The 115,343-nt window shown below is 56.2% G+C and carries 99 protein-coding genes, 2 tRNA genes and 1 pseudogene (2 of these 102 only partly in view); 21 read left to right on the top strand and 81 right to left on the bottom strand.

All coding sequences use genetic code 11. The features are described 5' to 3' along the window. The 15 genes from Mal65_RS01105 to Mal65_RS01030 form a co-directional block, all read right to left on the bottom strand. A protein-coding gene (locus tag Mal65_RS01105) for a hypothetical protein (protein WP_145304521.1) crosses the window boundary here: on the bottom strand, positions 1-413 show its 5' portion. It extends 13 nt beyond the left edge of the window; the window shows 413 of its 426 coding nt (coding positions 1-413); its start codon is at positions 411-413; its stop codon lies off the left edge, out of view. A 685-nt stretch (positions 414-1,098) separates the two neighbouring features. Then, on the bottom strand, positions 1,099-1,524 hold the full coding sequence (locus Mal65_RS01100; protein WP_145292873.1) for a hypothetical protein: 426 nt from the start codon (positions 1,522-1,524) through the stop codon (positions 1,099-1,101). 665 nt (positions 1,525-2,189) lie between these two features. Then, complete coding sequence (locus Mal65_RS27400) at positions 2,190-2,501, bottom strand: MotA/TolQ/ExbB proton channel family protein (protein ID WP_390621991.1); 312 nt, start codon at positions 2,499-2,501, stop codon at positions 2,190-2,192. Positions 2,502-4,704: 2,203 nt separating this feature from the next. Further along, on the bottom strand, positions 4,705-5,139 hold the full coding sequence (locus Mal65_RS01085) for an ankyrin repeat domain-containing protein (protein WP_145292801.1): 435 nt from the start codon (positions 5,137-5,139) through the stop codon (positions 4,705-4,707). A gap of 670 nt (positions 5,140-5,809) precedes the next feature. Continuing rightward, positions 5,810-6,559 carry a hypothetical protein gene (locus tag Mal65_RS01080; protein WP_145292870.1) on the bottom strand — a complete coding sequence of 250 codons (750 nt, stop codon included), beginning with the start codon at positions 6,557-6,559 and terminating at the stop codon, positions 5,810-5,812. A 671-nt stretch (positions 6,560-7,230) separates the two neighbouring features. Further along, positions 7,231-7,557: a hypothetical protein gene (locus Mal65_RS01075; protein ID WP_145292868.1), complete on the bottom strand. Its 327-nt coding sequence runs from the start codon at positions 7,555-7,557 to the stop codon at positions 7,231-7,233. Positions 7,558-7,729: 172 nt separating this feature from the next. Next, a complete protein-coding gene (locus Mal65_RS01070) occupies positions 7,730-7,978 on the bottom strand; it encodes a hypothetical protein (protein ID WP_145292866.1) in 249 nt (82 codons plus the stop codon). A gap of 1,271 nt (positions 7,979-9,249) precedes the next feature. Next, complete coding sequence (locus tag Mal65_RS01065) at positions 9,250-9,672, bottom strand: hypothetical protein (protein ID WP_145292864.1); 423 nt, start codon at positions 9,670-9,672, stop codon at positions 9,250-9,252. Positions 9,673-10,389: 717 nt separating this feature from the next. Further along, positions 10,390-10,860: a hypothetical protein gene (locus tag Mal65_RS01060; RefSeq protein WP_145292862.1), complete on the bottom strand. Its 471-nt coding sequence runs from the start codon at positions 10,858-10,860 to the stop codon at positions 10,390-10,392. A gap of 2,128 nt (positions 10,861-12,988) precedes the next feature. Further along, positions 12,989-13,363 (bottom strand): hypothetical protein, encoded by a 375-nt coding sequence (locus Mal65_RS01055; protein WP_145292818.1) that lies wholly within the window; start codon positions 13,361-13,363, stop codon positions 12,989-12,991. Positions 13,364-13,516: 153 nt separating this feature from the next. Next, positions 13,517-13,864 (bottom strand): hypothetical protein, encoded by a 348-nt coding sequence (locus Mal65_RS01050; RefSeq protein ID WP_145292812.1) that lies wholly within the window; start codon positions 13,862-13,864, stop codon positions 13,517-13,519. A 94-nt stretch (positions 13,865-13,958) separates the two neighbouring features. After that, positions 13,959-14,402, bottom strand: coding sequence for a hypothetical protein (locus tag Mal65_RS01045; RefSeq protein ID WP_145292824.1), 444 nt, complete (start codon positions 14,400-14,402; stop codon positions 13,959-13,961). A gap of 135 nt (positions 14,403-14,537) precedes the next feature. Next, positions 14,538-15,101, bottom strand: a complete 564-nt coding sequence (locus Mal65_RS01040; protein ID WP_145292860.1) for a hypothetical protein — start codon at positions 15,099-15,101, stop codon at positions 14,538-14,540. Positions 15,102-15,257: 156 nt separating this feature from the next. Further along, a complete protein-coding gene (locus Mal65_RS01035) occupies positions 15,258-15,764 on the bottom strand; it encodes a hypothetical protein (RefSeq protein WP_145292843.1) in 507 nt (168 codons plus the stop codon). Positions 15,765-15,874: 110 nt separating this feature from the next. Further along, positions 15,875-16,762 carry a hypothetical protein gene (locus tag Mal65_RS01030; RefSeq protein WP_145292858.1) on the bottom strand — a complete coding sequence of 296 codons (888 nt, stop codon included), beginning with the start codon at positions 16,760-16,762 and terminating at the stop codon, positions 15,875-15,877. A gap of 150 nt (positions 16,763-16,912) precedes the next feature. On the opposite strand from Mal65_RS01030, the gene Mal65_RS01025 reads away from it, so the two are divergent. Next, positions 16,913-17,170, top strand: coding sequence for a hypothetical protein (locus Mal65_RS01025; protein ID WP_145292856.1), 258 nt, complete (start codon positions 16,913-16,915; stop codon positions 17,168-17,170). A 619-nt stretch (positions 17,171-17,789) separates the two neighbouring features. Here the strand turns inward: Mal65_RS01025 and Mal65_RS01020 are convergent. The 3 genes from Mal65_RS01020 to Mal65_RS01010 all read right to left on the bottom strand — a co-directional run bounded on the left by Mal65_RS01020 (position 17,790) and on the right by Mal65_RS01010 (position 20,100). Further along, a complete protein-coding gene (locus Mal65_RS01020; RefSeq protein ID WP_196784473.1) occupies positions 17,790-18,335 on the bottom strand; it encodes a YcxB family protein in 546 nt (181 codons plus the stop codon). A gap of 256 nt (positions 18,336-18,591) precedes the next feature. After that, positions 18,592-18,909: a hypothetical protein gene (locus Mal65_RS27075; RefSeq protein ID WP_145292852.1), complete on the bottom strand. Its 318-nt coding sequence runs from the start codon at positions 18,907-18,909 to the stop codon at positions 18,592-18,594. A 129-nt stretch (positions 18,910-19,038) separates the two neighbouring features. Further along, a complete protein-coding gene (locus Mal65_RS01010) occupies positions 19,039-20,100 on the bottom strand; it encodes a DKNYY domain-containing protein (protein WP_145292850.1) in 1,062 nt (353 codons plus the stop codon). 68 nt (positions 20,101-20,168) lie between these two features. Here Mal65_RS01010 and Mal65_RS01005 point away from each other — a divergent pair, with 68 nt between their 5' ends. After that, on the top strand, positions 20,169-21,398 hold the full coding sequence (locus Mal65_RS01005) for an ISL3 family transposase (RefSeq protein WP_145292848.1): 1,230 nt from the start codon (positions 20,169-20,171) through the stop codon (positions 21,396-21,398). 576 nt (positions 21,399-21,974) lie between these two features. Here the strand turns inward: Mal65_RS01005 and Mal65_RS01000 are convergent. The 25 genes from Mal65_RS01000 to Mal65_RS00880 form a co-directional block, all read right to left on the bottom strand. After that, positions 21,975-23,039: an ankyrin repeat domain-containing protein gene (locus tag Mal65_RS01000; RefSeq protein WP_145292845.1), complete on the bottom strand. Its 1,065-nt coding sequence runs from the start codon at positions 23,037-23,039 to the stop codon at positions 21,975-21,977. Between the two features lie 648 nt (positions 23,040-23,687). Beyond that, complete coding sequence (locus Mal65_RS26290) at positions 23,688-23,972, bottom strand: hypothetical protein (RefSeq protein WP_145292910.1); 285 nt, start codon at positions 23,970-23,972, stop codon at positions 23,688-23,690. A gap of 270 nt (positions 23,973-24,242) precedes the next feature. Continuing rightward, on the bottom strand, positions 24,243-24,749 hold the full coding sequence (locus Mal65_RS00990; protein WP_145292843.1) for a hypothetical protein: 507 nt from the start codon (positions 24,747-24,749) through the stop codon (positions 24,243-24,245). Positions 24,750-24,867: 118 nt separating this feature from the next. Continuing rightward, a complete protein-coding gene (locus tag Mal65_RS00985) occupies positions 24,868-25,296 on the bottom strand; it encodes a hypothetical protein (protein ID WP_145292841.1) in 429 nt (142 codons plus the stop codon). A gap of 166 nt (positions 25,297-25,462) precedes the next feature. After that, the gene (locus Mal65_RS00980; RefSeq protein WP_145292838.1) at positions 25,463-25,963 is read right to left on the bottom strand and encodes a hypothetical protein; all 501 of its coding nucleotides are present in this window, start codon (positions 25,961-25,963) and stop codon (positions 25,463-25,465) included. 606 nt (positions 25,964-26,569) lie between these two features. Further along, positions 26,570-27,205: a HEAT repeat domain-containing protein gene (locus tag Mal65_RS00975; protein ID WP_145292836.1), complete on the bottom strand. Its 636-nt coding sequence runs from the start codon at positions 27,203-27,205 to the stop codon at positions 26,570-26,572. Between the two features lie 110 nt (positions 27,206-27,315). Beyond that, on the bottom strand, positions 27,316-28,386 hold the full coding sequence (locus tag Mal65_RS00970; RefSeq protein WP_145292834.1) for a TIR domain-containing protein: 1,071 nt from the start codon (positions 28,384-28,386) through the stop codon (positions 27,316-27,318). A gap of 124 nt (positions 28,387-28,510) precedes the next feature. After that, entirely contained in the window at positions 28,511-28,954 is a 444-nt protein-coding gene (locus Mal65_RS00965) for a DUF6714 family protein (RefSeq protein WP_145292832.1), read from the bottom strand. 101 nt (positions 28,955-29,055) lie between these two features. Then, a complete protein-coding gene (locus Mal65_RS00960) occupies positions 29,056-29,544 on the bottom strand; it encodes a hypothetical protein (protein ID WP_145292830.1) in 489 nt (162 codons plus the stop codon). 144 nt (positions 29,545-29,688) lie between these two features. Further along, entirely contained in the window at positions 29,689-30,171 is a 483-nt protein-coding gene (locus Mal65_RS00955) for a hypothetical protein (RefSeq protein WP_145292828.1), read from the bottom strand. Positions 30,172-30,221: 50 nt separating this feature from the next. Then, complete coding sequence (locus Mal65_RS00950; RefSeq protein WP_231131256.1) at positions 30,222-30,674, bottom strand: hypothetical protein; 453 nt, start codon at positions 30,672-30,674, stop codon at positions 30,222-30,224. A gap of 741 nt (positions 30,675-31,415) precedes the next feature. After that, on the bottom strand, positions 31,416-31,859 hold the full coding sequence (locus Mal65_RS00945; protein WP_145292824.1) for a hypothetical protein: 444 nt from the start codon (positions 31,857-31,859) through the stop codon (positions 31,416-31,418). Between the two features lie 160 nt (positions 31,860-32,019). Next, positions 32,020-32,652 carry a DUF7691 family protein gene (locus Mal65_RS00940; RefSeq protein WP_145292810.1) on the bottom strand — a complete coding sequence of 211 codons (633 nt, stop codon included), beginning with the start codon at positions 32,650-32,652 and terminating at the stop codon, positions 32,020-32,022. A gap of 271 nt (positions 32,653-32,923) precedes the next feature. Then, positions 32,924-33,295, bottom strand: a complete 372-nt coding sequence (locus Mal65_RS00935) for a hypothetical protein (protein WP_145292822.1) — start codon at positions 33,293-33,295, stop codon at positions 32,924-32,926. Between the two features lie 723 nt (positions 33,296-34,018). Beyond that, positions 34,019-34,585: a hypothetical protein gene (locus tag Mal65_RS00930; RefSeq protein WP_165700992.1), complete on the bottom strand. Its 567-nt coding sequence runs from the start codon at positions 34,583-34,585 to the stop codon at positions 34,019-34,021. A gap of 1,329 nt (positions 34,586-35,914) precedes the next feature. Continuing rightward, on the bottom strand, positions 35,915-36,289 hold the full coding sequence (locus Mal65_RS00925) for a hypothetical protein (RefSeq protein ID WP_145292818.1): 375 nt from the start codon (positions 36,287-36,289) through the stop codon (positions 35,915-35,917). Between the two features lie 685 nt (positions 36,290-36,974). Beyond that, a complete protein-coding gene (locus Mal65_RS00920) occupies positions 36,975-37,652 on the bottom strand; it encodes a hypothetical protein (protein ID WP_145292816.1) in 678 nt (225 codons plus the stop codon). 689 nt (positions 37,653-38,341) lie between these two features. Beyond that, entirely contained in the window at positions 38,342-38,791 is a 450-nt protein-coding gene (locus tag Mal65_RS00915; protein WP_165700991.1) for a hypothetical protein, read from the bottom strand. Positions 38,792-40,688: 1,897 nt separating this feature from the next. After that, the gene (locus Mal65_RS00910; protein WP_145292812.1) at positions 40,689-41,036 is read right to left on the bottom strand and encodes a hypothetical protein; all 348 of its coding nucleotides are present in this window, start codon (positions 41,034-41,036) and stop codon (positions 40,689-40,691) included. Positions 41,037-42,865: 1,829 nt separating this feature from the next. Beyond that, positions 42,866-43,498, bottom strand: coding sequence for a DUF7691 family protein (locus tag Mal65_RS00905; protein ID WP_145292810.1), 633 nt, complete (start codon positions 43,496-43,498; stop codon positions 42,866-42,868). A gap of 157 nt (positions 43,499-43,655) precedes the next feature. Further along, the gene (locus Mal65_RS00900) at positions 43,656-44,171 is read right to left on the bottom strand and encodes a hypothetical protein (RefSeq protein WP_145292808.1); all 516 of its coding nucleotides are present in this window, start codon (positions 44,169-44,171) and stop codon (positions 43,656-43,658) included. Positions 44,172-44,234: 63 nt separating this feature from the next. Continuing rightward, positions 44,235-44,741: a GNAT family N-acetyltransferase gene (locus tag Mal65_RS00895; protein WP_145292806.1), complete on the bottom strand. Its 507-nt coding sequence runs from the start codon at positions 44,739-44,741 to the stop codon at positions 44,235-44,237. A gap of 99 nt (positions 44,742-44,840) precedes the next feature. Then, entirely contained in the window at positions 44,841-45,320 is a 480-nt protein-coding gene (locus Mal65_RS00890) for a hypothetical protein (RefSeq protein WP_145292804.1), read from the bottom strand. Positions 45,321-45,418: 98 nt separating this feature from the next. Continuing rightward, entirely contained in the window at positions 45,419-45,853 is a 435-nt protein-coding gene (locus Mal65_RS00885; protein ID WP_145292801.1) for an ankyrin repeat domain-containing protein, read from the bottom strand. A gap of 1,721 nt (positions 45,854-47,574) precedes the next feature. After that, positions 47,575-47,793: a hypothetical protein gene (locus tag Mal65_RS00880; protein WP_196784471.1), complete on the bottom strand. Its 219-nt coding sequence runs from the start codon at positions 47,791-47,793 to the stop codon at positions 47,575-47,577. A gap of 375 nt (positions 47,794-48,168) precedes the next feature. On the opposite strand from Mal65_RS00880, the gene Mal65_RS00875 reads away from it, so the two are divergent. Together Mal65_RS00875 and Mal65_RS00870 are read left to right on the top strand one after the other, a co-directional pair. Beyond that, positions 48,169-48,411, top strand: a complete 243-nt coding sequence (locus tag Mal65_RS00875) for a ribbon-helix-helix domain-containing protein (RefSeq protein WP_145292799.1) — start codon at positions 48,169-48,171, stop codon at positions 48,409-48,411. Further along, entirely contained in the window at positions 48,412-48,738 is a 327-nt protein-coding gene (locus Mal65_RS00870) for a type II toxin-antitoxin system RelE/ParE family toxin (RefSeq protein ID WP_145292797.1), read from the top strand. A 783-nt stretch (positions 48,739-49,521) separates the two neighbouring features. On the opposite strand, the gene Mal65_RS00865 is transcribed toward Mal65_RS00870, so the two are convergent. The 12 genes from Mal65_RS00865 to Mal65_RS00810 form a co-directional block, all read right to left on the bottom strand. Next, positions 49,522-49,806: a hypothetical protein gene (locus Mal65_RS00865; RefSeq protein WP_145292795.1), complete on the bottom strand. Its 285-nt coding sequence runs from the start codon at positions 49,804-49,806 to the stop codon at positions 49,522-49,524. Between the two features lie 157 nt (positions 49,807-49,963). Continuing rightward, positions 49,964-50,254: a type II toxin-antitoxin system RelE/ParE family toxin gene (locus Mal65_RS00860; RefSeq protein ID WP_145292793.1), complete on the bottom strand. Its 291-nt coding sequence runs from the start codon at positions 50,252-50,254 to the stop codon at positions 49,964-49,966. Beyond that, complete coding sequence (locus tag Mal65_RS00855) at positions 50,251-50,478, bottom strand: addiction module protein (protein ID WP_145292791.1); 228 nt, start codon at positions 50,476-50,478, stop codon at positions 50,251-50,253. The genes Mal65_RS00860 and Mal65_RS00855 overlap by 4 nt, the downstream gene beginning before the upstream one ends. Positions 50,479-50,670: 192 nt before the next feature. After that, positions 50,671-51,198 carry a hypothetical protein gene (locus Mal65_RS00850; RefSeq protein WP_145292789.1) on the bottom strand — a complete coding sequence of 176 codons (528 nt, stop codon included), beginning with the start codon at positions 51,196-51,198 and terminating at the stop codon, positions 50,671-50,673. A gap of 593 nt (positions 51,199-51,791) precedes the next feature. Further along, positions 51,792-52,289 carry a GNAT family N-acetyltransferase gene (locus Mal65_RS00845; protein ID WP_145292787.1) on the bottom strand — a complete coding sequence of 166 codons (498 nt, stop codon included), beginning with the start codon at positions 52,287-52,289 and terminating at the stop codon, positions 51,792-51,794. Positions 52,290-52,849: 560 nt separating this feature from the next. Then, the gene (locus Mal65_RS00840) at positions 52,850-53,218 is read right to left on the bottom strand and encodes a hypothetical protein (RefSeq protein WP_008673461.1); all 369 of its coding nucleotides are present in this window, start codon (positions 53,216-53,218) and stop codon (positions 52,850-52,852) included. A 2,516-nt stretch (positions 53,219-55,734) separates the two neighbouring features. After that, a complete protein-coding gene (gene bamE / locus Mal65_RS00835; protein ID WP_145292785.1) occupies positions 55,735-56,094 on the bottom strand; it encodes an outer membrane protein assembly factor BamE domain-containing protein in 360 nt (119 codons plus the stop codon). Positions 56,095-56,220: 126 nt separating this feature from the next. Continuing rightward, positions 56,221-56,640, bottom strand: a complete 420-nt coding sequence (locus tag Mal65_RS00830) for a hypothetical protein (RefSeq protein WP_165700990.1) — start codon at positions 56,638-56,640, stop codon at positions 56,221-56,223. Positions 56,641-56,785: 145 nt separating this feature from the next. Next, positions 56,786-57,427, bottom strand: a complete 642-nt coding sequence (gene msrA, locus Mal65_RS00825; protein WP_231131255.1) for a peptide-methionine (S)-S-oxide reductase MsrA — start codon at positions 57,425-57,427, stop codon at positions 56,786-56,788. Between the two features lie 66 nt (positions 57,428-57,493). Continuing rightward, on the bottom strand, positions 57,494-57,946 hold the full coding sequence (locus Mal65_RS00820; protein ID WP_231131254.1) for a hypothetical protein: 453 nt from the start codon (positions 57,944-57,946) through the stop codon (positions 57,494-57,496). A gap of 178 nt (positions 57,947-58,124) precedes the next feature. Then, positions 58,125-58,559 (bottom strand): PH domain-containing protein, encoded by a 435-nt coding sequence (locus Mal65_RS00815; protein WP_165700989.1) that lies wholly within the window; start codon positions 58,557-58,559, stop codon positions 58,125-58,127. 118 nt (positions 58,560-58,677) lie between these two features. Beyond that, on the bottom strand, positions 58,678-59,025 hold the full coding sequence (locus tag Mal65_RS00810) for a hypothetical protein (protein ID WP_145292775.1): 348 nt from the start codon (positions 59,023-59,025) through the stop codon (positions 58,678-58,680). A 1,532-nt stretch (positions 59,026-60,557) separates the two neighbouring features. Between Mal65_RS00810 and Mal65_RS27070 the strand changes: the two are divergent. Next, positions 60,558-62,273, top strand: a pseudogene (locus Mal65_RS27070) (integron integrase). A 121-nt stretch (positions 62,274-62,394) separates the two neighbouring features. On the opposite strand, the gene Mal65_RS00800 reads toward Mal65_RS27070, so the two are convergent. Further along, positions 62,395-63,567: a hypothetical protein gene (locus tag Mal65_RS00800; RefSeq protein WP_145292773.1), complete on the bottom strand. Its 1,173-nt coding sequence runs from the start codon at positions 63,565-63,567 to the stop codon at positions 62,395-62,397. Positions 63,568-64,649: 1,082 nt separating this feature from the next. After that, a tRNA-Asp gene (locus tag Mal65_RS00795) sits at positions 64,650-64,723 on the bottom strand. 421 nt (positions 64,724-65,144) lie between these two features. On the opposite strand from Mal65_RS00795, the gene Mal65_RS26285 reads away from it, so the two are divergent. The 4 genes from Mal65_RS26285 (at position 65,145) to Mal65_RS00780 (ending at position 69,465) form a co-directional block, all read left to right on the top strand. Further along, positions 65,145-65,318, top strand: coding sequence for a hypothetical protein (locus Mal65_RS26285; protein WP_165700988.1), 174 nt, complete (start codon positions 65,145-65,147; stop codon positions 65,316-65,318). A 239-nt stretch (positions 65,319-65,557) separates the two neighbouring features. Continuing rightward, a complete protein-coding gene (locus Mal65_RS00790) occupies positions 65,558-65,884 on the top strand; it encodes a DUF6793 family protein (RefSeq protein ID WP_145292771.1) in 327 nt (108 codons plus the stop codon). 87 nt (positions 65,885-65,971) lie between these two features. Next, entirely contained in the window at positions 65,972-68,542 is a 2,571-nt protein-coding gene (locus Mal65_RS00785) for a hypothetical protein (RefSeq protein ID WP_145292769.1), read from the top strand. Beyond that, positions 68,539-69,465, top strand: a complete 927-nt coding sequence (locus Mal65_RS00780; RefSeq protein WP_145292767.1) for an ABC transporter ATP-binding protein — start codon at positions 68,539-68,541, stop codon at positions 69,463-69,465. The genes Mal65_RS00785 and Mal65_RS00780 overlap by 4 nt, the downstream gene beginning before the upstream one ends. 50 nt (positions 69,466-69,515) lie before the next feature. Here the strand turns inward: Mal65_RS00780 and Mal65_RS00775 are convergent, their stop codons facing one another. Together Mal65_RS00775 and Mal65_RS00770 are read right to left on the bottom strand one after the other, a co-directional pair. Next, positions 69,516-70,781, bottom strand: coding sequence for a 3-keto-disaccharide hydrolase (locus Mal65_RS00775; protein ID WP_145292765.1), 1,266 nt, complete (start codon positions 70,779-70,781; stop codon positions 69,516-69,518). Between the two features lie 215 nt (positions 70,782-70,996). After that, positions 70,997-72,040, bottom strand: a complete 1,044-nt coding sequence (locus Mal65_RS00770) for an aldose epimerase family protein (RefSeq protein WP_145292763.1) — start codon at positions 72,038-72,040, stop codon at positions 70,997-70,999. Between the two features lie 180 nt (positions 72,041-72,220). Here Mal65_RS00770 and Mal65_RS00765 point away from each other — a divergent pair, with 180 nt between their 5' ends. Beyond that, on the top strand, positions 72,221-73,288 hold the full coding sequence (locus tag Mal65_RS00765; RefSeq protein ID WP_145292760.1) for a tRNA dihydrouridine synthase: 1,068 nt from the start codon (positions 72,221-72,223) through the stop codon (positions 73,286-73,288). 15 nt (positions 73,289-73,303) lie between these two features. Here Mal65_RS00765 and Mal65_RS00760 read toward each other — a convergent pair whose 3' ends face one another. The 8 genes from Mal65_RS00760 to carB form a co-directional block, all read right to left on the bottom strand. Continuing rightward, positions 73,304-74,338 carry a GGDEF domain-containing protein gene (locus tag Mal65_RS00760; protein ID WP_145292758.1) on the bottom strand — a complete coding sequence of 345 codons (1,035 nt, stop codon included), beginning with the start codon at positions 74,336-74,338 and terminating at the stop codon, positions 73,304-73,306. Positions 74,339-74,729: 391 nt separating this feature from the next. Further along, positions 74,730-76,088 (bottom strand): PhoH family protein, encoded by a 1,359-nt coding sequence (locus Mal65_RS00755; RefSeq protein WP_145292756.1) that lies wholly within the window; start codon positions 76,086-76,088, stop codon positions 74,730-74,732. Positions 76,089-76,321: 233 nt separating this feature from the next. Further along, entirely contained in the window at positions 76,322-76,939 is a 618-nt protein-coding gene (locus Mal65_RS00750) for an esterase/lipase family protein (RefSeq protein ID WP_145292754.1), read from the bottom strand. Further along, complete coding sequence (locus Mal65_RS00745; RefSeq protein WP_145292752.1) at positions 76,936-78,339, bottom strand: glycoside hydrolase family 140 protein; 1,404 nt, start codon at positions 78,337-78,339, stop codon at positions 76,936-76,938. Before Mal65_RS00745 ends, Mal65_RS00750 begins: the two co-directional genes overlap by 4 nt. 160 nt (positions 78,340-78,499) lie before the next feature. Then, positions 78,500-78,573: transfer RNA gene (locus Mal65_RS00740), tRNA-Arg, on the bottom strand. Between the two features lie 84 nt (positions 78,574-78,657). Further along, entirely contained in the window at positions 78,658-79,617 is a 960-nt protein-coding gene (locus Mal65_RS00735) for a rhomboid family intramembrane serine protease (protein ID WP_145292750.1), read from the bottom strand. A gap of 62 nt (positions 79,618-79,679) precedes the next feature. Further along, on the bottom strand, positions 79,680-81,119 hold the full coding sequence (locus Mal65_RS00730) for a sigma-54-dependent transcriptional regulator (protein WP_145292748.1): 1,440 nt from the start codon (positions 81,117-81,119) through the stop codon (positions 79,680-79,682). A gap of 1,260 nt (positions 81,120-82,379) precedes the next feature. Continuing rightward, positions 82,380-85,631 carry a carbamoyl-phosphate synthase large subunit gene (gene carB / locus Mal65_RS00720; RefSeq protein ID WP_145292746.1) on the bottom strand — a complete coding sequence of 1,084 codons (3,252 nt, stop codon included), beginning with the start codon at positions 85,629-85,631 and terminating at the stop codon, positions 82,380-82,382. A 387-nt stretch (positions 85,632-86,018) separates the two neighbouring features. Between carB and Mal65_RS00715 the strand changes: the two genes are divergently transcribed. Further along, positions 86,019-87,515 (top strand): sulfatase, encoded by a 1,497-nt coding sequence (locus Mal65_RS00715; RefSeq protein ID WP_196784467.1) that lies wholly within the window; start codon positions 86,019-86,021, stop codon positions 87,513-87,515. Here Mal65_RS00715 and Mal65_RS00710 read toward each other — a convergent pair. The 3 genes from Mal65_RS00710 to Mal65_RS00700 all read right to left on the bottom strand — a co-directional run bounded on the left by Mal65_RS00710 (position 87,512) and on the right by Mal65_RS00700 (position 90,529). Beyond that, positions 87,512-88,543 (bottom strand): calcium/sodium antiporter, encoded by a 1,032-nt coding sequence (locus Mal65_RS00710; RefSeq protein ID WP_145292744.1) that lies wholly within the window; start codon positions 88,541-88,543, stop codon positions 87,512-87,514. The two genes, Mal65_RS00715 and Mal65_RS00710, sit on opposite strands and share 4 nt — an antisense overlap. A gap of 147 nt (positions 88,544-88,690) precedes the next feature. Continuing rightward, positions 88,691-89,071: a DUF971 domain-containing protein gene (locus tag Mal65_RS00705; RefSeq protein ID WP_145292743.1), complete on the bottom strand. Its 381-nt coding sequence runs from the start codon at positions 89,069-89,071 to the stop codon at positions 88,691-88,693. 162 nt (positions 89,072-89,233) lie between these two features. Next, positions 89,234-90,529: an AMP-binding protein gene (locus tag Mal65_RS00700; protein ID WP_145292740.1), complete on the bottom strand. Its 1,296-nt coding sequence runs from the start codon at positions 90,527-90,529 to the stop codon at positions 89,234-89,236. 389 nt (positions 90,530-90,918) lie between these two features. Here Mal65_RS00700 and Mal65_RS00695 point away from each other — a divergent pair, with 389 nt between their 5' ends. The 8 genes from Mal65_RS00695 to Mal65_RS00660 all read left to right on the top strand — a co-directional run bounded on the left by Mal65_RS00695 (position 90,919) and on the right by Mal65_RS00660 (position 103,042). Next, entirely contained in the window at positions 90,919-92,094 is a 1,176-nt protein-coding gene (locus tag Mal65_RS00695; protein ID WP_261342916.1) for a DUF1559 family PulG-like putative transporter, read from the top strand. 371 nt (positions 92,095-92,465) lie between these two features. Then, complete coding sequence (locus tag Mal65_RS00690) at positions 92,466-93,740, top strand: DUF1559 family PulG-like putative transporter (protein WP_145292736.1); 1,275 nt, start codon at positions 92,466-92,468, stop codon at positions 93,738-93,740. Between the two features lie 95 nt (positions 93,741-93,835). After that, on the top strand, positions 93,836-95,026 hold the full coding sequence (locus Mal65_RS00685) for a DUF1573 domain-containing protein (protein WP_145292734.1): 1,191 nt from the start codon (positions 93,836-93,838) through the stop codon (positions 95,024-95,026). Then, on the top strand, positions 95,023-97,167 hold the full coding sequence (gene pilM / locus Mal65_RS00680; RefSeq protein ID WP_165700987.1) for a pilus assembly protein PilM: 2,145 nt from the start codon (positions 95,023-95,025) through the stop codon (positions 97,165-97,167). Before Mal65_RS00685 ends, pilM begins: the two co-directional genes overlap by 4 nt. A gap of 20 nt (positions 97,168-97,187) precedes the next feature. Then, a complete protein-coding gene (locus tag Mal65_RS00675) occupies positions 97,188-99,380 on the top strand; it encodes a DUF1559 family PulG-like putative transporter (protein WP_165700986.1) in 2,193 nt (730 codons plus the stop codon). Positions 99,381-99,500: 120 nt separating this feature from the next. Beyond that, positions 99,501-100,301 (top strand): PEP-CTERM sorting domain-containing protein, encoded by an 801-nt coding sequence (locus Mal65_RS00670; RefSeq protein ID WP_165700985.1) that lies wholly within the window; start codon positions 99,501-99,503, stop codon positions 100,299-100,301. Positions 100,302-100,496: 195 nt separating this feature from the next. After that, positions 100,497-101,564, top strand: coding sequence for a nucleoside hydrolase (locus Mal65_RS00665; RefSeq protein WP_145292726.1), 1,068 nt, complete (start codon positions 100,497-100,499; stop codon positions 101,562-101,564). Between the two features lie 56 nt (positions 101,565-101,620). Further along, positions 101,621-103,042, top strand: a complete 1,422-nt coding sequence (locus Mal65_RS00660; RefSeq protein ID WP_196784466.1) for a sulfatase — start codon at positions 101,621-101,623, stop codon at positions 103,040-103,042. On the opposite strand, the gene Mal65_RS00655 is transcribed toward Mal65_RS00660, so the two are convergent. Then, on the bottom strand, positions 103,039-103,413 hold the full coding sequence (locus Mal65_RS00655; protein ID WP_145292722.1) for a carbon storage regulator: 375 nt from the start codon (positions 103,411-103,413) through the stop codon (positions 103,039-103,041). The genes Mal65_RS00660 and Mal65_RS00655 overlap by 4 nt on opposite strands. Positions 103,414-103,551: 138 nt before the next feature. Then, positions 103,552-105,021 carry an SDR family oxidoreductase gene (locus Mal65_RS00650; RefSeq protein WP_145292720.1) on the bottom strand — a complete coding sequence of 490 codons (1,470 nt, stop codon included), beginning with the start codon at positions 105,019-105,021 and terminating at the stop codon, positions 103,552-103,554. A gap of 63 nt (positions 105,022-105,084) precedes the next feature. On the opposite strand from Mal65_RS00650, the gene Mal65_RS00645 reads away from it, so the two are divergent. Together Mal65_RS00645 and Mal65_RS00640 are read left to right on the top strand one after the other, a co-directional pair. After that, positions 105,085-105,297: a hypothetical protein gene (locus Mal65_RS00645; protein WP_145292717.1), complete on the top strand. Its 213-nt coding sequence runs from the start codon at positions 105,085-105,087 to the stop codon at positions 105,295-105,297. Next, complete coding sequence (locus Mal65_RS00640; protein WP_145292715.1) at positions 105,294-105,647, top strand: hypothetical protein; 354 nt, start codon at positions 105,294-105,296, stop codon at positions 105,645-105,647. Before Mal65_RS00645 ends, Mal65_RS00640 begins: the two co-directional genes overlap by 4 nt. A 74-nt stretch (positions 105,648-105,721) precedes the next feature. Here Mal65_RS00640 and Mal65_RS00635 read toward each other — a convergent pair whose 3' ends face one another. The 9 genes from Mal65_RS00635 to Mal65_RS00595 form a co-directional block, all read right to left on the bottom strand. Beyond that, on the bottom strand, positions 105,722-107,266 hold the full coding sequence (locus Mal65_RS00635) for a sulfatase family protein (protein WP_145292713.1): 1,545 nt from the start codon (positions 107,264-107,266) through the stop codon (positions 105,722-105,724). 157 nt (positions 107,267-107,423) lie between these two features. Next, a complete protein-coding gene (locus Mal65_RS00630; protein WP_145304516.1) occupies positions 107,424-107,840 on the bottom strand; it encodes a VOC family protein in 417 nt (138 codons plus the stop codon). Positions 107,841-107,909: 69 nt separating this feature from the next. Beyond that, entirely contained in the window at positions 107,910-109,313 is a 1,404-nt protein-coding gene (locus tag Mal65_RS00625; RefSeq protein WP_145292711.1) for a four-carbon acid sugar kinase family protein, read from the bottom strand. Between the two features lie 57 nt (positions 109,314-109,370). Next, entirely contained in the window at positions 109,371-110,009 is a 639-nt protein-coding gene (locus Mal65_RS00620; RefSeq protein WP_145292709.1) for a cyclase family protein, read from the bottom strand. Next, complete coding sequence (locus Mal65_RS00615) at positions 110,006-111,037, bottom strand: Gfo/Idh/MocA family protein (RefSeq protein WP_145292707.1); 1,032 nt, start codon at positions 111,035-111,037, stop codon at positions 110,006-110,008. The genes Mal65_RS00620 and Mal65_RS00615 overlap by 4 nt, the downstream gene beginning before the upstream one ends. After that, complete coding sequence (locus Mal65_RS00610; RefSeq protein ID WP_145292705.1) at positions 111,034-112,326, bottom strand: MFS transporter; 1,293 nt, start codon at positions 112,324-112,326, stop codon at positions 111,034-111,036. Before Mal65_RS00610 ends, Mal65_RS00615 begins: the two co-directional genes overlap by 4 nt. 195 nt (positions 112,327-112,521) lie before the next feature. Then, positions 112,522-113,463, bottom strand: a complete 942-nt coding sequence (locus Mal65_RS00605; protein ID WP_145292703.1) for a 3-hydroxyacyl-CoA dehydrogenase family protein — start codon at positions 113,461-113,463, stop codon at positions 112,522-112,524. Next, complete coding sequence (locus tag Mal65_RS00600) at positions 113,460-114,554, bottom strand: isocitrate/isopropylmalate dehydrogenase family protein (RefSeq protein WP_145292701.1); 1,095 nt, start codon at positions 114,552-114,554, stop codon at positions 113,460-113,462. Before Mal65_RS00600 ends, Mal65_RS00605 begins: the two co-directional genes overlap by 4 nt. Before the next feature lie 237 nt (positions 114,555-114,791). Further along, positions 114,792-115,343, bottom strand: the final stretch of a protein-coding gene (locus tag Mal65_RS00595) for a molybdopterin-binding protein (protein ID WP_165700984.1). Its footprint extends 1,290 nt past the window's final position; only the last 552 of its 1,842 coding nucleotides appear in the window; its start codon lies off the right edge, out of view; it ends in the stop codon at positions 114,792-114,794.

Genomic DNA, 115,343 nt, shown 5'->3' with positions numbered 1-115,343 from the left:
TGGATCGCTGGGGTTGAATCGAGCGTTTGACGTACCCAATCCGCGTACCGGCGAATATAGTTCCGGTCTGACGCTGACGCCACGGTTGCCGCCTCGGCCATTCGGGCAGGTGAAAACCGAATCGCCATCGACAGCTGATCTTTGAATTGTTCAGAGAACCGCCCGTCAATCAGACGGTCAATAATGGCGTCGACCATCCGCTTGGATTGGTCGTCAGTTGGTGGATGGTTCTTGAAATAGCGACAGAGTTTTGCGCGAGCGCGATTGTGCCACATGCCAAAACTCTCCGCAGCAACAAATTCAACGGCGCGAGATGTTGCCTCGAGATCGCCAAGTTTGACTGCAGCAACAAGTGAATGAAGTTCCGTTTTGGTCAGCGATCGAATCCAGAGTGCGGCGAATGATGGTCGCATTGTCGACTCAGTGCGCGGCATACATTTCAGTCGGGTAACGGTCGCGTTAACCGAGCGGGGGCTTGGAAACGTGGTCAGCGAAGCGTCTAAGACGGCTCAACCCCGCTTCGGTTGAACGCATTGTTACACATCGAATCAAGCCGGCAACGTCGCACGGCTCGAAGCATCGTGTTTCTTCCGTTCGAAGCCGACCAAAGCGTTGCGGGATCGGGGTTTCCGAAGCCGGCGGCCAGACACGAAAAGAAGACATCCAGCGGCCGACGGCGAAGGGTGCCCCGAGACCGCGGCGGAATTCCAGACGAGTCAAGCAACGTAGCACATTCACCAAATCGACCGCGCCAACAACGCTTGAACCGGCTTGAAGATCGCGACGTTCCGACGCAAACAGACTCACGGCTTGAACTGCCAATCGATTCAAAGCGTCGGTACGTGGTGATCGTCTCTGCGTTCAGTCAACATTGCGAATCGGCGAAAGACCGAGCACGGCCAATGTGTTCAGCGACACAGGCAAACATGACACCGCATTCGATCTCGATTCACCATCAACGCCGGCCGACCGCGCACCCGAAAGTCAAAGCCTGATGCCGATCAGAGCGGACCCCGTGTAACGTCCGCCGTCACCGGGCGGCGAGAGCAAAACTTTCCATCAGAAAACACGCTGACGCCGCTCCGGTGCACGGAATTGTTATCCGCCAACATTATTCACCCGCTTGTTTACGACAAGCGATTGGAATTTAGTCCAGACGTCGTCGCCGGGACCGTCGAATATACGTTTCATGCACCATGCGAGCGGGTAGATCTTACCGCCATCCCAATGAAGTGGGAATGCATCTTCGCCGAAGCTTTCGCAGTCTCGTTCCCATTTTGCAGGTCCGAAATCGCGTTGAATCACAGTGACGATGTAGGCAGCGAATTCGAGGGCGACGCCCGTCATCCCCTCGTCGGATTCAGATTCGACGTACGCGAGATGCATCTCGGACAATATCGTTTCAACGTGCCACACTGAATCGGGGGTGAAGTCCAGCGTCAACGAAAAATGATCGCGTGCGATTGTTTGGGCAAGTTCACACAAGTGAGCTTGGATGTCAGCGGCTGCCGGGCGTTTGGTCATGAATCTTAGTCGGATAACGGCGGCGTTAACCGAGCGGGGGCGTGGAAACGTGGTCAGCGAAGCGTCCAAGACGGCTCAACCCCGCTTCGGTTGAACGCATTGTTACACATCGAATCAAGCCGGCAACGTCGCACGGTTTGAAGCATCGAGTTTCTTCCTGTCGAAGTCGGCCAAAGCGTGGCGGGATCGGGGTTGCCGGAGCCGGCGGCCAGACACGTAAAGAAGACACCCAGCGGCCGGCGGCGTAGGGAGCCCCGAGACCGCGGTTGAATCCATGACGAATCAGGCAACGTAGCACATTCACCAAATCGACCGCGGCAACAACGCTTGAACCGGCTTGAAGATCGCGACGTTCCGACGCAAATACTTTGGCGGATGGAAGCATCAATCGATTCAATGCGTCGGTACGTGGTGATCGTCTCAGCATTCAGTCAACGTTGCGAAGCGGCGAAAGACTGAGCACGACCAATGTGTTTCGCGACACAGCCAATCATGACACCGCAATCGATCTTGATTAACTATCAAAGTCGGCCGACCGCGCACCCGAAAGCCAAAGCCTGATGCCGATCAGAGCCAACCCCGTGTAACGGCACGCATCAGCGGGCCGGGAAGGTTGGTGTTCCATTCGTGAAAACTCGCAAGCCCGGCTCCGTTGCATGCGATGGTTACCCGCCGTCGTGGTCTTGCGCGGTGCGAATCGGATTTGCAGTGAGGCCGATTGTAAGCGGTTGACGCATACGCCGCCAGCAAATTAACCACACTACAGCAGCCACAAGCGCAATCGGAATCAGCAACATGCCAGTAGTTAGCGAGCGATTCATGGAGTCAGAAAGTTCAGCTGGTGAAACAGGCTGGGTGCCGGATGCAATTGCGTCGAATGATCGCATCATGCTCAGAACCGTACCGAGTGCCGACCCGACCATGCAAGCGAAAAACGCCAATGCAGCAACCGTTTTCAGTCGGCGAGTTGGGCGCATCAAATCTCGCCCACGAACGTCAATAGACGCGTCACGGGCAGCACGGCAAGGACTTGCGTTTTCAGAATTCACAACTTCAGTCGGGTAACGTCACGCGTCACCCGGCACGCGCGAGAGATTCTCAATTCCAACACCGCCGGACTCGCGTGCTCGGGTGCACGCGATGGTTCGCCGAATCTTCGACGTGCCTGCCGAGCCCAGCAGCCCATGGCTGTTTTGACGAACATTTGTGCGTCAGTCCCAATAAGCAGTCTCGTTGTCATTCACGGTCAGCGGAAAGTTGTTTGTTTCGCACCATGATTTCAATTGCGGGTGCAATTCAGCCCAGTGGTCCACCAACAATGGTGGAGCAATGCTGCGCCATCGGGGTTCCGTCGGAAGACAAACGTTTGGGCGTCCCATCGGAAAGTCGAGTACAAACGAGCCTCCGTCGTGATGGACGACGAGCTCTTCTTTCCATCGTGGTTCGAAGCGAAATTCCACTGTTGCGGTATCCATCTGCTTCATCGGCGAACGGCACGGTTCAGCGGGGCCGCGCGAACGACTTACCACTTGAAAACAGTAACTCGCGGCCTCCGTTGCAACCGATGGTTATCCGCCGTAGTGACTTCACACGTATCGGCTGCACCTAGAACATGCGTTCTGTACGCGGGTTGTAAATGGACGGCTAGCGATTCGGAATGAGTCGACCGGTCGAATGCGAAAGGATCACGATCGAGATCCCAAATACGATGGTGGACCATCCTCGGTACAGAATTGATGAATCGCCCGCAGTGTCTAAGGCTTGAATCAGACCAAGCACAACGAGCACCATGCCGATCAACGCGACCATCAGCATTGCCCACCGCCCTTGCCCAGCGTCTCGAATCCGAGCGGTCGGTGAATCCGGGCGGCGGGACATGTCGGAGTTAGGTCGCATTGGATTTTCAATTGGGAGAGTAATGTTGGACGCGTCAGTCGGATAACGTCCGCCGTCACCGGGCGGCGAGAGAAAACCAACCATCAGGAAACGCGTTGACGCCGCTCCGGTGCACGGCATGGTTCGCCGCTCTCTGATTGCGGTGTAAGAAAGTGAACGCAGTCAGACCGGAACCAAACGTAACCAAGGCCGATCGTCACCGAACAATATACCACGATTGATGCGGGATGCGCCCCTGCGGCAAGCAGCCGAGGCGTGTCGAGAAAGCGGTCGCCCGACAGCCAAGCCAATGCGAGGTAGCCGCCATTCGCGATTAAGCAAAAGTCAGCGATAAACCACGCCCAGCGTTTGCGCACAATTGTTGCAGCAACTAGGGGTACAGCGATACCGAGCAATGGACCAGCCCACAGGGTCACAAGTGGGTGCGGATCAGGCGAATGCAAGCTATACGGCATGCGCCACGGTGCGAGATCGAAGTCGGTCAACGTCGCACCGCAAGTCATGCCGCCGACAATGTGTCCGCATTCGTGTGTGAAGGTCATCACAACCCAAGCTGCCACAAGTAGTGAAGCGAAGATGATGTAGCGACGTATCAATCAGCGTGACCAGTAGAGTATCGGTACATGTCGGCGAACGGTCGCGTTAACCGAGCGGGGGCGTGGAAACGTGGTCAGCGAAGCGTCCAAGACGGCTCAACCCCGCTTCGGTTGAACGCATTGTTACACATCGAATCAAGCCGGCAACGTCGCACGGTTTGAAGCATCGAGTTTCTTCCTGTCGAAGTCGGCCAAAGCGTGGCGGGATCGGGGTTGCCGGAGCCGGCGGCCAGACACGTAAAGAAGACACCCAGCGGCCGGCGGCGTAGGGAGCCCCGAGACCGCGGTTGAATCCATGACGAATCAGGCAACGTAGCACATTCACCGAATCGACCGCGCAAACACCGCTCGAACCGGCTTGAAGATCGCGACGTTCCGACGCAAACAAAGTCAAAGCTTGAAGCATCAATCGATTCAAAGCGTCGGTACGTGGTGATCGTCTCTGCGTTCAGTCAACATTGCAAAGCGGCTATTGTCCGAGCACGACCAATGTGTTTAGCGACACGGTCAAACATGACACCGCATTCTAACTTCAATCACCATCGAAGCCGGCCGACCGCGCACACGAAAATCAAAGCCTGATGCCGATCAGAGCCGACCCCGTGTAACGGTAGCGATATGCGGGCGGCGGCGAGTGATTTAGTCATCGCGAAAACGGTGACCACCGCCGCTCCGTATCATCGCATGGTTACCCGCCCCCATGGTAGTGGAATCGAGTGCGGGCCACATCAAGCAATAGATCGTAGACTTGGCGACCATCGGGACGTTTCCGACGTTCTGCTCGGTGAAGTGGTGTAAGTTGCATCCCCCCTGGAATCAGCGGGTTCGCCCCGGAATCGAGCAGAGTCTTTGCCATCGAGAGAGAGCATTCCTGGGCAACATGTCCGAGTGGTGTGTCACCAGCGGTCGCCTCGTCAATCGCATTTACATCGGCTCCGTTTGCAATCAGGAACCGCACGATGTCAACGTGTTCGCCGGCAGCGGCGTAGTGCAATGGAGTTAGCGCGAGATCAGAGTCTTTTGCGTTCACGTCTCGACCGTCAGCCAAAAGCGATTGAACTGCGGCAAGGTCGCCGTCACCGGCGGCAAAGTGCAAGCGTTCGAGTTCGAGCCAGTCGTCCATACTTCAGTCGGGTAACGGTCGCGTTAACCGAGCGGGGGCTTGGAAACGTGGTCAGCGAAGCGTCTAAGACGGCTCAACCCCGCTTCGGTTGAACGCATTGTTACACATCGAATCAAGCCGGCAACGTCGCACGGCTCGAAGCATCGTGTTTCTTCCGTTCGAAGCCGACCAAAGCGTTGCGGGATCGGGGTTTCCGAAGCCGGCGGCCAGACACGAAAAGAAGACATCCAGCGGCCGACGGCGAAGGGTGCCCCGAGACCGCGGCGGAATTCCAGACGAGTCAAGCAACGTAGCACATTCACCAAATCGACCGCGCCAACAACGCTTGAACCGGCTTGAAGATCGCGACGTTCCGACGCAAACAGACTCACGGCTTGAACTGCCAATCGATTCAAAGCGTCGGTACGTGGTGATCGTCTCTGCGTTCAGTCAACATTGCGAATCGGCGAAAGACCGAGCACGGCCAATGTGTTCAGCGACACAGGCAAACATGACACCGCATTCGATCTCGATTCACCATCAACGCCGGCCGACCGCGCACCCGAAAGTCAAAGCCTGATGCCGATCAGAGCGGACCCCGTGTAACGTCCGCGATAACCGAGTCGCGGCGGTTGATTTTCCATTGTCAAAAACGGCGACTCCGCGACTTCGGTTCATCGCATGGTTCGCCCTATCCTTGGTTGAAGTGTTCAGCCAGCCATTTTACCGCCTGTGTACCCATCGTGGGATGCCGCGATAGTTGCGTGTAGTGATCCAGCAATTGTTCCTTCGGTTCGCCGAGACGCACAAGCGCATCAATGCACCAAATCGCGTCATGAGTCACCCAATTGCAACCTGAATTCGAGACCATCAGGTCGGGTGACCGCCAAATCTGATTAATCGCGTCGTTGAGTGTTGGAACCGTGTCGTTTGATTTCGTGATCCAGCAACCCTGGAAGTAGTTCGCCCTGGTGCCGATCTCTGAGTTCTCTATACGGTCGCAAAGAAATGCCACGGCTTCGTTTGTTGGCAAAGACATTGCGACGGGCATCGCGATGGTTGACCACACTAGGTCGTTTCCGTTGTCAACGATGAATCGCAACATCTTCGCGAAGTTGCGGCCACGGTAATGACAGAAGGATTGACAAAAGTCGAGCTTCTCCGCGTCGGACCACGACGCCCAATCCGTCGAAAGCTGACGGTGCGAAATCGTCGCCGATCCATCTCGGAATCGTGAGTCAAGTAATGCGTTTGTGCCATCGGGACGCCGATACTCTCGGGACCACTGCGTTTCCCGGGCAAGCCGCGTCCCTTCAAGCAAAGCGGCGAAGTCATCTTTCCGCTTACTGGTGAAAGGCCACATGTCGCGAGATTTCTTTTGTGGGCGAACGGCGGCGTTAACCGAGCGGGGGCGTGGAAACGTGGTCAGCGAAGCGTCCAAGACGGCTCAACCCCGCTTCGGTTGAACGCATTGTTACACATCGAATCAAGCCGACAACGTCGCACAGCCTGAAGCATCCAGTTTCTTCATCGTGACGTCGGCCAAAGCATTGCGGGATCGGGGTTGCCGGAGCCGGCGGCCAGACACGTAAAGAAGACATCCAGCGGCCGGCGGCGTAGGGAGCCCCGAGACCGCGGTGGAATTCAGGTCGAGTCAGGCAACGTAGCACATTCACCAAATTGACCGCGCAAACAACGCTCGAACCGGCTTGAAGATCGCGACGTTCCGACGCAAAGACTTTGCCGGCTTGAAGTGTCAGTTGATTCAAAGCGTCGGTACGTGGTGATCGTCTCTGCATTGAGTCAACATTGTGATGCGGACATCGACCGATCACGGCCAAAGCGTTTCACGACAAAGCCACGCATCTCACCGCATTCGATCTTGATTCACCACCAAAGCCGGCCGACCGCGCAAACGAACATCAAAGCTTGATGCCGATCAGAGCCAACACCGTGTAACGTCCGCCGTCACCGGGCGGCGAGAGTAGAATTAACCATCAAGAAAACGCACTGACGCCGCTCCGGTGCACGGCATGGTTCGCCGCCTTTGTGCGTCTTGTGTGCCGTAACCAACTTGAGGCTGAATGCGGCATCACGGACCGGGACGCGGCCCTATTCGCCGACGAATGATCCGTCGGGTGCCATGATGAACGAATCGGTGGCATCGGGCAAGTGAATGGGCAGAATCCGAAACAATCGTCGCTGTGGTTCGGTCGAGATGTCGCCGCAGACGCGAATGTCACCACCACGTTTGTCATCCCAGAAGACGTTGAATTCCAACTGGTATTCGGTGCCATCGCCGAATACGCCTTCGGTGTGGTGCAGACAGTCATGTGCTTTGCGGGTCCGGTCGATCTCCGCAGCGAGAGTGTCGTACGACCAATCGCGAAACTCGGCGAGGCGGTCGGCAAGGACTTTGCGTTTGTCGTCAGCGTCCATCTTGCGTCGGCGAACGGTTACGATCAGCCGGCGGCGACGGAAGACTCACCACTTCAAAAACGCCCGACTTCGCCGCTCGGTTGCATCGTTTGGTTCGTCGCTTCCGAACTCATGGAGCAAAAAGCAAAACGGATCGTCCACGAGTACGCTTTCGGCGGCTGACGCAGATTGTTCACGTTTCATCCTCCGCCAGTTCAACGAAATTTTCGGTATGGTATCCGGAAAACAATTGGCCCGTCTGATGGTCGGCAACGACGCAATGCCCTGTCATGTTCGGGATCTCGCCGAAGAAGATGTAAGTACGGGAATCCGTGAATGGATATTTCGCGTGGTAGTCGCTTGGGACAGAGCCGAAGTCGAAACGCACCAGGCTTAGGTAACGTGGGCAATTTGCAGACGATGAGTCACCAGCTTCAGTCATAGAGCGTTGTGGAGTTCCTGTGCATTGTCGACGAACGGCGGCGTTAACCGAGCGGGGGCGCGGAAACGTGGTCAGCGAAGCGTCCAAAACGGCTCAACCCCGCTTCGGTTGAACGCATTGTTACACATCGAATCAAGCCGGCAACGTCGCACGGCTTGAAGCATCGAGTTTCTTCATTGTGATGTCGAACAAAGCGTTGCGGGATCGGGGTTGCCGGAGCCGACGGCCAGACACGTAAAGAAGACATCCAGCGGCCGGCGGCGTAGGGAGCCCCGAGACCGCGGTGGAATTCAGGTCGAGTCAGGCAACGTAGCACATTCACCAAATTGACCGCGCAAACAACGCCGGAACCGGCTTGAAGATCGCGACGTTCCGACGCAAAGACTTTGCCGGCTTGAAGTGTCAGTTGATTCAAAGCGTCGGTACGTGGTGATCGTCTCTGCATTCAGTCAACATTGTGATGCGGCGAAAGACCGAGCACGACCAATGCGTTCGGCGACAAATCCAATCATGACACCGCGTTCGATCTTCATTCACCATCAAAGCCGGCCGACCGCGCACCCGAAAGTCAAAGCCTGATGCCGATCAGAGCGGACCCCGTGTAACGGCGGCGTTAACCGAGCGGGGGCGTGGGAACGTGGTCAGCGAAGCGTCCAAGACGGCACAACCCCGCTTCGGTTGAACGCATTGTTACACATCGAATCAAGCCGGCAACGTCGCACGGCTTGAAGCATCGAGTTTTTTCTTTGTGATGTCGACCAAAGCGTGGCGGGATCGGGGTTTCCGAAGCCGGCGGCCAGACACGAAAAGAAGACATCCAGCGGCCGGCGGCGTAGGGTGCCCCGAGACCGCGGTGGAATTCCAGACGAGTCAAGCAACGTAGCACATTCACCAAATCGACCGCGGCAACAACGCTTGAACCGGCTTGAAGATCGCGACGTTCCGACGCAAATACTTTGGCGGATGGAAGCATCAATCGATTCAATGCGTCGGTACGTGGTGATCGTCTCAGCATTCAGTCAACGTTGCGAAGCGGCGAAAGACTGAGCACGACCAATGTGTTTCGCGACACAGCCAATCATGACACCGCAATCGATCTTGATTAACTATCAAAGTCGGCCGACCGCGCACCCGAAAGCCAAAGCCTGATGCCGATCAGAGCCAACCCCGTGTAACGCTACGGATCACGCGGTCGCCGCGCGAGATCTTCCACCTCAAAAACGACGACTCGGCGACTCGTCGTGCATCCGATTGTTCCCCGCAATCCTCCGTTACCGCAAAGTCAGCTTAGCATCTTTGTGAATTGAGATGGTTTCGTCGCGAAATGTGTCGATGTCCGACGGAGGTTCACCATCGTAGGTCACGATGGCGTCGAAGTGTTTTGCGAGTGTGTAGGACAGGACCATCGCGCAGGTGCATTCGGCCATGTCGCCACCCCAGCGAAAGACCAAGCAGCAGTCGCGATCACCGATCATCTCACGGAATTGTTCAAGCAGATCGGTGGAGTCGTCAAAGTCAATTTCAACACCCGATTCGACACCACAGATCGTGCAGGGAACGAACCCGACAGCGGTTGCTATGTCAGTCGCTGGGTCCAGCGTTAATGCGAATGGAGTCTCTCCAATTGCAGCCTGGAGCGACTTGGCGGTCGGCAATGTGTTGCGGCGGAGAAATGCAAATTGCTCGTTTGACATTGGCGTGCGTTCAGATGCTGCGGATTTTACGCCGGGGAACGGTCGCGTTAACCGAGCGGGGGCGTGGAAACGTGGTCAGCGAAGCGTCCAAATCGGTTCACCCCCGCTTCGGTTGAACGCATTGTTACACATCGAATCAGGCCGGCAACGTCGCACGGCCTGAAGCATCGAGTTTCTTTTCGCCGAAGCCGACCAAAGCGTTGCGGGATCGGGGTTTCCGAAGCCGGCGGCCAGACACGAAAAGAAGACATCCAGCGGCCGCCGGCGTAGGGTGCCCCGAGACCGAGGTGGCATTCAGGACGAATCAGGCAACGGAGCACATTCACCAAATCGACCGCGCAAACACCGCTCGAACCGGCTTGAAGATCGCGACGTTCCGACGCAAACACCCTGGCGGCTTGAAGTATCGGTTGGTTCAAAGCGTCGGTACGTGGTGATCGTCTCTGCGTTCAATCAACATTGCGAAACGGCGAAAGACCGAGCACGGCCAATGTGTTCAGCGACACAGGCAAACATGACACCGCATTCGATCTCGATTCACCATCAACGCCGGCCGACCGCGCACCCGAAAGTCAAAGCCTGATGCCGATCAGAGCCAACCCCGTGTAACGGTAGCCGTCACCGGGGACGGCGAGTTGATTTTCCATTTGTAAACGCGAGATGCCGTCCTCCGTGTGCACGGCATTGTTATCCGCCGCGTGCCATCGACAAGCGGGGTTACAAGCTACCAACATCCCACTCCAACGCGTACGGGTCTTGTTGTGTTGATATTGCGATGTGATGGCTGTCGTCCCAAAATGGAACCAGCTTGTCAATTGGAAGGTTAGTTATGTCGTTGCATTCAAAAGCAGTTCCAACGTCTTCGATGAAGACGGACGCACGTCCGGTGAAAAGACTGCCGCGTTTCTCAAATCTGCCATCTAGCAAAATAGTTGGTGAGTAATTGTTTGACACGTAGGCGTGGAACGGGGTATCCGATGTAATGCCAATGGTTAGGAGGCATGTGTTTACCACGCTTTCCTCACTCGCGTGTTCTGGGTGCCGAGAGTCGTGAGGCGGATGGTAGCGATTTGAGTAGACATGCAAATAGTAAACGTTAGGTTCACGTAGTCGCTCGGCCAGCCACCCCAACGAAACGCCGATCAGCGTAACGGTCAGCAGCAGTGTCTGGATCGAAAATCGTTTCATGTCGAGAGAGCGGATGCTTCAGTCGGATAACGTCCGCGTTGACCGAGCAACGCCATTGTGGTTTCCATTTCAAAACGCCGGATGCGTTGCTTCGGTCCAACGCATGGTTCCCCGCCCTGATGTTGAGCAAAATCATTCGTAGCAGTCTGTCTCCAAAATTGTCGTTTAACGCACCGGTCGGTGGCAACTACGAAAACTCAATTTGGTTTACCAATTGATTGAACTAGCGATGCGACCCCGAGTCGTTGGATCCTTGGAGTGACTCTGCACCAACATCCGAGGAGAACGCCCGTCCGCATCGATGACAGAACTCTCCAGGCGGTTGGGATGACAACAGGGCAAGTGTTCGAGTGCAGAACGGGCACCGCGGTCGGCAACACCAGCCAATTGCTGGGATTATTGCAAAGGCTGTCAGACCAAGAAGAGGAATTGAAGCGTACATCGCGCAAATCAGTAGACCCAGAGGCAGAAAAATCGCAACGGATGCGATGCGGTTGTTTCGCTGCCGCTGCTCGGCTATTTGCTGCCATCCAGTCAATGCCAAAGACTCCGTCGGGGAACGTCACGCATCAGCGGGCGGCGGGAGTTGAGCGTCCATTCGTAAAATCGTCTCCACCGCCGCTCCGTTGCATGCGATGGTTATCGCTCCAATTTACATCGGAGTTGGGAAACAAACGACAAACCGTGTTGAACGTGCATTCGGTCGATCGAAGGATGATCGAAGACTGATTGCGCGCATCGTCAGTCTGGCCTTCGGCCGCGCGGGTGACACACGCCACCACGAGCGCCTCATTGCTCGACTGAGAAGATTATATCAGGTGCTAGCGTTGCAAAGGGCAAGAGATCAATTCCAAGCGATTGCTGAACCGCGACCTACGACCGCGCATTCGAACGTGTCATCGCGATAACGGCGGCGTTAACCGAGCGGGGGCGTGGGAACGTGGTCAGCGAAGCGTCCAAGACGGCACAACCCCGCTTCGGTTGAACGCATTGTTACACATCGAATCAAGCCGGCAACGTCGCACGGCTTGAAGCATCGAGTTTCTTCCTGTCGAAGTCGGCCAAAGCGTGGCGGGATCGGGGTTGCCGGAGCCGGCGGCCAGACACGTAAAGAAGACACCCAGCGGCCGGCGGCGTAGGGAGCCCCGAGACCGCGGTTGAATCCATGACGAATCAGGCAACGTAGCACATTCACCGAATCGACCGCGCAAACACCGCTCGAACCGGCTTGAAGATCGCGACGTTCCGACGCAAACAAAGTCAAAGCTTGAAGCATCAATCGATTCAAAGCGTCGGTACGTGGTGATCGTCTCTGCGTTCAGTCAACATTGCAAAGCGGCTATTGTCCGAGCACGACCAATGTGTTCAGCGACACGGTCAAACATGACACCGCATTCTAACTTCAATCACCATCGAAGCCGGCCGACCGCGCACACGAAAATCAAAGCCTGATGCCGATCAGAGCCGACCCCGTGTAACGGTCGCGTTAACCGAGCGGGGGCGTGGGAACGTGGTCAGCGAAGCGTCCAAGACGGCTCAACCCCGCTTCGGTTGAACGCATTGTTACACATCGAATCAAGCCGGCAACGTCGCAAGGCTTGAAGCATCGAGTTTCTTCATTGTGATGTCGAACAAAGCGTTGCGGGATCGGGGTTGCCGGAGCCGACGGCCAGACACGGAAAGAAGACATCCAGCGGCCGGCGGCGTAGGGTGCCCCGAGACCGCGGTGGAATTCAGGACAGGCCAGGCAACGTAGGACGTTCACGACATCGACCGCGCAACCAACGGTTGAAGCGGCTTGAAGATCGCGACGTTCCGACGCAAACACTTTTCCGGCTTGAAGTATCAGTTGATTCAACGCGTCGGTGCGTGGTGATCGTCTCTGCGTTCAGTCAACATTTCGAATCGGCGAAAGACCGAGCACGACCAATGTGTTTCGCGACACAGCCAATCATGACACCGCATTCGATCTTGATTCACCATCAAAGCCGGCCGACCGCGCATCCGAAAATCAAAGCTTGATGCCGATCAGAGCCAACCCCGTGTAACGGTCGCGTCCACCGGGACGCGGGAGAGAACATTGCATTCACGAAAAAACTATCCACCGCGTCTCCGGTGCGACGCATTGTTATCCGTCACCAGCAGTCGGATCAGAGTTCCTTGATACGAAATCATCAGTCACCGATGGACGCATGAGAACGACAAGTGTCAAGACGCCAAGCACTGTTCCAAGCGGCATGATGAGACACTCGACAGCAGCAACAGTGAAGCAAAACCAGTACATCCTACGCGTATACAGCAGTATCCCCACGACGAAGATCAGCAATGACGTCAGCAGCATTAAAACGAACAAAAACGAAATAAAAGTGGGCAGCTGCCCCATTATCGCAACACGTTTGGCTAGAAGAAACTGCCCAAGTGAGGTAGCAAACAAGAACAAGCCAGCAACAATGTGCAAGACTGAAAGCACTCTGATGTGAGTTTTGTCGGTCTCGTTAGTCATGGAGTATCCATGCTCTCAGTCGGATAACGGCGGACATCACTGGGGACGGAGAGTTGATTGTCGATCCGAGCAAACGTCGCAAGCCGTCCTCCAGTGCATGTCATGGTTCGCCGCAATTTGGCAATCGGAGGCTGAGAACCTGACGAGAACATCTCAATCCATGCCGATCCAGAAAGGAATGTAGCAGCTACATAGCCAGGAAAGTACACCAACAGCAGACGCTGCAAGTCCACGAACGCCGCTGAAGCGACGAATGATGCCAATTACGACGATAGCCACAATTGGCCATGCGAGACAAAACAGAAAGAATAATACCATTGCACCCTGGTTCGGCGCGGTTGTATAGCCGGGGCCAGCAATTGATCTTGCGATGATCGTGTATGCGGCGGCCACCGGGAAAAGTAAAGTGTAGATCAGACCGTGCAGAATCGGTGACGGTGTTACGCTTGGCGCTTGCGATCGTTCGGCGTCATACGGAGGAGGTTGATAGGGATCAGCCATAGGTCAATTTCTGTCGGCGAACGACCGACATCACGGGGGACGGAGAGTGAACTATCCATTGCGAAAAAAGCCGCAAGCCGTCCTCCCGTGCATGTCATGGTTCGCCCACTTCTTCGGGAATTGTGCTGGCAGCGTCAATCGCGTTGTCGAGTGCAGCGACGAATTCGTCAAAACCCGATTGCTGAGCGCCGCGAAAAACATAGACAGTCTTGTCTTTCAGCATTGTATCGAATGTAGCCCATTCTATGGGACCGATTAGCCATGGAGAAAAGCGGTAAGCGAGAACCAGGAACGAAACGACGGGGATAGAGATCGTGTAGGTCAGTCCAAACTCGAGCCAGCTGACGACGCCAAACGCAAGAAGAGGAAGGAGAACAGTCATCGCCAAGTACTTCCATCGCGTCCCACGGTCGATGGAGAACATCGGATGCGGGACCATCTTTGCGAGTGGCATGGATTGCTTCCATTCATCGCCGTTGGCAACGTATCGCCAATTGAGCACGCCGTGATCGACGGAAGCCTCGACGCGCATGTTCATGCGACGTGCACGGTACGATAACGGGTTAGAACTCAAAGCGACGAGCTATCTTGTTGGGCGAACGTCGGACATCACGGGGCACGGAGATTTGACTCCCCATTGCGAAAAATGCCGCAAGCCGTGCTCCCGTGCATGTCATGGTTCCCCGTCCGCTCCCGCTCGAAGTGAGTGAACGGCGACGATTCGCATAGGCCCAGGTTCGGCATTGTCAAAGACCCCAGTTTCCAGACACCGGACAGCATAGTCAAGCGAATCAATCAGGCAATGCGAGTTCACGCGAACGTCGGTCGCCACATGGTTGCAGGACAATGGTGAGTGTTCTGGTGAATTTTGCATCGAGTAGCAAACGATGTCGTATCCGAGAAGAGTCGATGCGGTGACCGGCGAAACATCGGTCTTGATGTCCGGGTCAGGCCCGAAGTCCCACCACGTGTGATTGTCGTTGTCGAATTGCTGCGGATGGGCTTCGTAATAGACGAAGGTAAGGCCATCCAACGAGATGCCGTGATGCGTACAGAGCCGGGTAATCTGGGAAGGGCTGTCGAAGAACCAGAAGCCGTTATGCGTCCAAAAGGTGATGTAGTCTGCGAAGTCCGGCGAGATGCAGTCGGACACGGCGTAAACGTCGCGGACAGATGGCACGTCCAGCCAATCGGGACGCTCGACAACTCGTTTCGCCATGTAGCCGAGTGCGATCATTGGCAGTCAATCGGGGAACGGTAGCGATCAGCGGGCCGGGAGAGCTGATCTTCCATTTGTGAAACCTTGCAAGCCCGGCTCCGTTGCATCGCATGGTTCTGCATCCCGTGTTTAGATGCAACCACAGCTGCCACAACCCGTGACCAGTCGACAGGCCTATCGCGGAACGACCTTCCATTCTACGTCTTTCCAATCAAACATCTTACCCTTCGTCAAACGTTGACCTCCATGGTCGGGGCGCAGGGCAAGAGCGGCCGAATGTTCCTTCCCGTCGCCGCCAACGAACTTCATTTCAACGAAGTAGGAAACAAAGCCGGAACTGGTGAATGGTCCATTCCCGGTGAGACCAACAAGGTAATCCTCGAGGTTCTCACTGCGCCCCGGGCCCTTCACACCCGAGTTTAACCGTTCAGCAAATGTGACCTGAGGAGGCATGCTTTCCCTCCATTCCGCCGACAAGCCAGCATTGCAGAAACTTTGCAGCTCCGGGTCGGGGTCGGTGAGCTCGAGCTTGGTGTGTGATCCATCCTTCGCGAGGACGGCCTTCACGTAGGCTTCAGCAACCCGATCGGGGTCGCTGTATTCAGGGGCCGCAGGGGCCGTGCACCCGGAAAGGATGACGCCGCAGGTGAGCATGGCAATGAATTGGGGGAGGATTTTCATATGAGTATTCTTCGCAGAACGACCCGGATCAGCGGGGACCGGGAGTTGACATTCCATTTGTGAAAACGAACCACCGGTCCTCCGTTGCATCCGATGGTTATGCCAAAATGCTACCAGTTCTGTTCGAGGGCATGCACGTTGCTTCCGAGTCTGTCGAGTTCATCGCAGTAGCGTGATACGTTGTCCGGTTCGTCGAAAACGATCTCGAACTTAATGTGATTGTCACCGTGAGGATCGCATTCGCACATTCGTTGTAAGAATTGAAATAGTTGACGTACGCCGTCGCGAATTGAATCGGACCAGCCAAATTGCAGCTGATGTAGTTCTTTGAAATCATCTGACGGCATGACAGCGCGTGAGGCGCGTTCAAACGCGACGGTTTCGCCGTAGAATCGCCCAAGCCTCTCAACCGCGTCCAAAATCCTTTTCGGGTCTGCCGATTCGGTGTCCGTTGATTGAAGGGACGCCGGAAAATCGTTCAGAATCAGCTCCTTCGCGACGTCAAGCATCGAGAATAGATTTTCGTTTCGAGCTCCCGCCCATCGTATGTACGCCTGCAAACTCTCCGGTTTCTCTGCGATTACAAAGTAGCGTCCGGACTCCATGTCTCGCAGCTCGCGCTCATAAGGAGCAAGCCTTTGAGCCAACAGAGACTTGGCGAGGCGAAATTCCCAGAGTGGACGTTGGAGATGAGCTATTCGCTGGGCTGCCGGGAAAACGTTTTCAAATCCATCAGGAACATGGTGAACGTATTCGTAGATCGTCCAGGCAAGTGAGGCGACAATTGATGCGCCAACAAGTAACAGGTAGGAACTAACGCCGCGCGGGTTTGCGTCGGTAAATTGAATCGTCGCTTCGCCGATCGTCCAAAGAACGCCAAAGACAGCAACCGCACACGCGATGATCGGAAACGGACGGCTTAGGTATTCGCGCAGATGCGAGCGCAACGATCGATACGTAAACGCGATTTCACCACGAAATGTCGGCGGTTCATCCATAAGCTTGCTTCTGTGGCATAACGGCCGCCGTCACCGGGCCGGCGGTGTGAAGTCAACCGTGGCGAGAATGGAAACTCGCCGGCTCCGGTGGACGGCATGGTTATGTGATCTCTACAGCTCCCCGGGACCGATGGCAAGTTCTGAGTTCGATTGATCACTTGGATCAGCCATGACCCAGACACCGTCTGCGTTCTTGGTTGCGTTAAGGCCAAGCGAAGTGGCCAACTTGGGAAACAATTCGTTCTCGTCGCCCGCAGAAATCTCAATATTGAGGCCACGCTGAGCCAAATCATCCGGCGTGAGAATCACTCGGCACTTGCAGGTGTCGCAAACAACGCGAAGGAAGTGACCAAAGTGGTCATTGGTGCAATTGAAAACGAACCCGGCGTCATCAAGGGCAACGTGTGATGACGACACGTCGCTATCGTCAACATCTCGCCAGGGAGAATCGACTGTCGGTGTCGATTCCGAAGTCGTATCGCATCCCGACACACCAAGGCAGAGAATCGCGACCAACAGTATGGAAAAACTACAGATTCGATTCACGTTTAATGTTCTCCTTTCACATAACGATACGGATCACGTGGTCGCCGCGAATGACTGACCACTTCAAAAAAACTAACTCGGCGACTCACGTGCATCCGCTGGTTCGCCGATCTCCCCATGCGAAGGATTTAGGTCGGACGAAAGCCAAGACCTCCTAGAAGGATCAGGAACGCTCCGCCGATATTTCACTTCAGCGACTGTACCTGCCGCTAGAATCCAAATCACTGGAATCCACAACGTGTCCGCTATCGTTGACAACAGTGAATCGTAATACGGGCGTAGTACGGGAACCAAACATACGAGCAGGACGGTGGAAAATACGACTGCGTCGCGTGTGCCTTGCGCGAATCCGTTCAATCGGAGCCGGTGAACGCCCGATGTTGCGTCGGATTCGGTTGGGGCATACGGGTTGGGTGTCATGCAACAATTCAAACTATCGATTACGGCGAACGGTACGGTTCAGCGGGCGGCGGCGAAAGACTCAGCCTTTGTCAAAACGGCCACCACCGCCGCTCCGTTGCAACCGATGGTTACCCGTCGTTTGCAGTGCCCGGCCAACGTACTGGGACAGCAGTGACTGGAGGCGTGAATCATCACCTTGCGCTAACGCCCGCTTGGGCACAATCAGCATCTCTCGCTGATCGTAGAATAGCGTAAAGAACTCGTTGTCCTGAATCCACCCGGAATACATCGACCATTTTACGTCGGCGTCGATCTCGTCGGTATGAAATGAGATCCCGGTGTCGGAAAAAGTAAGCGAATAGCGATCCTTCAATTTAGGGTGAGCATTGTAAACGAGTATTGGCTGGACGACGACGGCGAAAACAACCATCGTAGTCAGGACGATTCCGGCGAGTAAAAGAACAGCGGCTACGAAGGCGTACCCTGCAAAGTAAAAGTAGACACCGCCAACGATCGCAGCTATTCCGAGTAGCAGATCGCGTTTCGATCCAAGTGATGCGATACGGTACCGGCGAAACCCACGGAGGTACTCGGCCCGGTCATACGTGAACGACGCAGAAACCATTGATATCGGGGACGTGTTGAGGAGTTGCAGTGGTTTCGATCAGTCGGGTAACGGTAGGGTTCACCGGGCCGGGACGGATAAGTCAACCATCAGAAAACGCTCGCAAGCCCGGCTCCGGTGCAACCCATGGTTATCCGCACCGCCGTATGGTCAGCACGGGGACCGCCAGCGTGCATAAACCGCGAGAGCGGAAAACAACGACGGAACGTCGCTAGTATGGCCTGCGTTACAAGTGATTGCAATCGCAAGTAAGCAACTAGAACCAACGGTTGTAACTACGAGTTCGGGGGAATCCAAGGTCGTATCGAAGTGAAGGGAAGACGAGATCGAGAAGGGCAAGCAGTACAACGCCAACAGCAACAACGGCCCACGTCTTCATCAGCGGCATCGCCAGCGGTCGAGACTCAACGTGGAGGCGAGTTCCAGTTTGCGGGGCAGTTAGCCCAATGGCCAGAATCGGAATGCCCAAGCCAAACGTGAGAATGAAGAACGCAAGTTGCGGTTCGCGGATGATGACGCATAGTAGAGATGAACCCGTCACAAGGGAAACGAGAGTTTGCAGGCCGAATTTCATTTCGATGCGATGAATGCCAGTCGGATAACGGTTGGGATAACCGCGTCGGGACGATTACCCATTTGATGTGCCAAAACGACCGCAAGCCCGACTGCGGTTCATCCCGTTGTTATCCCGCGATTGTGGTTATCACCATGCGGTAGTGAGTTTACTGTTTCGGAATATGCACTTTAAAACGTGTTTTCCCCGAGAGAAATAGACGGCTTGCTCATCGGATTCGAGGTCATCGTATCTTACTTCCATGTATTCATGACGAGAAAGTTCCTGTGGCTGCCCAAATTTCGAGGTCATTGATTCAATAGTATCTCCAATATTGTATTCTCCAGGGCCATATTCAGCCGACCGAAACATGTCTTCATCTGGAGGATACAGCTCTCGATTACCGAGTTGTTTCACTTCTTCAAATTTGCCGGTTCGAACTATCTCAGCCATTTCAGATAAACTCTTGACCTCTAGATTTAATGTCTCAATGTACGCGTCCCTAGATGAAAGGCGTTCATGCTCAAAATAGTTGTATCCGTCATACGCAAATGATGATCGATATGGCGCTAACCTTTTGAAGTTGTCAGGCTTCGCCTTTGGCAATTTTTTATTTTCATAATAAACGTGTTTGTGGTCACGGCTGAAATTGCTTCCGACGTAACGCCATTGTGAGGGATCAGCACCGGGCAAGGTATGCTGTTCAAAAAATACGTTAGACGAATCTTTCCCAAATCCCTTACCTAGTGAGACAAACGTATCGCGATCTGCCTTCTTTACTTTTATGTGGCAAAAGTAGACGTTTTCTTTATCTTTGCCGTAACCACCGGTGTAGCTCGCTTCACCCATGAATATGAGGCGATGTTCTTGCCCGGAATCGAGTGCAATGAATGACTCTGCATCTGCTGGGACCTTTTTGTGCCAGGTGTAAACTCCAAACTTGTCTTTCGCAAAAGCGGCATTGATTGGCTCGAACGATTCTGCATCTATGGACCTACGGTGCGAAAACAATGCGTAAACATTGACACCGTCGCATGCCCAAACACCGAAGGATATCATCGTGGTTTTCGGTGAAAGGTTAATCGGCGTTTGATTGTGGAATACCTTGTCAGCCGATTTCCAGAACTCGCCGCCTAAATGAGTGTACTTCGCCATATTTAATTCAAGCGGGATAACGTCCGGGTTTTCCGGGCGGGAAGATTTGACGTGCAAGCAGAAAAAAAAGGGTCCATCCGGGAATTCTGTGGGTCGGTTAGAATTCTCCGCAAAGGAGGGCACCGATGCAAGAAACCGAATTCTACCAGCAGATCCTCGGACTCAAGCAGCCTTGGTTCGTGGCTGATGTCAAACTCGATCCCGAAGCCCAGCAAGTTGACGTGTACGTCGAACATCCTGAGGGAACCTCATTTTGTTGCCCTGAATGCGGCAAGGCCTGCTCGGTCTACGATCACACGAAGTCGCGTCGCTGGCGACACCTGGACACCATGCATTTCCGCACCGTCCTTCACGCTCAACCGCCTCGGGTGAATTGCCCTGAGCACGGCGTCAGGCAGGCGACGTTGCCTTGGGCGGAGAAGAGCAGTCGCTTCACTATTTTCTTTGAACGCTTTGCGATCGATGTGTTGCTCGCCACGCAAACCGTCCAAGGAGCCCAAGGCATCTTGAAGACAAGCTGGGACGAGACCTGGCACATTCTCAAAAGAGCAGTCGCTCGCGGGCAAGCTCGCAAGTCGGCAAAACCGATGCCGCGAATTGGCATCGACGAAAAGGCCTTCCGCAAAGGGCAAAACTACATCACGTTGATTTATGACCTTGATCGCAGCACCGTCGAAGCGATCTCCGATGGCAACGATACCGAGAGCGGAAACGCCTGTTTTTCGCAGCTTTCGCAGGAGCAACGCGATTCTGTCGAGGCCATCGCGATGGACATGAGTGCCGCGTTCGTCCGAAGCGCGAAGCAGAACATTCCAATGGCGGAGCACAAGATCGTGCACGATCGTTTTCACATCATGAAGCTGGCGAGCGAGGCGGTCGACAAGGTTCGCCGCGGCGAACACCGCCAACTGAAGAGTCAGGGCGATGATCGCTTGACGGGAACTCGCTATCTCTGGCTCTCGGGGCAAGAGAACCTGACTGACGCCCAGCGAGAACGATTCGACCGGGTCTACAAGCAAGAGTTGGAGACGGGAAAGGCTTGGGCCTATAAGGAAATGCTTCGCGATCTGTGGCACCATGAGGACGCGGGGTCAGCAACGCTCTTCTTCCAGGACTGGTACCGGCGAGTGATTCACACCAAGCTGACTCCGCTGAAGAAGGTCGCCCGCACCATCAAGGAACGTCTCGCCAACGTCGTCAGTTACTGCGTTCATGGAATCACCAACGCGGTAGCCGAAGGAATCAACAGCAAGATCATGTCAATCAAACGACGCGTCGGTGGCTACCGAAACCGAGAGAACTTCAAAACCGCGATCTATTTCTACTGCGGCGGACTGGATCTCTGCCCACAATAAACCCGGATGGACCAAAAAAAGCGTGCAAGTCCCGCTCCGGAACAACCCATGGTTATCCGTCGGTATTGGTTACGAAGTGAGCGAAAGTTGACGGCAGCCAACGGGCATCCGCCGCGCGAGCGGAAAACAACGACGGGACGTCGCTAGCATCAACCCCGCGAGGGGAAAACAACGGCGGGACGCCGCCATCCAGGATTTAGCCATCGGAGTGATCATTGTATCGGAGTCCAGCATTGTGAGACCATGTAAATGTAACCGTTTGGTTCACAGTTCAGTGAGGAGGAAAGTTGCGTTGGAGCGTATTCGATCGCAGGAGTCTGGATGCCTGAGGTGTCGCAAAGCTTGCGTGTGCTTGAATTAGTGGGACGCAACATCGATGGATCGCGAGTTCAACAAGTCCTTGTTTTGGTTGTGCCCCGCAGGGCGGCGTTGGATCAAGTCAGACAAAATGGCGAGAATCGGAGCCAAGCACGAACGACAGCGCACCCGCTCGGATAACGTCTGGCATAACCGGGCCGCCGCGGTTGATGCTCCATTGGAAAACGCGCTGTCGGCGGCTCCGCGTTCATGCCTTTGTTATGCCTTCGACGATTTTGGCGAACGAGACTGAAGCAGGCCGACAATCGTCTGTCGCTCGCGCGATCGCTTGTCCACGACCTGCCACGCTGTTTTTCCTGATTTGTCTTTGATGGATGGGTTGGCGCCATGTTCGAGAAGAACTTCAACGGATTTTCGTATGCCAAGGTTCGCGGCGCGAATCAGTGCAGTTGTCGCAAAATAGCTGTCGCAAACGCGATTGACATCAGCGCCGTTCTTTAATAGCAATTCGAGGCATTTCGGATTCCCCGCCGCCTGAATAAGCAGAGATCTTCCCTTCGCATCGGTTGTTTCCACTGGCAACCCCGCTTTCAACAACAGCCGGAGCAGTTTTGGATCAGAAAGATTCCCATTCGGGTACTCACCGTCGCCAACGCTGCTCAGATCATCTCCGCATACTTCCAGCTCTGCTTTGATCTGATCGAATAGCTGATTGCGCTCTGGTTTGGCCAGAAGGCGAAAGAGCTTCTTCAGATTCGGTTTCTTCTGCTTGCCCGGAGGTGCGGCGGCGGTCGTTCCATGAGCGGTCGCGCGCTCTGAGGCCGCTAATCTGGTCGGAGTGGAGTCCAGATTCTCAATTAGTTTCGCAGCAGCAGCAATTCGACGCTCATTCCCTTTTTTGGTGGTTGCTTTCGGGCGCCATGCCATCCCTTCCGTCTGTGTGCATTTTGGTCTCAGGGGAAAACGCAGTTGGACACAAAGGCCGGTTGAAACGGTCAGTACATCAAAGCATCCAGAGCCGATCCCGTCCGTGAGCTGCCCCTCAAAGTCGGCCCGCAAATCGCCAAGTTCTTTGCGGGTGAGCTTTCGTCGGCTGTCGACCTCAACAGCCATGGTGAGGCGACCTTTGTCATCCAAGACCAGGCGCGGATAGCCACCACGTAATGCGCACTCCTCCGCAATCGGCAACTCGGCGTAATTCAACACAGAGTCTGAATGACAGGCCAAGCCATTAAGCTTTCGTGCCAGCTGCTCGGAGGAGACGATTGCGCCATCGTGATCCACCAGCTCAGCCTGCAATGAGTACGACGTCTTGTACAGCATTTTAGCGATCACACATTACGGCATAACGTCCGCCGTCACCGGGCGGCGAGAGTAAAACTAACCATCAGGAAACTCGCTGCCGCCGCTCCGGTGCACGGCATGGTTCGTCGCCTCCCCGCTACGCTGCAAGTCGAACACGGGTTGCACTTCGCATTCTATCGCAATCGTCCAGTCAGCGCCATCCACGCCAACGCAACCGCGAACCAGTGAATCCCGCCCGTGTCGGCCACAGCACAAACGACACCCAGCCACCAAATCCACGGTGATGTATCGAGGAATGGTAGCGTCACCACGATCAGGAACGAACCGACAAGCGGCGCCGCGGAGATCCAACGGTAGTCGTCTTCGGTCCCTCCTCGGATTCGGTGTACCGGATACCGTAGGAATGCCCAATAGAAGTTAGTCGCGGACACGAAGCATCCGAACGCGAAAACGATGTGCAACAAGATGTTCAGAAGCGTTGGACCTCATCATCGTTGTGACCAACCGACATTTCATTACATCGACGAACGTCCGCGATAACCGAGTCGCGGCGATTAATCTTCCATTGTTAAAAACGACGACTCCGCGACTTCGGTTCATCGCATGGTTCGGCCAACCTTTATCGCTACGGGCGGTGGCACCCGTTGTGATAGCGAACGAGGGATTCTATTCGCGCAGTCGATGCAATGCCGCGACACCAAACGGGATTCCCAGAAAGTAGAACGGAGAAGCGAAGGGCACGCAAGAAAGACGTGCCGACCAAATCACAGTCGGCGACGGCTCGCGACGCCACATCATGAATGCGCCCTTCGCAATCGGATACTGTGCGGCGAGTAGCGGCAACGTCAATGGACATGCAAGTATCAGCGAATCAAACGCGTAGGGGATCCCGCGAAACACCGCAACGACGGTCATTACATTCAAAGCAACGAGTGTTGCGGCGTAGAGCATCGATATGGTCAACAGGCAAATACCAATGCGTTGGATGGGCTCTAGTCGAGAGCGAGGTTGAGTCTGCGCGTAGCGGGTCATTGGAATACCTCGACGAATTCAATCGCTTTGCGTCTCGGTTGGATGGCCGAACGGTAGCGATCAGCGGGCCGGGAGAGCTGATCTTCCATTTGTGAAACCTTGCAAGCCCGGCTCCGTTGCATCGCATGGTTCTGCATCCCGTGTTTAGATGCAACCACAGCTGCCACAACCCGTGACCAGTCGACAGGCCTATCGCGGAACGACCTTCCATTCTACGTCTTTCCAATCAAACATCTTACCCTTCGTCAAACGTTGACCTCCATGGTCGGGGCGCAGGGCAAGAGCGGCCGAATGTTCCTTCCCGTCGCCGCCAACGAACTTCATTTCAACGAAGTAGGAAACAAAGCCGGAACTGGTGAATGGTCCATTCCCGGTGAGACCAACAAGGTAATCCTCGAGGTTCTCACTGCGCCCCGGGCCCTTCACACCCGAGTTTAACCGTTCAGCAAATGTGACCTGAGGAGGCATGCTTTCCCTCCATTCCGCCGACAAGCCAGCATTGCAGAAACTTTGCAGCTCCGGGTCGGGGTCGGTGAGCTCGAGCTTGGTGTGTGATCCATCCTTCGCGAGGACGGCCTTCACGTAGGCTTCAGCAACCCGATCGGGGTCGCTGTATTCAGGGGCCGCAGGGGCCGTGCACCCGGAAAGGATGACGCCGCAGGTGAGCATGGCAATGAATTGGGGGAGGATTTTCATATGAGTATTCTTCGCAGAACGGTGGCCATCACCGGGCACGGAGAGTGATGTATCCATTTGTGAAAACGTGCAAGCCGTGCTCCGTGTGAATGGCTTGGTTATCCGTCGTTCTGCTGTGTCACCGTGCAACACCAGCAACCCAGATCGCGAACATGGTCAGCGCAGCAAAGAGGATGGAATAGATACCTGACACCAGGAACCCCTTAGATATTCCAATCGGTTTTGTCTTGCGTTTTTCGTTGAATTGGGTGTAGTCCTCGACAGCGTAAGAATACACGAGGCCGCCGGCAAAGAAAAACGACGTAACGGCGAATGCGAGAGTCATCCGTGGAGATCCGATGCTCCAATGAGCAATTGACGCTACAAAAGTCGTTGCGCAAATCACGATTACCATTGATTGCATCGCAGAATCCAGTGAAAGTTCGCGATCAACGACCATGCTCGAGACAAGCGTCAATACCGCGCCCGTGAGGTATGTCGCGGCGTAAAGTAAAAGGAGCGGCCCAACGAAGTAAATCGCAAGCTTGAGGGAGAACACGTCAGTCAACGCTATGCTCTCAGATTGCTATTTCGGGTAACGAGCGGCGACAGTGTGCGCAATTAGATTTCAGTCGGATAACGTTAGCCGTCACCGAGGACGGGCGAAAGATTAACCACTTCAAAAACCGCGACTCCCGTCCTTCGGTGCACGGCATTGTTATCGGATGCCCCTGTCAATCAGTCTTGTCGACGCCCGGAATTTTGATTTTGTCAGGTTTGGCAAAGGCGGTCAAAAATCCGTACTCGTCGTCGAGTAAAAACAAGGATCCTACAGTGTAGCGAATCATGCCGACTAGGAATGCGATCAAGACAATGTGCGTCGTTGAGGCTGACGACTGTGGGAGAAACACGAACGCCAGAGCAGACAGTACGAGAACGACCTGAGCCAAAATCAAGAAGCCATAAAAATACGCCGCACGGATCCATCCAGCGGGCGACAGTAAGTACGGAGCAGACTCATGAAACCATGCCCTCCCTTTTTCGCCCTGAGTCGGATGCGCAATTTGACGCCATAGACGCATTGAACCAAGTATCGCTCCCCGAAGCATCAGTAAACATGCAATTGCTTCGATCATCAGTCGTGTAGCGTGCAATTTGAGTTTGTCATATTCGGTTCCGATAACGGCGGCGTTAACCGAGCGGGGGCGTGGGAACGTGGTCAGCGAAGCGTCCAAGACGGCACAACCCCGCTTCGGTTGAACGCATTGTTACACATCGAATCAAGCCGGCAACGTCGCACGGCTCGAAGCATCGTGTTTCTTCCGTTCGAAGCCGACCAAAGCGTTGCGGGATCGGGGTTTCCGAAGCCGGCGGCCAGACACGAAAAGAAGACATCCAGCGGCCGAAGGCGAAGGGTGCCCCGAGACCGCGGCGGAATTCCAGACGAGTCAAGCAACGTAGCACATTCACCAAATCGACCGCGCCAACAACGCTTGAACCGGCTTGAAGATCGCGACGTTCCGACGCAAACAGACTCACGGCTTGAACTGCCAATCGATTCAAAGCGTCGGTACGTGGTGATCGTCTCTGCGTTCAGTCAACATTGCGAATCGGCGAAAGACCGAGCACGGCCAATGTGTTCAGCGACACAGGCAAACATGACACCGCATTCGATCTCGATTCACCATCAACGCCGGCCGACCGCGCACACGAAAACCAAAGCCTGATGCCGATCAGAGCCGACCCCGTGTAACGATCGCGATCACCGGGCCGCCGGAGAAACACTTTCCATTGGCAAACCGCGTGATCGGCGGCTCCGCGTGCATCGCTTTGTTCTGCCATTATAGGATCATGCCGGAGGTTGCAGTTCGAGCGTACTGAAGCACGACGGGATTGTCAGTGGTCGGCTTCTGCAGCCAGTGTTCCAATGTGGTTACGGCTTCGGGAGTGCCGAATGCCCAATGTCCAAGGCCGTGAATCGCAGAAGCAAGGCTGTTGTCGTTTGATGATTCGAGAGCCGATCGCATCACGCCGATTGCAGCCGAGATCATCGCCGGGGTTGCGTTTCCGGGGTACAGCACGAATACGTCCCAAAGCATGTAGCAGATGTATCCCAACGGGCCATCATTCTCGTCGTTGCCAATATCCGTGACATTCCCAGTACAGTGCCTGTCGAAGTAGTTTCGGTAAAGATTTACAAGGTTGTTGATCCCCGCGACCCGGCGATCCTCGCCACACTCGGTGGTGTAGAGAAACGGAAGGTCGCTGCAGCAGTTTGAGTAGATCGTGCTGATGCCCTTGCCGAGTTGATCCTTGGTAAACACGGAATGGACATCCGGGTCGACAAGCACTTGGTCAACGTAATCGAAAGCGACCTGCGAAGGCACCGCGTAAAATTCTTCCGAGTGCTCATGCATGACCGGATCGCTTTCGGGTGCAAGACCAAACAGTTCGTTCCGCCATTGCTCGTAGATCATCGGAGAAACTCCATTGGCAGAACGTCACGCGTCACCGGGTACGCGCGAAAGATTCTCAACTTCAAAACCGCCGACTCGCGTACTCCGGTGCACGCGATTGTTACGCCATTCTATTGTTCCACGACCTTCGAGATGTCGAAAACTGCTTCTTCCGGATTCCTGATCGCCGAGACGATGTTCTCGGCAACCTTGTTGAGCAGCTTCTGGCCCCAGAAAGGATCATTCTTGTCGTAGTAGATCACCCGTATGTGCTTCAAGTCAAATGGAACATCGTCCTCGTTCGAAGATACGAGCACAACAGGTTTCTGAAGTGCATGGGCAATTCCAAGCTCGTAGAAAACATTCGGGTTCTTGGTAGTAAGTTCAGCAACCAATACCTTTGCTGCGTTGATGCCAGACCAAACTTGATCCATGATTTTGCCAGCACCGAAAATTTCGTTGTCAGCGCGCACGGGAACAAGTTTTGCCTTCTCGATTGCAGGTTTGTAGACGGTCGAGTAATAGTCACCAATTGGCGATGCAAACGGCATCATCACGAAACAAGAGTCGCCAGATGCAACCTTAACGCCGGAGCTAAGTTTGTCGATGTATTCGTCGGACTCCTCGTTCGCCTCTTGTCCGGAGCCCGCCGCATCCAAGACGCGAACGCGTCCATCATGTTCCTCAAGCAGCGAGGCCGTTCGAAGCGAAGACGTGAATATATCCTTGAACTCACTGACTTTGTCTCTCGGGATCTTAAAGGTATCTTCCAACGCATTGTCGAAGAATTGGCGATCGGGAAGATTTTCACCCCGATAGTGCTTGTAAACGTCAGAGATGACCGGTGCATTCTGGATCGCTTGTTGATACCCAGACGACACGTCTTCGGAAGATGTTGGACGAAGCACTTGCCGTCCGAGATCCGTTACTTCAAGTTTCCTGGGTTCAGGTCGATTTAGGAATCCGTATTTGATTGCAGAGCTGATTTCAACGCCCGTGGGCCCTTTCGCCGACTTCAGGCCCAGAAACCCCGCAGCTTGATCATCCGAGCAGACTTTCCCAGCGTTTTGATCAAGGATCGCTGTAGGTATCCGAAGAGCGTCCGTGATGCTGTGACGAGGGTATTTTGCTTGCGCGGTTGAGGTGCCAGAAGAACGCGTCGACGCGCGTTTCTTGGATGGTGCAGATTTTTTCTTTGCCATCAGTAGGATTCACGTTGTCGTTCAAGTTGAAAGATCATTGGCGTAACGTCACGCGTCACCGGGTACGCGCGAAAGATTTTCCATTTCAAAACCGCCGACTCGCGTACTCCGGTGCACGCGATGGTTACCCCCATGTCTTGACGGTCTCGCGTGATCGTTCGATGTGAGCATCAGGCGTCACGCGTGCTTCGTACCAGTCAAGCCAAGCAAGGATTGCGTCGCCTTTGGCAGGGTCCATCAGTCTACCAAGTTCAGTCATTCGTGTTCGGCAAAAATCAGATGTCCCACCAAGTGTGTAGGTCACATATTCACCAAGGATGTCAGCCGTTTCTGGGTCGTCGATCTTGGCAATTAAGTAGCCAGGCAAATAGTAGCCCAGTCCAGCGACCGTAAGCAGAGAGAACCCGTCGTCGCACATCCGATAGTCTTGCACAGTTGGTTCGTCCCACGGACGACCAGCAAGAATCTCGTGTAGGTGCTCAACACAGTAGGTGTCTTCGATCGCGGCTTCAGACGTTGGAATCGGGTGGACCGGAAATGCGTTGCGAATTTGGTCTACGACTTCCATCAATTCAGTGGGGTAACGTCCGCCGTCACCGGGCGGCGAGTGAAAAGTTAGCCATTGGTAAACGGAGTGCCGCCGCTCCGGTGCACGGCATGGTTCGCCGTTCACTTCTGGCCTGGAGCGTTAACCCGCGTTAACACAGTTCCGTCCATCCGAATCACGACGTCGACGTCCCGGTCCCGACCGTCTCTCGTGACTTCTAGCGTTGCCTGCCAGTACCATTTGCCGTTGTCGGATTCGAGGGGGAGCAAGGCAAGTTTGGTCAGCAACCATGTGATATCGTCGTGTCCAGAATACCAATCCGCGGCTGTTGCCTGAGCTACAAGCACCGCGTCGCGAGGTGACAGAGGAGGCGTACCTTCTTCAGGTAGCCATGGTGGTGTTTCGCGAAGATCCTGGCTGCCAAACGATGTCCATGCGTTTGTGCCAGACGACGGAAACGACCCAGATCCGCGCATGAACCCCCGGGTTTCTTCAATCCGCGAGTGATCAAATCCAGTCGCGAGCTGGCTATCAACTTGGGCGAAGGCTGCAATTGCGGAGAAAAGCACAGTAATCGCGGCAAAGGCCAAGTGTCGGTTCTGATTTTGCATCGGACCGTCCGTGGAAGCTCCAAAATTGGTTTAGTTGCAGATGAAAGAGAGTGATCCGCCGGCGAACGTTACCCGTCACCGGGCCGGGAAAGTTGATCTTCCATTTGTGAAACCGCGCAAGCCCGGCTCCGGTGCACGGGATGGTTACCCGAGGTTCTGGGCAGAGGAGCCGGGGAGTGCGGAGAGGACAAGTCTACCGAGAGCGATCTCGAACGGCAACGCAGCGAGAGTGATGGCGATGGCCACAGGTACAAGGAGAAGGTCATTCAATCCACCTTGGAGTGTCCAAAACACGAAGAGGAAGACGAGCAGCCGCAAGTAGCCTCGCAGCGTGAAGTCTTTGGATTGGCAGTAGTTCAGCCACAGCACGAATGGGAAACACCCTATCGCTAGTCCAGTCGGATAGGACATTGAGCGCAAGAACGGAAGCAATTCGGAAATGAGCCCGGCGACCGCGAAACCGGTCAGAATCACGACGAAGCCCACCATTGAGTCGACCAGCCATTGTGATGTGCGTTCAGGAGTTAAACGCACTGGCGGTGGTTCAAGAATCCACCGAATGAGTTGCGTCCAGACTGGAGTAGGTTCTGGTTCGAGATGCGACGGTTCGTACGGATTGACCATCATTCAGCCGGGTAACGTCCGCCGTCACCGGGCGGCGAGAGTAATACTGACCATCAAGAAACGCGCTGACGCCGCTCCGGTGCACGGCATGGTTCGCCGCTCTCTGGTTGCGGTGCGAGAAAGTAAATGCAATCGGACCGGAACCAAACGTAACCAACGCCGATCGTCACCACACAATATACCACGATCGAACCGGGGTGAGCCCCGGCGGCGAGCAGGCGGGGAGTGTCGAGAAAACGATCACCCGATATCCAAACCAATGCGAGATAGCCGCCATTCGCAATCAAACAAAAGTCAGCGATGAACCACGCCCAGCGCCTACGGACGATTGCCGCCCCAATGAACGGGACGGCAACGCCAAGCAGCGGCCCGGCCCAGAGTGTTACGAGCGGATGCGGATCGGGTGAATGCAAGCTGTAGGGCATCCGCCAGGGAGCTAGGTCGAAGTCGGTCAGCGTCGCACCGCATGCCATGCCGCCGACGATGTGCCCGAATTCGTGCGTCATGGTCATTACGATCCAAGCGGACGCAAGCAAGATAGCGAAGATGAGGTAGCGACGTATCAATCAGCGTTACCGGTTGAGCATCGGTATTGGTCGGCGAACGGTCGCGTTAACCGAGCGGGGGCTTGGAAACGTGGTCAGCGAAGCGTCTAAGACGGCTCAACCCCGCTTCGGTTGAACGCATTGTTACACATCGAATCAAGCCGGCAACGTCGCACGGCTCGAAGCATCGTGTTTCTTCCGTTCGAAGCCGACCAAAGCGTTGCGGGATCGGGGTTTCCGAAGCCGGCGGCCAGACACGAAAAGAAGACATCCAGCGGCCGGCGGCGAAGAGTGCCCCGAGACCGCGGTGGAATCCAGGACGAGTCAAGCAACGTAGCACATTCGCCAAATCGACCGCGCAACCAACGCCCGAATCGGCTTGAAGATCGCGACGTTCCGACGCAAACACTTTGGCGGATGGAAGTATCAATTGATTCAAAGCGTCGGTACGTGGTGATCGTCTCTGCGTTCAGTCAACATTGCGAAGCGGCGAAAGACCGAGCACGACCAATGCGCTTAGCGACACCGCCAAACACGACACCGCATCGGATCTTGATTCACCATCAAAGCCGGCCGACCGCGCACCCGAAAGTCAAAGCCTGATGCCGATCAGAGCGGACCCCGTGTAACGACCGACATCACGGGGGACGGAGAGTGAACTATCCATTGCGAAAAAAGCCGCAAGCCGTCCTCCCGTGCATGTCATGGTTCGCCCACTTCTTCGGGAATTGTGCTGGCAGCGTCAATCGCGTTGTCGAGTGCAGCGACGAATTCGTCAAAACCCGATTGCTGAGCGCCGCGAAAAACATAGACAGTCTTGTCTTTCAGCATTGTATCGAATGTAGCCCATTCTATGGGACCGATTAGCCATGGAGAAAAGCGGTAAGCGAGAACCAGGAACGAAACGACGGGGATAGAGATCGTGTAGGTCAGTCCAAACTCGAGCCAGCTGACGACGCCAAACGCAAGAAGAGGAAGGAGAACAGTCATCGCCAAGTACTTCCATCGCGTCCCACGGTCGATGGAGAACATCGGATGCGGGACCATCTTTGCGAGTGGCATGGATTGCTTCCATTCATCGCCGTTGGCAACGTATCGCCAATTGAGCACGCCGTGATCGACGGAAGCCTCGACGCGCATGTTCATGCGACGTGCACGGTACGATAACGGGTTAGAACTCAAAGCGACGAGCTATCTTGTTGGGCGAACGGCGGCGATGACCGGGCCGCCGTCATCGATCATCCATTTCAAAACGCGCTGTCGGCGGCTCCGCGTCCATCGCTTGGTTATCCGACATTTGCGTTGGTCAGTGGCGAAATGAAATGACACCTTTACCGAGTTTCTTGGCAGCCTCAAGTGTCTCGACGTAGGCATCAATGTCTTCTTGAATCTCCTCTGCGTTGATTCCACCAGGTTTCAGTCCAAATCCGACGGCGTTCATCAATCCGCGAATCGCGGACATTGCTTCCGCAGAGTCGCTACCGACCTTTTCATGATCTGCTCTGGCCATAGCGATTTCGTCATCAAGTTGGTTGAAATCCAAGTACCCAATCATTGGGAAATCACTCGGCTCTGGAATCGGGATCGGGATACCAGATTTCACAAGCAGCGAATCGTAAGGGTGATCAGTCACGTCAGCAACGCCGTACTCGCCTCCCTCAACCTCTTGTCCCATGTGTCTACAGATCATTTGGAGTGCGTAACCGTACATCGCCCCTTCCGCGCTTGGTCGAGCGTTGCCCTCAAAGATCTCGCGAAGTGCTGTGGCTGTGTCTGGTAAGTCGCCGTCCTCGATCTCGTCTTCAAAAAACGCGTCGTTATCCTCGATGTCTTCTGCCTGCGATTTGAGGATACCTTCTAGCAGGGCGTTGTTCTTCGAACCGTAGAGCGCCTTCACTTCGGCAACCTCGAGGGCAAAGAAGCTGTGCGAATATCCCATGAATGTCTCCTTGGATAGGATGCTACGTTTGTCGGATAACGGCCGGGTTCACCGAGCCGGGAGAGTTGATTTTCCATTCCAATTAAACGCGCAAGCCCGGCTTCGGTGCAACCCTTGGTTCTGCTATTGCTTTGTGCAGAGACACGTGTTTGCGGAATCGGCCAATTTCCGCTGGAGGAAAGTATAGCCAACCGCCATTCCACTCGATACGGAAATGCCCTTTTGTTGTTGATGCGCTAGTGATTTCCCGTGGTGGGAATCGAGGGACCGTCTAACCATGTATCAATACCTCTCGCCGCGTTGCTTCGGCGATGCGAACCACTCGATTCCACGGTAAAAACCGTGGATGACCGAGCAGCCGTCGGAACCGTAGGCCAGCGGACGAAATTTCAATGCCGCGAATCGTAAAAAGCAAAATCGAACCGATCATGAATGCGATTGTTGCGCCGCCAAGAACAAGCGAATTCGTAAACCATGCAACAAGACCCGCTGGAATCCAAAGGTATATCAAGCCCGGTAATTGACCGGCAACAAGATCGAAGCCGTCGAGGTAAAACGGAGCAACGTTTATCGTGACCGAATCAGATTCGTCGCCTTCCGACTCTACAGGTTCGTTGGCGGCAGGAGGTTCGTACGGATTCAACGCGGAACATTCCTAGTGAGCAGAACGGCGGCGTTAACCGAGCGGGGGCGTGGGAACGTGGTCAGCGAAGCGTCCAAGACGGCTCAACCCCGCTTCGGTTGAACGCATTGTTACACATCGAATCAAGCCGGCAACGTCGCACGGTTTGAAGCATCGAGTTTCTTCCTGTCGAAGTCGGCCAAAGCGTGGCGGGATCGGGGTTGCCGGAGCCGGCGGCCAGACACGTAAAGAAGACACCCAGCGGCCGGCGGCGTAGGGAGCCCCGAGACCGCGGTTGAATCCATGACGAATCAGGCAACGTAGCACATTCACCGAATCGACCGCGCAAACACCGCTCGAACCGGCTTGAAGATCGCGACGTTCCGACGCAAACAAAGTCAAAGCTTGAAGCATCAATCGATTCAAAGCGTCGGTACGTGGTGATCGTCTCTGCGTTCAGTCAACATTGCAAAGCGGCTATTGTCCGAGCACGACCAATGTGTTCAGCGACACGGTCAAACATGACACCGCATTCTAACTTCAATCACCATCGAAGCCGGCCGACCGCGCACACGAAAATCAAAGCCTGATGCCGATCAGAGCCGACCCCGTGTAACGTTAGAAATCACGGGGAACGGGCGAACGACTCGCAAGCAGTCGAGAAAACGGACCACCCGTTCTCCCGTGCATTTCATGGTTCGCCGTCTATCATGTGATTCGAGCTCGGCGACGGTGTTCGAGCATCTATTGTCTGCGTTCCTGGCTCTCGGTGATCGCACGTGGCAACCACGCTACAAAACGGTGGAGGCAAGTGTAAAGGAACACGAGTAGAAACGATAGGAAGAACGCCGCAACCGCGTTGAGTATCGGTGCATAGCCATCACCCGTTCGTGCAGCCACGACCAGAGTGTGATCATCCACCGCAAAGAAAGTCGGACTGCCGGGCGGCGGTCCTGTATAGATCGTTGAGCCGGGAAAGATTGGTTTACCGCGTGGCATTTCGGAGCCAGTGAAAATGAATGAATCACCCGGCTTTGGCAGCGGTGGAACCCCCGAAAAATCGTCACCAACACAAACCATTCGAACGCGGTCTCCATCACGCAACGTGGCAACGTACGTAAGGATGGCGCCACCTATTAGTTCACCCGTTACTGCATCTTCCCCATGCCAAGATCCGCCCCAATCCTCGGTCTCAATTGACTCAAGCGTCCAAACACCGTCACGTTGGATCGCATCGCTCGCGCTACCAATTGCAAGCAGAATTGCGAACAGCGTTGATACAGCCAAGAGGTGACGCAATCCAAATCGCAAGAATAGTCTCCGTCGGCGAACGGTACGGTTTACCGGGCACGGACGGTTGATTTACCATTTGAGAAACGCCCGCAAGCCGTGCTCCGGTACAACCGATGGTTATCCCTTACGGTTGACCGGGCATTGAACTCACGCGGGACCGCGAGAGCGGAAATCAACGGCGGGACGCCGCCACCCGTAACGCCATGATACCGAAGCCAGTGCGGGTGCGTCCGATTTGCCGGCGATGATGGCCCAGAAGGGACAAAATCAATCGTCGTCGGCAAATCGGACGCTGCCGCAGGAGGTTGAACAAGAGTCAATTGTTCCAACAGGTTCGCCCGTGACTTCAGGCGTTGGATACGAAGTTGCGGGTTGAACCAGAGGGAAGGCCAGAACGTTCCGAATCGTTGACGATCAGTCAGAATGCGTGTCCAAGATAGATCGTCGACGATTCGGTACGTCATGGCCGATTGTGCCAGCAGAGTGAAAACGTCGCGTCAGATGTCGAGCACGAACGGCAGTGCGAATGAGTGTTGCGAGCGTTCAATTACTACGCAAGTCGCGTTGCCGTCATCGATTTGACGCGGAGTTTGTTGCCAACTTGCGTGGGTGAATCGAAAGCCGAGAAACGTCACGCCAGGAGGTTATGTGAGAAGATTCTGCACGATCAAACGATGTGCGATCCAGAGTGGGATAACGGTCGCGTTAACCGAGCGGGGGCGTGGAAACGTGGTCAGCGAAGCGTCCAAAACGGCTTAACCCCGCTTCGGTTGAACGCATTGTTACACATCGAATCAAGCCGGCAACGTCGCACGGCTTGAAGCATCGAGTTTCTTCTTTGTGATGTCGACCAAAACATGGCGGGATCGGGGTTTCCGAAGCCGACGGCCAGACACGGAAAGAAGACATCCAGCGGCCGGCGGCGAAGGGAGCCCCGAGACCGCGATTGAATTCCAGACGAGTCAAGCAACGTAGCACATTCACCAAATCGACCGCGCCAACAACGCTTGAACCGGTTTGAAGATCGCGACGTTCCGACGCAAACAGACTCACGGCTTGAAGCATCAATCGATTCAAAGCGTCGGTACGTGGTGATCGTCTCTGCGTTCAGTCAGCATTGTGATGCGGACATCGACTGAGCACGACCAATGTGTTCTGCGACACGGTCAAACATGACACCGCATTCGATCTTGATTCACCATCAAAGCCGGCCGACCGCGCACAAAAAAATCAAAGCTTGATGCCGATCAGAGCCAACCCCGTGTAACGGTCGCGTCCACCGGGACGCGGGAGAGAACATTGCATTCACGAAAAAACTATCCACCGCGTCTCCGGTGCGACGCATTGTTATCCGTCACCAGCAGTCGGATCAGAGTTCCTTGATACGAAATCATCAGTCACCGATGGACGCATGAGAACGACAAGTGTCAAAACGCCAAGCACTGTTCCAAGCGGCATGATGAGACACTCGACAGCAGCAACAGTGAAGCAAAACCAGTACATCCTACGCGTATACAGCAGTATCCCCACGACGAAGATCAGCAATGACGTCAGCAGCATTAAAACGAACAAAAACGAAATAAAAGTGGGCAGCTGCCCCATTATCGCAACACGTTTGGCTAGAAGAAACTGCCCAAGTGAGGTAGCAAACAAGAACAAGCCAGCAACAATGTGCAAGACTGAAAGCACTCTGATGTGAGTTTTGTCGGTCTCGTTAGTCATGGAGTATCCATGCTCTCAGTCGGATAACGGTCGCGTTAACCGAGCGGGGGCGTGGAAACGTGGTCAGCGAAGCGTCCAAGACGGCTTCACCCCGCTTCGGTTGAACGCATTGTTACACATCGAATCAAGCCGGCAACGTCGCACGGCTTGAAGCATCGAGTTTCTTCATTGTGATGTCGAACAAAGCGTTGCGGGATCGGGGTTGCCGGAGCCGACGGCCAGACACGGAAAGAAGACATCCAGCGGCCGGCGGCGTAGGGTGCCCCGAGACCGCGGTGGAATTCAGGACAGGCCAGGCAACGTAGGACGTTCACGACATCGACCGCGCAACCAACGGTTGAAGCGGCTTGAAGATCGCGACGTTCCGACGCAAACACTTTTCCGGCTTGAAGTATCAGTTGATTCAACGCGTCGGTGCGTGGTGATCGTCTCTGCGTTCAGTCAACATTTCGAATCGGCGAAAGACCGAGCACGACCAATGTGTTTCGCGACACAGCCAATCATGACACCGCATTCGATCTTGATTCACCATCAAAGCCGGCCGACCGCGCATCCGAAAATCAAAGCTTGATGCCGATCAGAGCCAACCCCGTGTAACGACCGCGATAACCGAGTCGCGGCGGTTGATTTTCCATTGTCAAAAACGACGACTCCGCGACTTCGGTTCATCGCATGGTTCGACAGTTCATCGGGATTTCGTTGTCAGCCAAACCGACGCCTGACGCTCGCCACTTTTCCAATCGGCGAACGTCAGCATCGTCGCCCATGACTCGTCGTCACTCAGCTTCTGAATTGGGTTCTTTGCATCTCGACGGTCCAACGATTCAGCCAGGGATTTTACACGATGATCAACTGCGTGGCGAATCTTGTCGCGATTGTCCGAAAGGTTGTGTGAGCGATCAGGAATGTCCGGCAGGAACAGGATTCTAGTTTCACCATCTGCTGCGAAGGTCAAATCACGCAACGTCCCGTCGTCGGTGCGAAGTACCGCATGGCGTTCCGCCTCGATGTAGAGTTTTGTGCGATACCAAATCTTATAACCGCACACCATGACACCGCCGCCGTGCTTCTCTAGATAATGCTTCACGTTGAGATCGCAGCAGCTTTGGCGTGACCATTCTTCGGGATCGATTTCCAAGAAGGTTGGAGCAGTGTTTGGGTTGATCGCCTCGCAGAACACTTTGACGTGTTCATCAATCATGCGCGGTGTTGTGAGTTTCTTTGGGTTTAGTACGTATTCAGCGAGACGCTTGCGGTCAGTTGGGAGTTCGATTTCCTGCTTCTTGCGTTGCAGCGTGCGTTTCGCTTTCTGTCTCTGCTTGGCGAGCTTCTTTTGCCGTTTGCTTTCGTTTTTGTTGGCCATCAGATTCGAGCATCACATCCTGTCGAACGGAGGCGTTAACCGAGCGGGGGCGTGGAAACGTGGTCAGCGAAGCGTCCAAGACGGCTTCACCCCGCTTCGGTTGAACGCATTGTTACACATCGAACCAAGCCGGCAACGTCGCACGGCCTGAAGCATCGAGTTTCTTCACTGTGATGTCGGCCAAAGCGTGGCGGGATCGGGGTTGCCGAAGCCGGTGGCCAGACACGAAAGGAAGACATCCAGCGGCCGGCGGCGAAGGGAGACCCGAGACCGCGACTGAATTCCAGACGAGTCAAGCAACGTAGCACATTCACCACATCGACCGCGCAAACAACGCTCGAACCGGCTTGAAGATCGCGACGTTCCGACGCAAACAAAGTCAAAGCTTGAAGCATCAATCGATTCAAAGCGTCGGTACGTGGTGATCGTCTCTGCGTTCAGTCAACATTGCAAAGCGGCTATTGTCCGAGCACGACCAATGTGTTCAGCGACACGGTCAAACATGACACCGCATTCTAACTTCAATCACCATCGAAGCCGGCCGACCGCGCACACGAAAATCAAAGCCTGATGCCGATCAGAGCCGACCCCGTGTAACGGTCGCGATCAGCGGGCCGGGAGAGTTGACGATCCATTCGTGAAACCTTGCAAGCCCGGCTCCGTTGCATCGCATGGTTCGCTGCAATTTATCACATCCCGAGCGGCGGTTGGTACGGGTTGCCCGAATCATCAACATCTTGCGTGGTTATTGATGAAAGGTCAACAGCAGCCGTCGCTTCCGGTGAGTGCAAACGCGAGCGTTTGCGAAACACGAACACGGCCAGGACAAACATCGCGGGAACGAAGGAAAACAGCAGAAGGTTCATTGGATACGCCAATATCACGGTCGGCCCCACAAAATCGAGCCAAGGTTCGCCGGGCCCATCGCGTTGGAAGATCACGGTAGGAACGGGCCAGCCGTGAAAACGAGTATTGGCATTCGCGAGATAGGTGTAGTGGAATGTCGTTAAGTATGCGGCGACGACGCTGGCAGTCAGGGCAGCTAGGAACAGCAAACGCGACCAAGTCGGAATACGGCCCGCGATCGCTGCGTGCGTAGCCCAAACGACTAAGCCGCAAGCAGCGAGAAACAGTAGCAAGATGAGAGCAAACAATGTCGTGTTGACCTGCGTTGCGTTGCCGTCTTGTCAGTCAGCGAACGGTCGCGTTAACCGAGCGGGGGCGTGGAAACGTGGTCAGCGAAGCGTCCAAGACGGCTTAACCCCGCTTCGGTTGAACGCATTGTTACACATCGAATCAAGCCGGCAACGTCGCACGGCTTGACGCATCGAGTTTCTTCATTGTGATGTCGAACAAAGCGTTGCGGGATCGGGGTTGCCGGAGCCGACGGCCAGACACGGAAAGAAGACATCCAGCGGCCGGCGGCGTAGGGTGCCCCGAGACCGCGGTGGAATTCCAGACGAGTCAAGCAACGTAGCACATTCACCAAATCGACCGCGGCAACAACGCTTGAACCGGCTTGAAGATCGCGACGTTCCGACGCAAATACTTTGGCGGATGGAAGCATCAATCGATTCAATGCGTCGGTACGTGGTGATCGTCTCAGCATTCAGTCAACGTTGCGAAGCGGCGAAAGACTGAGCACGACCAATGTGTTTCGCGACACAGCCAATCATGACACCGCAATCGATCTTGATTAACTATCAAAGTCGGCCGACCGCGCACCCGAAAGCCAAAGCCTGATGCCGATCAGAGCCAACCCCGTGTAACGGTCGCGTTAACCGAGCGGGGGCGTGGAAACGTGATCAGCGAAGCGTCCAAAAGCGGCTCAACCCCGCTTCGGTTGAACGCATTGTTACACATCGAATCAAGCCGGCAACGTCGAACGGCTTGAAGCATCGAGTTTCTCCTTTGTGATGTCGACCAAAGCGTGGCGGGATCGGGGTTGCCGAAGCCGACGGCCAGACACGCAAAGAAGACATCCAGCGGCCGGCGGCGAAGGGTGCCCCGAGACCGCGGTGGAATCCAGGACGAGCCAAGCAACGTAACACATTCACCAAATCGACCGCGCAACCAACGCTCGAACCGGCTTGAAGATCGCGACGTTCCGACGAAAACAGATTCACAGCTTGGAGCATCAATCGATTGAAAGCGTCGGTACGTGGTGATCGTCTCTGCGTTCAGTCAACATTGCGATGCGGGCGTCGACCGAGCACGGCCAATGTGTTCGGCGACGTTGCCAAACATGACACCGCGTCCGATCTTGATTCACCATCAAAGCCGGCCGACCGCGCATCCGAAAATCAAAGCTTGATGCCGATCAGAGCCAACCCCGTGTAACGGTCGCGTTAACCGAGCGGGGGCGTGGGAACGTGGTCAGCGAAGCGTCCAAGACGGCACAACCCCGCTTCGGTTGAACGCATTGTTACACATCGAATCAAGCCGGCAACGTCGCACGGCTTGAAGCATCGAGTTTCTTCCTGTCGAAGTCGGCCAAAGCGTTGCGGGATCGGGGTTGCCGGAGCCGACGGCCAGTCACGCAAAGAGGACATCCAGCGGCCGCCGGCGAAGGGTGCCCCGAGACCGCGGTGGAATTCAGGTCGAGTCAAACAACGTAGCACATTCACCAAATCGAACGCGCCAACAACGCTTGAACCGGCTTGAAGATCGCGACGTTCCGACGCAAACAGACTCACGGCTTGAAGCATCAATTGATTCAAAGCGTCGGTACGTGGTGATCGTCTCTGCATTCAGTCAACATTGCGAAGCGGCTATTGTCCGAGCACGACCAATGCGTTCGGAAACGTAGTCATACATGACACCGCAATCGATCTCGATTCATCATCAAAGCCGGCCGACCGCGCAAACGAACATCAAAGCTTGATGCCGATCAGAGCCAACCCCGTGTAACGGCGGACATCACTGGGGACGGAGAGTTGATTGTCGATCCGAGCAAACGTCGCAAGCCGTCCTCCAGTGCATGTCATGGTTCGCCGCAATTTGGCAATCGGAGGCTGAGAACCTGACGAGAACATCTCAATCCATGCCGATCCAGAAAGGAATGTAGCAGCTACATAGCCAGGAAAGTACACCAACAGCAGACGCTGCAAGTCCACGAACGCCGCTGAAGCGACGAATGATGCCAATTACGACGATAGCCACAATTGGCCATGCGAGACAAAACAGAAAGAATAATACCATTGCACCCTGGTTCGGCGCGGTTGTATAGCCGGGGCCAGCAATTGATCTTGCGATGATCGTGTATGCGGCGGCCACCGGGAAAAGTAAAGTGTAGATCAGACCGTGCAGAATCGGTGACGGTGTTACGCTTGGCGCTTGCGATCGTTCGGCGTCATACGGAGGAGGTTGATAGGGATCAGCCATAGGTCAATTTCTGTCGGCGAACGGCGGCGTTAACCGAGCGGGGGCGTGGAAACGTGGTCAGCGAAGCGTCCAAGACGGCTCAACCCCGCTTCGGTTGAACGCATTGTTACACATCGAATCAAGCCGGCAACGTCGCTCGGCTTGAAGCATCGAGTTTCTTCATTGTGATGTCGAACAAAGCATTGCGGGATCGGGGGTGCCGAAGCCGGCGGCCAGACACGAAAAGAAGACATCCAGCGGCCACCGGCGTAGGGAGCCCCGAGACCGCGGTGGAATTCAGGAAGAGTCAGGCAACGTAGCACATTCACCAAATTGACCGCGCAAACAACGCTCGAACCGGCTTGAAGATCGCGACGTTCCGACGCAAAGACTTTGCCGGCTTGAAGTGTCAGTTGATTCAAAGCGTCGGTACGTGGTGATCGTCTCTGCATTGAGTCAACATTGTGATGCGGACATCGACCGATCACGGCCAAAGCGTTTCACGACAAAGCCACGCATCTCACCGCATTCGATCTTGATTCACCACCAAAGCCGGCCGACCGCGCAAACGAACATCAAAGCTTGATGCCGATCAGAGCCAACACCGTGTAACGGTCGCGTTAACCGAGCGGGGGCGTGGGAACGTGGTCAGCGAAGCGTCCAAGACGGCTCAACCCCGCTTCGGTTGAACGCATTGTTACACATCGAATCAAGCCGGCAACGTCGCAAGGCTTGAAGCATCGAGTTTCTTCATTGTGATGTCGAACAAAGCGTGGCGGGATCGGGGGTGCCGAAGCCGACGGCCAGACACGGAAAGAAGACATCCAGCGGTCGGCGGCGCAGGGTGCCCCGAGACCGCGGTTGAATGCAGGACAGGTCAGGAAACGTAACGCGCTCACCAAATCGACCGCGCAACTAACGCTCGAACCGGCTTGAAGATCGCGACGTTCCGACGCAAACACTTTGGCGGATGGAAGTATTGGCTGAGCCAAAGCGTCGGTACGTGGTGATCGTCTCTGCGTTCAGTCAACATTGCGAAGCGGCGAAAGACTGAGCACGACCAATGTGTTTCGCGACAAAGCCAATCATGACACCCCATTCGATCTTCATTCACCATCAAAGTCGGCCGACCGCGCACCCGAAAGTCAAAGCCTGATGCCGATCAGAGCCAACCCCGTGTAACGGCGGCGTTAACCGAGCGGGGGCGTGGGAACGTGGTCAGCGAAGCGTCCAAGACGGCTCAACCCCGCTTCGGTTGAACGCATTGTTACACATCGAATCAAGCCGGCAACGTCGAACGGCTTGAAGCATCGAGTTTTTTCTTTGTGATGTCGACCAAAGCGTGGCGGGATCGGGGTTGCCGGAGCCGGCGGCCAGACACGTAGAGAAGACATCCAGCGGCCGGCGGCGTAGGGAGCCCCGAGACCGCGATGGAATTCCAGACGAGTCAGGCAACGTAGCACGTTCACCAAATCGACCGCGCCAACAACGCTTGAACCGGCTTGAAGATCGCGACGTTCCGACGCAAATACTTTGGCGGATGGAAGCATCAATCGATTCAATGCGTCGGTACGTGGTGATCGTCTCAGCATTCAGTCAACGTTGCGAAGCGGCGAAAGACTGAGCACGACCAATGTGTTTCGCGACACAGCCAATCATGACACCGCAATCGATCTTGATTAACTATCAAAGTCGGCCGACCGCGCACCCGAAAGCCAAAGCCTGATGCCGATCAGAGCCAACCCCGTGTAACGGCGGCGATGACCGGGCCGCCGTCATCGATCATCCATTTCAAAACGCGCTGTCGGCGGCTCCGCGTCCATCGCTTGGTTATCCGACATTTGCGTTGGTCAGTGGCGAAATGAAATGACACCTTTACCGAGTTTCTTGGCAGCCTCAAGTGTCTCGACGTAGGCATCAATGTCTTCTTGAATCTCCTCTGCGTTGATTCCACCAGGTTTCAGTCCAAATCCGACGGCGTTCATCAATCCGCGAATCGCGGACATTGCTTCCGCAGAGTCGCTACCGACCTTTTCATGATCTGCTCTGGCCATAGCGATTTCGTCATCAAGTTGGTTGAAATCCAAGTACCCAATCATTGGGAAATCACTCGGCTCTGGAATCGGGATCGGGATACCAGATTTCACAAGCAGCGAATCGTAAGGGTGATCAGTCACGTCAGCAACGCCGTACTCGCCTCCCTCAACCTCTTGTCCCATGTGTCTACAGATCATTTGGAGTGCGTAACCGTACATCGCCCCTTCCGCGCTTGGTCGAGCGTTGCCCTCAAAGATCTCGCGAAGTGCTGTGGCTGTGTCTGGTAAGTCGCCGTCCTCGATCTCGTCTTCAAAAAACGCGTCGTTATCCTCGATGTCTTCTGCCTGCGATTTGAGGATACCTTCTAGCAGGGCGTTGTTCTTCGAACCGTAGAGCGCCTTCACTTCGGCAACCTCGAGGGCAAAGAAGCTGTGCGAATATCCCATGAATGTCTCCTTGGATAGGATGCTACGTTTGTCGGATAACGTCCGCCGTCACCGGGCGGCGAGAGAAAAACTAACCATCAGAAAACGCTTTGACGCCGCTCCGGTGCACGGCATGGTTCGCCACCCCGCCAGGTCCCGTCTCGTCGTACCGATGGCCCTACGCAGACACATGAGATCGGCGAAGTAGCACGATTGCAGCCAGCGCGGAATTGACCAGTGCGATTGCACAGAACGCAATCACGAAGTGTTCCGTCAACCGAAACAGAAGAACCAACGCAATTGCGAACAATCCAAACAATACTTGACGCAAAAGCGAGACGCTACCGTTGTCGCCCATGACGTACATGTATTGGACGGTATCGCGGAAAGACACTCGCCGCCATCCGGCTATCAAATAGATCACGCCGAGTGTATAGAGCAATACAACGACCAGCCAGCTACCAGTAATCAAATGAACCGCCGATAGACCAACAAGCTTGGCTATCACGAACGCGGAAAGCGGGATGGCAACAACGGCTAGATGAAACCACCACAACACGTTGGTAAGCAAGGTGCGATTCGCATCTGGTGGGACCGATACGGCCCAGCAACCGCCCAACGTTAGCAGAAACGCCCACGGAACAAACAGCGTCTTCTCGTGACGGTCGATGATGTAGTGCTGTGTGTAATTCATCACGGTCTTTTGCCGCAAATTGATGTCGGCGAACGGCAGGGTTGACCGGGGCCGAGCGAAAGATTAACCATCTGAAAAAGACGCTTTCGAGGCCTCCGCGTCCAACCCTTTGTTCTGCGACAATTCTTTGGTGGACACCTCGACACCCGGTTCGTGCTTCATGATCCAGCAAGAGTCATGAGAAGTCAATCCAATGTGTGGATAGTACGTTGCCGCCGCAGGTGCAGCCAAAAGAATAAGGGTGGTCTGCCGGCCCGCCTTTTCGTGAGTGAAATCGATCAATTGCTTGCCAATCCCGCGACGCTGAAACGATACGTCGACCGCCAAATCCGACAGATAAGTACAGTAGTGGAAGTCGGTGATCGACCGAGCCACGCCAACCAACAATCCACTGGAGGCTCGAGCCGTTGCGATCAGGTCGGCCTGCTTGAGCATACCAGCAACGACGTTCGCATCATTGACTGGACGACGTTCAGCGAGCGTCGAACGTTTAAGTACGTCAACGAAATCTGCTGATGATAAGTTCGGTTCTAATCTAACCTTAATTTCGTTGGAGTCGTTGCGTTCCATGTTTGTTGAGACACTAAAACAGACTCAAAGGTTCGCTTCCTGTCGCAGAACGCTACGGATCACCGGGTGGCGGCGAAAGACTCGGCCAATGCCAAAACGCTAGCCACCGCCACTCCGGTGCATCCGATGGTTATCCGCCGTCGTGGAGATCGGCAAGTCGGGTCGGAAATGACGAATAGCCGACAGAACGGACGAGCCATCGGTAAAGAAGTTGTCCGCAATGGTGCATGGTCCAGAATATCGGTTATGCAATAGTATTTTAGAGCGAGATCCGCTTTCAAGCAATTCAACAGAGTCTATCTCGATAAACGAAACAAGATTGGAGGTGGGCCAAAAAAGACCGTCACCACGCCATGCGATCGAGTCCCGTTCGACAACAACTGACGCACTGGGACGACGGCAGAGAATGACTAGTAAGCCAACAAGGTGGAAAATCCCCAGCGGGTATAGCATCCACCGCTCGGAATTGGATGCGGCAAGAATGAAGTACGCGATAACCGTGCATGCGGAAACCACAATCGCTATGTAGAAACGGCGATTGTCGACCGGACGTTCAATGGTGATACAAGATTCGTACATTGCACTTCAGTCGGATAACGGTAGCGATATGCGGGCGGCGGCGAGTGATTTAGTCATCGCGAAAACGGTGACCACCGCCGCTCCGTATCATCGCATGGTTACCCGCCCCCATGGTAGTGGAATCGAGTGCGGGCCACATCAAGCAATAGATCGTAGACTTGGCGACCATCGGGACGTTTCCGACGTTCTGCTCGGTGAAGTGGTGTAAGTTGCATCCCCCCTGGAATCAGCGGGTTCGCCCCGGAATCGAGCAGAGTCTTTGCCATCGAGAGAGAGCATTCCTGGGCAACATGTCCGAGTGGTGTGTCACCAGCGGTCGCCTCGTCAATCGCATTTACATCGGCTCCGTTTGCAATCAGGAACCGCACGATGTCAACGTGTTCGCCGGCAGCGGCGTAGTGCAATGGAGTTAGCGCGAGATCAGAGTCTTTTGCGTTCACGTCTCGACCGTCAGCCAAAAGCGATTGAACTGCGGCAAGGTCGCCGTCACCGGCGGCAAAGTGCAAGCGTTCGAGTTCGAGCCAGTCGTCCATACTTCAGTCGGGTAACGGCACGGTTCAGCGGGGCCGCGCGAACGACTTACCACTTGAAAACAGTAACTCGCGGCCTCCGTTGCAACCGATGGTTATCCGCCGTAGTGACTTCACACGTATCGGCTGCACCTAGAACATGCGTTCTGTACGCGGGTTGTAAATGGACGGCTAGCGATTCGGAATGAGTCGACCGGTCGAATGCGAAAGGATCACGATCGAGATCCCAAATACGATGGTGGACCATCCTCGGTACAGAATTGATGAATCGCCCGCAGTGTCTAAGGCTTGAATCAGACCAAGCACAACGAGCACCATGCCGATCAACGCGACCATCAGCATTGCCCACCGCCCTTGCCCAGCGTCTCGAATCCGAGCGGTCGGTGAATCCGGGCGGCGGGACATGTCGGAGTTAGGTCGCATTGGATTTTCAATTGGGAGAGTAATGTTGGACGCGTCAGTCGGATAACGGTCGCGTTAACCGAGCGGGGGCGTGGGAACGTGGTCAGCGAAGCGTCCAAGACGGCTCAACCCCGCTTCGGTTGAACGCATTGTTACACATCGAATCAAGCCGGCAACGTCGCAAGGCTTGAAGCATCGAGTTTCTTCATTGTGATGTCGAACAAAGCGTGGCGGGATCGGGGGTGCCGAAGCCGACGGCCAGACACGGAAAGAAGACATCCAGCGGTCGGCGGCGCAGGGTGCCCCGAGACCGCGGTTGAATGCAGGACAGGTCAGGAAACGTAACGCGCTCACCAAATCGACCGCGCAACTAACGCTCGAACCGGCTTGAAGATCGCGACGTTCCGACGCAAACACTTTGGCGGATGGAAGTATTGGCTGAGCCAAAGCGTCGGTACGTGGTGATCGTCTCTGCGTTCAGTCAACATTGCGAAGCGGCGAAAGACTGAGCACGACCAATGTGTTTCGCGACAAAGCCAATCATGACACCCCATTCGATCTTCATTCACCATCAAAGTCGGCCGACCGCGCACCCGAAAGTCAAAGCCTGATGCCGATCAGAGCCAACCCCGTGTAACGGAGGCGTTAACCGAGCGGGGGCGTGGAAACGTGGTCAGCGAAGCGTCCAAGACGGCTTCACCCCGCTTCGGTTGAACGCATTGTTACACATCGAACCAAGCCGGCAACGTCGCACGGCCTGAAGCATCGAGTTTCTTCACTGTGATGTCGGCCAAAGCGTGGCGGGATCGGGGTTGCCGAAGCCGGTGGCCAGACACGAAAGGAAGACATCCAGCGGCCGGCGGCGAAGGGAGACCCGAGACCGCGACTGAATTCCAGACGAGTCAAGCAACGTAGCACATTCACCACATCGACCGCGCAAACAACGCTCGAACCGGCTTGAAGATCGCGACGTTCCGACGCAAACAAAGTCAAAGCTTGAAGCATCAATCGATTCAAAGCGTCGGTACGTGGTGATCGTCTCTGCGTTCAGTCAACATTGCAAAGCGGCTATTGTCCGAGCACGACCAATGTGTTCAGCGACACGGTCAAACATGACACCGCATTCTAACTTCAATCACCATCGAAGCCGGCCGACCGCGCACACGAAAATCAAAGCCTGATGCCGATCAGAGCCGACCCCGTGTAACGGCCGCCGTCACCGGGCGGCGAGAGTAGAGTTGACCATCAGAAAACGCGACGACGCCGCTCCGGTGCACGGCATGGTTCGCCGCAATGTTTTCGTTGCGTTGAGGGCACATTGTTCAATCCACGATCGGTTCACGCGAGCTCTCCCGACGCAATTGAGCATTCTTTTCATCAACGATCTTCCTGTGGTGCTCCTCCTGCTCTTCGGGCGTACGTGGACGAACACCAGTGAGTCGTGACGCCCAAGCTACGGAAAACGGAAGGTAAACCACCAAAGCAAAAATAAGCGGCACAGCAATGTGCCAACTGGGTTCCGGTCCGGTGACGATTTCCAACAGTCGAAATGGTAACGTCAAGATGGAGAAAACGATTCAAAACGCAATGAAGTGAAACGTCGTCCGCCAAGCGTCACCGTACGATCGAAGGGCAGTTCTAATGTGCATTGTTCAGGGGAGCCGGAGCAAAGATGAAACGCTGTCTTTTGCCAATCGTAGCCGAAGCAGATTTGTGTTTGGCGCAACTCTCAAGTCGGCGAACGGTAGCGATATGCGGGCGGCGGCGAGAGACTCAGCCATTGCCAAAACGGCGACCACCGCCGCTCCGTATCATCGCATGGTTCGCCGCAAATTTGAATCGAGGAAGAGATCGAGCCTGTCGCAAGGTCCGCCCTGGTGTAGAATGCAGGGGTTCAAGTTTCTTGGGAGCCGGAAATGTCTACGATTAGTGTTAATGTACCCGAGCCGATAATGTCGGCGATCGCGGAACGCGCGAAAATCAGCGGCTACGAAGACGTCAGCGAATTCGTATCAGAATTCATCTTGCGAATATCTGAGCGTCAGACCGAAGTAGAGAAGCTCGCGGTTGAAGGGTTGCAGAGCGGCCCAAGTGAGCCATGGAATGGAAATGAAATCGAAGCCATTCGTACAGAGTTGAAGTCAAAGCACGGAAGTTGAATGCCTGGACGCAAAGTGCCGCACCGCAGGCGGCTTGCCATGGACGACATTGCGGGACACTCGAGCGACATTGCCGAGTCGAATCTCGATTCAGCCCTGCGTTTTCTTGATGCGATCGAAGCGACTGTTGATATGTTGTGTCAGTTTCCGGAAGCCGGTGGTGCGGTGCCAACTACACGCCCAGAAGCCGAAGGGCTTCGTGCCAAGTTAGTGAACGGTTTCGGCAACTATGTAGTTCTCTATTTCGTGACGGCGGAAACAATCGACATCGCGCGAGTCATCCGTGGTGGGCAGGAGATCGACCAGATTGCGTTGCAAAGCAGGTAAAGCGCAGTCTTCAGTCGGCGAACGGCGGCGTTAACCGAGCGGGGGCGTGGAAACGTGGTCAGCGAAGCGTCCAAGACGGCTCAACCCCGCTTCGGTTGAACGCATTGTTACACATCGAATCAAGCCGGCAACGTCGCACGGTTTGAAGCATCGAGTTTCTTCCTGTCGAAGTCGGCCAAAGCGTTGCGGGATCGGGGTTGCCGGAGCCGGCGGCCAGACACGTAAAGAAGACACCCAGCGGCCGGCGGCGTAGGGAGCCCCGAGACCGCGGTTGAATCCATGACGAATCAGGCAACGTAGCACATTCACCAAATCGACCGCGCAAACACCGCTCGAACCGGCTTGAAGATCGCGACGTTCCGACGCAAACAAAGTCAAAGCTTGAAGCATCAATCGATTCAAAGCGTCGGTACGTGGTGATCGTCTCTGCGTTCAGTCAACATTGCAAAGCGGCTATTGTCCGAGCACGACCAATGTGTTCAGCGACACGGTCAAACATGACACCGCATTCTAACTTCAATCACCATCGAAGCCGGCCGACCGCGCATCCGAAAATCAAAGCTTGATGCCGATCAGAGCCAACCCCGTGTAACGGTAGCGATCACCGGGTCGCGTCGAAAGACTCAACCACTGCCAAAACGCCTGACACGCGTCTCCGGTGCATCGCATGGTTATCCGCCGTATTGTTTCATCGCAGGGCAAACTGCGTACGCGGAAAACAACGAAGGAATTCCGCCAGCAGGATTCGAGCATGGCTTCCGGGTCGGCAGGCACTACTATGTATCAACCGTTCAACAGTTCGTCCACAGCGTCCTGAAGGGTCGGGCAATACGCCTGATCGTACGGATCCTCCGTTGAAAGACCATGAACGACGGTCCACGGTTCGTCTTGCCAATTTGGATCGTCGGTGTGGCCGACCGCTTTGTCATTACCAACACGATAGAGAAGCCATCCGTTCGGAGTACGCTCAAGAACCTTCTGCCAGTTTGCAACAGCACTTCTACAACGCGGATCAGTGAATGCAAGGAACTGCGACTCGCGGAGTGCAGACATTTCGGTTTCAGTCATGATGCGAAATCCTGGGTAGGGAAAGAAGAGGTCGATTTGGGTAGACCATAGAACGTTGCGAATGTCTAAGTCGGATAACGGCCCGGTTCAGCGGGTGGCGGGTGTTGAGCAACCATTTCGAGAGCGGCGACCACCGCCACTCCGTTGCAACCGACGGTTATCCGCGATTCTGAAGATCGCTTTCGTCCTGGCCGCTAGTGAAAAGCCCGACAATCACAACGAACGGTTCGTCGATACGGAAATACAATACAGCGGTAAATCGCTTGAGTCGACAAGGCCGGTAGCCCGTATTGTCTGCGGCGAACAACTCCGGATTTGCCTTAATCCGTTCCAGAGCAAGGTAAAATTCTGCCTCGAACTTTTCACCGAGACCAACTGAAATGCTCTCAAACCAATCAATGCCACGCAACAGATCAATTTCGGTATGTGCCGTTAGCCGTGCCTTCATCGACCACGGGCCACACGAATGCGCTGTCGAAAATCATCCTCGCTAAGGGCGGTCGAGGGATCTGCCTTGTACTCTGCCCAGCGACGGTCCAGTTCGGCACGTTGCAAATCGGTCAATTCAGTACCAACACCGCTTGGCAGTTGATCCCAGATTGCTTGCACGATACGAAGTTGGTCGCTCGGTGGCAGGGCAGAAATATCGCTAATTGCTTGCTCAACGGTCATGTTTGAGTCTCCATTCCCCAATTCTAACACTTCCGCTTGACGGTGCAATTGCGATTGCGGTTTGTGGACAACACCTTCGTGTCACGCCAGTCGGATAACGGTTGCGATGACCGGGCCGCCGCGAACGATCATCCATTTCAAAACGCGCTGTCGGCGGCTCCGTGTCCATCGCTTGGTTCTGCCTTTCTTGCGTCACCAACCCAGGCTTGTGAAGTAGCCACGATGGAACATCAAGTACATCGAAGTCACATTTGATACCGCACAAGCGACCGATGCAAACCGCACGGCAAGATTCTCAGTGCCGCGCATTAGTACAAGTGACGATAGCAATGCGACCGGCGCAAGAATGTATTGAAGCAACCCCATGCCGCTGACCCAATCACGGAGTTGAAAACTGAGCTTATTGCGGGCAATTTCGGTGTCAATCAATGCCTGTTCCGCATCCGTGTATGGCGGACCGATGAATTCCTCGATTCCGGGCTCAGGATAATTTGGATGTTGAGAGACATGCGAAGTCAAACGATCAATTGCGATGGTTCGTTCCAGTGATCTGGCGAGCAGTGTCGGTGCGACAACACGCCATTTTGGATTTCCAGCTGCCGGGTGTGCCCGTGGGAGGAAGTGTCCATTGCGGGCGTTGAGCACCTCGATGCGGATACACGTGTGCAACACAATCGCAGTCAGCAGGAGGCAACAAACGATTTTGGCTTTAGAACGCATCGAGTTCAGTCAGGAAAGATTCGCAATGCAATCGGGTGCGCAATAACGTATAGGCAGAACGGTTGCGATGACCGGGCCGCCGCGACCGATCATCCCATTCGAAAAACTTAGCTCGGCGGCTCCGCGTCCATCGCATGGTTCTGCCTGCTGTAGTGCTCGAGGGCGATCTTCCTAATCGCGCAGTTTGCCGACAACACCACCGACGATTAGGCCAAGTCCAGGACCAATTCCGGCCCCGATCCCGCTTCCATTAGACCCCGCGACTAAACCGCGGATAACAACACAGATGACGGTGCATCCGAGCATGAAGGGCCAACTGCGCTTTAGGATTTCCACTCGAGAAGGTTGATCGCTCATGTCTTATTGCTCCAGTTGCTTTAGTGGTTCTCATGAGGCTGGACGACACTATACGAGACGAAAGTTTTAAATTCGATACGCTCTGTGCCATCACTGAAACCGCCGCCGAAGCGGAATCGAGCCCGCTAACAGCTAGTTCGCGATCAATATGGCAGAACGACCGCCGTAACCGGGCGGCGACGAAAGGCTGTCCATTTCAAAACCGATCGACTTCGCCGCTCCGGTTCACGGACTGGTTATGTTTCTAATGTTTTATACATGACGTGTGCATCTACGTAGCCGAGTGCTGGATGCTTGAACGCTCCGGCAAGTGTGCCAGCGATCTGGAATCCCATCTTTTGCCACAAACGGACTGCACCTTTGTTTGTTGCTACGACAAGATTGTATTGCATAGCGCGGAATCCTTGGCGGACTGCTTCTTGCTGTGAATGCTCGCACATTTGAGACGCGACTCCGCGCCCGCGTGCAGCATCGGCGACGATGTAGCCGCAATTGCATACGTGCGATCCCTGCGACACTTGGTTTGGTTTGATGTAATAGGTACCAAGGATCGCAGCGTTTCCTCCGTCTTCCGCAACGAAGGTCATTTTTGGAGCGGTGATCCAAACGTCGAAGGCTTCGTCCTCCGTGATTGTGGGTGGATAGGGATAAGTGTCGGCGGCGCGAAAGACCGGTTCGACAATCTGCCAGACAGCGTTCCAATCAGACTCAACGAATGGGCGAATTGTCAGCATTTGATAGTGAGGCTTGAAACATAACGGCCCGGTTCAGCGGGTGGCGGGAGTTGAGCAACCATTTCAAGACCGGCATCCACCGCCACTCCGTTGCAACCGACGGTTATGCAGTTGTTGAAGTGGTTAACGCCTTCGGCACCGTGGGTGACAACAAGCCTCCCCGGTCCTTGTGACGACCATTCTCCACCATCTTGGCGTGACATTCAAGCGATGACAATTTCTGTCACACCCCACAACGAATATTTGAAAAAGTGAACGGCAGACCGGCCATCAGCCGCGAGCAAGTCAGAACCGCGATCATCAAAAATCATCCGCAAGTACGGGAAACGATCGACTTGCAATTACCGACAGCAAAATCCAACGCTTGAATCGCGAAGAATCCTGACCGGCTCATCAAGCCGCCAAAAAGGAACGCACCCAAGAAGCTGTTCACCGCTTAGCGATCCCAACAAACGCATGAGTGTGAGTGAGATGCATAACGTCCGGCGTCACCGGGCGGGGAGAGTAAAGTTGTCCATTTCAAACCCCGCCGCAAGCCCCGCTCCGTGTGCACGCCATGGTTATCCGTCCGCATGGGACTCGGTACGTTGGAGTTGGTCGTCGGGATCATCCTGTGTTTCGGATGCCGATGGCGACGTGAATACAGCGAAAAGCAACCAGTTGCCGCCGACCATCAGGTAAAGTCCAGCGACCAAGTAGGGAAGTCCGCCGGCGGCCCATCCGGCTGAGTGCGGGTCAATCGCGACGTCGTATCCCGACTCAGCATAGGCCTGTGTTTGGAACGTGTTCTGAATTAAACCGCCGAAGATTGAGCTAAGGCCGTCGACGAAGAACATCACGCCGAGCAAGCGAACACCGAGTTGAGCATAGGGCAGCAGCGAAGCTTTATGCGTGCGGTCCATGTCGACGCTCGGGTCTTCGTTCGGCATCGCAGGTGGATGGTAGGGCTGGCTAGTCAATGCAGGATCGGGTTCGGGCAAGATTCAGTCGGATAACGGTCGCGTTAACCGAGCGGGGGCGTGGAAACGTGGTCAGCGAAGCGTCCAAGACGGCTTCACCCCGCTTCGGTTGAACGCATTGTTACACATCGAATCAAGCCGGCAACGTCGCACGGCTTGAAGCATCGAGTTTCTTCATTGTGATGTCGAACAAAGCGTTGCGGGATCGGGGTTGCCGGAGCCGACGGCCAGACACGGAAAGAAGACATCCAGCGGCCGGCGGCGTAGGGTGCCCCGAGACCGCGGTTGAATGCAGGACAGGTCAGGAAACGTAACGCGCTCACCAAATCGACCGCGCAACTAACGCTCGAACCGGCTTGAAGATCGCGACGTTCCGACGCAAACACTTTGGCGGATGGAAGTATTGGCTGAGCCAAAGCGTCGGTACGTGGTGATCGTCTCTGCGTTCAGTCAACATTGCGAAGCGGCGAAAGACTGAGCACGACCAATGTGTTTCGCGACAAAGCCAATCATGACACCCCATTCGATCTTCATTCACCATCAAAGTCGGCCGACCGCGCACCCGAAAGTCAAAGCCTGATGCCGATCAGAGCCAACCCCGTGTAACGGCGGCGTTAACCGAGCGGGGGCGTGGAAACGTGGTCAGCGAAGCGTCCAAGACGGCTCAACCCCGCTTCGGTTGAACGCATTGTTACACATCGAATCAAGCCGGCAACGTCGCACGGTTTGAAGCATCGAGTTTCTTCCTGTCGAAGTCGGCCAAAGCGTGGCGGGATCGGGGTTGCCGGAGCCGGCGGCCAGACACGTAAAGAAGACACCCAGCGGCCGGCGGCGTAGGGAGCCCCGAGACCGCGGTTGAATCCATGACGAATCAGGCAACGTAGCACATTCACCGAATCGACCGCGCAAACACCGCTCGAACCGGCTTGAAGATCGCGACGTTCCGACGCAAACAAAGTCAAAGCTTGAAGCATCAATCGATTCAAAGCGTCGGTACGTGGTGATCGTCTCTGCGTTCAGTCAACATTGCAAAGCGGCTATTGTCCGAGCACGACCAATGTGTTCAGCGACACGGTCAAACATGACACCGCATTCTAACTTCAATCACCATCGAAGCCGGCCGACCGCGCACACGAAAATCAAAGCCTGATGCCGATCAGAGCCAACCCCGTGTAACGTCCGCCGTCACCGGGCGGCGAGAGTAAAACTAACCATCAGGAAACTCGCTGCCGCCGCTCCGGTGCACGGCATGGTTCGTCGCCTCCCCGCTACGCTGCAAGTCGAACACGGGTTGCACTTCGCATTCTATCGCAATCGTCCAGTCAGCGCCATCCACGCCAACGCAACCGCGAACCAGTGAATCCCGCCCGTGTCGGCCACAGCACAAACGACACCCAGCCACCAAATCCACGGTGATGTATCGAGGAATGGTAGCGTCACCACGATCAGGAACGAACCGACAAGCGGCGCCGCGGAGATCCAACGGTAGTCGTCTTCGGTCCCTCCTCGGATTCGGTGTACCGGATACCGTAGGAATGCCCAATAGAAGTTAGTCGCGGACACGAAGCATCCGAACGCGAAAACGATGTGCAACAAGATGTTCAGAAGCGTTGGACCTCATCATCGTTGTGACCAACCGACATTTCATTACATCGACGAACGGCCCGCGTCACCGGGGCCCGTGAGTTGAGTATCCATTTGTAAAAACTGACCAACGGGCCTCCGTGTGCACGCGATGGTTATGCCTCGTGTTCTGATTCAGCGAGACGCCTCTGATACACGCTAGTCCAACCTGGCATATCGCTACTGGCGCAGCTTGGGCACCGGCCGAGTCCGTCGCACGAATCGCAAGTTCCCTTGCCTTGGCAAAGAAAGCATGCTCCGGACCCATCACAGAGTATGCACGAATGTGTAAAGAAAACCCAGCATCTGCAATACCCTTTGCCATCGCAGTGCGAGCATTTACCGTCCGAGCAATGTTTGCACTTGCCATCGTCGCATGAATAGCATTGACCGTTGTCGCAATGGCAAGCCCAGTAGACATCATCCAAGAACCATTCGTCGTCGTGATGTACAAGACGGTATCTGGATTGGAAAGGCGGTTGCCCGTCGTCACAGCGATCAACCTCCGCGATAACGAAATCTCGGCACTCCTGAACCAAAGTGTAACCTTCCATCAGACCGAGCGGTTGCCTTGAGCGCCGTTCGCAATCGGCTCTCAACTCCTTGACCTTGCGCACGAGCCTATGTGAACCGAACGACATCAACATGCGGTGAGTGTGAGTTTCGGCGCGTGCACCAACCTGCTGGTCTTCGAGACAAGCTTCGAGATATCGTTTTATGATTTCGCGCCAATTCACATCAGCAGGCATAACGGTACGGATCAGCGGGGACCGGGAGTTGAGCATCCATTCGTGAAAACTGACCACCGGTCCTCCGTTGCATCCGATGGTTACCCGCGATTTTGAGTGGCACAATGATCGGTCTCACGGGAAAGCAGATTCGTCGTTCACCCAAAGCACATTGCCGGCGTCATCGAATGCGATTTCAACCCATCCGGCATTGCCCCAACGCCAATACTCCCATTGGCTTGGACCTTCGGTATCGTTTGGAGTGCCAAGAATCGTTGACACCTGAGCGCGCGGCATACCAGTTGTAATGCGTGAAAGCAGGGATCGGTCGACGGCCGGCCGAACCAAAATGTAAGAAGCAACAATTGGGATCAGCAGAATGGCGGCAAACGTTAGCAGCAATCCGGTGCGAGTATGGCGTTCATCCTGAGCGCCACTGCTTTTGTGAGGCGATTCTACAGTTGACGAGTCGTAGGGGTTAGCAGTGTCACGCACAGTGCGAATCCGAAGTATAGAGTCGGAACGGTTTCAGTCGGGTAACGATAGTGATCAGCGGGGACGGGCGAACGACTTGCAAGCAGACGAGAAAATTGACCACCCGTCCTCCGTTGCATCACATGGTTACATCCGTTTTCGCAGTGGAAAAGGAAACGGCGACCGCATCACGAACTCGGATTTGGGGTGGCGCGCAAACCGACGATTCGCGGATACGATAAATGTGATTGTACCAAGGGAGTGCATGACGCACAGCAGTCCGTAGCGAATGTCAGTCACCACGCAGAGCGCGAACGCACCCAGTGAAATACCGATCATCTGCGTCCCGATCAGGCACACCAACCATCGCGGCATTAGCAGTGTGTGGCTTGGCACGCGCCACTGATCTCCCATCGTTCCGGCGCGTGCGTGCGGGAGCCAAGCCGAGAACGGTACGCCGAGCAGCAAAGCTGGCACGAGCAGCCACGAAAGAACATCAGCTGAAGGCAGTTGTCGAGCATAAGCGGGCGTCAGTGCAATTGGGGCACAGAAGATGATGGCAAGCACCACGGCCCAACCAATCGAATAGGGTCGCCTCAAGCGAGCGTCTCCCTCATGGATGTAACGGCAGGGTTCAGCGGGGCCGCGCGGACGACTTACCACTTCAAGAACATCAACTCGCGGCCTCCGTTGCAACCCATGGTTATTTGGATTATTCCGGTTTGAGTTGACCGGCGAAGTCCTTCCGCAGCTTCTCTAGCTTAGGGACCACATTAGCCACACAATAGGGCTTGTTCTGATTACGGTTGAAATAGTCGACGTGATCAGCGTCAGTGGGGTAGAACGTGTCAGCCGGCTCAATGAACGTGACGATCCGCGACCGAAACACCTTCTTTCCCATCAACAACCGCTTGTACTCCGTCGCGGTCTCACGCTGTTCGTCGCTATGGCAAAAGATGACGCTACGGTATTGAGTGCCGATATCCGGCCCCTGGCGGTTTAACGTGGTTGGGTCGTGCGTTCTGAAGAACACCTGAAGTAGCGTTTGGTAAGAAACAACCGCGGGGTCGTATTTGATCCGAACAACCTCCGCGTGCCCCGACCGGCCTGTCAACACCTGCTTATAGGTGGGGTTTTTGATTCTACCTCCCATGAAACCAGGCTCTACCTTCTGCACGCCCTCCAACCGCTGGAATACGGCCTCAACACACCAGTAGCAGCCGCCACCAAAGGTCGCAAATTCGTATGCGTTCTGCTCCGCGCGGGTGGAGTGATTGGAAGCGTAAAGAGGCGCAAAAATCAGTAGCGATAAAATCGTTCTTCTAAGCATCGATTTGTTTTCGGGTCGGTACAACGCAGGACGTTGCTGCAGGTCCAAATAACGGCCGCCGTCACCGGGCGGCGGGAGTAAACCCTACCATCAGGAAACTCGCTGACGCCGCTCCGGTGCACGGCATGGTTCGCCGCCACTTGGTTGCGGTGCGAGAAAGTGAATGCAGTCGGACCGGAACCAAACGTAACCAACGCCGATCGTCACCATACAATATACCACGATCGAACCGGGATGAGCCCCGGCGGCGAGCAGTCGAGGCGTGTCGAGAAAGCGGTCACCTGACAGCCAAGCCAAAGCGAGATAGCCACCATTGGCAATCAAGCAAAAGTCAGCGATGAACCACGCCCAGCGTTTACGGACGAGTGCCGCCCCAATGAACGGGACGGCAACGCCAAGCAGCGGCCCGGCCCAGAGTGTCACAAGCGGATGCGGATCGGGTGAGTGCAAGCTGTAGGGCATCCGCCAGGGAGCGAGGTCGAAGTCGGTCAGCGTCGCACCGCATGCCATGCCGCCAACGATGTGCCCGAATTCGTGCGTCATGGTCATTACGATCCAAGCGGACGCAAGCAAGATCGCGAAGATGAGGTAGCGACGTATCAATCAGCGTTAGCAGTTGAGCATCGGTATCGGTCGGCGAACGGAAGCGTCCACCGGGACGCGGGAGAAGACATTGAGGTCACGAGAAAACAATCCACCGCGTCTCCGGTGCGACGCATTGTTATTCGTCGTTTGCGCCAGATGCCAGCATTCGCAGTTCGGAGGCGACGCTATCGGGATCGGGAAGGTGTGGCCAAACGAATTTCGCATTTTGCAGGTTGGTTCCCGACGTGTCAATTTCAATGGTTCCTGCGTTGCATATAGACTCAACAACACCTTGGTATACAGCGACGGATTGGATAGCGTGAGCTGGGGCCGAAATATCTACATGGTTGGTAAATACTTTGTGCGTGCGGATCTGGCCGTTCCCAAATGCAAAGCGATACATCGTTCTGCATTTCCAAAGGAACCACAGCGGCATGACAGCCAGCAATGCGATACACAGAGCAACTATCCAGTCGAACCACGCAACAGCACAGAGCAGGGCGGCGGTAAGTCCAATCTCCATAACGGAGCGAGCAAAAAGGTATTTGCGACTACAAGCGACGGATTTCATCTGCGTAGATACTGAGCTTTTGGTTGAAGAGGTGACGTCTAGCACCATGAAGCTTTAGCGAGCATTAGGGAGATACTCAGTCGGATAACGGTGGCGATGACCGGGCCGCCGCGAGCGATCAACCATCCGGAAACGCGCTGTCGGCGGCTCCGTGTCCATCGCTTGGTTCGCCGCCCGGTTTTGAATCTGTGACGGGTGACGGTAATCCACGATAGGCGAGGGTCACGCACAACAACACGGTGCCGAGTGCTACGAGCGAAATCGACGCTGAACGTCTACTCGCCGCATTGTATCGTTCGATCACCATCGCCTCCATCTCGTATTGGCGATCCGCGTCCACATATTCACGGAGTGGCAGATAGTAGTAGTCAGCGTGGAACGTGCCAGTGCCCTGCATACGATAGAGCTGAAACAGAAGCATGAATAGCAAGAGAACGATGGCAATTGTCAGCAGTGCTCGCGGCATGGCGTCACACGTCCCCGGTGTCAGAAGCGTGATTGGCGAACAAACACATCAAGAATCGATCATTTCAGTCGGCGAACGGCGGAATTCACGGGGATCGCCCCCAAGACGATCCATTGGAAAACGCGTCTTGGCGATCTCCCGTGCAATTCATGGTTCCCCGTTTTCTGCAGCGCAGTGTTTGTCAACCAACGCGATTGACGTAAACCAATCCTACCGAGCGCATCGACCGCAGGCAAATCCGGTTTTGAACCGCAGATGCACGACCAAACAATGCATCGGCTACCGTCTGCGGAATCGCCAAAGCAATCCGCCGAGCACCAAGCAAGTTAACGCTGCAATTCCGGGGTAAACCGAACGAGATATTCGTTCATCCGTTGTCAACACGGGCGGGAGATTTCCGCTCGCACCGCCCTTGGGATCGCCCCATGTAATAGCGATGTCAAAAGCGCAAACCAGAACCACCAGGCCAAGAATTGTGTAGATGCAGATCGCCGCAGTGGTCAACAGACACGATCCAGTGCGTGCTTGTGATGGTGTATCGTGCTCGTCTTGGTGGGGCGGTGTGTACGGGTTGGCGATAATTGAGTCTTTGTCGGGGAACTTTGAATTCTCCGGACGGGTCGGGGAGTTTCGGCCTGGAGGGGTGTTCTCCGCGAATGCGATGGCCTGTTCTCCCAGAAACGTCCTCTTGGTTTGCGTTGTTCTCCCGGAAAGCAGCCGTTCTGGGAGAACACGTTCTTTGAGAATTGCCGCCACGAGCGACACGTCTCGTCTTGCGCCGCTGGGCCTAAGGCCTTGGGACGCTTGCCGGGTCTAGCCTTCGGGCCTTTGGGTGACACCGCCATCTTTTTGGGTGCCCCTTTTTGCCCGAAAGGTTGGTCCCGCAGTGCGTCGGCTCAAGCGATTGCCCCGATGCCCCGCAAGAATGGAACCGTCGTCTGTGACGAGAGCGGAACGCTCCGGCGTCGACCTGCAACGATGTTGGTTCGATTTTAACGCTGGCGAGGGGCCGCGTGGGAAATTTGGGCATGATTTTTTGGCGACACTGCGTCACAGCGGCGGGTCGGATCTAAGTCGCACCGTGGTTTCGGCCGCGGAGACAGTGCCATCGAGCCGATCCGCAACCGAGCCGAAGCCGTCAAAATTTTGGGTATGAGTTGACTCGATTGCTTGGTGAGCGAGTCGCCAAAGTATCGATTCGATTCGCAGCATCTCATCGCCGGAGAAGTGAGGCCGCGACCATCCCTGCAAAAGCATTGGCGGGGCTGGCCGTGCAATTGACTTGGTGACGATCAAGCAGCGAGGTCAATTGGGCCGTCGCGGCTGAGGCGGATCGAGCCGCGGACAAGCCAAGTGAACATTTTTTCTCTAGTAAACTCTTGACAATCTGTTTTGATTTGCGAGACTCGGCGGGGTCACGCAAGATTGCTTGACCCCCAAGGGTGCATGGACGTCCCGCTGAGAATTTCTTGGGCCACCTCGACGGCCTTTTCCAGCGATTCGAAGGACTGACTGACGTGAACACACCGGCTATGGGTGGCGGGGCCGAATCGGAGGACCCGCGTGAAGCTCGCGAACGATGGGCCAACATCTGGTTCGGCGGCATGGTTCGCTATCACAACGTGAAAGACCCGGACCGCTGGGTTTTTGCGGTCGACGACGTTGTTGCTTTTTTGCGAGCGAAGTTGCAGGCGGGGATGCCGGCTTGGAAGCGACTGTTGATCGTGGACGGATTGATCGAGTACGAGCGATTGCACCCGAGATCATCCCTGGGGGGCTTGGAGCCGATTCGGTCGAAGTTGCAGGAGTTGGCGCATCGCGAGGGGACGGGCGAAGACCCGTTGACGATTGACGAGATTGTCGGGCCGATCAGTCCGCGGGACCCGGATGCCGTTCAAGCGCTTCGTCGTCAGTGTCGCTTGGAGGGCAAGGCGATGAAAACGGAGAAGGCATACGTCGGGAAGTTGCGTGGATTCATGGCGGCGCGGGGCCTGGAACGCTTGGCGGATTTTGCCGAAGTGGGGGAGCGTGATATCGAGCATTACTTGACGGACTTGGTGGTCGAAGGCGATGTGGCCCCGTCGACACAGAATCAAGCCTTCTATGCATTGAGGTTCTTCTTTGAACACGTTTTGAAACGTGACATGGGGCCGATCAACGCGACGCGTTCGACCAAACACCCGAACATCCCGTCGGTGATGAGCGAGGAGGAAGTTCGCGAGGTGCTGAGCCGTTTGGCGGGTATGCACCGCTTGATCGCCCAGCTGTTGTACGGAAGCGGGATGCGGATCAGCGAAGCTTTGCGTTTAAGGATGAAGGATGTCGATTTTGACTTGATGCAAATCCAGGTCCATCACAGTAAGGGCAACAAGAGTCGTTTTGTTCCGTTGCCGCAGAGTGTGGCGGACGAACTGAGAAAGCAGATGCAATGGCGATAACATTTGCATGAACAGGACGTGATCATGGGCCAGGCGTCGGTTTGGTTGCCGTATGCATTGGACAAGAAATACCCTGAGGCACACCGCGAGCTGAAATGGCAATTTGTGTTTGCGTCACAGAGGCTGTCGAAAGATCCGCGTAGCCATCGCTTTCATCGGCATCACATCCATGCGGACACGTTCGCGAAACAACTGAGACGAGCGGTGCGGGGTGCGGAGGTTCATAAGCATGTGACGTCGCATACGTTTCGCCACAGCTTTGCGACTCACTTGCTGAAGGGAGGCACGGACATCCGGACGATCCAAGAACTACTGGGCCATGCGGATCTGAAGACGACGATGATCTATACGCACGTGTTGAACCGCGACGACGTCAAAGTGGTCAGCCCGCTGGACCGGATGTCGGCATCGGGATCGAAGGGGACAGACCAGTCGAAGGGGCAGGGCAGGCAGGAGGAACCGACGGCACCGAGCAACCAGAACGGCTTCGCTGAATCAGAGTTGGCGAGCACTGGGGTCGCCGGTTCGGCCGCGAGCGGGGAGGGTGATCCGGTCGAAGGTGGGCGGGTGGCAGGCGCGTCGGTAACGGGTGGGCAGGTGAGGGTGGAAACGGATGACGGTGGTCGAGAGCATCCGGTTGCCGAGGCTGGTGCGGCGGCGTACGGAATGGCTGGGCGGTCAAGTGTTTCGGTTGCCTTGGGTCGTGCGGGGAATCGTGTCAAGAAGCGGAGGCGGTCGAGTTGGTCGCGCCGGAGGTTGCGGTCTGGATTGATCCGCTTTGGCCGGGTGTTTGCGAAGCTGAAGTCTTGATGGGTTGGCCGGCGGGTGGTTTCGACAGCTGGGCCGGGCCCGTGATTTGCCCTCTCCGGGCCTGAGAGCCCGACTCTCCCGGAGGGTGGCCTGACGAATCGGTGATAACTTTGGTTTTTCATCATTGATGTGCGAAAGCCTCTCGGTAGGCGGCATTTCGTCGGGCGGTGAGGGTATTCGGTAGCGTATCACGGATCCATTGCTGAACGTCGCCGGCTTGGACGTGTTTGAATCTGGAACGGACTCTGTCGGCGGTGACTCGCCTGCAGAGTGTCGGAAGGCACGCCAACAAGCGAGTGAATCCTCCTTTGCTGTGTTGCCGTTCAAGCTGTTTGAACCGCCCGAAAAGCGATTCCAAGATCTCCGTCGAAAGCCACGCGCGAGAGCCCGCGGGAAGTTGTTGCTCGCTCGCGGCGACAAAGTCCACAAGCTTCTCGGCCATCTGCCGACCGGATTGACCTGACGGCAACTCTAACCACGACGCGAGCAGATCACGCAGCTCAGCAGTGCTATCACATCTCAGCCCGCTTTGATTGATCCACGCCAGAGTTTCATTGATCACTTCCTGACACTGATTCCACTGCGCCAAGTCGTCAGCGAAGTCACGCAACCAACCAAGCTTCTCATCGATTCGCTCCTCGGTGACCCCTGCTCTCGAATCGCTTTCGGGATGATTCAGGTGGTGCATGACCATGGTCGACCAACGCAGCAGGGAGCCCAGATTCATAAAACGCGATTTCTGTTTCAGCGGTGGCGGCATAAAGTGACTCAGTTCGGTTTGTTGAACTCGGTTTCGTGTCAGCCCGACCTGCGTCATGAACGCTTTGAACCGCTCGGATCGCCCAACCTGTTTCTCGAGCAAGTTGGCCGCGTGGTGTTTGAGGTCTTGAAGAACGATGGCTTGTTTGCCGTCTTTGACGAGATTTTTCGCCGGATCGCGAAGTTCCACCGCACCATCGCAAAGAAGATAAACCGGCGGGCCGATCTTTTCGGCCAGTCGCTGATACTCGCGATCGACATCCTCCTTCTTCCATTTCTCCCCCGGCACAATCGCGAGCACTTTGAGTTTTTCCAGATCGAGTGTTTCGCCCGGCGGTGGCAAGTCGTCGACCCGCATCCCGATGATCAGCAGGACTTTCTCTTTACCGATTTGGCTGGAGTGATCGGCCATCCAGAGAACCTCCTGAGTGCTGTCAAATGTCTCGGCCAACTCGGCAACTCCCAACCGCATCGTCCACTGAGCGATGGCATCGTGGGAGGGAACCTTCTGATCGACACCCAAAAATTCAAACATCAACTTCACAACAAACGCCGTGGCGCGAAAACCGACCCGCATTGCCAGCTCGATGCACAAGGCGATCAACCGAACTCCAAATTGATGTCCCCGAAGAGGTCGGTCGTTGGGAAGTGCTGCAACCGGATCGGAGGGCGTGGCCAAAGAGCGATAATGCTCCAACTCGGCTCGCAGTGAATGTAGTTCTCTTTGCAGCTGCTGAGTTTTCTTGCGGTCACACGAAGTCGAAGGGTCGGTTGCCGCCCCCGGCTGACCACGCCGCGGGCTGACGACCTGCATGGCCCGATCGCCTCGAACTGATCTTCTCGCCGGAGCATTCCTATCGGATACTTGACTCATGGTTGCGTTCCTTCGCGGTAGTGATTTGGTAACCAATACCTAGCGAGGGGACGCAACCGTTTTCAATCCAGAAAAAGCCCCAGAACTCCCAGATTGCCACCGATTCGTCAGGCCACCCGGAGGGAGAGTGGTGGGGGGTGGTCGTGAACGGATGAGCCAAATGAGAAGCGGCCTGAGTTGTGTCCACAGCGAATGCCCTCTCCGGGCCCGAGAGCCCGACTCTCCCGGAGGAAGAGTGATGGGAGTGGTCGTGAACGGATCAGCCGAATGAGAAGCGGCCTGGGTTGTATCGACAGCGAATGCCATCTCCGGGCCTGAGAGCCCGACTCTCCCGGAGGGAGAGTGATGGGGGTGGTCGTGAACGGATGAGCCAAATGAGAAGCGGCCTGGGTTGTATCGACAGCGAATGCCATCTCCGGGCCCGAGAGCCCGACTCTCCCGGAGGAAGAGTGATGGGAGTGGTCGTGAACAGATCAGCCGAATGAGAAGCGGCCTGGGTTGTATCGACAGCGAATGCCATCTCCGGGCCTGAGAGCCCGACTCTCCCGGAGGAAGAGTGATGGGAGTGGTCGTGAACGGATCAGCCGAATGAGAGGCGGCCTGCGTTGTATCGACAGCCAATGCCCTCTCCGGGCCTGAGAGCCCGACTCTCCCGGAGGGAGAGTGATGGGTGGGCTTGTATGAGGGCCTCTGCCAGAGAAAAAGTGATGGCAGCGAGATTGCCAGAGCGGCGAGAGAGAAAGCGACGCGGACGGGACTCGAACCCGCAACCTCCGGATCGACAGTCCGGGGCTCTAACCAATTGAGCTACCGCGCCGGAAGCGTCCGAGAAGTGCTCTCGTGGCGGCTTCGGCAACGCTGGCAAGTTGGCGAAAACGCCCGACTCACCCGCGTGAAGTGCCAAAGTATATCGGCGAAAGAATCCGTGACAATAGCCGTTAGGCGATAGTTCGGCACAGATCTTTGGGTCCGCGTCGACGGTGATTCCGGGTGTGACGATTGGAAAGGCTTTCAGGGCGTCTGGCCGCCAAATTCCGGGAGCTGGAAGCGGGATTTGGGCGTCGTCGCCTGATCATGCGACCTAGGTTTTCGAAAAGCAGCGTTGGGCGATCTGGTTTGATCTGGTCGCGGTTTTGTCGCGGGCCGAGACGGCACGACGGTGCTGCCGGAGCGAAGGTGGCCTGTCGGAAGCGTTGCTCCAAACATCTTTTTCGCAATCACCGTTTTTGGATGAACCCATGTCGCTGACCTATCTATTGGCCGGATTCTCGGTGACCCGCTGGCTGTGGTCGGCATGGGGCGAACTGTGCAGTTACACACTGCACATGTCGACAACGCAGTGGGGAATCTTGGCGGCGTCGACCATCGCGTTCGGATTCATGTGCCTGCGTGGCTATGACATCAAGACATAGATCGGGCTGACGCGGTTTCTGATGGGCCGATGGGGCTGAATTGACGGGTCGCCTGCGTCGCCGACGCGTACCGACGTGGTGTGCTGTGACCAGTGATTGATGAGAGTGGCTGAGACGTTCGACCGCACCGTGCGGGTCCGACAAACTGGTTGCTTCTGCGCAAGGAAGGCGTGCGGATTCGGTATACTTGGGTCAGGCCGTCCCACCGTTTCGCATACGTCAGTTCAAGGAGTCGCAAAGTGCCACTTTTCGAAATCGAAACCGAAGCACATATCATCATCACTTGGGCAGAGACCGAGGATGATGCTCGTGAAGTTGTCTCGGAGGCTTACCCGACCGATGAGGTCGTTCGTTTGACCCGTCGTCCCCGAGATTCATGGGTCATCAGCAAGGGTGCCCTGGGTCTGACCGACACGAAATTGGATCCCTGTGTGATCGCTCGTGATTGCCTGAGCAAATCAGCGGGCGACAAAGTCAACGCGATCCGTTTGTATCGAATGGAAACGGGCAGCGATCTGGAACATGCCCGTCGGGCGATCGAATCGAATATGGTGATGGGCTGGTAAGGCCGGCGATTGCCCGGTCCGCAATGGAACGATACGTTCCGGCCGACGGCACAATCACCTTTCGAATCCGACACGTTCGAGATCACGATGCGACCAAGATACCGAAACGGGTTGATCGCGATCTGTTTGTTGCTGATTCCGGGGTGCAACGGCTGCCGTGACGAATCGTCGTCGGCCAAACAAGACCAATCACTGCCGCAAACCGAGTACACCGACAGTGAACCGGTGGGTTTTCCGTCGGACCGGACGCGATCGGGCATTGCCATCAAACCTGGTCATTGGTTGGCGGCATCGCAGACGATCAAGTCCAATTTGGGTGATCGCCGTGGCCGACTGCAAAGCGAAATTCGTTTCCCGGTTCTCGATCGCGATGGAACGGTAACCGGGCAAAGGCGGACTTGGCCTATTCAGGCGGACCGACCGGTGGTGTTGCCGAAGGGCCAATCGCGGCAGTTCGAATTTCGATTCCTGGCGCCTGCGATCGCGGGCACGATGGGTTCTCAAGTCGAGATTTTTTCACGACTGCAGGTCCGCGGACAGGTCCAACCGGAAACGTTGCGTGGCGGCAGTTTTTCGGTCATGGCGCCGCAGGAATACTTCTTTGTCGTACTGACCGAACGTCCGGAACGTTTTGTTCGGCTGAAAGTGGCTGACTGGGTGCGTCCTTACGCTCGGTTCAGCCAAGCGGCACCGTCGAATCACTATCGCGTGGTGTTGCCGCTGACCGATGGAATGGTCGAAATCCCTGAGACGATGTTGGATTGGTCGTCGGTGTCCGTCCTGTTCTGGGATGACCTTCCGGCGGAAACGTTGACGCCGTCGCAGTGGCAGGCCATCGACGACTGGATTCACTTCGGCGGCCGCTTGATCGTGAACGGCAGTGATGCGGCGGAATCAATTCAGCGGTCGGTCTTGGGCAAAGACCTTCCGTTGCGGGTCATCGGCAACCTGGAATTGGACGCGGGCGCTGCGGAAACCATGCTGAACCGGTTTTCCGTTGAATCGGATCGATCCGTCGAGAAACAAATCACGCTGGTACGCGATGGGACCGCGCGAGTGATGAGCGAGGCCCAAGTGCGTGAGCAAACCCGTTGGGTGGACGGTTCGGGCGAACTGATCGCGCGGCGACCGATGGGCCGTGGCGTGGTGGTTCAGTCCAGGTTTGATTTACTAAGCGAGTGGGCCACCAATTGGGATTCGTTCGATAGCTTTGTCAATTCGGTGATTTTGGATCGACCACGACGACGCTTGACGCAAGAGTCCGCGGATGCCGAAAGCGAGCTGGACCAGATGTATCCCGATTTGCCCGTCGATCAGGACATGGCCTTGATCAACACGGGCATGCGTCTGGCATCACGCGACGCGGCGATTGCGACCCAAAGCAACGAACCAGACGTTGCACCGGAGTCCACCGAGCGTCAGATTCTGGTGGCGGACCAAGGCGGATCCTTTCAGAGTCGCGGGGTCGAGGGCGTCGCCGGTTGGAATTCCATGAGCGGCTTGGTTGCGCAGATCCGCCGAGTGCTGCAGAACGAATCTGGTGTGGAGATCCCATCGATCAGGTTGGTCGGCCGAACACTGGCGATCTATTTCGTTTGTTTGGTGCCGATCAATTTTCTGATTTTTCGCTTGATGGGGCGTACCGAATATGCCTGGTTTGCCATCCCTGTATTGGCGATCGCGGGCGCGGTCTGGGTGGCCAGAGTGGCTCGTCTGGACATTGGATTTGCAAGGAGCCACACGGAGATCGCCGTCTTGGAAACCCAACCGGGTCACGACCGCGGGCACCTGACCCAAGTCGCCGCGATCTACAATTCGCTTTCCACCGATTACGAGGTCGCTTTCGAGACGAACGACGCGGCGGTGGCGCCGTTTGATCTATCCAGTTATCGATTGCGTCGCGGTGAAGTCGCGCCGTTTTCATTTTCAACCTCACCGTCGGAAGGCACCAAGCTGAGCGGGTTTTCGGTCGCCAGCAATCGCACGGAGTTTCTGCACGCCGAACGCATGATCGAATTGGACGGCCCGATCGAATTGAAAGCCCCGGATGACGCCACCTCGTCCGTCGCGGTGTTGCACAACGGCAGTCGGTTTGATTTGCGTGATTGCTATGTGATTCGCGCGGGCGATGACGCGAATGAATCAAAGGTGTCGGTTGCAAAAGTGGACGATTGCGTCGCGGGATCGTCGCATCCGCTGGCTTTCGTTTCGCCATCGGACATTCGCATGCCGGATTCGATCGACTCCGTTGCCACGAAGATTTGGGCTGCGATGATTTGGTCATGGCCGATCGAACCGGGACAGGTACGTCTGATTGGCCGACTAGGACAACGAGTCGATGGCATGTCGATTCGTCCCGCCGCTACGCAGATCTCTGGCGATACGGTTTTGGTGTCGCAACTGAGCTATCCGATCAAGCAGACGTTCAGAAACGACGAAAATTTGCCGAGTGATTTCCGTCGCGTGCTGACGGATGTGGATCCGGTGGAACAGGACGCATTGACGAAATCGCGACAGCGTCATTTGGCCACCAACAGCCCATCGGTTCCACAGCAATTCGTTGCACCGGAGAACACCGAACGTCGCCGTGCGTTGGCGACGACCCGCCGGATGGACACCCCGACCCAGATTCGCATCAGTGGACCCCAGAGCCGATGATCACTTTGGAAGGTTTTGGAAAAGACTACGGCGACTTTACCGCGGTGGAGTCGATCGATTTGCATATCGGTCAAGGCGAGACGTTCGGCTTCATCGGTCCCAACGGTGCCGGAAAGAGTACGACGATTCGCTTTTTGGCGACTCTGTTGCGGGCCAGTCGGGGCCGGGGTGAAATCGCGGGGGCCGATGTCATGGAGGATCCGATCGCGGTCCGCCAGAACGTTGGATACATGCCGGACAATTTCGGCGTTTATGACGGGATGCGGGTGTGGGAGTTTTTGGATTTCTTTGCCGTCGCTTATCGAATCGGACGAACCGAACGACGCCAAATCATCGACAACGTGTTGGAATTGCTGGACCTGACGCACAAGCGTGATGACTTTGTCAACGGTTTGTCACGCGGGATGAAACAGCGTTTGTGTCTGGCCAAAACGTTGGTTCACGACCCTCCGGTGCTGATCTTGGACGAACCGGCAAGCGGATTGGATCCGCGGGCCCGCGTGGAAGTCAAAGCGTTGCTGAAGGAGTTGCGGCGGATGGGAAAAACCATCTTGATCAGCAGCCACATTCTGACGGAGTTGGCCGATTGTTGTACATCGATCGGCATCATCGAACGTGGCAAGCTTTTGCTGCACGGACCGATCGATCAGGTGTACCAAAAGATCCGCAAGAACCGAGTCGTTGAGATTCGGTTCATTGAAAATCAGGACACCGGGCTGTCAGTGCTGCGGAGCCATCCGGGGCTGCGATCGCTGGATGTCGAACCGATTTCGGTCGTCGCCGAATTGGAAACGGATGATCAGGGACTGGCCGACTTGATCGACCAGATGCATGAAGCTGGCGTGAAAATGAAGTCCTTTCACGACCGTGATCCGACGCTGGAAGACGTGTTCATGACGGTCACCAAGGGCTTGGTCAGCTGATGCCGCGTTGCACTGAAAGTCCATCGTGCGACAAAGACGTCGCGGGAAGCTTAGTTGGCTTGACCTGAATCGTCCGAGTCGTCACCGGCTGGCTGAGTACTTGCAGGTTTGGACTCCGAGGATTTAGCCTGCGAGGCCTGGGATTCCGAGGGCTGGGGATCCGAATCGGACGCCGGCGTCTTGGCCGGTTCGTCTTCGGCGGACGGCTTGGAATCATCCTGTTTGTCTGCCGCCTGTTTCTTTTCCGGTGATGCCTTGGTTTGCTTGGACTCCTTTGGTTGCGCAACGGGCGGGAAATCGTCGCCGACGGCCAGCCCGCGATCGATGATCCAAATGTTGCGATACAGCACTGGATCCGAGTGGTTCTGGAACTTCGTCGGCAACAATGTCGGTCCCTCGGGCTGTCCATGTCCGGTCTTGTCGACAACTTCCACATTGTCTTGGACTTTGACACCGTTCAACCAGGAACTGATCCTTGCGTTGCGACGCTTGGAACCGTCGGCATTCCAACGTGCAGCGGTAAACCGTATGTCGTACGTTTGCCAAACCAGTGGCGGCAGGCACATGTTCAGATCAGGAGCTTTGAACCGATAGATCGCGCCGCAACCGTTGAACAACCGTGGCTGGGCGAAGGAATCCAACACCTGGCATTCGTAACGGCTGTGAATGTAGATACCGCTGTTGCCACGAGCCTGGGAATCGCTTTTGGGCATGTACGGCAGTTTGAATTCCAAGTGCAAATCAAAGTCCTGGAACAGCGGCAGCATGTCCGCGCCGACTTTCAGGAACCCGTCGTCGTCCATCGCCCCAGGCTTGAACTGGTCGGTGCCGGTCCCGTCGAACAGGACCACCGCGTCGGCCGGCGGCTTGGCCGAAAGGGAGGGGCTGGCGCGTTTGATCCGCCGGAGTTGTCCGAGGACTTGGCCGTCGACCGACATGACGCGGCACTGATCGGCGTCGAGCACAAAGACCTTGTCGGTCCCGGTCAAGATCATCAGGTCGCCCGAGCGCAAGCCTTCGACCCGAGTCCCGTCGGGATCGTGACCGTCTTGGCCGGGCAAACCGCCGGAGAACAGCAGCCCATCGAAGTCTCGATTTCCCACCGGCCGGACCTGCAGCCCCAGTGTCTGGTCGTCGCCCGACGGATCCGTGACCGAGCCGACAAATTCGCCCAACAGTCGATAGTCGGGCGAATCAGCCGGTGGAGTCAGAAAGGCTTCCTTCTGCGGGGGCGAATCCTGTTGAGCGGTCGCGGAACCGGATGCGACCAGTGAAGCTGCGAGACAGATCAGCAACAGAGCGGTTGAACGACGCATCGAACACCAATGATTTTGTCGGGAGGAAAGAGGTGGGGCAGGGCCATGGATCCGCAGCGACCGTGTCGAAAGGCCGACCGATCCGATTCGAAATCAATCGAATTGACGTGGCCACACCGAACTGTCGCTTGCGAATGCGGAACATTCTAATTGGCGAAACGGAGCCCGTTAATTGGCGAAACGGAGTCCGTTGCCCAGTTCCCGACAAGTCGCCGCTAGTCACTGAGAACGCCGAAACGGTGCAGCGTCGTTTCCCGAAGGGTGCTGCCGGGAAGCAGCAGCGTCGTGGGGAACATCGGGCGGTTGGGCGCGTTCGGATAGTGCTGGGTTTCCATACAGAACGCTTCGTGGCCGCCGACTTTGGCTGAACTGTCATCGCCGGGCAAATGGTTTGCCGAATACAGTTGCATGCCGACTTGGGTCGTTTCGACGTCCATCGTTCGCCCACTGGCTGGGTCGATCACACGCCCGGCCGGTCGCAGAGTCCCCGCCTTCCCACGCACGACATAGCAGTGGTCATAACCATTGGTGTCGGGCAACTGCGCCAAACGCTTGCCGATCGCGGTGGGCTGGCGAAAATCCAGCGGCGTGCCGGAGACGTCGTTCAGCTTGCCGGTGGGAATCAAATCGTCGTCGACGTCCAGCCATTGGTCGGCTTCGATTTGCACGATGTGATCGGTCGCTTTACCGGCGTGCATGGCGCTGAGATTCCAATAGCTGTGATTGGTCAGATTCACATGCGTGGGCTTGTCTGTTTGGGCTTCGTAGTGGAACGACAACTCGTTTTGATCGTTCCAGCGGTATTCGCAAACCACCGCTAGCTTCCCCGGAAATCCCTGGTCGCCGTCGGGGCTGGTCAAACGAAATCGCACGCCAAGGTCATCACCATCCTGGAACGATTCGGATTCCCACAGCCGGTGTGAAAAATTGTCAGCCCCGCCGTGCAGTTGGTGATCGCCATGGTTTTTGTCTAACGGATACTCGACACCGTCGATCGTGAACTTGGCGTGTTCGATTCGGTTGCAAAAACGTCCGATCGTGCTGCCGAAATATGGATGGCGTCCCAGGTAGGGCGACAGCGAATCGAAGGCACAATTCACGTTGACCGATTCGCCGCTGCGGTCGGGCACAACGACCTGCAACAGGCTGGCCCCCCAGTCCATCAGCCCGACCTGGTTGCCGAGGCTGTTGGTCAAAACGTATTTCGAAACGACTTGCTGGTCAGCGGTTTTTCCGAACTCGGTCTGCTGGATTTTCATGGCGTCTGGCGTCTGAGAATGCCTTGGTTCGATGTGTGAAGCGTTGTATTGTGACGGTCAAGAATGACGGGTCGGCCACCGGCCGATCCAATCAAACATCGGCGACGGCTGAATGATGACGCCCGCCGACCTTTTCGTGTAGCGGTCGGTGACCGCGGTCCCCTTGGAACAAACCTGTTGATGAGTCCTTCGGTTCAGCTACGTCCACTGAAAATCGGGAACGTGTCGATCGGTTTCCCGGTCGTCCAAGCCGCGTTGTCGGGATACAGCGATCTGCCCATGCGGGTGATCGCACGCCGTCACGGGGCCAGTTACACGATTTGCGAAGTGATGCTGGACCAGTTCCTGCTGGCTCTTCAGAAACGACAAAAAACCAAGCACTTCCTGGACATCCACCCGAGCGAACCGCCGGTGGGTGGCCAACTGATGGGCGCCGAACCAGAGCAGTTTTCGGCTGGGGCGGCCAAGATGGTCGAAGCGGGTTTTGACATCATCGATGTGAATTTTGGCTGTCCGGTCAAGAAGGTCTTGGGACGATGCCGGGGCGGCTTTCATCTGTCGCAGCCCAAGGTCGCGATTGAAATTCTGCGTCGGACCCGCGACGTGGTTCCGGATTCCATCCCGGTGACCGTCAAAATGCGGCGGGGAATCGACGATAGCCAACAATCACGCGACCATTTCTTCGAAATCATGGACGGCGCGATCTCCGCCGGCTTGGCGGCGGCAACCGTTCACGGCCGGACGGTGGAGCAGCGATACATCGGCCCAAGTCGTTGGGAGTTTCTGACCGAAGTGAAACAACACGTCGGAGACCGCATCAAGATCCTGGGCAGTGGCGACTTGTTCGCCGCGGAGGATGCGCTGCGGATGATCGATCAAACCGGAATCGATGGTGTCACCGTGGCGCGGGGGGCCATCGGAAACCCTTGGATCTTTAAACAAGCCCTTGCTTTGGCCGCAGGCAAACCGTTGCCCGATCCGCCCCGATTGCATCGTCAAGCATCGGTGATGCGCGACCATTTTTCATTGTGCGAATCAACGTACACGGCCGAACGAGCACCGTTGTTGATGCGAAAGTTCTGTATCAAGTATTCGCAGTGCCATCCGAATCACGACGTGGTCCGTTTGGCCTTTGCACGTCTGCGATCAAGGGAACAATTCGAAGAAGTCCTGGCGGAGCACTATGCCGAAGACCTTGCCGGTCGATATGTGCCCCGCGAAGTCCATGGCAGCCAAGCGGAAAGCTGATTCGCCGGCCGGTGATCAGACCGCCGCAGCGATCTTTTCCACCACGGCGCGGTTCCGTCCCAAATCCTTGGCTTGATACAACAATTTGTCGGCGCGGGTGTACCAGGTCACCTCATCGTCGCTGGACCGCAGTCGTGAAACGCCCAGTGAAAACCGGATCCCCGAAATCACTTGACCGCTGTTGCGAAGCTGCAACTGTTGGCTTCCCAAGTGCTCGCGGATCTGTTCGGTGTAACGCAAGATTTCGTCACGGTTGCTGGTGCGTACGAACACCGCAAACTCATCACCGCCGAGGCGTGCGACCGACGAATCACTGCGGCAACTGACAAGCTCCGATGCAACGAATCGTATGACTTGATCGCCGCCCTCGTGCCCGTGCGTGTCATTGATCTGCTTGAAGCGATCCATGTCCAAGAGGACTAAGTAGATCTCGCCTGCATCCGGGTCAAACGTCTGGACCGTCTTTTTGATCAGGGAATCGAAGAAACGTCGATTACCAACACCGGTCAGATGGTCGGTCATCATGCCGCGCTGCGAGGCTTCCAAGTCGGTTTGCAAATGACAGACTTGTCGTTGCGCTTCGTCCAGCTTTCCGGCCATGTCGTCAAGCTGTCGCTGCATTTTGACCGTGCCATCGGCAAGGTTTGCCACACACGCGATCAGTCGGTCGCGATTCTGGTCTTCGGTCTTCAAAATATCGCTGGCTTGCTGAATGGAATCACCAAATTCGGATCCCGCGTCCTTTTGCTTCAATACGATGGTTTGCAGCTTGGACAATTCGGCAGCCAACGCATCTCCGATACTGGCACCCGTTTCCTGCCCTTCGACACAAAATTGTTGATGCAACGATGCCAGCAGATCAACGCTGACGGACTTTGCGTCGTTGACCGCATGATCTAAATGTTCCAACATCGCGTCGTCGGCACCTTCGATATAGCGGTACCAGACCTCATAGATCTCCGGCGTCGGCGGTGTGCTGAATTCACCCACCAAACGCAAAGCTTCCTTTGCGATCGCAAATGGATCTCTTTGTGGCGATTTTTGCGGCACTGAATTTTTCGTCCGTTGATTTCGTGATTGTCTTGTGGGCAAAGGATGCAATCAGGCCGCCCCATCAAAGCCGTCCTGCCCATCGCTGGTAAGCGTGATCATGATCGATCCACGCCTCCATCGCTGTGTGACAATGTCGTCATTGGGAGTCTAGGTTATGAATTCAAACGGCGATTCCCCCCCACAAGAATGTGGCGTGTCGGGTTTCCCACCCAACTAATAGTTCCGATTCTTCCGGCGACAACGGTGCGGAGCGACATCCCAAATCGACGTCGCCGATCCGAACCGCAACGCCAATCGTTACAACCCGCACATTCCAACGGCGTGGGCTTGTCCAAACCGTCGCCGACAAACAACCCCAGCCTCGGTCGCAAGGCCGTAAGCCCCGGTTCTACAGCAACGCCGTGGCCAGATCGGCAAGCTCGGATCGTTCACCCTTTTCCAGCGTGATGTGGGAATAGATCGATTGTCCCGTCATGCGGCTGATCAGGTAGCTCAGCCCGTTGGACAGGGCATCCAGGTACGGATGGTCGATCTGGTTCACATCACCGGTGAAGATGATCTTGGTCCCTTCGCCGGCGCGGGTGATGATCGTTTTCACTTCGTGTGGCGTCAGGTTTTGGGCTTCATCGACGATGAAGAACGTCCGCTGCAGCGTGCGTCCTCGGATGTACGCCAATGGCGTGATCACCAACTTTTCAAGCTCCAGCATCTGGTTGATGCGTTGTGCTTCCTGCGACTTTTCATCGAACTGATGCCGAATCACGGCCAGGTTGTCATACAGCGGTTGCATGTACGGGTCCAACTTGGCGTGCACATCGCCGGGCAAGAATCCCAGATCACGGTTGCTGAGTGGTACGACCGGTCGAGCCAACAAAATCTGTCGGTATTCGGATCGCCGGTGCAGGGCGGCGGCCAAAGCCAACAGAGTCTTTCCGGTTCCGGCTTTGCCCGCGAGCGTTACCAATCGGATTTCGGTGTTCACCAGCGCGTGCAACGCAAACGATTGCTCAGCGTTGCGGGGCGTGATTCCATAGCACCGCGTCTTGTCGACGCGGTGATATTCCTTTTTCGATTCGTCGTAGGATGCCAAAACGGATTTGGCACCGCTGCGAAGGATCAAGTTCTCGTTGGGAACTGGCGGTGGATCAACGGGAACCGTTTCCGCGGGAACCGCATGACCATTGTCATAAAACTGATCCAATGCGGCTTCTTCGATTTCCACACGGCGTTTGCCGGTGTAGAGCTTGTCGACGCTTTCGACCTTGTCGCGAATGTAGTCTTGCGCGACCAAGCCAAATGCTTTCGCCTTCATTCGGATGTTCGTGTCCTTGGACACCAGCACCACGGGGCGATCTTCGTGATCGGATAATTCCAACGCCGTACCGACGATACGGTGATCGGGTGAATCTTGAAAGAACGCTTGCTTGATGCGTTCGTGTCGCCCTTGTTTCCAAACCACACGAATCCGACCGTATCCCTGTCCCAGGGATGCACCTTGTCCGTTCAGAACATCGCCGGTCAATTCATCCAGCACACGCAGAAAGGCTCGCGCCTGATAATTGATGTCGCCGTGGCCTTTCTTGAATCCGTCCAATTCTTCCAGAACCGTGATGGGAATGACCACATCGTGTTCCTGGAATGAACGTAGGCACTGGGAATCGTGCAAGATGACGTTGGTGTCCAGTACAAACAGCTTTCGCTTGATTTCCTGGCCGGTCACGCTTGCACTCCTACTACGCTGATCCATGTTTGGAATCCCCAACGCCACACCTCCGTTATCAATCGCGGTGGAAAGAAACCGTTCAAGGGCGCAGCATATCGCAGTTTTCCACAGTCATGGTTTGCATGGGATGACGCCGGCAACCGTATCCGCCCTTGTGAAGGATTAAGGCATGACTTTGGAGCCACAAAACGCCGGAGTGAAAGTCCGAAGCCCCGCCGATTCGTAAAACCGCTTGGTCGGCAAGCGATCACGAAAGATTAACCTTGAAGAAACGAACCGATCATTCGATGCACATTCGGTTGTAACACAATCGTCAAATGCGTTGCCCAAACTTGGCGAACGGTGACGTTCGACAAATGGCCTAAATCGCATTGACGCAGGCTTTCATCGGGCTTGGCCCAGATGACCAAGCGACGCAGGTCTGGGTCACAGTCCAAGTTGGCTTGCGCTTGTTCGGCATTCATGATGACGGCAATTTCCGGCATCAAGTTTCGGCTGACGCACCAGGCCAACGTCGGCAAGACACCCGCCTTCATCACCGGAGCCAATGACACGAGCGCCCCGACACGATGATGTGAAGTTTTGGCGATCGCCGCACGAGAAACCCAGTCGCCGAAACTGTGAGTGACCAAGGCGGTGTCTTTCGGCGTTTCGCCGGAATCCGAAGCGATGGTCGATGCCAGTCGGTCGACACTTTCGTCCAATCGACGAAACGCCAAACGGTCGTGCCAGTATTCGACCTGTAACCCATGCCGGTTCAGAAACCGACCGATCAACCCCAAGGCCCAAGCCGGTTCCAACAGTCCGTGAACCAAGATCACACGATGAATTGGATGATTCGCTGAAGAATCCTGTGATGTCGCCGCTGCATTCATTTGACGCTTTCCAGCACCAGAACCCAATCGTTGCCGCGGCCACGGCTGGGCGGAGTGAACGTTTGAAATGCAACGCTATCCATCGTATGCAAAGCTTGGGATTGGCCGGTCCGCGGATCGTACCAAGATGCACGCGTCCTTGGTTGCCGCATCAGCGATACATCGATCATGAACGGTTCGCCTTGTGGTGAATAGACCATCGCCAGTGCACCATCGTCGGATCGCATTCCGCGCACGTGAGCACCTCCATGCTTCGGCGCATCAACAATGAATTCGCGATCGGGACGCAGCGTCTGATAGTCGTATTGTTCAAATAGTTTCCTGACCCATCCCATTTGGGCTGCACCGGGATCGTCCAGGGCTTGATGCCAAGGCACGTCGGCATGGATGGCCGGCGAGACGTCCGTCGACCACATCTGCCAAACACTGTTGTTCCCATAAGTGTGACCACATGCGCCGGACATCATGGCCCACCAAGCCGCTTGACGGACATCGTTGTCGTCGAACCGGTCGTCCGGATTCATCCCCTTCAGGTAGAAACCCACCGGGATGCGCTCATAGCGTGGCTCGCCATCAAGCGTCGGTTTGACCGGACGAAGTTCATAGTCATGCCGGATGAAGCGACCATTGTCATGATCTCTGGCCGCATGAGAGGACTGGACCATGTTGAAATCCAACCAAGACGCGTTGTGAAAATAGTCCGATGATCTTCCTGGCCCACGCGGATGGAACGTGATCAGGTGATGTCCTTGGTCACCTTCACGCAAACCTTGGGCCATCGATTCGACGATCTGGCGGTCTTGATCGTTGTAAATATTACGGTCACCTCCCAAGATCCAAATGATGGGATCGGTGGAATAGCGAGCGGCGATCCAACGACCATATTCCCTGGCATTGTCCACATCAAAAACGCGTGACTTTCCACCGCCTAGACTGGACCAATGACTGCCCCAAGTCGGCAACATGCCGATCACGAGACCTCGTTTCGCGGCGGCCCCGACTACATAGTCGACATGGTCCCAGTAATCATCGTTGTTTCCGGGGCGGACATCGGGACGCGCGGGATCCTTGTCCACCAACGGTGTATGGCCATACGCGTTGGCCGTCCCCAAACCGTCGCGTTCGGCCAAGACGACCGCTTGAATCACCGTGAAGCCCTTCGCCGCCCGGTCGTCCAAATATCGATCCGCTTCCTGGCGATCCAAACGGTGAAACAACTCCCAAGCAGTATCGCCCAGATAGAAGAATGGTCGACCGTCGCTGTACTGCAACCAACGCCCCGAAGGCGAGACTTGCAGTCGGGTGAGATTCGGATCGGCCTGCTCCTGAGCGATGCCGACGCAACCTGTCCCGAAAAAGAGGACAACCAACCCACATGCCGCCGACACCAAATTTTTCATCGGAACTGTCCCCATCACAGGTGCATTCGTTAACGCCTAGAAACTCATCATGGCCGCCATGATAACGCCGGTGAAACACGTTCATCACGTTGCAACGTGCGACAGACAACGACGCGGTTTCGGAGACAACCGCAAGGCCAGAGAAGACCTGAGAATCCAATACGCCCGGCGGGATTCGAACCCACAACCTTCGGCTCCGGAGGCCGACGCGCTATCCAATTGTGCCACGGGCGCGGTTGAATGCTTTTGACAACGTAGTGTGACGGGCAACAACGCGAGACGTCAAGCATCGCCCGGCCCATGACTGGGGACACATCGTCAGCCGATCGCGACGACTTGTTTGGCGACCCAAAGCGCGATCACCCAACAAGCGGAGATCAACGACACGCCGATCCCCAGGGCCGCCCAGGTCACCGGACGTGAATCCAGCCAACGATCGGACGCTCGCAGCAACGGCAAAGCGAGCAAAAATCCGGCGACCATCCCGGCCGCGTGCGCGCCCACATCGGTGCGCTCGTCGCCGATGCCCAGGTATCCGAACAGAATCAGCCCACAGATGACCGGCGCCCACCGCACCAGCGGACGCGTTTCCGATCCTTGTCGGGTCGAAACGACCGCGTGTGCCAAGATTACCCCCAAGGCCGAAAACACCGCCGTCGATGCCCCGATCGAAACGTGTTCGGCCGGTCGCAGCAGGGCATTGATCCCGTTGCCCAAAGCACCGCCCAGCAAGACGACCAACCAACCCGGACCGGCGCCCAGAATCCTGGATGCCATGAATCCGAACACCGATCCGTAAACCAGATTAGATCCAAGGTGTCCCGGATCCACGTGAAGGGTCAGCGCGGTCACGGTTCGATACCACTGACCGGCGATGACATCGGCGGCACTCATTTGCCCGGCCAAGTACCAGTCATGTCCCAGGGCATGCTTGGCAGTCAGATAGGCGACCGCCATCAATACCAAACAGTAGATCACGACACCGAAAAGCGATCCGGTGCGAACGATGCTGGACGGTGCATGCAATGGCGACGACGTGTGACCGGTGGCCGATTCTTCGCGTTGGTATTCGCCCAGTTCGGCCAGCGCGCGTGACGCGTCTTCGCTGTGGACGACCAAGTACCACGTCCGTTGCTGACGAACCAATTCGAACGGAATGCCGGTGGCGCCCAACACCAAGCGATACTCGGAACTGGTGGCGGAACATCGCGTTTGCGCGACGATCTCGTAACCCTCGGCCGGTTGGAACACGTGACAGCCTTTTGCAATTCGGTCCATGAATGAAAGGATCGGACGCCATCCCCTGACATCCCCCGGTCGCCGACATCAACGGCCTGGCGTCAGGCTTCTTCGTCGTTCTTGTATTGGTCCAATCGACGATACAGCGTTCGTGCACCGATGCCCAAAATCTTGGCGGCTTCTTCGCGGTTGTCGCCGGTCAGCTTCAACGTCTCTTCGATCGCCCAACGTTCGATCTGGCTGAGCGGTTGGCCGATCAAGTCACTCGGACCGCCGGAGGCGACGACGATTTCGCCGGCATCCTCCTGGCCTTCGCCCGTCAGTTCCGGTGGCAAGTCGTCAACATCCAATGACTGATCGGTATCCAAAACCACCATGGTTTCGACGAAATTGCGCAATTGTCGTATGTTCCCGGGCCAGTCGTAGGCAAAGAAACGTTTGGTCACCGCGGGAGTGAAATGTGCGGTGGGTTTGTCATGGCGTCGCAAGAAGTATTTACGAAAGTGATCCATCAATGGAATCACGTCATCACGTCGGTCGCGAAGCGGGGGCAGTTCCACGGTCACGACCTTCAATCGAAAATACAAGTCGTTGCGGAACGTTCCGGCTTCGACCATTTCCTCCAGCGGTCGATTGGTCGCACTGACCAGACGCACGTTGACCTTGATCGGTTTATTGTCACCGACGCGGGTGATCTGACTTTCTTCGAGCACACGTAGCAGTTTGATCTGCGTGCTCATCGGCATATCGCCGACTTCATCCAGAAACAGTGTGCCGCCGTTGGCGTACTGGAAAGCGCCTTCGCGATCGGACACCGCATCGGTGAAGGAACCTTTGACGTGGCCGAACAATTCGCTTTCGACCAACTGTTCGCTGACCGCGCGAGTGTTGATGGCGACGATTCGTTTGTTCCGGCGGGGGCTGTTTTGATGAATCGCCTGGGCGATCATCTCTTTGCCAGTCCCGCTTTCGCCGGTGATCAACACGGTGGCATCGGTGGCCGCAATGCGTCGCAAACGATCGATGACCGTCTGCATCTTCTTGCTGGTATAGATGATGCCTTCGAAACCAAATCGTTCATCCAAACGCTGCCGCAGTTCGGTGTTTTGACGTTTCAGCCCGACCTGTTCGGCCGCCTTGGCCACGATCGCACGTAAGCGATTGGGCGTGATCGGTTTTTCCAGGAAGTTGAACGCCCCGATTTGCATGGCTTCGACGGCGACGGGCACGGTGGCATGACCGGTGACCATGATGACTTCGCAGTCGGGCAGTTTTTGCCGCGCGAGCGAAAGGATCTGCATCCCGTCGACATCGTTCATCACCATGTCGGTCACGATGATGTCGTACACGTCGCTTTCGATCCGCTTGGCCGCTTCCGGACCGCTGGTGGCGACGTCGCATTGGTACCCGACCTTTTCCAAACTGTCCGTCATCGCACGAGCGTGTGCGGCTTCGTTGTCGACGACCAACAAACGAAGATTGGACGGGTCGATCGATGGCTGGTCAGATTCGGCGTCGGAGGCGTCCGTCTTCTTTGACATGTCGTCGTCAAGCAAATCGAGCGGGTGAGAAAAATCGGTTGGATCGGACCGATCAGCTTACGACAATCTGTGACGGCTTAGAACCATCGTGACGCCCCACCGCCCGTCGGCCATCGGATCGTGTCCGGGGCCGTCCCGATCGGCGATTTTCCGACCGGTGGGCGCATAAAAAAAACGGACCGCGGTTCAAACCGCCGGCCCGTTTATTTCGCTGTTGGCGCCAGAGCCAATCCAGTGCCGATTAGTAGCAGCAAGGATCGGGGCAGCACGATTTGCGAGCGGCAAACTTTGCCTTCAGCTTCGCGAACAGTCCGCAGCCCTTCTTGGGAGCCGGGCAGCAGGTCGGAGCAGGTTCGCAGCAGACGGGCTCGGGAGCGCAAACCGGGGCGGGTTCGCAGCAAACGGGCTCAGGTGCACAAACCGGTGCGGGCTCGGGGCAGCAAACCGGCTCGGGAGCGCAAACGGGAGCAGGAGCACAAACCGGTGCCGGCTCGGGGCAGCAAACGGGCTCAGGAGCGCAAACCGGCTCGGGAGCACAAACAGGAGCAGGCTCGCAGCAAACCGGCTCAGGGCAGCAAGCGTCTTTCTTGCAGAACCGTCCGAACAAACCAGCGTCGGCTTGCGGGGCTGCGACGATGCTAGCGGCGACCAACAGGGTCAAGGCCAAAATCGTTCGAATCATCTGATTCACTCTCTACACAAATGAAGTAGTGGAATGCCCGCCTAGCTGGCAAGCTGGGCAAAGTTTATGGATCGCACGGACTGCGTCAACCAAGGGCAACGGGGCAGTCCGCGAACTTTTCCGCTCACTCCATTCCTTCGCATCCGAACACTAACGTGGCAGAAGCGATGCAAAATTGTCGCACCCGGCAGCTCGCCGTGCCCGAACGCACATCCGGTGCCGGATCCACCGCGGTCCACCGTGACGGTTCGCGGCGCGCATTTGCACACGCCTTAATGGTATCCAGGAAGCCGAAAACGGGCCGAATCCCAACACGGCCGACCGAGCATCTCGGACGCTCCGGTCATGAGATTGCCCCACCGCTTGCCCCCAACACGATGCCCAAGCACACCGCGCGGAACAGAATTTCGTGACCGTTTGGCGAAGCGATTTTCGAAGGAATGTCTTCACAAATTCCGCACACGACGCCGTGTCGAGTCGCGATACCGCGTGGAGCCTGTTGATAACCTGTCGCTGTGTTGACGCGACAGGGCGTTGCCCCGTCGCCCAGATGAACTGATTCAGCGGTCCGCGATGCCCTAGGAAGCGCCGGCGTAGCGTGTCTGCAGCGATTCAACCTGGATCGGGTTTTCCCGCATGGCTTCCATGGCGTTGATCGCCGCTTCGGCTGCGGACAACGTCGTGATGCAGGGCACGCCGTACTGAACCGCCGCGGCACGAATTCGGCCTTCGTCGGTTCGTGCTCCTTTGCCGCTGGGCGTGTTGACGATCAGTTGGACGTCGTCGTTCTTCAGAAAGTCGATCAGGTTCGGGTGCCCTTCGGCCAGTTTTCGGACTCGCGTGCACTGAACACCGGCTTCGTCCAGCCGCTGGGCGGTGCCTTCGGTGGCCAAGATTTCAAACCCGAGTTCACCAAGCCGCCGGCCCAAGTCGACCACGGCGTGTTTGTGCCGGGCGTTCAGGCTGAGGAAGACTTTGCCCGATTCGGGCAGCACATTGCCGGCAGCGATCTGGCTTTTGGCAAACGCGATGGAAAACTGTTCGCTGATTCCCATGACTTCGCCGGTCGACCGCATTTCAGGTCCCAGGACGATGTCCACACCGGCAAACTTGCGGAACGGGAACACGCTTTCTTTGATCGAAACGTGCTTGGGCACCGGTTGGTCCAGAATGCCTTGTTCCTTCAAGCTGATTCCGTTCATGACTTTGGTCGCGATGCCGGCGACGGGGACCCCCGTGGCTTTGGCAACAAAAGGCACGGTTCGGCTGGCCCGCGGATTGACTTCCAAGATGTACAGGACCGGTTGGCCGTCTTCGGTTTTGACCGCGTATTGAATGTTCATCAGCCCGACGACGTTCATCCGCTTGGCCAGCCGCACGGTGGCGTCCCGAATTTCAGCGATCGTTTGTTCGGTCAAGCTGAACGGTGGAATACAGCACGCCGAATCGCCACTGTGCACACCGGCTTCTTCGATGTGTTCCATGATTCCCATGATCACACAATCGGTGCCATCACCGACCGCGTCGACATCGACTTCGATGGCATCTTCTAAGAACGAATCGATCAGAACCGGTTGCCCGTCGGCGACGATGAACGCTTCGGCCACGTATCGTTCGAATTGCGACTGGTCGTAACAGATTTCCATCGCCCGACCGCCCAGAACAAAGCTGGGACGCACCAGGGCGGGATAGCCGATGCGTTTGGCTTCGCGTTTGGCTTCGGACATGTTCCGTGCAATGCCCGACGGCGGCTGGCGCAAGCCCAATTCTTCGATCAGTTGCTGGAACAGTTCGCGATCCTCCGCCGCCTCGATCGTGTCAACGCTGGTTCCGATGATCGGAACGCCGGCGGTTTGCAAGCCGCGAGCCAAATTCAACGGTGTTTGACCGCCGAACTGCGCGATCACGCCGTCCGGCTCGGTCGCGTCGCAGATGTTCAACACGTCTTCGATGGTCAGCGGTTCAAAGAACAGGATGTCCGACGTGTCGTAGTCGGTGCTGACCGTTTCCGGATTGCTGTTGACCATGATTGCTTCATAGCCGATGTCTTTGACGGCGAAGCTGGCGTGGCAACAACAGTAATCGAACTCGATTCCTTGCCCGATCCGGTTGGGGCCACCGCCCAAGATCACGATGCGTTTCTTGTCCGACTTGCCGGGCAATTCGGTTTCGGTTTCGTAGGTGCTGTAGTAGTACGGGGTGTAGGCTTCGAATTCCGCCGCACAGGTGTCGACACTTTTGAAGACCGGCCGGACGCCAAGTTCCAAGCGTCGTGCGCGAACTTTGACTTCGTTCGTTCCCGTCAGTTTGGCCAGTTGGCGATCGGAAAAACCGTCGCGTTTGGCGTCGCGCATTTGATCGGCGGTCAACGATTCCAATGATCCGACCGTCCCCAGCCATTCTTCGCGTTCGACGATCTGCGCGATGTGGTCCAAGAACCAGCGATCGATATGAGTCAGTTTGTAGATTTCATCGATCGTCATGCCGGATTTCAGCGCATAACGAATGTGGAAGATTCGTTCGGCGCCGGGGACGGTCAACTTGGCTCGAATCTCATCGTTGCTCGGTTGATCCTCGGTTCCCCAAAGGTCGCGTCCATCGCTGCCAAGACCGAAGGCGCCGATCTCCAGACCACGCAGCGCTTTTTGAAGAGATTCTTTGAAGGTCCGACCGATCGCCATCGTTTCGCCGACGCTCTTCATTTGCGTGGTCAACGTGGCATCGGCATCTGGAAATTTTTCGAACGCGAAACGCGGGATCTTCGTCACCACATAGTCGATCGTCGGTTCGAAACAGGCTTTCGTTTTCTGGGTGATGTCGTTGGGGATTTCCCACAAGCGATACCCCACGGCAAGCTTGGCGGCAATCTTTGCGATCGGGAATCCGGTGGCTTTACTGGCCAGCGCACTGGACCGGCTGACCCGCGGGTTCATTTCAATGACGATCATCCGGCCGGTATCCGGATTGATCGCGAACTGGACGTTACTGCCGCCCGTTTCGACGCCGATTTCACGCATCACGGCCAAGCTGGCGTCGCGCATCCGCTGGTATTCTTTGTCGGTCAACGTTTGTGCCGGAGCGACGGTGATCGAATCACCGGTGTGGACCCCCATCGGATCAAAGTTCTCGATGCTGCAGATGATGACCACGTTGTCGTCCATGTCCCGGACGACTTCCATCTCGTATTCCTTCCAACCGATGATCGATTCTTCGATCAAGACCTCGGTGACCGGCGACTGGTCCAAACCGTTGCGGACCAGGGCGTCGAAGTCGTCTTTGTTGTAGGCGATGGCCGATCCGCTGCCGCCCATCGTGAAGCTGGGCCGAACCACCGCGGGAAGGCCGACTTGTTCCATCGCCGCGCGAGCCTCTTCCAAGGTGTGGACGGTGAAACCTTTGCAGACGTCCAAGCCGATCTTTTCCATCGCGGCTTTGAACTTGTCCCGCGCCTCGGCCTTGTCGATCACGTCAGCCCGAGCGCCGATCATTTCCACGCCGTACTTTTCCAGCACACCGTTGGCTTCCAAATCCATCGCCACGTTCAAACCGGTCTGGCCACCCAGGGTGGGCAGCAGAGCGTCGGGACGTTCCTTGGCGATGACCTTTTCCAAAACCTGCCAAGTCAACGGTTCGATATAGGTCGAATCCGCGGTGGCAGGGTCGGTCATGATGGTCGCGGGGTTACTGTTGACCAGAACCACCTCGTAACCCTCTTCGCGTAGGGCTTTACAGGCCTGGGTCCCGGAATAATCGAATTCGCAAGCCTGTCCAATGACGATGGGCCCGCTACCGATCAACAGAATTTTCTTGATGTCGTCGCGACGTGGCACAGAACACCTAAAATCAAAGCGAGAGATTGGTCGTGAAGACCAGCGGTATGCAAAATTCCGGGCAGGATATCACGCTACCCTATCCATTGCGTAGGGTGCGGACCGCGAACTGGCCGTCGACGGGCCGTTTCGCTCCGTTAGCCGTCTCTTGTCCGGGGCATCCCACCGATTGGCGTGCGATTGCGCTGCTTTGCCCGAATTGATCGCCTCGGATCGAACGATCCGGCTCGCTCCGATTGAACGACCAGCCATCAAACCGGCTGATAACCGACCGCAAGCCCGGTGTTTCCACCAGAAAGCAGAGACGCCGCAACAACACCGATCACGGGTCCCGGCGGGTCTGCCGGGCAACCGTGCCCTCCCTTTTACCCCCCCCGGATTCCCGCCATGATCCAGATTCCCGCCACGTTTCTACGAATCCCCGTCGCGGCACTGGCCGCTTTGAGTTGCCTTTGCATGGGCCAAGCCGGGGCGGACCAACGGCCGTCCGATCGACCCAACATCCTGGTGATCTATCTGGACGATTTTGGTTGGCGAGACTGTGGATTCATGGGCAGCGATTTTTTTGAAACCCCAAACTTGGACCGATTGGCCGAGCAGGGCACGATGTTCACCGACGCTTATGCGGGTGCGGCCAACTGTGCACCGTCGCGCGCCTGTTTGATGTCGGGCCAGTACACGCCACGTCACGAAATCTTCAACGTGGGAACCGGCCCGCGCGGTAAAGCCCAGCATCGACGCTTGCTGCACGTCCCGGGCACCGACACTTTGTCCCCGTCCATCACAACATGGCCACAGCGTCTGCATGCGGCCGGGTACAAAACCGCGTTGATGGGAAAGTGGCACCTGAGTGATGACCCGACGCAATATGGATTCGACATCAACGTCGGCGGTTCCCACTCGGGCAGTCCGCCAAAGGGATACTATCCACCGCACCCGAACGCACCTGGACTAAACGATGCACCGGAGGACGAGTATCTGACGGATCGATTGAGCGACGAAGCGGTCAAGTTCATCCGCGGTTCGGCCGACCAGACTTGGATGCTGTACCTGACGCACTTTGCCGTTCACACCCCGCTGATTGCCAAACGTGAACTGGTTGCCAAGTATGAATCGAAGCCAGCGGGTGAATTGCACCAACATGTCGCCATGGCGACGATGATCGAAGCGGTTGATCGGGGGATCGGACGAATCATGCGTACGATCAACGAACTCGATCTGGACCAAAACACGGTCGTCTTGTTTTCGTCGGACAACGGCGGATACGGTCCGGCCACCGACATGCATCCACTGAAGGGATACAAGGGCACGTATTACGAAGGCGGCATCCGTGTGCCCATGTTCGTCCGCTGGCCGGGACATGTGATTGCCGGACGACGCATCGACACGCCGGTTTCCCAACTGGATTGGTACCCCACGATTCTGGACATTGCCGGACTGGAACGATCGGATGACCAAACGTTGGATGGTGTCAGTTTGTGGCCGATGCTGACCGAGCCAAGCCAAACGCTGGCCAGCCGAGCGTTGTTTTGGCATTTCCCGGCCTACCTTCAAGGCTATTCCAACGTCGACGAACAACGTGACCCGCTGTTTCGAACTCGACCGTGCGGGATCATCCGCCAAGGCGATTGGAAACTGCACGAGTACTTCGAATCCGGGGACTTGGAACTTTACAACTTGAAGGACGATATCGGGGAATCCGAGAACTTGGCGGATTCGATGCCCGACAAGGCTTCTGAATTGCACAAAGCCATGATTCGTTGGCGCGAACAAACCGATGCACCGGTGCCTTCGACGGCGAATCCAAAGTTTGACACCGCGGCCGAGGCAAAGGCGATCGCGGACGTGCAGCGCAAAGCCGCCAAAAACAAACGCAACCGCTAGGCGGGAACCGCAACGGCGTTTTGACTGACCTGCTGATAAATCAAGTACGCCATGTAAGCGGCATAGACCAGCAACAGAAACAGGCCTTCCAACCGCGACACGCGTTTGGACGTCGCAAACAAAGGCCAAATCAGGACGCAACTGCCGATCATCATCGGCAGGTCGCTGGCGAACAGCTTTTCGGCAACCGGAATTCCGGCCGGCGCGACCACGGCGGTCACGCCCAGCACGGCCAGGATGTTCAACGTCGTGCTGCCCACCGCGTTGCCAATGGCGATGCTGCGTTGGCCTTTCAGGCTGGCCATGACACTGGTGACCAATTCGGGCAGTGACGTGCCGACCGAAACGATCGTCAGTCCGATCAATGCTTCCGACATTCCAAATCGCTGAGCGACGGAAACGCTGGCATCAACAAACAGGCGGCAACCGACAACCAACAGCGTGATACCGACCGCCAAGATCAACAGGTTTTTGATCACCCGCCAAACCAGGGGCGACGAAGGATCATCCACCGGGGCGGCGGCGTCAGAGTCGTCGGAATCGGTTTGTGAGGTGTCCCGAGCCGCATCCGATTCGAACTGGCGTCGGCCCAATCGAAAAGAAACCGTGAAATAGACGAACAGAAAAACCAGCAACACGCACCCATCAATGCGTGACAGGTTCAAGTTGTCGCTGAGCAAGTACATCAATACGGCCGCGGCGATCATCACGGGCAAATCGAATTTCACGACTTGGCTGCGTACTTCCAGCGGAACGAAGGCGGCCGACAGCCCGACGATCATCAACAGGTTGAACAGGTTGCTGCCGATGACATTGCCGACCGTGATATCGGCCTGACCCTGCAGAGCGGTCAGCACCGAAACGGCCAGTTCCGGCGCACTGGTTCCAAAGGACACGACCGTCAATCCGACAAAAAGCGGTGAAAGACGCGCAGCAAACGCCAACTGCGACGCACCACGAACCACCAGTTCCCCGCCCAGGACCAATAAAACGCCACCGGCAAGCAGTGCAAGGATCGTCAGGAACATGCTTGTCGGCTCGATGTCGCAGGTCAGATCAATGAAAACCGAAGTCGAACGTGGCGTCGGTCGCGACTGTTGTATCGGCACGTCCCTGGCCGGATCAACATCGCCCCAAGCCCCAGGAAACCGCCGGATGATCGCACAGATAATCGCTCAAGGGGTCTCGGCATCATCGAGATTGTCCCGCCGCAGCCGATCAAACGTATAGATCCCGCTGTTGTGACCATCACTAAATGCGATGTTGTAGGCGTAGGTCCCGACCGGTTGCATTGCCACGATGGTCAACGGCCGAGCCTCGGCGGCACTCAATACTGGCAGGGCGATCGGCCCGGGTGCGGCCGGCGAATCCGAATCGTCTGCCCGCTGCTTTTCCCGACATGTCGCGCAAGGACACAGGTCACGCAGTTCCTTGGCCGTCCAATGAGTCGTCTGCTGGTCCGACCAGACGATGCAAATCGCAGCTTCCCCGTCACGGCGAATCTCCGTCGGCGTGGCGTTGCTGCTTTCACTGTTTCGTTGTGGGTCGGACGTCATCACTGGGGTCTCGTCGTGGTCATGGGACTCTCGTTTCGCGAAAGTACGATTTTCTTGTAAAGCGGACGCTTCTTGTCGATCGGCCCGGCACCGTCAAAGCGATCCGCAACATCACGACGACGGTATGGATCGCTGGGGCTGGCACGCCCCCAGGATCACCACCTAATCCGCGCGTCGATCCAACCAACGCTTGGCCTTTGCTTCGAATCGTGGCAGGCTGCCCGGCACCGCCGCCACCAAGTCCACCCGCATCGCCAATCGGTCGCGACAGGCGGTACGGATTTGGTCCATGCGCTGATCCGATGTTTCGATCTCAATCTTTAGTTGATCCATCGATTCTCGCCGCGTCACCGTCACACGGTATTCACCGGCCGGTTCAATCTCTCGAACGATGGTGTCAATACTGCTGGGGAAGATATTGACACCACGAACAATCAGCATGTCGTCGGCTCGCCCCAGCACACCGCCGTCGAGCCACAAAAACGGGCAAGCTTGGTTGTGGTTTTGTATGCCCCGCACCAAGTCCCCCGTGCGGTACCGCAAAACGGGTCCGCCAAGGCGTCCCAGATTGGTCAGAACCAGTTCCGCGGTTTCGCCGTCGTCGGCCTTTCGCCACGAATCGTCATCATTGATCACCAAGCGTTCCGCAATGAACTCCGTTTCGATCACATGCATGCCGGCCCCGTTCGCATCGCCGAACCCCCAGGCGCCGACTTCGCTGGCACCGGCATGATCGATCACGGTGGCTCCGAACGCCGATTCGATTCGCTGTCGGACCGCAGGCAAACTGCCACCCGGTTCACCGGCGACGATCACCGTCCGAACATCGGACGCCGCCAGATCGACGCCATCGGTTTCGGCCACCCCGGCAAGGTGCAGGGCATAAGTGGGGGTACAACAGACGACCGTGCACCGATGTTGCAAAATCATCTGCAACCGGGCTTCGCTGGATAGCCCGCCGCCGGGCACCACCAATGCACCGCGTCGAATCAGCGCATCATTAGCCGTCCAGAATCCGATGAACGGCCCGAACGAAAACGCCATCATCGCGACATCACGCTCCGTCACGCCCGCGGCATCCAATACATACTGCCAACAATCGATCCACCAATCCCAGTCGTCGGCAGTGTCAAACACGGGCATCGGCCACCCGCGACTGCCGCTGGTCTGGTGGATGCGAACGTAGTTGTGCATCGACGGCAAATCGAAAATCTTCGCCGGCTGCCCAGGCCGTTCCGGAACCAGTTCTTCTTTTCGCAGCAGTGGCAACTGTTCCAGCTGGCTGAGATCCGAGAGCGGCAATTTCAATCCGGCCGATGTCAGCGACGCCAGACGCTGGCGATAAAACGGGCGATCGACCAGCGCGGCCAACGTCCGATTCAGCTTCTGCAGCTGAAGCTGCTTCAGACGTACCGACGTTGGATAGCGGTTCGGATCGTCAAACCTGGGCACGGACATGTCAAAGTTGGCCTGGATCGGGTGGTTCGAAGGAGTTTTGAAAGATGAAGATTTGCGGCGCCGCCATCAATGAACAAACGGCCACAAACTGACCTCTGGCGGGAAACTTTCGGTCGCCACAGTCAACACGGCGACTTCTGCGACGTCCCAAAGTGAAGCCATCCCCCGTTACCGCCTTCCAAAGGGGCCGGAGGATTCCACAAGTGCACCTTCATCCATCAAAGCACACCTTCACTTTGAGCCTGCTGTCAATACGAGCGCATGCTAAAGATTGCGTTAAGAACTTGTGAGATCGGCAATTGCCCGTTGCACGTCAACGGGGCTGCGTTTGAATTACGGCCCGAATGACCGGACGTACGTATTCTTCCGCAGGCGGTTCCCGATTGAACGTGACAGATTGTAAGGCCCAACGACCGCAACGTCGTTTCGGGCGAACCGGTTTTACGCTGATCGAAATGCTGGTGGTGATCTCCATCATCGGCATCTTGGCGGCGTTGTTGTTGCCAGCGATCTCTCGCGCCCGCGAAGCGGCACGTGGCACCCAGTGCCAAAACAACTTGAAGCAATTCGGCATCGGCATGGCCAGCCGCGCAGCTGCGGATCCCAGCGGGGCGTTGTGCAGCGGCAGCTTTGATTTCGAACGTGACGGTGTGCCCACGGAAATCGGCTGGGTCGCCGACATGGTCAAACGAGGCTTCCTCGCGTCGGAGTTACGTTGTCCCAGCAACGGTGCCCAGACTTCCAAAGCAATCCACCAAATCCTGGATTCTCCGCTGACAGCATTTGTAACGGACAGTTGCAACGACCGGCTGGGCAACCCTGGTTACGTCGACGAAATGGGTGTCGAAATCAAAAACATCGCCCGACGCATCGCCGAAGGCGGCTTTGCACCTGGATCGGATGAACGTGGCGAACTGGTTCGCGTTCAAATGCTGGAAGACGGTTACAACACGAATTTTGCCGCGTCTTGGTTCCTGACCCGCAGCGAGTTTCGGTTGGATGCCGATGGCAATCCTCAATTGGATGCGGCCGGCTGCGATACGGATCCTCGTGGACGCCACGTGACCCGCGGACCGTTGACGACGCGTTTGCTGGACAGCGGTCGTGCGGCCATCAGCACGGTTCCTCTTTTGGCGGATGCATCCTACGGCGGCATCATGACATCATCGGCGGGCGAACTGTTGTCAGGGACACCGTTCACCGTGCCGATGGTCGGCATGCCCGTTCATCACGTGGAAACACCATCGGCCCCGTCGAAGTCGGGTGTGTTGCAGGTCCCAAGCTTTCCGGCCGGCACGACGCGGACGGGAGCCAGCGGATGGTTGCGAAGCTGGAACTACGAAACTCGCCAAGATTACCGGGGCATGGCCCCCATCCACAGTGGCGTTGTGAATGTCTTGATGGCCGACGGTTCGGTCCACGGCATCACCGACAAGAACGGCGACGGCTTCATTAACAACGGCTTTCCCGCGGTCACCGGGATGTGGACCAGTGCCGAGGAAGAAACCACGGACCTGACGCTTGCCAGTTACTACACGTTGACCAGCAAAGGCGAACAGAACTAACCCACCGTTCCGCGGGCGACCAAATCATGCCCACCGCGGATCCAAAAGAAGCCAACCCCAGACGCACTTGCCTTGGCCACCGAACAACTTTCGCCCCCCTTCACTTTTGACAAGGAGTCCTCACCTGCATCGAACCCTGACCCAAACCTTGGCCGTGGAGGCGACGTTCCGCTTCGATGTGCCGCTGAACATGACACGAACGATTTTTCATACATCCAAATAACAAAAGAGGACGCGACGCAGAACGTTCGCCAGGCCCGCTACCGACGGACCGGACGAAACCAATGTTCCACGCCGCATTCCTCCCTGTGACACCCCATTCTGGGCCCGGACGTGTGTCCAAGTCCAGAGAAACTACCAAGAGAACCTTCATGAAATCTCAACAAAAATCAGGTTTCACCCTGATCGAATTGTTGGTGGTGATCGCCGTCATCGCCTTGCTGGCTGCTTTGTTGCTGCCGGCCATCACCCGTGCACGTGAAGCCGCCCGTGCGGCCCAGTGCCAAGCCAACCTGAAGAACGTCGGCATCGGCCTGTACAAGTACAGCGTCCGCAGCCCCGGCGGCACATTCTGCAGCGGTGCCAGCGATTTCCGTCGCGACGGATGCATGGACACCTACGGCTGGGTTGCCGACCTGGTCAACGTTGGCGATGCCAACATGAACGAGTCGCTGGACCCGTCCAACCCGCTGAAGGGTTCGGAAAAGATCAATGACTTGTACGGTAAAGACACGGCCGACAACAAAGACGGTGCCCCGCTTGCTCGCCTGAGCGCCGGCGTTTGCGGTGCGGCCGATTGGCAAGGCATCTCGGGAACCGGCGGCGGCACCACGTTCGCCAGCACCGACCCGTTGACCGACGAGCGTGCCGAACTGATCTCGCGCCACTTCCTGACCAACGGTTACAACACCAACTACGCCGCCAGCTGGCACTTGGTCCGCGGCATGGTCCGCACCGACACCGACACCTCGGTTTCGCCTCCGGTCCTGACCACCGCGACCACCGGCGGATTCAAAGGTCTGGCCGGAACCACCGGCCCGCTGAGCGTGAACGTTCTGGAACGTAGCCGCATCAGCAGCAGCAACATCGGATTCATCGGATGTGCAGCCCCTGGCGACGTCGACGAAGCCATCATGGCCGCCACCATTTCGCACGACCCGTCGGGCACCTTTGGTACCGCCCTGGGAACCTCCGACAGCGTCGAATACATCCCGGCCGGCTCTTTGCTGACCGAAGCTTTCAACGACGGTCCGGCTTTCTGGAACGACGGTGCAAAGAACTTGGACTTGATCGGCTCGGGCGTTTCGCTGGCCGCACAACAAACGTGTGAGCGTGGCCAACCGACGACCGCCGGTTGTGCAGCCCCGACCGGTTCGACCGGCAACGGATACTACTTGCAAGATACCCGTGACTGGTTCGCCGTTCACCAAGGTTCGTGCAACATCCTGATGGGCGATGGTCACGTCGAAGTCTTCGTCGACACCAACGCCGACGGATTCCTGAACCCCGGATTCCCCGTCACCGGTCTGACCGACGCCGAAGTTTCCGGCGTTGGCTATGCCGACGACGTTTTGGAAATGCCTCGCGACAAGTTCTTCGCCGGCATCTTCCTGGACGACGGATACTTCAAGGGCATCTTCGAGTGATCCTCGCGTCCTGACCTTGAATACCACGACCCTCGCCACCGTCATGGTGGCGAGGGTTTCTTTGATTTGACCTTCATTGCTTTCTGTAGTCCGTTATGTCTCGGTTTTCCAAAAGCCTTCTTGCCACACTGGGCGGGCTTGCTTTCATCGGCCTGGTCGCCGCATCGTTGACCCTGATCGTTCGCTACAAGCCCTACGGCGTTCCGGACCACCGCCGTGCCGAATACGAAGCCCGTGTTGCCGCCCTTCGTCAGCACGAAATGGACCGCAAGCAAAACGCGGACACGGCACAACCCAAAGCCACCGTGGATGCGACACGTCATCATTTCGGGATGCTGGATCCCCACGTCACCGCGACCCACCAATTTCGTGTCACCAATCAAGGCGAAGCGCCGCTGACCTTGGACGTGACCGATACCACTTGCAAATGCACGGTCGGCAACGTTCAGCAGAAACTTCTGATGCCGGGTGAATCCACCGACGTCACGTTGCAATGGAACACGGGCTATCAAGCCGAACATTACGAACAAACCGCCCGGATCGAAACCAATGATCCCGGTCGCCCCACCATCAAGCTGACCATCGAAGGCACGATCCGCGCACGCTTGGTCGCGCCCGAATCGATCCCCTTGCAAGCGGCCAATCCAGGACAGCCCAACCAGGGATCGTTTCTGTATTACAGCCAATTGCCCGGCGACGTGATTCTGGAAAACATCCAATCCGATGCCGAAGGCCTGCAGTGGAACGTCACTCAATTGGACCCAACCAAGGAAAGCCGCCTGGCCGATGCCGAAGCCTGGTCGGCTTGGAAAGTCGAATTGTCATGCGTGTCCGCATCGTCGGGGATCTTTGAAATCCCGGCGACCTTGACCTTCCGCCAAACGGACAACGACGAAACGATGGTCCGCGAAGCCACCATCACCGGTCGTGTTCACCAAGCGATCAGCTTTCACAGCCCCGACATTCATTCCCAAACCGGCCTGGAACTGGGCACGATGGTCAACGACCGCCAGCACGTCACCCACGTGCTGGTCCGGCAACGAGACCGTTTGGATCGCCAATTGAAGGTGCTGAAGGTCGAACCCGAATCGTTGCAGGCATCGATGAAACCGTTGGCCAAGGAGGGCAATTATCGACTAACGATCGAAGTCCCCGCCGGCGCGACACCAGCCATCTTTAACCTGGACAACAAGCAAGGCTACGTGCAGGTCGGCGATCCCGACACGCCCGGACTGTCGAATTGGTTTCCCGTTCAAGGATGTGTGGTCGAACTGGAGAAATCATGAATCCGCCTGCCTCTGCCGCCGGGTCCACCCGCATCGCCTGTGTCGCGTGCCAACATGCCAACGACCCGTCCGCGAAATTTTGCGCTAGTTGTGGACACAGTCTGTATGAATCGTGCATCCAATGCGGCAAACCAGTCCTGTTGGATCAAAAGTTTTGTGGGTCATGCGGCGCGGACCTGAATGCCGCGGTTCAGAAGCACCGTGCGCAGTTGGAAAGCTGGATGGCGATGGCCATCGACAAGACAAAGCAAAATGATTTCAAAGAATCGTTGGCTTTGCTGAATCGTGTCGCCAATCAAACCGACGTCCGCTATCGCGATTTGGCCGACCATGCCAAGAAGGCCATTGAGAAAGTCGAAGGCATCTCCAACAGCCTTCAATCGGACACGCAGCAACGATTGCAGTTGGCTCAACAGGCATTCCAATCGCGCCAATACACCCAAGTGGTTGAAAGCCTGAGCAAGGTTTCCGAATCGCTTCTGACCGAAGAAGCCCAACGCATTCTTCGGGTCAGTCGTCACCACGTTGACCAGGTTTCCGCCCTACGAGGCGAACTGTCCGAAAGAATCGAACACAAGGATTGGGCCACAGCCGGACACTTGTTGGAACAGCTGTTGGAACTCGTGCCGGGCGATCCGAAGTACACGAAGCTGGCACAACAGGCGGCCGGGAAACTGATCAAGAGCGTCAGTCGTCGCGCCGCTCGACACGACTACTTGGGCGCGTTGGCCAAGCTGGAAGCGATTCCCGAATTCTGTCGTGATGATGAACACGCCACCGAACTGAATCGAATTCGCAACATCCACTGGCTGGCATCTCAATTCGAACCCGAACCCTACGCCACCGCCACGTTGGGACGCATCGCGGTACGCTATTCCAAAGACTCACCGCACGACGGACGTGCCACCCAGTTGGTCAACGATCTGGCGGCGCGATTGAAGAAGGCACCGCAAGACCAGCGACGGGCTTCACCGTCCTACCTTGCGCCGCCGACCGCTTGGCTTGGCGGTGACGCGGCGTTGTTTGCCTTACCCAAATCAATCGATACTCAAGCCGCACCCGATTTTCGCCGTCGGCCCGGACGTTTTGCCGTCGCCACGGGGTTGGCTCTTCAGGGTTTGGGGCTGGCACGAATCGACCGTGCGTTGGGAATGAAAAAACGGTTGCTGGGCGGACTGGGCGGTCGCGGGCGGACGACTTGCTGGGGAATCGACATCGGAACGTCGACCATCCACGCGGTCCTTCTGCGCAAGGAAAAGTCCGACGACCGCCCCGTGGTGGTGCAAACCTACTTTGCGGAATTGGAAAGCCCGGTTTGTCGCGTGGGCAATGACCAACGAGAACCGGTCATCATCAAAGCCGCGATCGAAAAGATGCTGGAGACCATTGATGTCGGTGACACCGATGTCTTTTCCAGTTTTTCGTCCAGCCAAGTGGTCAGTCGCTTTCTGACTCTTCCACCGGTCAAGGACAAGATGGTCGCCAACTTGATCGAACAGGAAACACGGCAACAGATTCCGATCCCGATCGAAGATTTGGACGTGGTCACCTATGTGGGCCAGCTGGGCGAAGACGAATCCAAGGGTCGACCGGCGCTGATTGCCGCCGCAAAGAAACACTTGGTCCAAATTCGGATGGACCTGCTGAAAGACAGCGGCCTGAACGTCGTCGGACTGCAAAACGAATCGGTCGCCCTGGTGAACTTTGCCGCGTTCGAATTCCAAGACGTTTTCGAAGAAGAAATCGAACCCGTTGGCGGATTGGCCAAAGTCCCATCGGTCGCCCTGATCGATGCCGGAGCCTCATCGACACGCTTGGCGTTTGTATCGGCCGAGCATTGCTGGTACTGGACCATCGATTCGGGCAGCGAAGAACTGACCAGTGTTCTGGCCCGAATCTCTCAACAGACCAAGGAAGAGGCGGAGAAACTGAAGTGCAACCCCGCCGCGTTGCCCAAGCCTGCTGATATGTACGACCCGGTGGAACAGAAATTGGCGGCGCTTCGCGGCCGATTGGAACGTATCGCCGGCGAAGGACTGGGCGAGAATGAACATTTTCAAGTGCAACAGACCTGGTGCTTCGGCGGCGCGTGTTTAGCGCATGCTTGGATCCGCCGCGTCATGCTGGCCGCCACGTCTTGATGACCCCACGAGTTTTCCTCATGTCCCTTTGCAGTATTTCGCGTCGAGACATTGCCCGTCGATGGTCGCTGACGTTCATCGCGCTGGTCCTTTTTGGCACCTTGCCGGGATGTGGCGAAAGTGCCGAAGACAAAATGATGCGGGCCGCGATGCGAGTACGTCCGCAAGCCGACGGCGACGAACCGGATCCGCCCGCGTCGCGACCCGCGCCAAAGCCCGCCGCCCAACCGGCACCGGAAAAGAAGGTTGCGGCCGCGGCACAGGCTCCGTCGAAGCCGGCCCCCGCTGCGCAAGAATCCGCCAATCCACCGGCCGGCGACGCCACCCCGGACGACGCGCCGTCGACCGGCATGCAACCGATCGAACAACGCAAGCCCGAAGCGCCGCTGGACGATCAGCAACGCCGGGCGATGGCGATCAAAAACTTGGAAGCCATCACCGAGGCGTTGATTTCTTACAAGGACGACAACGGTCGATTGCCCACCGCCGCAATGGTGCACGAAGGCTTCCCGACGTTGTCTTGGCGCGTCAGCCTGCTGCCGTATCTCGGTTACCAGGATCTGTATGACCAGTTCGATCCAACATTGCCGTGGAACCGTGGCAAGAACAAGGAATTGCTGAAATACATTCCGGATGTGTACGTCTCGCCGGAACGATTTGACACCAAGACGAATTGGTTGCTGCCAGCACACGAGGCCTTCATCTTTGGCGAAAACCGTGCCCCACGTGATGTTCGGATCGAAGACGGTCTGGGCGACACGTTGATGCTGGTCGAGGTCCAAGACGGCTTGGCGGTGGAGTGGACCCAGCCTAAAGATTTCGATCCACCCGATCGCCGTGATTTCAAAGACCTGTTGGGCGCCCAACGTGGCGACGGCATCCTGGGCGCATGGGCCAACGGCTACACAACGTTTCTTTCCAGCGGCGTGGGCGCGAGTCAATTGGCCGCCGCGATGAGCTATGAATCGGGGGAACCTTTCCGGGCCGCTCAAATTCATCGCGATCCCGATGTCGGTCCCGTCGCGAGCAACGCGATGACATCAACCGTCTCCACGACGACGGCGGCGGCAACATCGCCAAGCACGCCACGGACCACGACCGCAACAGTTTCGCAAGGCTCGCGGCCCCGCGGCCGAGCCGTCGAGCGTCTGAATGAAATGAAACCCAGCCGCGAAGAAATCAATCGTGCGGGCAAACGGCTGCAGGACATCTATGCCGATCGCATTCGCGAAGCAGAACAGCTGACGCAGAAACGCAAAATCCTGAGCGAAATGTTGATCCAGGCGGAACGACTAGAAGCCGATCCGGCGGGAGCCTACGCGCTGCGATCCGCCGCGATGAAGCTGGCCGTCGATACCGGAGACATCCGATCATTACTGCGAGCCGTCGATTCACGAGTTCAACGTTTTGCCGTCGACCCGTACGAAGTCAACGCAACGGCGCTTGCGGCGTTTGCCGAACGGAACATGCGAAACGACAACGCGCGACGCGCGGCCAGCGAATTTGCCAAGCGGGCCGTGGTGACGATCCGTGACGGAATCCTGCAAGACGACTATGACGGCTGCGGCAAGCTGGCCAGCATGGCCGCGGCGATGCAAAAGTCGGATTCGGGCAATCGTTATCAATTGAATCTTCGCAACCGAAATGAAGTCGACCCTCAAAAATTGTGGACACGGCTAAGCAGTCTTTTGTCATCGACCAAGCAACGTTATGCCGACGCAGCGGAACAATTGGCTCTGTTCCGGCAAGACGACAGCGACGGCGATGCCGCTTCATCGGTCGGACGCTTTCTTTGCTTCATCAAAGGCGATTGGCAAACCGGTTTGCCGTTGCTAACCCAAGGCGGTATCGAAGCGTTGCAAACCGCGGCGCAGCGCGACTTGCAAGGTGCGGCCAACGTCGGCGAACAGGTCGCTCTAGGCGACATGTGGTGGGAACTCGGCCAGCGTGCAAAGGCCGGCGTGTACAAGCAAGGTGCGTTGGATCGCGCCGGTTTCTGGTACGAATCGGTCTACGAAGTGATGCCGGAATCGTTGGACAAGCTGCACGTCAAAGCGCGTCTGGATGAATTGAACGAAGGGGTTCCCGGCAGCCCGCTTGCAGCCCTGCGACAACTCAGTCTGCATCTGCAAATTCCCCCCGATGCAACGTTGGAACAACTTGCCACCGGGAACGGCCGTGCGTTCGGAAACGACGATGATGACGACGATTAAACAGTGAACAAGTTTCGACGGAATCCAATTGGATTTCATCAAATCCACACAGAATACAGCCCCCCGGCTAGTAGACTCACGACCATTAGAAATAGCATCACACCTCCGATGAGAATATCAATGAAACCCGCAGGCTTTGTGCTCGCCGCCACGGTCGCAGTCTTTCACGCCTGTCACGCCGGCAACTCCAACGCCGAAATCGTCATGATGGATTTCAGCGACGGCGAAGGTGTACCGGGATTTGTCATCGATGCCTCACCCGGCTCCGGTCAAACCGCTGATCCTACCTTCGGCCTTGCGGCTGCTTCCAATGTCTATGAGGAGGAAGGGTTCCGTATCACTGCTTTATCAACCGGAAGCGGTAGTGTTTCTTCCAATTTCATCTATGGGCAAAATGGATCGGGTAACGATGTGGACCCATCGGCTACGTCGACGGGCTTGTCGACCGTGAATGTGACAAGCAAGGACAACCTTGATGGCACCTTCTCCGGTAGTGGTAACACTGCAATCAGGTTCCTTCTGGAGCAAACCGACGGATCCAACTTTGACTTTCGGTCGTTGCAACTGAGCACATTTTTCGATCCCGGCGAGTCTACTTCGTCAAGCCAAACGGTCCTATTCCAGGCGCTGGATACCAGTGATTCAGTCATCGGATCTCTATCCTTTGCGTTTGGCTCGGCCGGTGCCTCGTTCAACAACAACGCAGGCCCGTTCACCGTTGATTTCACATCGACAACAGGTTTTGATGTTGCCAACAGTATTCGTTGGTCGCAAACCCACGTGGGTCGCCACCAGTTCGATAACATCGTGATCGACAACTTGGATGCGGCGGCGGTCCCGGAACCATCCAGCCTGTTTGCACTGGCGACCATGGGCGGCGTGGTCGCGTGGCGAAAGCGACGAATCAAAACTGCCGTCTAAGCGACCTTCTTTGCCGGTCCAGCACACCGGCTGAACGCAACGCGAAAGCCGAGTCCCCACCTTTTGGGGCTCGGCTTTTTTCGTGCGCCACCCGCCGCCAATCGTTGGGTTAGACTGTCACGCTTGTCGAAAGTCGATTCAAACGATCTCGGCTCACTCCCACCATCCCGCCCAATACCCTCCTGAGTCCCTGCCATGAAAGCGGCTTCGTTTGTCGTTGCCTTGATCACGTTTGGTGTCATGTTCCCGTTGGTCGCCTGCTCAAGGGCAAGTTGCCAGGACGCTCCGGTACCGATCATCTTCGACACCGACATCGGCAACGATTGCGACGACGTCTTGGCCCTGGGAATGATCCACGCTTTGCAATCCCGCGGCGAATGCGAGTTGTTGGCCGTCACGATTACCAAAGATCATCCACAGGCCGCCGCGTTTACCGATGCGGTCAACACGTTTTATGGCCGAGGCCAAGTCCCGATCGGCGTCTGCGACAGTGGCGTGACGAATCATGCCGGTCGCTTCAACGTGCTGGCCGATGCGAAAGACGATTCGGGCCGCCTGCGATTCCCCCACGACCTTCGTGACGGCAAACAAGCCCCCGATGCGGTTGCCGTTCTTCGCAAAGCCTTGGCCGACGCCAAGGATCACAGCGTGGTCATCGCACAAGTCGGTTTTTCAACCAACTTGGCCAATCTGTTGGACAGCCCCGGCGATTCGATCAGCCCCATGTCTGGGAAAGAATTGGTGCGTCAGAAGGTTTCTCTGGTTTCAGCCATGGCGGGCGCCTTCACACAAATCAAGAACGACAAAGGCCAGCTGTACGATCACCAAGAGTACAACGTGAAAATGGACATACCGGCGGCACAGAAGCTGGCGTCACAATGGCCGACGCCGATTTGGTGGAGCGGATTTGAAATTGGCAAGGCGTTGCCGTACCCGCACCAAAGCATCTTGAACGACTACGACTATGTGGACCATCACCCGCTTTCCGAAGCCTACACGTTGTACATTCCGCCACCACACGATCGCCCGACCTGGGATTTGACCAGTGTGTTGGCCGCGATTCGCCCTGATCACCACTACTTTGATCTGTCGCCGCCGGGAACCATCACCGTTGCCGACGACAGCCTGACCACCTTCAAGGCACAGGAAAATGGAAAGCACCGCTATCTGATCATTCCTGACGGCGAGGCCGATCGCATTACCGAAGCATTGGTGCTGCTATCCAGCCAACCGCCCAGCGTTTCACCCGAACCATCACGCTAGAAACTAACCATCGTCCGGCGATGAAACGTTCGCCCCTATTGAAGTGGAGATTGTCGATGCAACATACGACATCCATTCTGTTTTGCGGATTGCATTTGATCGCTTTTGCCGCCGCGGGGCCGGCGGCACATGCCGCCGAGAGTGAACCGATCAAGAATGTGCTGATGATCGTCTCGGACGATTTGAAGGCCAGTGTTTTGGGATGCTATGGCGATCCCCAATGCGAAACACCCAACATTGATCGCCTGGCCGCCCGCGGCATGTTGTTCCGAAGGGCTTATTGCCAGGGAACTTGGTGTTTACCGTCGCGCAAGTCGTTCATGTACAGCAAGTACCAAGGCGCTTCCCAGAAAACACTGGGGGGCTTTCTGCAGGACCACGGGTATTACAGCGCCCGGGTGGGCAAGATCTTTCATATGCGTGTTCCCGGTGACATCATCGACGGCACCAACGGCGAAGATGTCGAAGCGTGCTGGACCGAACGTTTCAACAGCCCGGGTCGCGAAGCCCACACGCCGGGTGACTACGCCTGTTTGAATCAAAACATTTTCACCGATGCACCGGAGAATCGTCAGTCCACCCGCATGCCGCACCGCATGTTTGTGACAGTTCAATACGACGGTTCCGGCGATGACCAACCGGACGCCAAATCGGCAGCGAAAAGCATCGAATTGCTTCGTGAACATGCCGATCAGCCTTTCTTTTTGGCCGTCGGATTCGTTCGTCCGCACTACCCCATGGTGGCGCCTCGGGACTACTTCAACCAATACTCATTGTCCTCGATCGAAACGCCACATGTTCCTGAAAACGACTTGGACGACATCCCGGCGGCCGGACTACGGGGAACCCGCAACGGCAATAACACGATCGGCCAGTACCCCGAAAACCAAAAACGGATGTGGCAGGGTTACTATGCGACGGTGACTTTCATGGATCGACAGGTAGGACGCATCCTGGATGAACTGGATCGCTTGGGGTTGGCCAATTCCACCGCGATCGTCTTCACCAGCGACCACGGGTATCACCTTGGCGAACACACACTTTGGCAAAAGAAGAATTTCCACGAGGAAGTCACACGGGTTCCGCTGATTGTCTCGGTCCCGGGTTTAGCAAGCGGCCAAACCGATGCCATTGTCGAACTTGTCGACATTTATCCCACGGTGGCTGAATTGCTTGGACTGGCTGCGCCGAACGATCTGGATGGTGTCAGCCTGGTCAGCGTGTTGAACGATCCGACGCGGTCGGTCCGTGACAGTGCTTTGTCCCTGGACCGAATCAAGTCCGGCTGGGAATTCGCCGATCGCGGTGACCGATGGGCCTACATGCGGTACGTCGATGGGTCGGAAGAGCTGTACGACATGGATTCCGATCCGAACCAATACCGGAACTTGGCCAAGTTGCCGGGATACGCGGCTCACTTGGAAGCATCACGTCGACGGATGGACGAAAAAATCAAGCGTCATGAATTGAAACGCTAAGCGGGAACACTTGCCGGCGCTGCCGTCAGCCCGGTGGTCCATTCTTGATCGTCAAGACCATCGATTCGATAACCGACCGACGTTTCGCGAACACGACGTGCTACGCCATTCTCCGCGTCCTTGGGCGTCGTGGATTCGCCCGACGGCGAAGACCGAAGGTATTCGGAAACGGTCGAAGCCCGCGGCTTGCGACATGAAAAATCCTCGGCCTGCCGATCCGATTCGGCAAGCTCGCCACGCAAGATTCGAACGTCGCGTGGCGCCTGAACGCCCAATTGGACTTTCGATGACCCCGTGCTGGTCACCTGAATGACGACTCCCAGCTCGGGAATCAGGATCTCTTGGCCGACTTTTCGAGACAGAACCAACATCGTTTCACTCCATCGATTTTGCAAAGACTCCTTCAACCACTAACAAGTTAACCACAAGTAAAGATTAACACAAGTCCACCACTGACCAAAAACACACCCCTGTTATTTTGGGCCGATCCGTATTCCAGCCCACCCGAATCAGCGTGACTTGGCCGACTGTACATTCCTTGCGATTCCTCGCAGCATGACGGGAAAGACGAAACCGTGTAGCGGGTAAACGGCATACCAGTAGGCCAGCCCCAACAGGCCCCGCGGTCGAAACCGAGCCGTCATTACCAGCAGCGTCGAATCGATTTCCTGTGGCTGTAACTGGAAATCCAGTTCGGCTTCCCCCGGTAATTTCATTTCCGCCCGTAGTGTCAGCCGTTCGTTTGGAATCAATCGGGTGACTCTCCAAAAATCGACCGCTTCGCCATAGTGCAAGTCGGTCGGATGCCGGCGTCCGCGTCGCAACCCCGGGCCTCCGATCGCTTGATCCATCCAGCCGCGAACGTGCCATAGGAAACCGGCGCCCCAATAGCCATTGGCACCACCGATCGAACGTATTTCGGCAAATGTTTGTTGGGCCGAACCTTCCACCACCGTTTGGCGTTGATCGGTCAGCGTCGTACCGCCGGCCCAGTCGGGGTCGCCCGGCATTTGCCCCGCGGTGGACCAACGGGTCTCGATCTCGCCTCGATTCGTTTTTCCCAGCGCCGCATCGATCGCCGATTCGACCCCCAGTCTTTCGCCGGGAATCAGCCGCACCGAATCATCGTTACGACAAACCGTCCGGTTCTTCAGTCCTTCGGCCAGTGGACGAGCAATGCTGGCACTGACGGGCGTGACCAATCCGATCCACAAACTGCTCAGCCGTGGGGTCAACACGGGAACCGGAAAGATGATCCGTCGCCTTAGTTTCAGCTTCTCCGCCATGACTTGCATGATTTCTTGATAAGTCATCACGTCCGGCCCGCCAATGTCCAACGTCCGGCCGATCGTTTCCGGAACTTCCAAACACTCGACCAAGTATCGCAGCACATCGCGAATGGCGACCGGTTGCGTTTCGGTTTTGACCCATTTAGGTGTCACCATCACGGGCAACCGTTCGACTAGATACCGCAATGTTTCGAACGAAGCCGAACCAGAACCGATGATCATGGCGGCACGAAAGACCGTCGTTGGTACCGCGCCCGCTTGCAAGATCTCGCCGACTTCACGACGGCTGTCCAAGTGTTGCGACAGATCAGGTCCGAGTTCGCCGAGCCCGCCCAGATAGATGATCCGTTTGCAAGCCGAGGCTTCCGCGGCTTGCCGAAACGAAACAGCCAGCTCTCGATCACGTTTGGCATATTCCCCCTTGGCCGACTGCATCGAATGAACCAAGTAGTAGGCGGCATGCACATCCGCCAATGCGTTTTCGGTCGCAGCGGGGTCTTCCAGTTCGCCTTCCACGACACGCAATCGTTCATGACGAAACCACGCGAATTTTGTCAGCTTTTCGGGACTGCGAACCAAGCAGGTCACTCGGTAACCCTTTTCCAGCAGTCGTCCCACCAATCGACCGCCCACATATCCGGTAGCACCACAAACCAACACTCGAGAAAGATCAGGGGTTGCTGTCGACATAGACTGCTGTGGCTGGAAAAGGGAAGCCGAACAAAATTCTTCACACACAACAGAAGGTTAGCGATGAGTACAGACGCAGCAACGCACACATGGCCCGAACTTGCCGGTGGTCTTTATGATGCCTTGACCGGCCGGAACGCTGAAATCACCTACGATTTCCAAAACATGGAAGTCCACGTGCCTGCGAAAACGGGTGGACAAAGCGTTCAACACGCTCATTGGAAACTGAACGGTGTCTTGAAGATTCGCACTCGTGACACGTCACAGGGCACATGAGCTTGCCAAGGTCCGCGAGCTCAGGAAACGCAGAGTTTCATCTGGACATCGATGCCGAATTGCGGCTGGAGCGGTTCGATGCTTCTGGGCAACTTCAGTCGATGTCCATCACGGCAACACCGGATCGCACCCTGCGGATCGATTCGGTGGGCGAACTCCCGAGAGTACCGTTACGGCAATTCTTTCAACTCCGATCTGCCCTGCGCAAGTTGGCTTTGCTAATCGACCATGACATCATCATCGGTCATCAGGGCAAGCAGGTTGTCCGCGTTCGTGTGTCCAACGAAGGGACCGCGAAACTATACACGGCTTGGTGGACGCTCGCGATGCAACGTCTTGTCGGCCACTGAAGCAATAAGCAGTCAAACTTAGTTTGGCTGCGAGTGCATCAAGCTGACTTTCTTTCGCCGCTGTTGCGATCGGTTCATCCTGCCGTGCTGGATGATTTCTTTTGGTTGCCACGTTTGCGTTTCTTGCCTCGCAACTGGTCGCCAAATTGGTCTTGGCCTTCCATGTACTGCTGACGCAACTGAGCATTCTCCACATCGCGTACCAATGGCGCAACCGGATCTTGGATGCGTTCCAATTCCATCGCCAGTTGTTCACGCAACTTATCGACCGTCTGCTGGACTTTTGCACGGTCGCCAGCCGGCTGTTCCAACAGATTGACCCGACAATCGGGATCATTAGGGACGAAATACAGTTCCTCCACCGTGCGATGCTGATAGATGTCGTACCGACGCTGGATATCCGGATTCGAACGTGCCAGCTCGGCCATCCGTCGCGCCGTGTTCGTGCCGTTGGTCGCCGTTGAGAAGACCCTCTTGCCGTCGCTCCACGGGTTGTACAGATATAGCCACTGAGACGTCTGGATTCCACGCATGGGCTGACGCCAACGTCCCGAATTCTCGTTGTACTGTTTGATCACGTACCGAAATCCGTCAACCGTCTGGCCGGTCAATGCCGGGGCGAATGATCGCCCATGCAGCCGATCCGGTGTTGGATGCGACATACCCATCACATCGATCAGCGTCGGCAGAAAATCAATCGCCGAAACCATATGTTGATCGTCTATCGAACCGGGCTTGGTCCTGCCGGGCCATCGAATCATCAATGGCGTATGTGTGCTGTGGTGATACAACTGGGTTTTGGCAAACGGCAATGGCATGCCGTGGTCCGACAAGAACATCACCATCGTTTCGTCCGCGGCGCCCTCTTGCTGCAACGCATCCATGACCGTCGCGAAACAATCGTCGGCACGGCGAACGGAACTGTAGTACAGCGCAAGTTCGTCGCGAACAACCGGATCATCGAACAGAAATCCGGGCACGGCGACTTCATCCGCTGTGTAGATCTTGCTGGGAACGTTCGGGTCCGACTTCCCTTCTTTGAAACCCTGGCTGTAAAACGGTTTGTGTGGATCGCTGATGTTGACCATCAAACAGAAGGGCTTGTCCGCTTGCTTGGCCAAACGAATCGCATCGCGGGTTGATTTGCCGTAGCTTTCAACGTCTTTGACGCCATACTTTTTGCCGTCGGCATCGGTGTCCAGCACGGCGTCCCAAGCGTAGGGCGTGTAGGGTGTGCTGTGATTGACCTTGCCACGAATCGCGGTGAAGTAGCCCGCATCTTTGGCCAAATCACACAGCACTGGATAATCGGGTTCGGGGTTTTGACGAAACCCCTCCACACCGTTGACGTGACTGTACAAACCCGACCACATCAAGTTTCGCCCCGGCATGCAATTGCCCACCAACACGTGCGCTTTGGTAAAGCGAAGGGCTGTTTTGGCAAACGCATCGATCGCGGGTGTGGTCTCGGGAACGGGACACCCAAACACACCGATTGAATCACACGACATGTCATCCACGGTGACGATCAACACGTTTGGATGATCCGACGCCCGCACCGGTGTGTTCAACGAACAACCGAGTGAAACGAAGGTGGCACACAGCAATACCAATCTCATGAGACTTTTCCCGTGGGCAATGGGATGAATGGGCGGGATAACAACGTCCGTACCGAAACGACACGCACGGCACGTCGGACTTGCAGCGCCACAATGTACCCCGGTGGAGAACGACATGCTGTGTTTTGCCGTCTCCACTGGACCGAACGCCAGCAGCCTACTGCGGGCCAGTCATTTCCCAGATCACGTCGCGACTGGTCGACGGATCAATGAATCCCGCCTTTCTTCCCAAGGGGCCGTCATGGGGTGTTTCACTCTTTGGCTTCATTCCGCGTTCCGGCAATGCGGCAAAACTGGTGCGTACATCGTCCGTTTCGAAACACAAATGATGCAAACCTTCGCCATGCTGGTCCAAATGCTGGTTCAGCGGATGATCCGACGTTAAGGGCTGGACCAATTGCAGATGCAAATTGCCCATGTCCAAGTGAGTCAAACGCACATTGCCCGATTCGATCCGTTCATCGATGACGACCGGCAACCCGAGCTTGTCGCGATAGAACGTTAACGCTTCGTCGGTATCGCGGACGACGATCGCAATGTGATCCAAACGTGAAAACAGGGGCTTGCTTGACATCATTCCACTCCTAGGTCGACTTGTAATCGAATTCAATGAACAGGGCAGGGGGGTAAACCACCGTATGCTTCAGCGTTTCAAAATCCGATACGCATCCAGTAGCGCCGATTCACCGCCCACGTTGCCCGGAAAAACGACATAGGGCATACCCGGCATACGGCTTTCTTGTTGAAGCTGCCAAACCGGAATGCCGGGCAAGATTTGACCCAACACCATCGCCCGGTGAACGTCCAAGCCCTTGGTCGCCACGTCGCTGGAAGTGATGCCACCTTTGGCAATCAGAAAACGCGGTCGCTGTTGAACACCACGCACGATGTTCACAAGCGTGGCCGAAACGCGGTTGCCGATCGACAAACTGGATGGTGCATCATCACCTTTGACCAACTGTCGAGACGAATACAACACAACGTCGTGTTCCGACTCCAGAGCCTCGTTGACCTGCTGGGCACGCGACCGGGCGTAGGCATCGGTGGAATCCGCCAACAGTTCCGCGACATCCAAGACGACGGGCACAAGATCCGGCTCGGCCGACAACAATGCGTTCAGCTGCCCGGTCGTCTTCGGCACGTATGACCCGACCACGATCAATCCCGATTTTGCGTCGGCATCGACCATCTGGTCGGACCGCAACAACGGGTTTGGTTCCATCCCCGCAAACGCTTGGACAAAACTAGCGGCCGTTCGATAGACGAATCGCTGACCAGACGATTCGGCCTGCAACGCTGCGTAAACAAAGGCCTCCATGTCACGCATGTCGGCCGCGTTGACCACGCAGACGGATCGTGGTGCCAAAGCACATAATTGCTTCACCACCGGTGACAGATCCACTGCCCGCAAGTCGACCAGACCGACCGAGTGAATCTGCTGTCGTTCGATCGAGCCGGACCACTTTTCCATCACCCAATCGATCAAGTTGCTGTTTTGAAATCCGAACGCAGCATCTTGGGCGAACGGCGTTTCCGCAGCTGGTATCAGTTCGTCGCCGTCGGCAACATAGTGAACGTCATCGATGGTGTAACGACCGCCCTGCAAAAAGAACGGTGCAATGACGTGAATCGCGTCCGACTGGTCCGTCGCCGCAGCGACTGCATCGACCTCAGCGGGATAATGCCCTCGCAGTGTTGAATCACTGCGACTGATCAACACAAAGTCTTTCCCAGAAGCCGCAGCGGCCTGCTGCAAATTTGTCCCAATCTGCTGGGCAAGATCGACGGCGTCCTGTTTGACCAAAGACCGCGAGTTGGTCAACACATAGAACAGGTCACCATCGGCCCGCATGGCATGCAGCAATTCGTCGACACCCCACGTGGTCAGAACCGGCGTGTCATAAACCGTCTGTGTCCCCGTCGGGTCATCATCTAAAACGACGATTTTTCGTCGCACACTTTCGTGATGTTGCCGGATCGCAGGTAACAGCGATTCGCTTCGCGGACTGGGAAGTCCCGCCAAGGCCTTTTGTAACTTGATCGTCATGGTCGGTCGTTTTGAAAAGCTGTTACGGTGCGTCCCACGCATTCACAATACAGGCGATCATTCATCGTCGACCATTGCGAAGGCGCGACACGGCGCCCCATCGCCGCCCTGAATCTTCAATGGCAGTGCGGCAAACGTACACGACGATCCCGGGATCGCATCCAGATTGGTCAAACCTTCCACAATGATGACGTCGCCACCTAACAAGATTTGGTGAACCAGCGTCACGGCAGCAAGATCATTGACGTCAGCGACAGACGGTGGTTCGACGCCGACCATCCGAACGCCATGTTTCACCATCCATCGCGCGAGCTCTGGTGATATGGGTTGAAAATGGTCGCGATAGTACTGGGCGTCATCGACGTGGCGACTCCAAAGCGTCCGCAGCAACAGCGCCTCACCCGTCTGAAGCTGTTCAGCGATGTCTCCCAAATGCGACACTTCGATGGGCGTCTTCGGGGGCAAGTCCGATAGATCGACGACCCAAGCTTTTCCGATGCATCGATCCAAAGGAATGTGGTCGATCGTTTGCTCGGATGCCTCAAAATGCAGTGGCGCGTCCATGTGTGTCCCGCAATGGGAATACAGATGCAACGTCCGCGCGTTCCAGCCGTCGCGTGCCACCGTGTACTTGGTCTCAAATTCCACACCACGCATCCCGGGCTGCAGCGTCAGTGTTAAATCGATGATCTTCATCGTTCGGTCGACTCCCAACACCCGGATTGCGACGACGCATACATCGCTTCTTGGACGGCCAAACTTTTCAGGTAACTGGGACCATCAGTTTCGAACGGCCGGCCTGACAAAAGATTTTGGACAAAGTGTTGCTGGGTCGCAAAGACACAATCACCGGCAAACCCATGACGACTGGGTGAATAGTCATGCGGCGTTTCCTTTTGACCAAGCCGCTGTATTGTGAGACGACCATCGTCATAAAGCCGAATCGATCCGTTATTTCCTTCGACCAAAACGTCCCCGAACGTGTAGCGTGGATTGTCCGCTGTCGATTCATTGAAACGATTTGCATCATAAAGCCCCGTTGCACCATCCGTAAAACGGAACACGCCGATGGCGGCATCTTCGCCGGCGATCACCGGATTCAGTTTTCGGTGCCAACACCAGGCTTGGGTGATTTCGCCGCCCAAGTAACGAAAGGTGTCGATCGTGTGAATCCCGGCTTCAAAGATCAAGAACTGTTCCATCGTTTGAAAGTACGGTTGCCTGGCTAGATAGGCATCATCGCCATGACCGTCCCCGGCACGATTACGAAATGACAGCGTATGCAATCGGTCTCCGATCGCACCATCATCCAAAAGCTTCTTGATCTCCCGATACCACGGCTGGAAACGAAAGTTTTCGTGCACCATCAGCCGACCCCCCTGTTGATCAGCTGCATCGACCAACTTCTTTGCTTCGGCAACGGTCGGGGCCAAAGGCTTCTGACAAATCACCGCCAAGCCACGTGCGGCAGCCATCTGCACGAGAGGCAAATGCGTGTCCGGTCGCGTGATGATGTCGACGAAATCAACGTCGTGCCGATCCAACATTTCGCCGACGTCGCCATAAACATTGTCGATGCCGTACTGCTGTGCCGCGTCCTTTGCGCGTGTCAGATCGCGATCACAACAAGCGACGATTTCCACGTCGGAGATCCGATTCCAAGCGTCATAATGAAATTGGCTGAAATAGCCGGCGCCGATGACCGCGCCCTTAAGCTGACTCATGATGCTGCACTCAAATTCAGTTCTTCATGCATGGAACGGTCCGGACGAATTCGGAACCACATGAAGATCGCGGCCACATTCAATGCCGCAGCGATGTAGAAAAACGGTTGATGCGCGTCAAAGTACGCTAGCAAGTACGGGAATGACAATGAGGTTGCAAATGCCCCCAGGTTGCCAACCATATTCATCGCCCCGCTGACCGCACCCGCACTGTTGCCGCCGATGTCCATGCAGGTCGACCAAGACGGGCTGAGAATCATATCACTGCCGAAAATGGCAACGCACATACAGATCACGGCTGCCGCCGGCGTGGTCATGTTCACGCACAAGCTCATCCCGATCGCTGCCAAACCAAAACCGATCGCGGCGGGCAAGCGACGCGAAAGCGTCCATCGCCCTTGGCTGTACAACCGGTCGACGGTGAATCCGGCCAGCCAGTTTCCGACCACACCACACAACAACGGCGCTGCGGCATACAGACCGGTTTGTTCGCTGGTCAGCGAATATTCACCCTTCAAATAGGGAAAGAACCAGGTGACAGTGAAGAAAAACGTGAAGTTATGCGCGACATACTGAACCATCAGCATCAGCATATTGGGCGATTGCAACATCTGTGCAAAACGAATGGGCGTTTCAGCGGAACGAACATTGCCATTTTCATTATCACGTTTAGGCGAACGCGAATGAACAATATGTTTGGCTTCCGCCTTGGATACCGCAAAGTGGTTTTCGGGAAGATCACGAAACAGCAAGAACCACATCACCGCAAACCCGATCCCCAGGGCGCCGAAAAACCAAAAGGTTTGCTGCCATCCGCCCAGCGTATGAATCAGCCAGACGACCCCCGGCATCGCCAAGGCGGCACCCAAGCGACCGCCGGAAAAGCTAATGGAATTGGTGATGCCACGTTCATTCATCGGCAACCATGACGTGAAAGCCCTGGCCAGCGTGGGATATCCCCCCGCTTCTCCCATGCCAAAGAAGAATCGCAGTCCAATCATCGGTGCCAGCCCACGAACCACGCCGGTCAACGCTGTGAACGCCGACCAAACGAGGCAAACCACGGTCATCACCCGACGTGGTCCGAACCGATCGGCAAGCTTACCACTGGGGACTTGAAAAAGGGCATATCCCAAGGCAAAGGCGGACATGACCCAGCCCATTTGCTGATCGGAAAACCCCAGGTCCGTCGCCATGTCTTCTTTCGCAGCAGAAATACAGGCGCGGTCCACCCACATCAAGACGGAGACGAGAAAGGCACCGAGGATCAAAAAGAAGCGTGTGGGCATCGACTAGAACCAATAACGAAACAATGAACGAGCATCGGCATCATAACCATACCAACGCCGGTCATGGGTTGGGCATTGATCTGCCCGACCAAGAATTGGGTGATGCCGGGGGCAGTCATCGATCGGCAATCACGGTTTGGCACTTTCGGCAGGACCGCTTCAGTGATGTTCCCGTCGTATTCCGAACCATGGGTTTTACAGTTCGCCCATGTCCTTCAGCCATTTCAGTTGTTGGACGACTTGTTGATCACGTTTGCGAATGACTTGATCGATGTCTCGCTTGGACCAATCGTAGAAGCCTTTGCCCGACTTGACGCCCAAGTCACCCGACCGGGTCTTTTCAGTCAGACACCGTGCGGGCGTAGTTTGGTTACACAACCGCGGTGCCATGTACCGCTGCAAGCGTTCGGTCGCGTCCAACCCGACGTAGTCCATGTTTTCGATCGGTCCCAACAAGGGCAGACGCAATGCAAAGGTCAACCGCGTGATACGATCGATGTCTTCGGGCGAACACACTTGTTCATCGATCATATGCAGTGCTTCCCGCCACATCGCATGCAACAACCGATTGCCCACAAACCCGGGCACGTCCTTGCATACGATCGGTATCTTTCCGATCCGCTGCATTAGGTCACACGCCAATTGAACTTTTGACTCGGGTGTGTCCGTACCGCGAACCATTTCCACGACGGGAATCAGATGCGGAGGGTTCCAGAAATGTGCCCCCACCAACAATTCCGTCACGTTCGCACGGGCGGCCATTTCCGTGACCGACAATGCACTGGTTGCGGATAGAAACAGGGCGTCACGACGCGCGGCGGACGGGAACTTTTGCAGCACATCGACTTTGTCATCCATGACTTCGACAACGCAGTCCAGGACGACATCGGCTTCGCGATCCAGGATTGCCACATCGTCTTGGCAAACAATTCGGCCGCCGGAAACGACCGGGACATCGCTGTTTTGGTCACACCATTGATCCATCTGCTGAAGCGATGGCTGGACGGCCGCCAGCTTTTCCGCATTCCGCCCCCACAACAGGACTCGATACCCGGCACGTCGGAAAGCCACCGCGCATGCGGTTCCCATCTGACCGATGCCGGCGATCGCGATCGTCTGGATGTCGCCCAGATTCACGCCGTTGATCCTTGACCTTGCAGCTGCCGATCGAGGGACCGTGAAATTCGGTCGGTGATTTCCACCGTGGACAGTTTTCCGCCCATGTCGGCGGTGCGCTGATTGGGATCGCTTAAAACGTCGGCAACAGCCGCCTTCAGTGCTTCGGCACCGCGTTTGGTTTCCGGATGGTCCAGCCAGTCCAACATCATCGCGGTCGAAAGATGCATGGCGATCGGATTGGCAAGCGAACGGCCGGCAATGTCGGGTGCCGATCCGTGGGATGGTTGAAAGACGGCGGCGTTGTCACCAATGTCGCCCGATGGGGCCATGCCCATTCCGCCGACGATACCCGCGGCAAGGTCCGACAAGATGTCACCGAACATGTTTTCGGTCACCATCACGTCAAAGTCATGCGGGCGCCGAACCATGAACAACGCCATTGCGTCGACATAGACGTGTTCGGCGGTCACATCGGGGAAGTCCTTGGCGACTTCGTCAAAAATGTGTCGGAAATAGACCATCGTCGACAGAACATTGGCCTTATCAATCAGCGACACCTTCTTCTTGCCGCCACGGCGTCGTGCCAATTCAAACGACAACCGACAAACTCGCTCGGAAGCCTGTCTGGAAATTCTCAGTTGATTGGTGGCTTCATCGGCCGACAGATCGGCGACCGCGTCACGACCGTAAAAGAGCCCTTCAGTGCTTTCACGAACCAGGACAAAATCGATGTCGCCGGCACCATAATTTTTCAGCGGCGTGTCGGATTCATGAAACAATTGAATCGGACGAACTCCACCGTACAGTTGCAATCGTTCGCGCAGATCAAGTTGCGGCGCGATCTCTTTGCCATTGGGATACCGGACATTCGGCAAACCCATCGCACCCAATAAGACGGCATCGGATGCCAGGCAGGCTTCGAAAGCGGAATCAGGCAACGCTTCACCGCTGCGCTGGTATTCGCCCACACCAACGTCATGCGGATCCAAGTGGAACTCAACGCCATCCAAATGCGGCTGCATCTGTTGCAACAGCCGAACCGACTGATCACACACCTCGGGTCCGATGCCATCGCCACCGAGGACGACAATGTGAAACGTCTTGGTCATAGAAATATTAATAAGGCTGGAATAAACGAAGGTGGGAGGGCGTTTTTGGAGTCGTCTTAGCATGTCCACATGCGGCCGAAACGGCAAGGACTTCGACGGTTCCGCATCACGTCGTCCGGCGTCTTATCCGACCTGCGGTTCACCCCTTGAAGTGTGCCGAGAACAAGTCGCCGGAATCACGCGATGCCGCAATCATAGTCGCATGGACACGCCCGGCGTGGCGAACATCCGATGGAATCATGCCCAATCGAAAAACGGCCATGGACCTTCGCCGGATGCATCGGGCGGCAGTTCAACGAATCCGTCAGTCTGGCCCAACGCAACCAAGTCACCGGAACCACGACCGACGACGGGGACGGCCAACCCCGGTGCGATCACACGCACGCCGCGCATCCAGTGCAGCGGCAAAGTCTTTGTCCCCGGCGACTGTAAACGCACCGACGGCGGCGAAGGCTTCCAATGGCCGATGCCAGCCATCTTCGACAGCCAAGGCTGAACGAATCGGCGACATCCCATCGTGGCGCTGACGGGGTTGCCGGGCAGTCCGACAATCAGCTTTCCCTGTTCCGACACGGCGGCCAAAATCGGTTTGCCGGGGCGAATGGGCAATTTGTGAAAGATCACGTCCGCACCAAGTTGGCGAACGATCGCGGGAACGTAATCGTGATCGCCGGCCGAAACACCGCCGGTCAATAAGACCGCGTCACTCCCTTGGATTGCTTGATCAACGGTTTGGCGAAGCGTTTCAGGATCGTCGATCGCGTGAAGAGGTTTTGCCAAGTCGATCCA

Source organism: Crateriforma conspicua, from assembly GCF_007752935.1.
Lineage (GTDB): Bacteria > Planctomycetota > Planctomycetia > Pirellulales > Pirellulaceae > Crateriforma > Crateriforma conspicua.
Note: the sequence above shows the minus strand (reverse complement) of the source record. Positions and strands in the feature narration are given on the sequence as shown.

Coding starts and splice junctions, on each gene's coding strand:
- Mal65_RS01100 (WP_145292873.1), bottom strand. CDS start 1,524: ATGACCAAACGCCCGGCAGCCGCTGACATCCAAGCTCACTTGTGTGAA.
- Mal65_RS27400 (WP_390621991.1), bottom strand. CDS start 2,501: ATGCGCCCAACTCGCCGACTGAAAACGGTTGCTGCATTGGCGTTTTTC.
- Mal65_RS01085 (WP_145292801.1), bottom strand. CDS start 5,139: ATGGACGACTGGCTCGAACTCGAACGCTTGCACTTTGCCGCCGGTGAC.
- Mal65_RS01075 (WP_145292868.1), bottom strand. CDS start 7,557: ATGGACGCTGACGACAAACGCAAAGTCCTTGCCGACCGCCTCGCCGAG.
- Mal65_RS01070 (WP_145292866.1), bottom strand. CDS start 7,978: ATGACTGAAGCTGGTGACTCATCGTCTGCAAATTGCCCACGTTACCTA.
- Mal65_RS01065 (WP_145292864.1), bottom strand. CDS start 9,672: ATGTCAAACGAGCAATTTGCATTTCTCCGCCGCAACACATTGCCGACC.
- Mal65_RS01060 (WP_145292862.1), bottom strand. CDS start 10,860: ATGAAACGATTTTCGATCCAGACACTGCTGCTGACCGTTACGCTGATC.
- Mal65_RS01055 (WP_145292818.1), bottom strand. CDS start 13,363: ATGACTAACGAGACCGACAAAACTCACATCAGAGTGCTTTCAGTCTTG.
- Mal65_RS01050 (WP_145292812.1), bottom strand. CDS start 13,864: ATGGCTGATCCCTATCAACCTCCTCCGTATGACGCCGAACGATCGCAA.
- Mal65_RS01045 (WP_145292824.1), bottom strand. CDS start 14,402: ATGAACATGCGCGTCGAGGCTTCCGTCGATCACGGCGTGCTCAATTGG.
- Mal65_RS01040 (WP_145292860.1), bottom strand. CDS start 15,101: ATGATCGCACTCGGCTACATGGCGAAACGAGTTGTCGAGCGTCCCGAT.
- Mal65_RS01035 (WP_145292843.1), bottom strand. CDS start 15,764: ATGAAAATCCTCCCCCAATTCATTGCCATGCTCACCTGCGGCGTCATC.
- Mal65_RS01030 (WP_145292858.1), bottom strand. CDS start 16,762: ATGGATGAACCGCCGACATTTCGTGGTGAAATCGCGTTTACGTATCGA.
- Mal65_RS01020 (WP_196784473.1), bottom strand. CDS start 18,335: ATGGTTTCTGCGTCGTTCACGTATGACCGGGCCGAGTACCTCCGTGGG.
- Mal65_RS27075 (WP_145292852.1), bottom strand. CDS start 18,909: ATGAAATTCGGCCTGCAAACTCTCGTTTCCCTTGTGACGGGTTCATCT.
- Mal65_RS01005 (WP_145292848.1), top strand. CDS start 20,169: ATGCAAGAAACCGAATTCTACCAGCAGATCCTCGGACTCAAGCAGCCT.
- Mal65_RS01000 (WP_145292845.1), bottom strand. CDS start 23,039: ATGCTGTACAAGACGTCGTACTCATTGCAGGCTGAGCTGGTGGATCAC.
- Mal65_RS26290 (WP_145292910.1), bottom strand. CDS start 23,972: ATGCTCTACGCCGCAACACTCGTTGCTTTGAATGTAATGACCGTCGTT.
- Mal65_RS00990 (WP_145292843.1), bottom strand. CDS start 24,749: ATGAAAATCCTCCCCCAATTCATTGCCATGCTCACCTGCGGCGTCATC.
- Mal65_RS00975 (WP_145292836.1), bottom strand. CDS start 27,205: ATGATCTACGAGCAATGGCGGAACGAACTGTTTGGTCTTGCACCCGAA.
- Mal65_RS00970 (WP_145292834.1), bottom strand. CDS start 28,386: ATGGCAAAGAAAAAATCTGCACCATCCAAGAAACGCGCGTCGACGCGT.
- Mal65_RS00965 (WP_145292832.1), bottom strand. CDS start 28,954: ATGGAAGTCGTAGACCAAATTCGCAACGCATTTCCGGTCCACCCGATT.
- Mal65_RS00960 (WP_145292830.1), bottom strand. CDS start 29,544: ATGCAAAATCAGAACCGACACTTGGCCTTTGCCGCGATTACTGTGCTT.
- Mal65_RS00955 (WP_145292828.1), bottom strand. CDS start 30,171: ATGATGGTCAATCCGTACGAACCGTCGCATCTCGAACCAGAACCTACT.
- Mal65_RS00950 (WP_231131256.1), bottom strand. CDS start 30,674: ATGACGCACGAATTCGGGCACATCGTCGGCGGCATGGCATGCGGTGCG.
- Mal65_RS00945 (WP_145292824.1), bottom strand. CDS start 31,859: ATGAACATGCGCGTCGAGGCTTCCGTCGATCACGGCGTGCTCAATTGG.
- Mal65_RS00940 (WP_145292810.1), bottom strand. CDS start 32,652: ATGGGATATTCGCACAGCTTCTTTGCCCTCGAGGTTGCCGAAGTGAAG.
- Mal65_RS00925 (WP_145292818.1), bottom strand. CDS start 36,289: ATGACTAACGAGACCGACAAAACTCACATCAGAGTGCTTTCAGTCTTG.
- Mal65_RS00920 (WP_145292816.1), bottom strand. CDS start 37,652: ATGGCCAACAAAAACGAAAGCAAACGGCAAAAGAAGCTCGCCAAGCAG.
- Mal65_RS00910 (WP_145292812.1), bottom strand. CDS start 41,036: ATGGCTGATCCCTATCAACCTCCTCCGTATGACGCCGAACGATCGCAA.
- Mal65_RS00905 (WP_145292810.1), bottom strand. CDS start 43,498: ATGGGATATTCGCACAGCTTCTTTGCCCTCGAGGTTGCCGAAGTGAAG.
- Mal65_RS00900 (WP_145292808.1), bottom strand. CDS start 44,171: ATGAATTACACACAGCACTACATCATCGACCGTCACGAGAAGACGCTG.
- Mal65_RS00895 (WP_145292806.1), bottom strand. CDS start 44,741: ATGGAACGCAACGACTCCAACGAAATTAAGGTTAGATTAGAACCGAAC.
- Mal65_RS00890 (WP_145292804.1), bottom strand. CDS start 45,320: ATGTACGAATCTTGTATCACCATTGAACGTCCGGTCGACAATCGCCGT.
- Mal65_RS00885 (WP_145292801.1), bottom strand. CDS start 45,853: ATGGACGACTGGCTCGAACTCGAACGCTTGCACTTTGCCGCCGGTGAC.
- Mal65_RS00875 (WP_145292799.1), top strand. CDS start 48,169: ATGTCTACGATTAGTGTTAATGTACCCGAGCCGATAATGTCGGCGATC.
- Mal65_RS00870 (WP_145292797.1), top strand. CDS start 48,412: ATGCCTGGACGCAAAGTGCCGCACCGCAGGCGGCTTGCCATGGACGAC.
- Mal65_RS00865 (WP_145292795.1), bottom strand. CDS start 49,806: ATGACTGAAACCGAAATGTCTGCACTCCGCGAGTCGCAGTTCCTTGCA.
- Mal65_RS00860 (WP_145292793.1), bottom strand. CDS start 50,254: ATGAAGGCACGGCTAACGGCACATACCGAAATTGATCTGTTGCGTGGC.
- Mal65_RS00855 (WP_145292791.1), bottom strand. CDS start 50,478: ATGACCGTTGAGCAAGCAATTAGCGATATTTCTGCCCTGCCACCGAGC.
- Mal65_RS00850 (WP_145292789.1), bottom strand. CDS start 51,198: ATGCGTTCTAAAGCCAAAATCGTTTGTTGCCTCCTGCTGACTGCGATT.
- Mal65_RS00845 (WP_145292787.1), bottom strand. CDS start 52,289: ATGCTGACAATTCGCCCATTCGTTGAGTCTGATTGGAACGCTGTCTGG.
- Mal65_RS00840 (WP_008673461.1), bottom strand. CDS start 53,218: ATGCCGAACGAAGACCCGAGCGTCGACATGGACCGCACGCATAAAGCT.
- Mal65_RS00820 (WP_231131254.1), bottom strand. CDS start 57,946: ATGACGCACGAATTCGGGCACATCGTTGGCGGCATGGCATGCGGTGCG.
- Mal65_RS00815 (WP_165700989.1), bottom strand. CDS start 58,559: ATGAAATCCGTCGCTTGTAGTCGCAAATACCTTTTTGCTCGCTCCGTT.
- Mal65_RS00810 (WP_145292775.1), bottom strand. CDS start 59,025: ATGCCGCGAGCACTGCTGACAATTGCCATCGTTCTCTTGCTATTCATG.
- Mal65_RS00800 (WP_145292773.1), bottom strand. CDS start 63,567: ATGTTTGAATTTTTGGGTGTCGATCAGAAGGTTCCCTCCCACGATGCC.
- Mal65_RS26285 (WP_165700988.1), top strand. CDS start 65,145: ATGTCGCTGACCTATCTATTGGCCGGATTCTCGGTGACCCGCTGGCTG.
- Mal65_RS00785 (WP_145292769.1), top strand. CDS start 65,972: ATGCGACCAAGATACCGAAACGGGTTGATCGCGATCTGTTTGTTGCTG.
- Mal65_RS00780 (WP_145292767.1), top strand. CDS start 68,539: ATGATCACTTTGGAAGGTTTTGGAAAAGACTACGGCGACTTTACCGCG.
- Mal65_RS00775 (WP_145292765.1), bottom strand. CDS start 70,781: ATGCGTCGTTCAACCGCTCTGTTGCTGATCTGTCTCGCAGCTTCACTG.
- Mal65_RS00770 (WP_145292763.1), bottom strand. CDS start 72,040: ATGAAAATCCAGCAGACCGAGTTCGGAAAAACCGCTGACCAGCAAGTC.
- Mal65_RS00765 (WP_145292760.1), top strand. CDS start 72,221: ATGAGTCCTTCGGTTCAGCTACGTCCACTGAAAATCGGGAACGTGTCG.
- Mal65_RS00755 (WP_145292756.1), bottom strand. CDS start 76,088: ATGGATCAGCGTAGTAGGAGTGCAAGCGTGACCGGCCAGGAAATCAAG.
- Mal65_RS00750 (WP_145292754.1), bottom strand. CDS start 76,939: ATGAATGCAGCGGCGACATCACAGGATTCTTCAGCGAATCATCCAATT.
- Mal65_RS00745 (WP_145292752.1), bottom strand. CDS start 78,339: ATGAAAAATTTGGTGTCGGCGGCATGTGGGTTGGTTGTCCTCTTTTTC.
- Mal65_RS00735 (WP_145292750.1), bottom strand. CDS start 79,617: ATGGACCGAATTGCAAAAGGCTGTCACGTGTTCCAACCGGCCGAGGGT.
- Mal65_RS00730 (WP_145292748.1), bottom strand. CDS start 81,119: ATGTCAAAGAAGACGGACGCCTCCGACGCCGAATCTGACCAGCCATCG.
- Mal65_RS00715 (WP_196784467.1), top strand. CDS start 86,019: ATGATCCAGATTCCCGCCACGTTTCTACGAATCCCCGTCGCGGCACTG.
- Mal65_RS00710 (WP_145292744.1), bottom strand. CDS start 88,543: ATGTTCCTGACGATCCTTGCACTGCTTGCCGGTGGCGTTTTATTGGTC.
- Mal65_RS00705 (WP_145292743.1), bottom strand. CDS start 89,071: ATGACGTCCGACCCACAACGAAACAGTGAAAGCAGCAACGCCACGCCG.
- Mal65_RS00700 (WP_145292740.1), bottom strand. CDS start 90,529: ATGTCCGTGCCCAGGTTTGACGATCCGAACCGCTATCCAACGTCGGTA.
- Mal65_RS00690 (WP_145292736.1), top strand. CDS start 92,466: ATGAAATCTCAACAAAAATCAGGTTTCACCCTGATCGAATTGTTGGTG.
- Mal65_RS00685 (WP_145292734.1), top strand. CDS start 93,836: ATGTCTCGGTTTTCCAAAAGCCTTCTTGCCACACTGGGCGGGCTTGCT.
- pilM (WP_165700987.1), top strand. CDS start 95,023: ATGAATCCGCCTGCCTCTGCCGCCGGGTCCACCCGCATCGCCTGTGTC.
- Mal65_RS00675 (WP_165700986.1), top strand. CDS start 97,188: ATGTCCCTTTGCAGTATTTCGCGTCGAGACATTGCCCGTCGATGGTCG.
- Mal65_RS00670 (WP_165700985.1), top strand. CDS start 99,501: ATGAAACCCGCAGGCTTTGTGCTCGCCGCCACGGTCGCAGTCTTTCAC.
- Mal65_RS00665 (WP_145292726.1), top strand. CDS start 100,497: ATGAAAGCGGCTTCGTTTGTCGTTGCCTTGATCACGTTTGGTGTCATG.
- Mal65_RS00660 (WP_196784466.1), top strand. CDS start 101,621: ATGCAACATACGACATCCATTCTGTTTTGCGGATTGCATTTGATCGCT.
- Mal65_RS00655 (WP_145292722.1), bottom strand. CDS start 103,413: ATGTTGGTTCTGTCTCGAAAAGTCGGCCAAGAGATCCTGATTCCCGAG.
- Mal65_RS00650 (WP_145292720.1), bottom strand. CDS start 105,021: ATGTCGACAGCAACCCCTGATCTTTCTCGAGTGTTGGTTTGTGGTGCT.
- Mal65_RS00645 (WP_145292717.1), top strand. CDS start 105,085: ATGAGTACAGACGCAGCAACGCACACATGGCCCGAACTTGCCGGTGGT.
- Mal65_RS00640 (WP_145292715.1), top strand. CDS start 105,294: ATGAGCTTGCCAAGGTCCGCGAGCTCAGGAAACGCAGAGTTTCATCTG.
- Mal65_RS00635 (WP_145292713.1), bottom strand. CDS start 107,266: ATGAGATTGGTATTGCTGTGTGCCACCTTCGTTTCACTCGGTTGTTCG.
- Mal65_RS00630 (WP_145304516.1), bottom strand. CDS start 107,840: ATGTCAAGCAAGCCCCTGTTTTCACGTTTGGATCACATTGCGATCGTC.
- Mal65_RS00625 (WP_145292711.1), bottom strand. CDS start 109,313: ATGACGATCAAGTTACAAAAGGCCTTGGCGGGACTTCCCAGTCCGCGA.
- Mal65_RS00620 (WP_145292709.1), bottom strand. CDS start 110,009: ATGAAGATCATCGATTTAACACTGACGCTGCAGCCCGGGATGCGTGGT.
- Mal65_RS00615 (WP_145292707.1), bottom strand. CDS start 111,037: ATGAGTCAGCTTAAGGGCGCGGTCATCGGCGCCGGCTATTTCAGCCAA.
- Mal65_RS00610 (WP_145292705.1), bottom strand. CDS start 112,326: ATGCCCACACGCTTCTTTTTGATCCTCGGTGCCTTTCTCGTCTCCGTC.
- Mal65_RS00600 (WP_145292701.1), bottom strand. CDS start 114,554: ATGACCAAGACGTTTCACATTGTCGTCCTCGGTGGCGATGGCATCGGA.